We start from the raw sequence: 114,225 nt of genomic DNA on the forward strand, positions 1-114,225 counted from the left end.
CTTGGCCATCCGCGTGCGGATGCGCCGCCGGTCGAGCTCGATCTTGGTCTCACCCGGTCCGCGGGAGCCGATGCCCTCACCGCCGGCGACGCGGCCACCGGCCTGGCGGGACATCGACTCGCCCCAGCCGCGCAGGCGCGGCAGCAGGTACTCCAGCTGCGCCAGCTCGACCTGGGCCTTGCCCTCCTTGGACTTCGCGTGCTGGGCGAAGATGTCGAGGATCAGGGCGGTCCTGTCGATCACCTTGACCTTGACGATGTCCTCCAGCGCGCGGCGCTGGGAGGGCGAGAGCTCGCCGTCGGCGATCACCGTGTCGGCGCCGGCGGCGGACACGACGCCTTTGAGCTCGTTCGCCTTGCCCGAGCCGAGCCAGGTGCCCGGGTCGGGGGTGTCGCGCCGCTGCAGCACGCCGTCGAGCACCGTCGAGCCGGCCGTCTCGGCCAGCGCCGCGAGCTCCCGCAGGGAGTTCTCGGCGTCCTCGGCCGACGCGGTCGCGCTCGACCACACCCCGGCCAGCACCACGCGCTCCAGGCGGAGCTGGCGGTACTCGACCTCGGTGACGTCGCTGAGCTCGGTCGACAGCTCGCTGGCCAGCCCCCCGACGCGCCGCAGGGCGTGGCGCTCCTCGAGGTCGAGCTGGTCGCCGTCGTAGTCCCTGTCGTCCGCGCCGTCCGGCCCTGCGCCGCCGTGGCGGGCGAGGATGCGGCTGACGGCGTCGTCAGCGGGACGGGTGGACTGGGCCGTGGTGGTCATGCGCCTCCTGGGTCGTGCGGCTCGCTGCCTGCGAGCCGCCCACTGTTCCTCACAACGCCCGCGGCGTCGACGGTGTTTCCGCCGTCGCGGGTGTTCTGCCGCACCGCGCTGCCGCGGGTAGCCTCCCGCAGTGCCAGACCAGCCCGACGAGCAGCACGGCGAGCAGCCCGAGCACTACTTCAGCGCCTCGCCCGCCACCGCCGACGAGCGCCGCCCGCTGCGCGTGCGCCTGGACGGGCGCGAGCTGGAGCTGGTGACGGCCCCCTCGGTGTTCAGCGGCGACCGCCTGGACCTGGGCACCGCGGTGCTGCTGGACCACGTGCCCGACCCGCCGGCCGAGGGCGACCTGCTCGACGTCGGCTGCGGCTGGGGGCCGCTGGCCCTCGCGATGGCGCTGCGCTCGCCGGACCCGGCCACCCGCCGGGTGTGGGCCGTGGACGTCAACGCCCGCGCCCGCGACCTCACCGCCGCCAACGCCGCCTCGCTGGGCCTGGGCGGGGTGCGCACCGCGGCCCCCGAGGACGTCGACGACGGCGTGCGGGTGGCCGCGCTGTGGTCCAACCCGCCCATCCGCATCGGCAAGCCGGCGCTGCACGCGCTGCTGCTGCGCTGGCTGCCGGTGCTCGCGCCCGGGGCGCAGGCGCACCTGGTGGTGGCCAAGGACCTCGGCGCCGACTCCCTGCTGCGCTGGGTCGGCGAGCAGGGCGAGCAGCGCCAGGCGGCCGGCGGCGACGGCTGGACGGCGCGGCGCACCGGGTCCCGCAAGGGCTACCGGGTGCTGGAGGTCACGCGCTGCGGCTGAGGCGGCGCTGCCGGCGCTGCCGCTCCATGGCCAGCTGGTGCAGCAGGCGCTCGCGGCGGCGCAGGCGCTCGTCGCTGTCGGCGCGGTGGTCGCCGACGGCCGCCAGCACCGCCACGGCAGCCCGCGTGCGCACGTCGAGCAGCCCGCCCACCCCGGCCTTGCCGTCCACCGCGACCACTCCCCCCGTTGCCCTGGGTCAAGCGTTGCCTGACGCAGGGTGACCAGCAACCACTTTGGCTGAAGTCGTCACCCCCACAGCCCAGACGATCGCGGCGATGTCGGGCACTGGTGCACTCCTGCCCCAGAAGTGTCATCCCGTCACATCACGGTGGGGTCACGCCCGGCGTGTCGCGCTGCTCGGCGCGTCGCGGGAGGCCCCTCGGCGCCGCCCTCCACCCGACGCGCGCACCAGCCCGGGCGCCGGCTCAGGCACCAGCCGGGGCACCGGCCCGCCTCAGCCCTGCAGGAGGCCGAGGTCCACCTCGCCGCGGGCCAGCAGGACCGCAGGGCCCGCCAGCTCCACCCGCTGCCCCTCCAGGGCGCGCACGGCCACCGTGCCCCCGGGGACGTGCACCAGCCACCGCTCCGGCGCCCCCGCCGCGGCGCCGCCGGCCCAGCTGCGCACCGCCAGCGCCGCGGCGCACGCGCCGGTGCCGCACGAGCGGGTCTCCCCCGAGCCGCGCTCGTGCACGCGCATCCGGATCACCCCGAGCGGCTGCCCCGAGGTCGAGGCGCGGCCCACGGCGTCCTCGACGATGACCAGCTCGACGTTGGTGCCGTGCGGCGGCGGGGGGTCGACCTCGGGCGCGCGCACCAGGTCCGCGGCCTCGAGCTCCGCGGCGGAGGCCAGCGCGACCACGGTGTGGGGGTTGCCGACGTCCACCGACAGGCCCGGGCGGCGCACGCCGTCCAGCCCGTGCACGCCCACCTCGGCGTCGGCGCCGCGCTCGGCGGCGCCGACCGGGTCGACCAGGTGCCAGGGGCCCATGTCGACGGCGAGCCAGTCCTGCCCCTCGGGGCCGCGCACCCGGCGCACGTACCGCACCCCCGCGCGGGTGCCGACCGCCAGGCCCGCGCCCGAGCGCACCTCGGCCTCCTCCACCAGCCCCTCGGCCAGCAGGTGCGCCACCAGCACCCGCACGCCGTTGCCGCACATCTCGGCCAGCGACCCGTCGGCGTTGCGGTAGTCCATGAACCACGTGGCGGCGGGGTCGTCCGCCAGGGCGGCGGCGCCCTCGGGCAGCGCGTCGCTGCGCACGGCGCGGATGACGCCGTCGGCCCCCACGCCGGCGCGGCGGTCGCACAGGCGCGCGGCCAGCACGGCGTCCAGCGGCAGGTCGCCGTCGGGGTCGGTGAGCAGCACGAAGTCGTTCTGGGTGCCGTGGCCCTTGGTGAAGGCCAGCCTGTGCGGAGCCGCGGCGGAGGTGCTGGTCACGCGGGTGAGCCTAGGCGAGCGCCGCCAGCGCCGTCGCGAGCACCGCGGCGCGCCCGCCGCCGGCGACCAGCGCGTCGGTGTCCAGCCAGCGCACCCGCGGGTCGGCGCCGAACCACGACAGCTGCCGGCGCGCGTACCGGCGGGTGCCGTGGACGGTGGCCTCCAGGGCCTGCTCGACGGTGCAGCGCCCGTCGAGGGCGTCGAGCAGCTGGGCGTACCCCAGGGCGCGGCTGGCGGTGGGGCCCTCGCGCAGCCCGTGGGCGGCGAGGCGCTCGACCTCGGCGACCAGCCCGGCGCGCTCCATCGCCGCCACCCGCGCGGCGATCCGCTCGCGCAGCACCTCCCGGTCGGCGCGCAGGCCCAGCTGCACCACCCGGCCGAGCCCGGCGACGGCGGGGCTGTAGCGCCGCTCGGGCATGCTCGCGCTGAAGGGGCGGCCGGTCACCTCCACCACCTCCAGCGCGCGCACCACCCGGCGCACGTTCCCGCGGGTGATCGCGGCCTCCGCCGCCGGGTCGGTCGCCGCCAGCCGCGCCCGCAGCAGCGCCTCCCCGCCGGGGCCGGCGGCCTCCAGCTCGGCCTCCAGCCGCGCCCGCACCGCGGGGTCGGTCGCGGGGAAGGCGAGCTCGTCCAGCGCGGCGCGCACGTAGAGCCCCGAGCCGCCGACGAGGACGGCGGTGCGCCCGCGCCCCACCACGTCGGCCAGCGCCGCCCGCGCAGCGCGCTGGTAGGCCGCGACGCGGGCCTCCTCGCGCACGTCGAGCACGTCCAGCAGGTGGTGGGGGACGCCGCGGCGCTCGGGCACGGCGAGCTTCGCGGTGCCGACGTCCATGCCGCGGTACAGCTGGGAGGCGTCGGCGTTGACCACCTCGCCGTCCAGCGCGAGGGCCAGCTCCACCGCCAGGTCGGACTTGCCGGTGGCGGTCGGCCCGACGACGGCGACGACGGCGGGGCGCTCGGGCGCGCTGGCGGTCGGGCGGGCCTCGGGCACGGCCGACGACCCTAGGCGCCCACCGCGACCCGCTGGACGGCGGTGTTGCTGATGACCAGCTGGTGGCCGGCGGCGAGGACGGCGTCGTCGTGGCCGGGGTGCAGGCCCCACGGCGTGCCGCCCATCCACGCGGTGGCCGGCGCCGCCCGCCCTCCGGTCCACTCCTGCAGCAGGCGCAGCGGCCCGGCCACCTCGCGGGCGGCGTCGTCCTCCCCGGTCGCCGGGTCCAGGGCCGTCTCGGCGATGCCGTCGTGGGAGGAGGTGTGCGGGAGCACCACGTGCCGCCGCGCGAGCGCGGCGGCCTCCTGCGGCGTCATGGCCAGGCGCCGCCCGTCGCGCTCGCCGGGGGCGACGGCGATGAAGTGCGACCGCGCGAACAGCTCCTGCTGCGCCGGCGGGCAGTCGAGGAAGCCGGTGCAGACCGGGAACCACCCCGTCAGCCCGAGCTCCTCGCAGACCGGCGCGGCGACGGAGGCGGAGTTGGCGTACCCCTCGTAGAAGACCGGGGCGAAGCGCGGCCGCTCGTCGGGCCAGGCGCCCGCGGCGAAGAAGCCGAGCAGGTCCTGCCAGCCGACCCCCACCCAGTGCTCGGCGTACCGGGCCAGCTCGGCGCGCAGCCCGTCGCGGCCCTCCTCGGGGGTGTTGTGGTAGTTGACCACCCGCAGCACCCGGCCGGCCGCGAGCGCCTCCCGGTGCCGCCGCCACCCCAGCCGGGCCGCTCCCCCGGGCGAGGACGACGACGACGGAGGCCGAGGGGCGGGGGCCGGCGGCCGTGCCGGGGCGCCCAGGTGCTCGGCCTCGTGGAACGCAGCGGCCGTGACCAGGGAGGCGATGACCCCGAGGTCGCCGTCGCGCTGGGTGGGCGCGAGCTCGGCGCGCAGCGCGTCGAGGTGCGCCACCAGCGCCGCGTCGGCCGGCGACGGCGCCGGCGCCGGGGGCCGCTCGCCGGCGGTCCCGCCGGTGCCGGTCTCGTCGAGCAGGGCGAGGGCCATGGGGATGCCCTCGGTGGGCAGGTCCCTGTCCTGGGAGCGGCGCAGCAGCTCCAGGGCCGGGGGCGGGGCGGCGCTCACGCCAGCCCCAGCCGCTGCGGGGCGTGGCGGCGGGGCTCGCGGTACAGCGGGTACAGCGGGCCGAGGACCTCCGCAGCGCGCGCGGCGTCCCACCACAGGGGGCCGCCGAGGCGCTCGGTGGCCTGCGGCGTCAGCCTCACCGGTGCCCGGCCCGGCCCGGCGGAGCGGGCGAGCAGGTCGGCGCCCGGCCCGTCGCCGCGTTCCAGCAGGCGGCGCGCCACCCGCTCCCCGATGCGTCCGTACGACAGGGTCTCCACCTCCAGGCCCGGGACCACCACCTTGGCCGAGCGCACCCCGCCGGCTGCACCGTCCGCCTCCGCGGAGGCGACCACCAGCACGTCGGGCCCGCCCGCCGCGTCCAGCCGCTCCAGGAGCAGCTCGAGCAGCGCGGCGGGGCCGAGCTCCCCGCGGCCGCTGCCACCCCCCGGCACGGAGAGCGCCTGCAGCTCGTCCGCTCCGACCGTGCGGGTGCGCCGGCCGAAGGCCGGCTCCACGGCGGCGCGCACGCCCGCCACGTCCAGGCCCGCCCACGCGGCGGCCGCGTGCAGCGCGCGCTCCTCCTGCTCCCCCACGGGCCGGCGCTGCTCGAGGGCCCAGTAGTCAGGGCTGAGGCGGGCGATGTCGGCCAGCGGCCCGAAGGCGAACACCCGCCGCGCGCGGGAGGAGGCGTGCTCCAGCAGCGCCTTCCGCACCGCGAGCGCGGCGTCGGGGTGGGCTGCCTCGCCGACGGCGCCCACGGCCATCGGCGGGGTGCCGGGCGCCTCGTGGCTGCCGTGGCAGAACACGACGGGCACCAGGTCTGACTCGGCCAGCTTCACCACCGGTTCGGTGCCCGCGGCGCGCAGCTGCGCGAGCACCCCGGCCAGCTCGGCGTCGCCGGTGGCCGCCTCCGCGGCGGCGAGGGCGTCGACGTCGACGACGACGCCGGTGTCGAGCGCCTTGAAGCTCACCGTGTCGCCGTCGCGCTGCAGCAGCTCCAGCAGGCCGTGGCCGACGGCGCGCACCAGCGCGTCGTCCCCGGCGCCGGCGCCCAGGCCGTTGGAGACGGGCGTGAACAGCTGGCCGGCCCCCCCGGGCGGCGGCAGGGAGGTGTCGAAGGCGGCGGCGTCGGCGGGCACGAGCACCTGCTCGCCGGTGCGCCAGCGCACCGCGGGCACCCAGTCCAGCGGCTGGTCGGCCGCGTACGGCGAGCCGGCGGGCAGCACCAGCTCGAGGGGGTCGACCACGCCGCCGGCGCCGAGCTCGGCCACCAGCTCCGCGTGGGAGGCGCGCCGGGCGCCCCGCAGCAGGCCGCCGAGGCGGGGCGCCAGCGCGACCCGCTCGGCGAGCTCGCCGAGCGCGCCGACCTGGGCCTCGACCTCGGTGGCGCCGTAGCCGACGCCGTGGGCGTCACCGCCCGCCTCCGGGCCCCCGGGGCCGTCCCACGCGGTGGCGACCACGGGCACGCCGGTGGTGTCGTAGCCCGTCAGCGGCCACTCGGTGAGGGTGCCGGTGGCCTCCAGCGCGGCGCGGTAGGCGCCGGCGGCGCGCTGCAGGGCCTGCGTCCGCGGCTCACTTGAGCCCACTGCGGGCGACCCCCTCGACGAAGTAGCGCTGGAAGACGGCGAAGACGAGCAGCATCGGCAGGATCGACAGCAGCGACATCGCCATGAGCGAGCCGTAGTCGTTGCCGAACTGCTGCTGCAGGAAGCGCAGGCCCAGCGGAAGGGTGAAGGCGTCGGGGTCGGGCAGCACGATGAGCGGCCAGATGAACTCGTTCCAGCGCCACATGAACGTGAAGATCACCAGGACGGCGACCAGCGGCTTGCTCAGCGGCAGCACGATGGCGGTGAAGGTGCGCAGGGCCCCGGCGCCGTCCACGCGGGCGGCCTCGAGCAGCTCGTCGGGGATGGCGTCCATGAACTGGCGGGCCATGAACAGCCCGAAGGCCTCCGCCAGGCGCGGCAGCACCACGCCGGTGGGGGTGTTGACCAGCCCGAGGTCGATGACCAGCTGGAACTGCGCCACCATGATCACCTGGACGGGGATCATGAGGGTGCCGATGATCATCAAGAAGAGCGTGTTCTTCAGCGGGAAGTCGAGCTTGGCGAAGGCGTAGCCCGCGGCCAGGTTGATGACCACCGTGAGCGCCACCGAGATGACGGCGATGGTGGCCGAGTTCAGCGCCCACCGCAGGAACGGGAACTGCTCCAGCGGGCGGGTGAAGTTCTCCCAGCGCAGCTCGGTCGGCCACAGCGCGGCGTCGGCCCGCGTCAGGGCTCCGGGGCTGGACAGCGCCGTGACGGCCATCCAGTACAGCGGGAAGATGACGACGACGGCGAGCAGCACGGCCGCGGTCAGGCGCCAGCCCGTCACGCGGCGCTCGACGCCGCGGCGCGAGGGCGCGCGGCTGCTGCGCCGCGGGGCGCGCCCGGCGTCCGCGCTGACCGGGGCGCGGCGGGCGCCGGCGCGGGTGCTGGTGGAGGCGGTCATGCGAGGTCCCTCCGGCGGCCTGCGCGCCACTGCAGCAGCGTGAGCACCATGACGATGGCGAACAGCACCACGCCCAGGGCCGCGGCGTAGCCCTGCCGGCGCTGCTCGAAGCCGGCGTCGTAGGCGTAGTTGACCAGGAAGGTCGTGGCGTTCTGCGGGCCGCCGCCCGTCATGATCACCACGACGTCGAAGACCTGGAAGGAGGTGATGACCATGTACACGAGGATGAAGAAGGTCGTCGGACCGAGCAGGGGCCACGTGATCGAGCGCAGCACGCGCCAGCGCCCGGCGCCGTCCAGCTCCGCGGCCTCGTAGACCTCCCCGCTGATGCCCTGCAGCCCCGCCAGGTAGACGACCATCGCGAAGCCCAGGCTCGTCCAGACCTGCACGGCGATGACCGAGGCCAGCGCGGCCGGCCCGGAGGTCTGCCAGCCGACCTCGGGCAGGCCCAGCGCGCCCAGCAGCCGGTTGGCCACGCCGAAGTTCTCGTTGAAGATCCAGCGGGCGATGATGCCGGCCGAGACCGCCGAGATGACCACCGGCACGTAGAAGAGCGCCCGCAGCAGGCCCCGCCCGGGCAGGGCCCGGTTGAGCAGCAGCGCCAGGCCGAGGCCGCCCAGCACGCTCAGCGGCACGCTGATCGCGGTGAAGACCGCGGTGTTGGCCAGCGCTCGCCAGAACAGCGGGTCTGAGGCGATCTGGGTGAAGTTCTCCAGCCCCTGGAAGCGCGGCTGCCCGAAGCCGGTGTAGCGCGTCAGGGAGTAGTAGGCGGTCATGCCCAGCGGCACGAACATGAACACGGCGAACACGAGCAGCGCCGGGCCCGCCAGCGCCAGCCCGGCCAGCGCCTCCCCGCGCCGGCGCGTGCGCCGCCCGGACCCCCGCTGCCCGCGCGGGGCCTCCTGCAGGGCCGCTGCAGACCCGATGAGGGCCACGGGTCAGGCCTGCTGCTGCAGCGCCTGCTCGATCGCCTGTTGGAGGGCGTCGAGGGTGGAGTCGACGTCGGCGCCGCCGGCGAAGGCCCCCTCCAGCTGCTGCTGCAGTGCCTGGTTGACCTGGGTGAACACCGGGGAGGTGCTGGCCGCCACGAGGCTCTCGGGGATGGTGGTGGCCTGCTCCACGAAGACCGGCATGAGGTCGGGCCGCACCGCGTAGGTGAGGTCGGTGACGTCGCTGCGGGTGGGCAGCACCGTGGTCGCCTCGCAGAAGCTCTTCATGTTCTCGGCGTTGGCCAGGAACGCGGCGAACTTGGCGGCGTCCTCGGCGTTGGGCCCGTCGGGCACCACCACGGCGTTGCCGCCCAGGTCGCTCGCGGCGGCGACGTCGCGGGGCAGGTAGGTGGCCCCCCACTCGAACTCCGTGGCCGTGGAGACCAGGGACGGCAGGTTGAAGTCGCCCGTGGCGATCGAGAGGGGCTGGCCGGTGGGGAAGGCCTCGTCGGGGTAGTTGGCCGCCTGCACCAGGAAGGTCGGGTCGTGCAGGCCGGAGGTGTACAGGCCCTGGGTGTAGGCCAGCGCCTTGCGGCCGGCGTCGGAGGCGACGGTCACCTGCGAGAGGTCGTCGTTGAACACCGACCCGCCGGCCTGCGCGAGGAAGCTCAGCCAGCGGTAGGCGCCGGCGGCCTGCCAGTTGATCGCCACCGGGTAGGTGCCGCCGTTGGCGCCCTTGACCTCGGTGAGCACCTGCTGGAACTGCTCCCACGTCCACGCCTGGTCCAGGGAGGTGGGGACGGTGACGCCCGCGGCCGCGAAGGCGGGGGCGTTGTAGACGATGGCGCTGCAGTCGGTGTGGTGGGGCACGCCCACCGGACGGCCGTCGGGGTCCTGCACCGCCGTCCACAGGGCAGGGGTGAAGGCGTCGGCGAAGCCGGAGGGCAGGGCGTCGGAGATGTCGGCGAGCACCCCGAGGGTGGTGTACCTGCCGATGTCGATGTAGGAGACCCGGAACAGGTCCGGCGGGTCGCCCGCCTGCAGGCGGGAGTCGACCGAGGGCAGCACCTCGGTGTACGGCAGCTGGTTGAGGGTGACCGTGATGCCCTCGGCCTGCTGGAAGGCGTCGGCGACCGCCTGGAACGCCGCGACCTCCTCGTCACCGCCCCACAGCGTGAAGGTGAGGCCGCCTCCGCCCCCGGAGCCCCCGGACCCGCCCGACCCCCCGGAGCCGGAGCTGGAGCAGCCGGCCAGCGAGCCGGCGCCGAGCGCGGCGGCGCCACCGGCGCCCAGGGCGCCGAGGAACTGCCGGCGGGACCACGGTGAGCGCTGCATGGGGGGTCCTCCGGAGGGTTCGAAGCGGCCGGCGGAGGCCCGCCGAGGGCCCCTTCGTACAGGCTCGCCGCCCAGGCGCGCACCCCCAGGGCGAGCACCGTGACGCGGCTGTGACGCAGCGCACAGACCGGTGCACGCTGCGGCGCGCGCCCCCGAGGCCCGCTCCGCGCTGCTCAGGCCCCGGCGCGGCTCACCGCCCCGTCTCCTCCCAGCGGCGGGCGGCGGCGGCCAGCGCGGCGTCGTCGAGCTCGCCCCACAGCCGCAGGCGGCTCAGGCCGCCGTCGGGGTGCGCCTCCAGGCGCACGTGCGTCACCGCGCCCTCGCGGGCCGCGGCACCGACGGCGACGACGTGGCGGGTGTCGGGCTGCGGGCGCAGGTCGAGCAGCACCGGCCACGTCGACGGGTCGCCCGCCCCGGCGGCCCCGCCCGTGCGCAGGTCGGCCCCGCGCAGCACCACCCGGCCGGGGGCGTTGCCCACGAAGCAGGTCGTGTCGACCTCCACCCGGCGCAGCCGCCCGGCGCCGGCCAGCTGCAGGTCCACCCAGTCGTGGCCCCCGTCGCGGCGGCGGGCGTTCTCCCACCCGTCGGCCATGGTCGCGGCCCGGCCGGGGGCCAGGAGGTGGTCGGCGGAGCCGTAGAACTCGTCCGAGGAGCCCAGCACCCGCCCGCCGTTCTCGGTGGCGGCCAGGTCCACGGTGCCGGTCAGCAGCGCGGGGTCGGGCACGGGCCGGCCCAGCACCCGCAGCCTGGCGACGCCGCCGTCGGGGTGGATCGTCAGGCGCACGTGCGAGACGCGCCGGCCCGCCAGCTCGGGCGCCCCCTCGGGCGTGACCGGCAGCGACGTCACCGCGTCACCGGTGAGTGGCGTGCGGGGCGCCAGCGGGCGCCAGACGTGCTCGGGCAGCTCCCACACGTCGTTCGGGCCGGGGAAGCCCTCCAGCCGGGCCCCGTGCACGGTGGCCGCGGCGGGGAAGTTGCCGGTGAACCAGGCCGTGTCGACGTCGACGCGCTCGACCACCCCGGGCGCGGCCAGGCGCACCACCACCCAGTCGTCGCCGACGGTGCGCCGCCGCCGGGTCTCCCAGCCGTCGTAGACCTTGCCCTTGGCGTCGTAGGCGTCGGGGTCGAAGCGCGCCGCGTGCGGCAGCAAGAGGTTGGAGGCGTCGGCGTAGAACTGGTCGTTGCAGGTCACCACCACCCCGCCCAGGGCGCGGCTGGCGAGGTCCGTCAGGGCCGGCGTCGGGGCCGGGGCTGCGCTGCTCACGCCGGGTCATCCTCCACGACGCCGCCGGCGGCGTGCAGCAGCCGCCCGCGCGGGCCCGAGGCGGCGTCGGCGCCGTCGACGCGCTCGCCCCGCAGCCAGGTGGAGCGCACCACCCCGCGCAGCCGCCGCCCCGCGTAGGGGGTGGTCCGGTTGCGGAAGGCGAGCATCCCGGGCTCCACGAGCAGCTCCTCCTCCGGGGCGAGCACCACGAGGTCGGCGTCGGCGCCGACGGCCAGGGACCCCTTGCGCCCGGCCAGGCCCACCCGCGCCGCGGGCCGGGTCGCCATCCAGGCGACCACCCGCTCCAGCGGCACGCCGCGCTCGCGGGCGGCGGTCCACACCACGGGCAGGCCCAGCTGGACGCTGGCGATGCCGCCCCACGCGGCCAGGAAGTCCCCGCTGCCCTCCGGCTCGAGCAGCTTGAGGTCGGGCGTGCACGGGGAGTGGTCGGAGACCACCGAGTCGAGCACCGCGGCCTCCAGCGCCGCCCACAGCGCGTCCCGGGTGCTCGCCGAGCGCACCGGCGGGCAGCACTTGAACTGCGTCGCGCCGTCGGGGACGGCGGCGGCGTCGAGGACGAGGTAGTGCGGGCAGGTCTCCGCCGTCACCGGCAGGCCCTCGGCGCGGGCGGCGGCCACCAGCGGCAGCGCCGAGGCGCTGGCCAGGTGCACCACGTGCACCCGGGCCCCGTGCGGTCCGAGAGCGCGCAGCTCCCGGGCCGCCGCGACGACGTCGGCCACCGCGGAGTCCTCCGCCGCCGCGGGCCGGGAGTCGAGGAAGAGCGCGAAGCTGCGCGGGTCCGCCCCGCCGGCCACCCGCCGGGCCACGTCGGCGGCCGCCTCGTCGAGCACCGCCGGGTCCTCGGCGTGCACGAGCAGCGGGGAGCCGAGCCGCGCCAGCTCGGCCAGGCCCTCGCGCAGCTGGGCGGGGCTGACGTGCTCGAACTCGGCCACGCCGGAGGGCGCGGTGAAGCACTTGGCGCCGAAGACGCCGCCGGCCACGAGCCCGGCCAGCTCGCCGGTGTTCCCCGGCACGACTCCGCCCCAGAAGCCGACGTCGACGTGCACCCGCCCGCGCGCGGCCTCGTGCTTGACCCGCAGGGCCGCGGCCGTCGTCGTCGCGGGCACGGAGTTCAGCGGCATGTCGACCACCGTGGTGACCCCGCCGAGGGCGGCGGCGCGGGTGGCGGTCTCGAAGCCCTCCCAGGCCGTGCGGCCGGGCTCGTTGACGTGCACGTGCGTGTCCACCAGGCCGGGCAGCAGCACCTCGTCGTCGCCCAGCTCGAGCACCTGGCGCGCCGCCGGCAGCTCCCCGCGCCGGTCGAGGGCGGTGACGACGGCGATGCGCCCGTCGCGCACGCCCAGCGCCGCCGCGCGCACACCCGGGCCGCGGGGGGTGGGCAGCACGGCCCGCTCGGCCAGGACGAGGAGGTCGAGCCCGCTCACGCGACCCTCCGGCCGGCCAGCGCCCGCAGCGCGGCCTCGTCCAGCCCCACCCGCCGGGAGCTGTCGGCGAGCCCCTGCGCGCCGACGACGTCGGCGCGCACGAGCAGGCGGGCCATGGCCTGGGCGGTGGCGGGCTCGTCGGCGACGCCGTCCGCGGCGCCGTCGCCGTCCGCCGCGCCTCCGCCGTCCGCCGGGACCGTGGCGGCCACCCAGGCGGCCAGCCGGCGCTCGGCCTCGGGCAGCTCCGCCCGCGCGTGGACGAGGTTGGCGAGGTGGCGGGTGACGAGGTGACCGGGGTGGAGGTCCCAGCCCTGCACGAGGCCGCGGTCCAGCGCGCGGGTGACCAGGCGGGCGTGCAGCGCCCACGCCGCGTGCACCTGGGCGGTGTCGGAGCCGTCAGGGCCGCCGGTGGGCAGCGCGTTGGTGGACCCGTCGCTGACCGCCACCCCGGTGCCGGCGGTGGCCAGCTGCAGCACGGCCTTGGCGTGGTCGGCCAGGGGGTGGTCCAGCGCCTGGGCCGCCGGCGGCACGCCGCAGGCGGCCGAGAAGTCGTAGGTGCCGTAGTGCAGGCCCGTGAGCCGGCCGCGGGCCGCCTCGCGGCAGCGGGCCACCGCCGCGCGCCCGTCGGGGGCGACGACCAGCGCCGGCACCTCCACCTGCGCCTCCACCCGCACCCACCCCCGGTCCAGGCCGTGGGCGTCCTCCAGGGCGTCCAGGACGTCGGCCAGGGCGGCCACCTGCACGGGGTCGCTGACCTTGGCCAGGGTCACCACGAGGTGGCCGGGCAGCGCCCCCAGCTCGACCTCCGGGGCGCCGGCGCCGCGCTCGGCGGTGGCCACGAGGGAGGCCACCACGCGGGCCAGGGTGCGCACCGCGCGCCGGCGGGTGCCCGCCTCGAAGGACCTGACCCTGGCCCCCGCGCTGACCGGCGCCACCTGGCCGCGCAGGCGCCGTCCCGCCACCCGCGCCAGCGCGGCCCCGGCGGCGTCGGCGTGGGCGTCCTCCTCGGCGTCGCCGCGCGGGCCGTAGCCGTCCTCCAGGTCCAGGCGCAGGTCGGCCACCGGCCGGGTGCGCAGCAGCTGCAGCAGGCGCTCGCGGTCGTCGTCGTCGACGTCCAGGCCGGTGGCCGCCGCCAGCGCGGCGGCGGTGGGGGCGTGGCGGGCGAGCAGGCCCAGGGCGCGGCGGCCCCACTCCTGCGCGGTGGCGTCGTCACCGGCGTCAGCGGCCACGTACACCGTGTGCACCGGCTGCGGCACCGGCTGCTGGACGGGGGGCGCCGCGAGCGCGGCGTCGAGGTCGGCGAGCCGCTCGTCGAGCCGGGCGAGGAGGTCGTCCATCACCGGCGGGTGACCGTCCCCTCGATGAGGCCGTAGGGCCTGTCCTCGGCGCGGTAGACCGCGCCGGGGTTGTCCAGGCCGAAGGGGGCCAGGTCCTGCAGGACGTGGTGCTGGTTGGGCAGCGACAGGGTGACCTCGGCCAGCTCGGGGCGGGCGTCCAGGACGGCGGAGCCCATGACGTGCAGCGTCTGCTGCAGGGCCAGGGAGCGGTGCCCGGCGAAGGCGTCCAGCAGGGCCGCGAGCGCACCGTCGGAGACGGCCGCGTGGTCGGCGCCCTCGGCGGCCGCGCCGTCGTAGCGCCACCGGGCGGTGACCCGCGTGGCCAGCAGGCGGTCGTCGGTCTCGGCGAGCGTGGTGAAGCGCTCGCGCAGGAAGCCGTGGTACTCCGACCCCGTCGTCCTGAGGGCGACGAGCTCCTCGACGCCGCCGAGCAGGCGCGGGGCGCCGCCCCGGGGCACCTCCGCCTCGGCGACCACCACGTGGGAGCCGGTGCGCGTGAAGGCGTGCCCGCCGGTCCCCAGCGGGGACCAGGGGAAGCGGCGCACGGCGACGCGGGCGACGTCGGCGGCGGGGCAGGCGGCGAGCAGCCGGCCGGCCACGGCCAGCGCGAAGGCCTCCGGCTCGCCCACCCCGGTCTCGCGGGCCGTCCCGAAGACGGTGTTCTTCTGGGCGTCGGTGGTGAGCACGCGGGAGTTGTCCCCGTCGGTGTAGGCCGGGCCGAAGTCCCCGCGCAGCGCGGTGGTGACCTCCAGGTCGCGCACCGCGTGACCGGTGGCGGCCCGCTCGACGTGCACGAGGCGCACCTCGGCCTTGCCGTACTGGTTCCAGGTCAGCTCGTGGCCGCCGGGGTCGGTCATCGGCGCGTCAGCTCCCGCGGTAGGTGGTGTAGCCGAAGGGGGACAGCAGCAGCGGCACGTGCAGCCCGCGTTGATCGTCCTGCTGCGGGACGACGACGACGACGGCGACCTCGGGGAAGAAGCCGCTGCGCGCCGCGGTGTCGAACAGCAGCCGGTAGGTGCCCGGGGCGGGGTCGTCGTGCAGGAGCACGGCGCGCCCGTCGTCGTCGGTGGCGGCGGTGACCAGCGGCGTCCACGCCTGCTCACCGCTGGGGCCGGTCAGCAGCGACAGGGAGACCGGCACGCCCGCGGCCGGCGCCCCGGAGGCGGTGTCCAGGACGTGCGTGCTCAGGCCCATGCGGCGGCAGGCTAGCCGTGGATCAGGCCGCCAAGGCGGCCTGCAGGCGCAGCAGCGCGATCTGGCGCAGCTGGTCGGCGGCGACCTCCAGCTCGGCGGCGGCGTCGTTGCCCAGGCGGGCCTCCAGGGCCGCGAGCACCTCCTGGGAGGTCAGCCCGGCGGCGCGGACGAGGAAGACGTGCCCGAAGCGGGCCTCGTAGGCGGCGTTGGCGGCGGCCAGCCGCTCCTGCGTGTCCGCGTCGCTGGCCACGCCGGACTGCTCCAGGCGCGACATGCGCGCGTGGGCGCTGTCGCCGGCGGGGCGCTCCCCGATGCGGGGGTGGGTGCTCAGGGCCGCCAGCACCGCCTCGCCGGGCAGGGCCCGGGCGGCGGCGTCGGCCTGCTCCAGCAGCGCCTCGACGTCGGCGTAGGGGGCGCCGTCGAGGACGCTGGCGACCCACAGCGGGGAGTCCAGGCAGGCGGCGAGCGCGGCGGCCTCGTCCCCGGTGGGCGCGGTGCGGCCGAGCAGGACGTCGAGCAGGGACATGCCGGGAGGCTAGGGGCCTTGAGACGATGCCGGGGTGCTGCGCCGGCTGCTGCTGACCCTCGTGGTGGTCTCGGTGATCGCCGGCGGCGCCGTCGTGGCGGCCCCGCTCGTGGACGCGGCCGTGCGGACCTCCGTGCAGGAGCGGGTCGCGGTGGAGGTCGCGCGCCAGACCGGGGCGACCGGCGGGGTGGACGTCGAGGTGCGCGGCGGCTGGTTCGTGCCGCAGGCGCTGCGGGGGCGCTACGAGGACGTCCGCGTCGTCGCGCGCGGGGTGCCCGCCGGGGACCTGCGCGTGGAGGAGGTCGACGCGCACCTGTCCGGCGTCGTCGTGCCCCTGCGCGAGCTGGCGGACGGGCGCGTGGACCGGGTGGAGGTCGAGCGCGCCACCTCCACGGCGAGCCTGGCCTACCCCGTGCTCAACGGGGTGCTGGGCCAGCGCCAGCCGCCGCTGTCGGTGGCCCCCGATCAGGGCGCGCTGAGGGTCACCGGGACGGCGCGGGTGCTCGGTCAGGACGTCTCGCTGTCCGCCCTGGTCGACCTCACGGCGCAGGCCGGCGGCGTCAGCGCCGTGCCGCGCCGGCTCGACTCAGGGAGCGCTCTGCTCGACCGCCTGTCACGCTCGGTGCTGAGCGGTCTGCGCGACCGGCTGGCCTTCCAGGTCCCGCTCGAGCAGCTGCCGTTCTCGCAGCAGGTCACGGGCGTCGAGGTCCGCACCACCGGCCTGGTGGTGTCCACGGCGGGGCAGTCCATCGTTGTCGGATCGTGACTCAGGGCGACCACTTCTGACAGGTTCCGTTCATGTGAAACGGGTAACAAGGGACTGTGACGACTGATCCGATGCCTCTCGGCCTGCGTGCAGACGCGCTGCGCGGGTCCGGCGAGCACCGGGAGGCGCTGGCCTCCTGGCTGGCGGTCCGCTGGCCGCTGCTCGCCGGCGTCGCGCTGCTCGGCGTCCTGGTCGACCTCCTGCTCGGCGGCCCCCTCACCACCGTGGTCGACGTGCGGGTGCACGCCTGGATGGCCGCGCTCCCCCACACCGGACCGGACCTGGTCGCGGCGCACGTGCTCGACCACACCGGCCAGCGGTGGCTGGTGACGCCGGTGGTCGTCGCGGCCGCGCTGTGGGCGTGCCGCCGCCGGGGCAGCTGGTCCTCGCTGTGGCTCGTGCTCGGCACGATCTTCGCGATGAACGTCGTCATCGCCGTCGCCAAGTTCACCCTCGCCCGCGGCCTGGCGGTCAGCGGCGACCCCTCCCTGTTCGTGCCCGGCGGGCAGGCCTTCCCCTCCGGCCACGGGGCCAACGCCGCCTCGGCGGCCGCCCTGGTCGTCCTGCTCGTGGCCCGCGCCCGCAGCACCCGCATCCGCCGCTCCACCGCGCTGGTGGCCGTGCTCGTGCCCAGCACCGTGATGACGGTGGTGTCGCTGTACCTGGGGTTCCACTGGTTCAGCGACCTGCTCGCGGGCGCGCTGCTCGGCGTGCTCGTGGTGCGCGCCGGCGTGGCCGTCGAGGGCTGGCTCGGACCGCGGATGCGGCGCCGGCGCCGCATCGGCGTGCCCCCGCTGCACCTGGTCGCTCCGCTGGCCTCCGGGCGTCCCGGCGACCAGCCGGGCGACCAGCCCGCCGACCTGCCCGCCGACCTCCCCGCGGGGCAGCCCGCTCGGCTAGCGTCGGCGCGTGCTGCTGACCCCGCACGAGACCGAGCGCCTGATGCTCAGCTACGCCGCCGACCTGGCGCGGCGGCGGCGTGAGCGGGGCCTGAGGCTCAACCACCCGGAGGCCGTCGCGGTCATCACCTCCTTCGTGCTGGAGGGGGCCCGCGACGGGCGCACCGTGGCCGACCTCATGGCGGCCGGCCGCGAGGTGCTCACCCGCGAGGACGTCATGGACGGCGTCCCGGAGATGCTGCACGACGTGCAGGTCGAGGCGACCTTCCCTGACGGCACCAAGCTCGTCACCGTCCACGAGCCCATCCCGTGAGCGCCGCCGACGCCGGCTGGCACCCCGGGCAGGTCCTCGTCGAGGAGGGCGCAGGGCCCGTCACCACGCTGCCCGGAGCCCCCCGCACCACCCTCGTCGTCGTCAACACCGGTGACCGGCCGGTGCAGGTGGGCTCCCACTTCCACCTCGCGCAGGCCAACACCGCGCTGGCCTTCGACAGGACGGCGGCGCACGGGCTGCGCCTGGACGTGCCGGCCGGCACCGCCGTCCGCTTCGAGCCCGGGGTCGAGCGCGAGGTGGTGCTCGTGCCGATCGGCGGGGCGCGCGTGGTGCCCGGGCTGACGGTGCCCGCCCCCGGCCGCCTGGACGGGCAGGCGCCCGGCCGCCCCGACCCCGAGCCCCGCCCGGACGGCGGCGCCTGATGGCCGAGCTGTCCCGCGAGCGCTACGCCGCCCTCTTCGGGCCCACCACCGGGGACCGGATCCGGCTGGCCGACACCGACCTGCTCATCCGCGTGGAGGAGGACCGCTGCGGCGGCCCCGGCCGCTCGGGGGAGGAGGCGGTCTTCGGCGGCGGCAAGGTCATCCGCGAGTCGATGGGCATGGCCCGCACCACCCGCGCCGAGGGGGCGCTGGACACCGTCATCACCGGCGCGGTGGTGCTGGACCACTGGGGGGTCGTCAAGGCCGACGTCGGCATCCGCGACGGCCGCGTGGTGGCGCTCGGCAAGGCCGGCAACCCCGACACGATGGACGGGGTCCACCCCGACCTCGTCATCGGCCCGTCGACGGAGGTCATCGCCGGGAACGGCAAGGTCCTCACCGCCGGCGCCGTCGACTCCCACGTCCACTTCATCTGCCCGCAGGTCGTGCCCGAGGCCCTGGGGAACGGGACGACCACGCTGGTCGGCGGCGGCACGGGTCCCGCGGAGGGCACCAAGGCCACCACGGTCACGCCCGCGTGGCACACCCCGCTCATGCTCGAGGCGATGGACGGGTGGCCCGTCAACGTGGCGCTGCTGGGCAAGGGCAACACCACCTCGGCGGCGGCGATCGAGGAGCAGCTGCTGGCGGGCGCCTCGGGGCTGAAGCTCCACGAGGACTGGGGCTCCACCCCGGCCGTCATCAACGCCGCCCTGCGCGCCGCCGACGAGCACGGCATCCAGGTGGCGCTGCACTCCGACACCCTCAACGAGGCCGGCTTCGTGGAGTCGACCCTGTCGGCGATCGCCGGGCGGGGCATCCACGCCTACCACACCGAGGGCGCCGGGGGCGGTCACGCACCGGACATCATCACCGTCGCCTCGCACGCGAACGTGCTGCCCAGCTCCACCAACCCGACCCGGCCGCACACCGTCAACACCATCGACGAGCACCTCGACATGCTCATGGTCTGCCACCACCTGAGCCCGCGGATCCCGGAGGACCTCGCCTTCGCCGAGAGCCGCATCCGGCCGAGCACCATCGCCGCCGAGGACGTCCTGCACGACCTGGGCGCCATCTCGATGATCGGCTCGGACTCCCAGGCGATGGGCCGCATCGGGGAGGTGGTGCTGCGCACGTGGCAGACCGCGCACGCCATGAAGGTGCGCCGCGGGGCGCTGGCCGGTGACCGCAGCGGCCCGGACGGCGACGACAACCTGCGGGCCCGCCGGTACGTGGCCAAGACCACCATCTGCCCGGCCATCGCCCACGGGCTGGACGGCGAGGTCGGCTCGGTGGAGCCGGGCAAGCTCGCCGACCTCGTCCTGTGGGACCCGGCGTTCTTCGGGGTGCGGCCCCACCTGGTGCTCAAGGGCGGCTTCATCGCCTGGGCGGCCATGGGCGACGCCAACGCCTCGATCCCCACCCCGCAGCCGCAGCTGCCGCGCCCGATGTTCGGGGCGGCGCCCGCCGTGGCCGCGGCGACGTCGGTGCACTTCGTGGCGCCGACCGCCCTCGAGCACGACCTCGCCGACAGGCTGCGGGTGCAGCGGCGGCTCGTGGCGGTCAAGGACGTGCGGAGGCTGACCAAGGCGGACATGCCCCAGAACGGCGCCCTGCCCCGCATCGAGGTGGACCCCGACACGTTCACGGTGCGCATCGACGGCGAGGTGGTGGAGGAGTCCCCCGCACGAGCCCTGCCCATGGCCCAGCGGTACTTCCTCTTCTGAGCCGCACCCCCACCGTGATCATGGACGAACGGCCACCCGCGTGACGCTCGCGGCACTCCTCGCGCTCGCCGACTCCCGCCTGCCCGCGGGCGGGCACGCCCACTCCGCCGGCACCGAGCAGGCGGTGCTCGACGGGTACGTGCGCGACGAGGCCTCCCTGGGCACCCTGCTGCGCCGCCGCCTTCTCACCGCGGGCGTCGTGGCGGCGCACCTCGCCGCGGCCGCCTGCTCTGCGCCCGGGGCCGAGCAGCTGCGCGCGCTGGACGGCGAGGCGGAGGTGCGCCTGCTGGCGCCCGCCGCGCGCGAGGCGTCCCGGGCGCAGGGGCGCGGCCTGGTCCGCGTGGCCTCCGTGGCCTGGCCCTCCGCGGCGTGGGCGGCGCTGGGCCAGGTCGCCCGCGCCCCCCACCACCCGCTGGCCGTCGGGGTCGCCGCCGCGGCGGGCGGCGGCTCCCCCCGCGACGCGGCCCTGGTCGCCCTGTACCTCACCGGGACCGCCCCGGCCACGGCCGCGGCGCGCCTGCTCGGGCTGGACCCGGTCACCGTCGCCGCGGTGCTCGCCTCCCTCGGCCCGCTGCAGGACGCCCTGGCCGCCGCGGCCGCCGGCGCCGTCGCGCGCGGCGAGGAGCCCCCCGCCGAGTCCGACCCCCTCAGCGACCTCCTGGTGACCCGGCACGCGCCGCGCCAGGACAAGCTCTTCGCCTCCTGACCCACCCGGAAGGAACCCCGTGGACCCCCAGCCCACCGGCGCCGAGCGCACCCCCGACCTCGACCACACCCCCGCCCGGCCGGACGTGGAGGCGCACCGGCGCTTCACCGAGCCCCCGCACACGCACCCCGCGCCGCAGGACCGGTTCGGCAACCCCCTCCCCCACCCGCACGACGACGACGCCCACGCCCGGGCCCACGCCGCCGGGGTCCCCCACACCCACGCGCCGGTGGCCACCCCGCGCCGCCCGCCGTCGGCGCCGCTGCGCATCGGCATCGGCGGCCCGGTGGGCTCGGGCAAGACGGCGCTGGTCGCCGCGCTGTGCCGCGCGCTGGGCCCGGAGGGCGCGGGCCTGGACATGGCCGTGGTGACCAACGACATCTACACCACCGAGGACGGCGACTTCCTCGTCCGCCACGGGGTGCTGCCCGCCGAGCGGATCACCGCGGTGCAGACCGGCGCCTGCCCGCACACCGCCATCCGCGACGACATCGCCATGAACCTCGACGCCGTGGAGGAGCTGGAGGAGAGCTTCCACCCTGACGTCGTGCTCGTGGAGTCCGGCGGCGACAACCTCACCGCCACGTTCAGCTACGGCCTGGTGGACGCGCAGGTCTTCGTCGTCGACGTCGCCGGCGGCGACAAGGTGCCCCGCAAGGGCGGACCGGGCGTCATCACCTCCGACCTGCTCGTCATCAACAAGACCGACCTCGCCCCCCTGGTCGGTGCGGACCTGGGCGTCATGGACCGGGACGCGACCGCGCTGCGCGGCGAGCGCCCGGTGGCGTTCACGAGCCTGCGCGAGGACCCGGGCGCCGCGCCCGTGGCCGCGTGGGTCCAGCAGCTGCTGGCGCAGCGCCGCGAGCTCGCCAGGGCCGCGGCCGGCTGACGGTGCGCACCAGGGTCGAGCTGGTCGCCGCCGCCGGCCCGGCGGGCACCACCCGCCTGCTGGCCAACCGCGCCGAGGGCGTCCTCAACGCCCGCCGCACCGGGCCCCACGAGGTGCACCTGGTCGGCACGGGCGCGGGCCCCCTGGGCGGTGACGCGGTGGAGCTCGACGTCGTCGTCCGGCCCGGTGCCCGGCTGTCGCTGCGCGGTGTCGCCGCGACCCTGTCGATGCCCGGCAGGTCCGGCCGGCCGGCGCGCCTGGACGTGCTGCTGCGCGTCGGCGAGGGCGGGCACCTCGACGTCGCCCTGGAGCCGCTCGTGGCCGTGCGGGGCAGCGACCTGCACGCCACCACCACCGCCGACGTCGCGGCGGACGCCCACCTCGACCTCACCGAGGCGGTGGTCATGGGCCGATGGCGCGAGGCTCCCGGGCGCTGGCGCGGCACGCTGCGGGCCGACCTGGGCGGCGCCCCGTGGCTGCGCCAGTCGGTGGCCCTGGGGCCCGGCTCCCCGGCCTGGGACGCCCTGGACGCCCCGCGCGTGCTGCTCAGCCGGCTGCGCTCCCCCGCGGCGCTCGGCGAGCAGCCGGGCACCACGACGACGGGCAGGACGACGACGGGGGCCGCCGGACGCACCGCGGGCTGCGCCGCCGCCCTGCCGCTGCCCGGCGGCGGCGAGCTGGCGCAGGCCCTGGGAGCCGACCTGCTCGCGGCGCGCCGCGACCTGGCGGCCACGGCGGCCACGGCAGCTGCGGCGGCCACCGGATTTCGGGCGACCGAAACCTCTGGCACCCTGACCCGGTGACGACGACCGCCGCCCGCGCCCCGGAGCGGCGGCTGCTGCACCTGCTCGGCCCGGCGTTCGTCGCCGCCATCGCCTACGTCGACCCCGGCAACGTCGCCGCCAACCTCACCGCCGGCGCCCGGTACGGCTACCTGCTGCTGTGGGTGCTCGTCGTCGCCAACGCCATGGCCGTGCTCGTGCAGTACCTGTCGGCCAAGCTGGGCGTGGTCACCGGGCGCACCGTCCCCGAGCACCTGCGCGACCGGCTCGGCGCCCGGGGCCGGCTGGCCTTCTTCGCCCAGGCGCAGGCGGTGGCCGTGGCCACCGACGTCGCCGAGGTCATCGGCGGGGCCGTGGCGCTCCACCTGCTGTTCGGGCTGCCGCTGTGGCTGGGCGGGGTCGTCACCGGGGTGGTCTCCACCGCGGTGCTGGCGCTGAACACCGCCGACGGCGTGCGGCGCTTCGAGGCCGTCATCATCGCCCTGCTCGGCGTCATCGCCGTCGGCTTCCTCGCCGGCCTGGTCGTCGCCCCGCCCGACCCCGCCGAGGCCGCGGCCGGCCTGCTGCCGCGCTTCGGCGGCCCCGACACCGTGCTCCTGGCGGCCAGCATGCTCGGCGCCACCGTCATGCCCCACGCCATCTACCTGCACTCCGGGCTCGCCCGCGACCACCACGGCGGCGCCGTGGCGCCCGACCGGGTCCCCCGGGTGCTGCGGGCCACCCGCACCGACGTCGTCGCGGCCCTGGCGCTGGCCGGGGTGGTGAACATCGCCATGCTGCTGCTGGCCGCCACCTCGCTGCGCGGCGTGGCCGGCACCGACACCCTCGAGGGCGCGCACGCCGCCGTGGTCGACGCGCTCGGTCCCGCGGTCGGGCTGCTGTTCGCCGTCGGGCTGCTGGCCTCCGGGCTGGCCTCGACGTCGGTGGGCTCCCAGGCCGGCGCCGTCATCTGGGGCACCCTGCGCCGTCGCGTGCCCCCGCTGCTGGTGCGCCGCACGCTCACCCTGGTGCCCGCGGTGCTCGTGCTGCTGGCCGGAGCCGACCCCACGCGGGCGCTGGTGCTCAGCCAGGTGGTGCTCAGCTTCGGCATCCCCTTCGTCCTCGTCCCGCTGCTGCGCCTGACCTCCAGCCGCGCGGTCATGGGCGAGCACGCCAACACCCCCGTGGTGCGGGCCCTGGCGCTGCTCGCGGTCGCCGCCGTCGTCGTCCTCAACGTGCTGCTGCTGGTGCTGACCCTCGCGTGATCGGGTCGCTGCGGCGGGAGGCTCGCCGTAGCGTCGAGCAGGTGGCGCACAGTGACGGCAGGCTCGCGGGAGCGGTCCGGGCGGTGCGCGAGCACCTGCCCGGCGCCGGCGGCGGGCGGACGGGCGACCCGGTCCAGCAGTCGGTGACGCTGACGGCCTCCGCCGTCGACGTCCTCACCGCCCTGGAGGACCCGGCGGTGCTGAGCCGGCTGCTCGGGGAGCTCGGCTCCGCGGCGCCGCACGGCGCCGGCGTGCGCTGGAGCTTCGCGGCCGGGGAGGGGCACGGCGCCCTGGCCTGGGACAGCGCGCTGACCCGCCGCGAGGACGGGCTGCGCTACGAGGGCGAGCTCGAGGGCGGCTCGACGGCCAGCCTCGACGTCACCACCTCCCCGGCGCCGCGCGACCACGGCCTGCAGGTCCGCCTGGTGGCCGACCTGCCGCTGCCCCGGCTCGCCGCCGGGGCGCTGGCGTTCACCCTGCTCTACCGGCTGCGGGCGCTGCTCGTCACCGGTGAGGTGCCCACGCTGCGGCCCCAGCCCGCGGCCCGCGACGAGAGGGGCTGAGCCGCGTGCGCGCCCTGGTGTGGAACGGCGTCAACGACCTCGCGGTCGCCGACGTGGCCGAGCCGACGATCATCAACCCCCGCGACGTGCTCCTGCGCGTCGTGCTGACCACCACGTGCGGCTCCGACCTGCACTTCATCGACGGCTACCTGCCCGGCATGCGCGCCGGCGACGTCTTCGGCCACGAGTTCATGGGCGAGGTGGTCGCCACCGGCAGCGAGGTCAGCCGGGTGCGGATCGGCGACCGCGTGGTGGTCCCGAGCTTCATCTCCTGCGGGCGGTGCTGGTACTGCACGCACGAGATGCCCTCCCTGTGCGACACCACCAACCCCAACGCCGCCGTGCAGCAGCCCCTGCTCGGCTACCCCTCCGGCGGCATCTACGGGTACACCCACCCCTTCGGCGGGTACGCCGGCAGCCACGCCCAGTACGTGCGGGTGCCCTTCGGCGACGTCAACTGCTTCACCGTGCCCGACGGCGTCAGCGACACCCAGGCGCTGTTCGCCTCCGACGCGGCCCCGACGGCGTGGACCGGCGCCGACTTCTGCGACATCTCCCCCGGCGACGTCGTGGCCGTCTTCGGCGCGGGCGCGGTGGGCCTCATGGCCGCCGCGGCGGCGCGGCTCATGGGTGCCGAGCGGGTCGTCGTCGTCGACAGGCTCCCCGAGCGCCTCGCGCTGGCCCGCGAGCACCTGGGGGCCGAGACCATCGACTACAGCAGCACCGACAGCGTGCAGGAGGCGCTGCGGGAGACGACCGGGGGCCGCGGGCCCGACAGCGTCATCGAGGCCGTCGGGATGGAGGGCCACGGCACGGGCGTCCAGCAGGTCGTCGACCGGGTCAAGCAGGCGGTGCGCGTGGAGACCGACAGGGCCACGCCGCTGCGCGAGGCGGTGCTCGCCTGCCGCAAGGGCGGGGTGGTCTCGGTGCTCGGCGTGTACGGGCTGACCGACTCCTTCCCCATGGGCGTGGTGACCAACAAGGGCCTCACGGTGCGCTCGGCGCAGCAGCACGGGCAGCGCTACGTGCCCCGGCTGCTGGAGCACCTGCAGCGCGGAGAGCTCGACACCTCCTGGCTGGCCACGCACCACATGCCGCTGGAGGACGCCGTGCACGGCTACCAGATCTTCAAGGACAAGCAGGACGGGTGCCTGCGCGCGGTGTTCCACCCGTGAGCCTGCGCGAGGTCCAGCTCGCGCCGCGCCCCGGCGGATCGCCCGGTCTGCGCGGGGTGCTGGGCGTGCCCGACCGCGCCTCCCACGGCGAGGGGCCCTGGCCCGGCGTGGTGGTGGTGCACGAGGCCTTCGGCGTCGACGACGTCATGCGCCGGCAGGTGGAGCGGCTCGCGCAGGCCGGCTACCTGGCGCTCATGCCCGACCTGTTCACCGCCGGCGGCGCCCGGAAGTGCCTCACGGCGACGTTCCGGGCGCTGGCCGCGGGGCACGGACGGGCCTTCGAGGACGTCGAGGCCGCGCGCTCGCAGCTGGTGGCCCTCGCCGAGTGCACCGGGCGGGTCGGGGTGATCGGGTTCTGCATGGGCGGGGCGTTCGCGCTGCAGCTGGCCAGCCCCTCGCGCCCCGGCGGGCCCTACGCCGCCTCGTCGGTGAACTACGGCCGGCTCCCCGGCTCCGACGCCGAGCTCGACGCCCTGCTCGCCGGCGCGTGCCCGGTGGTCGGCAGCTACGGCGGGCGCGACGCCTCGCTCAAGGGCGCCGCCGACCGCCTCGACCGCGCGCTCGAGCACGCGGGAGTGCCGCACGACGTCCGCGAGTACCCCAGCGCGGGGCACTCCTTCCTCAACGACGCCCCCACCGGCCCGCGGCTGCTGCGCCCGGTCATGCAGCGGGTCCTCGGCGCCGGGCCGGAGCCGGAGGCCGCGGCCGACGCGTGGCGCCGGATCGAGGCGTTCTTCGACGAGCACCTGAGGCAGGAGCAGGCCCGTGGCACCGACACCTGAGCAGGACCTCTCCGTCTGGAGGCGCCTGGCGCCCAGCGGGCTGCTGCTCGTGGGCAGCGGGCTCTCGGTGGCCCTGGACGCCTCCGCGCGGCGCGCGGCCGGGGCGCCGCTGCTGCGGTGGGTGGCCGAGGGGACGGCGGGCCTGGTCCTGGTCAACGCCGGGCTGGCCCTGTACGGGGAGGCCATGAAGCGCCGGGGCCTGCACGACGCGGCCACCCGCTCCTAGCCCGCAGGTCCGCGCGCACCGTCAGGTCGAGCGCGCACCGTCAGGTCGAGCGCGCACCGTCAGGTCGAGGAGGCTGGATCCGGCCTTGTGGACCTGACACTGCGCCAGGACCTGGCAGGAGGAGCCAGCGGACGTCAGTAGTCGACGCGGTCGGCCCGCGAGCCCCACGCCGTGAAGGGCGCCAGCCGGTCGTCGTGGGCCAGGTGCGCCACGCGGATGGAGCCCAGCTCGGGCCAGCGCTCGCGCGGCGCCGCGAAGAGCTCGTAGAAGGCCCGGTCGTCGAAGCCCGCCAGGGCGGCGTCGTCGCGGTCGGCGGCGTAGACCACGCCGTCGACGCGGGCCCACAGCGAGGCGGCCAGGCACAGCGGGCACGGCTCGCAGGAGGAGACCAGCACGCAGCCGGGCAGCCGGAAGTCACCGACGGCGGCGCAGGCGTTGCGGATCGCGACCACCTCCGCGTGCGCGGTGGGGTCCAGCGTGGGCGTGACGAGGTTGGTGCCGGTGGCGATGACCTCGCCGCCGCCGTCCTCGGCCACCCGCACGACCACGGCGCCGAACGGGCCGCCCCCGCCGTCGACGTTCTCGCGGGCCAGGTCGATCGCCCGTCCCAGCCACTCCAGCTCCAGCGCGCTGCGCCCGGTGCCCGCGCCGTCCTGCTCGACCGCGGTCATGCCTGCTCCCCCTGCTCGTCGTGGTGCTCGCCCTTCCAGGCCAGCCAGACCCTGTCACGCGCCATCGGCAGCCGGTGGAACCGCACCCCCGTCGCGTCCCGCACCGCGTTGGCCAGCGCCGGGGCGACGGGGTTGTACGGGCTCTCGCTCATCGACTTCGCGCCCATCGGCCCGAGGCTGTCGGACGTCTGGGCGAAGAGCACCTCCGTCGTCGGCACGTCGGCCCAGGTGGGCACGTGGTAGGTGCGGAAGGCGGGGTTGCTCACCGCGCCGCTGCCGCCGGGGCCGTCGTCGAGGCGGACCTCCTCGTAGAGCGCAGCGCCGATCGCCTGCGCGACGCCGCCCTCCACCTGCCCGCGGCACTGCTCGGGGTTGACCACCACGCCGGCGTCCGCGCCGTGCACCGACCGCAGGACGCGCACCTCGCCGGTGGCCGGGTCGCAGGCCACGGTGAAGGCCTGCACGTCGAAGGCCACCGACCGCGGCGTGCCGCCCCACTGCCCCCTGCCGACGAGCTCGCTCCCCTGCGCCGCCGCCGCTCGCGCCAGGTCGGCCAGCGGCACGCGGGCCCCGGCGACGACGACGGCGTCGCCGTCCAGCCGGCACGCCTGCGCAGGCACGGCCGCGCCGGGCAGCGAGGCCGCCGCCCGCTCCACGAGCAGCCGTGCCAGGGCGTCAGCGGCGGCGTGCACGGCGCGGCCGGCCACCACGGTGCCGGTGGAGCCGAACGCCCCGGTGTCGTGGGGGACCAGGTCGGTGTCGGACTGGCGCACGCGCACCCGGTCCGGGGTGGTCCACAGCGCGACCGCCGCGATCTGCGCGTGCGCCGTGGTCGTGCCGTTGCCGAACTCGGCCGTGCCCACCCGCAGCTCGTAGCAGGCCCGGCCGTCGTCGCCGAGCACGAGCGCGACGGCGGCGTCGGCGTGGTGACCCCGCGGCGGCACCGTGTCGATCATGGAGATGGCCATGCCCTCGCCCACCGGCCAGCCGGGCGGGGCCTCCGCCCGGGCGGCCTCGCGGTCGGCCGCGACACGGGCCTGCACGCGGTCGAGGAGCTGGTCGAGGCCGTAGCTGCCGTAGACCACGTCGCCGGGCTCGTCGGTGGTGGCCGTCATGGGGTCGCCGGGCACGACGGCGTTGCGCCGTCGCAGGTCGTACGGGTCCACCCCCAGCGCACGGGCCAGCTCGTCCATCGCCGACTCGACGGCGAAGACCAGCTGCGAGAGCCCGTAGCCGCGGAAGGCGCCCGCGGGGACGGTGTTGGTGTAGACCGACCAGCCGTCCACGCGCTTGGCCGGGCAGCGGTACACCCCCAGGGACTCCCCGCAGCCGTGGAAGAGGACGCCCGGCGCGTGGTTGCCGTACGCCCCCGTGTTCGACACCACGCGCACGCTCATCGCGGTGAGCGTGCCGTCGGGCAGCGCGCCCAGCCGGGCGGTGACGGAGATCGGGTGGCGCGTGGTGGTGGCGGAGAACTGCTCGGCCCGGGTGAGCTCCCACTGCACCGGCCGGCCGGTGAGGAGCACTGCGAGCCCCACGAGGTCCTCGGTGAGCATCTCCTGCTTGCCGCCGAACCCGCCGCCCACGCGCCCGGCCACCACGCGCACCCGCTCGCGGTCCAGCCCGAGGACGACGGCGAGGGCGTCGCGGGTGAGGAAGGGCGTCTGCGTGGAGGACCTCACGACCAGCCTGCCCCGCTCCTGTCGGGAGCCGTCCAGCGGGCCCTCGAGCCAGCCGCGAGCGGCGTGCACCTCCAGCGCCGCGTGCGCGAGGCGCTGGCTGCGCCAGGTGCCCTCCACCACGGCGCCGCCGGCCGCGCGGGCGGCCTCGAAGCCCGCCTCGACGTCGCCGAGGTGGCCGTGGACCTCGGCGACGACGTTGTCGGCCGGGCGCGCGACGCGGGTCAGCGCCGGGTCCTTGTCGCCGTGCAGCACCGGGGCCCCGGTGCGCGCCGGGTGCATCGCCACCTCGGGGTCGAAGACGGCCGGCAGCACCTCGTAGCGCACCCCGTCCGCGAGCGCGGCGACGCCGGCCTCGGCCGCGCCGACGCTCTCGGCGACCACGGCGGCCACCCGCTGGCCGGCGAAGCGCAGCACCCTGTCGAGCACGAGGGTGTCGTCGGGGTCGTCGGTGGGGCGGTGGTGGCGCGCTGAGGAGTGCAGCACCGGCCCGACCGCCGCCGCGACGTCGGCGGCGGTGATGACCCGCACCACCCCGGGCACGGCCAGCGCGGCGGTGGCGTCCACCGAGAGGACCCGGGCGTGGGCGTGCGGGGAGCGCAGCACCGCCAGGTGCAGCATCCCCGGCGGGGGCGGTTCGTCGAGGGTGAAGCGGGCCGCGCCGGTGACGAGGTCGGGCCCGGCGGGTGCGGGGGTGCTGCGCCCCACCGCCGCCCCGGGCGGGGCGTCGCGGTCCACGGTGGTGCGCCCGGCGAGGGCGTCGCGGATCGAGCGGTACCCGGTGCAGCGGCACAGGTTGCCCTTGAAGGCCCGGGGCAGGTCCTGGAGCAGGTGCTCGTGCGCGCCGTCCTGCAGCGCGGCGGTGGTCATGAGCATGCCGGCGGTGCAGAAGCCGCACTGGAAGCCCTGCGCGTCCAGGAAGGCCCGCTGGCAGGGGTGGCGCAGCCCCTCCACCGTGGTCACCTCCCGGCCCTGCGCGCGCGCGGCGGGGTAGAGGCAGGAGTGGACGGCGCGCCCGTCGACGTGGACCGTGCAGGCGCCGCAGTCGCCGGCGTCGCAGCCCTTCTTCACCCCCGTCCAGCCGCCCTCGCGCAGCCAGGTGCGCAGGCACTGCCCCGGGCGGGACTCGCGCTCGTCGGGCCGGCCGTTGACGACGGCGCTCACGCCGGCTCCCCCAGCAGCTCCGCGGTGACCTCGCGGACCTGGACCAGCGCCATCGCGCGGCGCCAGGCGGGGTGGCCGTGGACGTCGTCGTGCCAGGTCCGGCGGGGCTCGGAGCCGTCGGCCGCGGCGTCCAGGGCCGCTGCCGCGGCCTCGGGCCCTCCCGCCGCCACCAGGGCGTCCGGTGAGGTCCAGCGCAGCTGCAGCGGCGCGCGCAGCGCGGCGGTGACGGTGACGACGAGCCCGCCCGGTGCCCCGCCGACGCGCGCTGCCCCGTCGAGCCGCCCGACGACCAGGCTCGCCGACCTGCCCAGGGGCGTCAGCGTCGCCCGCCGGAACGCCGTGCGGGCGGCCAGCGACGACGCCGGCACGACCACCTCGCGGACGAGCTCTCCCGTCGCCAGCGCGGTGGCGCGGTCGCCGGTGACCAGCTCGGCGACCGGCAGGAGCCGTCGGCGCGGTGGCCCGCCGGCAGCGGGGGTCCACAGCTCGGCCACGCCGTCGAGCGCCGCGAGCAGGGAGACGACGGGCGCCGCCGGCAGGGCGGTGACGAGGTTGCCGCCGACCGTGGCCACGCCCTGCACCTTCCAGCCGGCCAGGAAGGCGTCGGTGCACCGGGCGACCAGCGGCGGCGCGGCGGCCCAGCCGGTGAGCTCCTCGACGGTGCAGGTGGCCGCGACGTGCAGCGCACCGCCGCCGTCGAGGCGCAGCGGGTCCCAGCCGAGGGCGCCCAGGTCGAGCAGGCGGCGGGCGCCGGGCTGCGGCTCGGAGAACAGCCACGTGCCGCCGGCCAGCCACACGTCGCCCTCGCGCAGCGGCTCGCGGCCCTCCAGCACCGGCCCGGCGGGCACGAGGGCGGTGACGCCGTGCAGGTCCATCACGGCGCACCGTAGGCGACGCGGCGCCCCTCCGGGCGCCTCGCCGGCACCTTCGTGTGGGGCTTGGGGGGGCGATCACCGCACGGTCCGCCCACGCTGGACGGATGTCCACCCGCGTGACGCCCGAGGGCGACACCCGCACCACGCCGCTGCGGCGGACGGTGACGGGCCCGCTGCTGTTCCTGTTCATCCTCGGCGACGTGCTCGGGGCCGGCGTCTACGTGCTCGTGGGGGAGGTGGCCGGCGCCTCGGGCGGGGCGGTGTGGGTCCCGCTGCTCGTGGCCCTGGCGCTGGCGCTGCTCACGGCCTCCTCCTACGCCGAGCTGGCCACCAAGCACCCGCGCGCCGGTGGCGCAGCGGTCTACACCACGCGGGCCTTCGGGCCGCTGGTCGGCTTCGTCGTCGGCTTCGCCATGCTCGCCTCCGGTGTGGTGTCGGTGGGGGCGCTGGCGCTGGCCTTCGGGGGCGACTACCTCGGGCAGTTCGTCCGGCTGCCGGTCTGGCTGGTCGCCGTCGTCTTCCTCCTGGCCCTGGCGGCGCTCAACGCCCGCGGCATCCGCGACTCCCTGCGCGCCAACGTCGTCATGACGTGCATCGAGGTGGGCGGGCTGGTCCTCGTCGTCGTCCTGGGCGTGGTGGTGCTGGCCCGCGACGGCGGGGACCCCTCCCGGCTGACCGCGCTGGGCACCGCCGAGCACGGCCCCGCGGCGGCGGTGCTGGCCGGCACGGTGCTGGCGTTCTACTCCTTCGTCGGGTTCGAGACGTCGGTCAACGTGGCCGAGGAGGTCCGCGACCCGCGCCGCTCCTACCCGCGCGCGCTGTTCGGGGCGCTCGCCGTGGCCGGCCTGGTGTACCTGGGCGTCGGTGTCGTCGCGAGCCTCGTGGTGCCCACCGACGTCCTCGCGGGCTCCAGCGGGCCGCTGCTGGAGGTGGTCCGCGAGGCCGGGGTCGTGCCGCTGGTGGTCTTCGCCGCCATCGCGCTGGTCGCCGTGGCCAACGGCGCCCTGCTCACCGGCATCATGAGCTCGCGCCTGACCTACGGCATGGCCCGCGACGGCGCGCTCCCGCAGGTGCTCGCCCGGGTGCTGCCGCACCGGCGCACCCCGTGGGTGGCCATCGTCGTCACCACCGCGGCCTCGCTGCTGCTGGCGCTGACCGGCACGGTGGCCGACCTGGCCGCCACGCTCGTGCTGCTGCTGCTCGTCGTCTTCACGGCCGTCAACGCCGCGGTGCTCGTGCTGCGCCGCGAGGGCCCCGGCGAGCGCGAGGACGAGCACTTCCGCACCCCGACGCTGCTGCCGGTGCTCGGCATCGCCTCGTGCGTGCTGCTCGCCACGCAGGTCGAGGCCGGGGTGTGGCTGCGCGGCGGGGTGCTGCTGGCGGTCGGTGTGCTGCTGGGCCTGCTCTCCACCGGGCTCAGGCGCCGCCAGCCCCGCCAGCCAGCTCCCTCGACAGGGCCGTCAGCTCGGTGAGCACCCGGCGCACCACGGGGCGCTCGGCGGTGTCGGCGCGGGCGAGGGCGTCGACCTGCCGCCCCGCCCGCACCCCGAGCAGCGGCAGCAGGCGCACGCCGGGGTGGCGCCCGCAGGTGTAGCGCGGCAGCAGCGAGACCCCGTGGCGGGCGGCCACCAGCTCGAGCACCACGTGGAAGTCGTTGATCCGGGAGACCACGCGCGGCGGGCCGGCGTCGTCGGCTCCCCCGGCCAGCACCGTCCGCAGCACCTCGGCCACGGGGAAGCCCTCCTTCACGGAGATCCACCGCTCGCCGGCGAGGTCGGCGGGGCGCACGCCCCCGCGCTGCCCGGCCACGGCGACGAGGCGGTGGTCGCCCGGGACGGCGACGTCGAGGGGCTCGCGCAGCAGCGGCACCACGCGCACGCCCGGGCTGCCCACCCAGGCGCGCTCCCCCTCGGGCCGGTGGGCGATGACGACGTCCACCCTGTCGGTGAGCGGCGCGAAGTCGTCGAGGGGGACGTCCTCGTCGGTGCACTCCACCTCCACACCGCTGCCCTCGAGCCGCGTGAGCAGCCCCGGCAGCAGCAGCTCGGCACCGGAGGAGAAGGCCGAGACGCGCACCGGCCCGGTGGCCGCCCGGTGGGCGTCCAGGACGGCGGTGCGGGCGCGCTCGAGGGCCACCGCCACCTCGTCGGCGGCCTCGGCCAGCGCCAGGCCCGCGGCGGTCAGGCGCAGGCCGCGCCCGGCGCGCTCGGTCAGAGGGACGCCCGCCTGCCGGGTCAGGGAGGCCAGGTGCTGGCTGACCGCGGAGGGGGTCAGGTGCAGCACGGCGGCGGCGCGGGTGACCCCGCCCTGCGACCTCACCGCCCGCAGCGCCTCCAGCGCCCTCACGTCCACGCGCCGGTCCCTCCGTCCATGCAGTCAGACTGCACGGTCGGTGTGGGATCTGTCGATGGACTGCACGGTCCGGTCGCCCCCAGGGTGGACGCGTGCCCCTCACCGCCCGCCTGCTGGCCCTGCTCGTCGCCGTGACGTGGGGGCTGAACTTCGTGGCCATCCACGCCTCCCTGCAGCAGTTCCCGCCGCTGCTGTGCGCGGCGGTGCGCTTCGCCGTCATCGCGGTGCCGGTGGTGCTGCTCGTGCCGCGCCCGCGCGGGGTCCCGGTGCGCTGGCTGCTCGCCTACGGCGCCGGGTTCGGGGTGGCGCAGTTCGTCTTCCTCTACACGGCGATGGCCGTCGGCATGCCGGCCGGGCTCGCCTCGCTCGTGCTGCAGTCCTCCGCGCCCTTCACCGTGGTGCTGGCCGGGCTGCTGCTGGCCGAGCGCCTGTCCGGCCGGCAGGTGGCCGGCGTCGTCGTCGCCGTGGCGGGCCTGGCGGGCATCGCGGTCTCGCGCGCCGGGCTCGGCGGGGCAGCGACCCTGCTGCCGGTGGTGCTGACGCTGCTGGGCGGGCTGGGGTGGGCCTTCGGCAACCTCGCCTCCCGGCTGGCCTGGCGCGACCGCGTGGCCGCCGGCGAGCCGCCCACCGCCGGTGAGTCGCTGCGCCTGGTGCTGTGGGTCTCGGTGGTGCCGCCGCTGCCGCTGGCGCTGGCGTCGCTGCTGCTGGAGGGCCCCGCGCGGATCACCGCGGCGTTCACGGGGCTCGGCTCGCGGACCGGGCTGCTGGCGCTGGCGGGGCTGGCGTTCACGGTGCTCGTCGCGACGCTGGTCGGGCAGGTGGTGTGGTCCGCGCTCATGGCGCGCCACCCCTCGAGCTCCGTGGCGCCCTTCTCGATGCTCGTCCCGGTGGTGGGCCTGCTCGCCGCCCGCGTGCTGCTCGGGGAGGCGACGCCGTGGCGGGAGGTGGCGCTCGGCGCCGTCGTGGTGGCCGGGGTGCTGCTGGGAGCCTCCCGTCCCCGCCCCGCGGCTCCGACCGCCCCGGCTCCGACCGCCCCCGCTCCCGAGCCCGCCCCTCCCGCGACGATCAAGGAAGTGGCGCACGCCTCGCGCACACAGCTTCCTTGATCGTCGCGGGGAAGGTGGCGTCAGGCGACGGGGACGCGCAGGGACGGCATGCCCAGCCCGACCGAGCGGCCTGCGGCACCCGCGCCGGCAGCGCCGCCCTGGGCGGGGACCCCGCAGCTGGCCAGCTGGCGGCGGTCGTACGCGTCACCGCCGCGGGTGCGCCGCACGCGCAGCGCCGCCCCCGCGGGCACGTCGGCCACGAGGTGGTGCGGCGCCGACTGCGTCACCTCCACGGTGACGACGTCGCCCGGGCGGGGCCTGTCAGCCTCGGCCAGGTCGGCCGGCAGCCCGACGTGCACGAGCCGGTTGTCGCGGGCGCGGCCCGAGACGCGCTGGCTGGCTCCGTCCTTCTTGCCCTTCGCCTCGGCGACGAGCACCTCGACGGTGCGGCCGACCTGCTGCGCCGCCTCCGCCTCGGAGACCCGCTCCTGCAGGGCGACGAGCCGCTCGTAGCGCTCCTGCACCACGGCCTTGGGCAGCTGGTCGGGCATCGTGGCGGCCGGCGTGCCGGGACGCTGGGAGTACTGGAACGTGAACGCGCTCGCGAAGCGGCTGGCCTCCACCACGCGGAGGGTCTCGGCGAAGTCCTCCTCGGTCTCGCCGGGGAACCCGACGATGATGTCGGTGCTGATCGCGGCGTCGGGGATCCGCGCCCGGAGCCGGTCGAGGATGCCGAGGAACCTCTCCGACCGGTACGAGCGGCGCATCGCCCGCAGCACCCGGTCGCTGCCGGACTGCAGCGGCATGTGGAGCTGCGGCATCACGGTGGGCGTCTCGGCCATGGCGGTGATGACGTCGTCGGTGAACATCGCCGGGTGCGGGCTGGTGAAGCGCACCCGCTCGATGCCGTCCACGCGCCCCACGGCGCGCAGCAGGTCGGCGAAGGCGCTGTTGCCGCGGCCCCGCGCGGCGTCGTCGAGCGCGTCCCCGAACCCGCCGACGCCCGTGCCGTAGGAGTTGACGTTCTGCCCCAGCAGCGTCACCTCCACCACGCCGTCGGCGACGAGGGCCTCCACCTCGGCGAGCACGTCGCCGGGACGCCGGTCCTTCTCCTTGCCGCGCAGCGCCGGCACGATGCAGAACGTGCAGGTGTTGTTGCACCCCACGCTGATCGACACCCACGCGCTGGCGGCGGACTCGCGGGCCTGCGGCAGCGTGGAGGGGAAGACCTCCAGCTCCTCCAGCACCTCCACCTGCGCCTCGGCCTGCACGCGGGAGCGCTCCAGGAGCGCCGGCAGGGCGTGCGTGTTGTGGGTGCCGAAGACGACGTCCACCCAGGGCGCCTTCGCGAGGATGACGTCGCGGTCCTTCTGCGCCAGGCACCCGCCGACGGCGATCTGCATGCCGGGGCGGCGCGCCTTGACGCTGGCGAGGTGCCCGAGGTTGCCGTAGAGGCGGTTGTCGGCGTTCTCACGGACCGCGCAGGTGTTGAGGACGACGACGTCGGCCTCGCCGGCCTTCGCGGCCTCGTCGGAGGACCGGGCGTAGCCGGCGTCCTCGAGCAGCCCCGCGAGGCGCTCGCTGTCGTGGGCGTTCATCTGGCACCCGTAGGTGCGGACGGCGTACGTGCGCTCGACGGGCTGGACTGCGACCACCCGTCGAGGATAGGTGGCTGTGAGCAGCAGCCCGACGCCGCGGACCGAGGCGATCGCCGACGCACCGGAGCTGCACGGCCCGGTGATGATGGAGCAGGCCTGGCGTGACGCGGCGTTCCTGCACTGGGCCGTGCCGCCGGAGCGGGTGGCGCACCTCATGCCGCCGGGCGTGCGGCCCGACGTCGGCCCCGGCCCCTCGGACGCTGTCACGTACGTGGCGCTGGTGCCGTTCCGCATGGTCGGGGCCGGCCTCGGCCCGCGCGAGGTGGGCCCGGCGGTCCCCTGGGCCGGCACCTTCCTGGAGACCAACGTGCGGCTGTACTCCGTCGACGACACCGGCCGGCGCGGCATCGTCTTCCTGACGCTGGAGTGCTCCCGGCTGGTGGTGGTGGCGGGAGCGCGGGCGGCGTTCGGGCTGCCGTACCGCTGGTCCTCGATGGCGTTCGGGCGCCGGGCCGGCGGCCGGGACGACGGCGCGGGGCAGCGCCTCGCCTACGCGCTGCGCGGCCGGGGCGCCCGCTCCCACCTCCACCAGCGGCTGGAGCTGTCGCTGGGCGCGCAGCTGTCGCCGACCGAGGCCCACGACGACCACGGCCTGCCGCGCTTCCTGACCGCCCGCTGGGGGCTGCACCAGCAGCACGTCGGCCGCACGTGGTACGTGCCCAACGAGCACGGCCCGTGGCCGCTCCGGACGGCGACGGTCGAGGCCTTCGAGGACACGCTGCTGGCCGACGTCGGCTTCCCCGACCTGGCCGAGCGCGAGCCCGACTCGGTGCTCTTCTCCTCCGGCGTGGTCACCCGGTTCGGTCTGCCGGGGGACGCGCGCCGGCCCCGCCGGGGCTGACTCCGCCACCGCTCGAGCTGCCGCTGGGGCCGCTCCTGCCGAGGCCGCCGCGGCTGGAGCCGGCGCGGCTGACCGGTGGGGTGAACGCCGCCCTCGCCGCGGCGACCTCCTCGCGGGCCGCGCAGCCCGCGGCGTGGTCGTTGACCAGGCCCATCGCCTGGTGGAACGCGTAGGCGGTGGTGGGCCCCACGAAGCGCCAGCCGCGCCGCTTGAGGTCCTTGCTCATCGCCACGGCCTCCGGCGACGTGGTCCGCTCGGCCACGGGCCCCGCGGCTGCGGCACCCGCCCCGTCAGCGGCCGGCTCCCAGCTCCACACGTAGGCGGCGATGCTGCCGTGCTCGGCCACCAGCTCCCGCGCTCGGGCGGCGTTGGTGACCGCCGCCTCGATCTTCCCGCGGTGGCGCACGATCCCGGCGTCGCCGAGGAGCCGCTCCACGTCGCGCTCGTCGAACCCGGCGACCACCTCGTGGTCGAAGCCGGCGAAGGCGGCCCGGAACGCCGGTCGCTTGCGCAGGATGGTCAGCCAGCTCAGCCCGGACTGGAAGCCCTCCAGGCACACCTTCTCGAACAGGCGCCGGTCGTCGGAGACCGGGAAGCCCCACTCGGTGTCGTGGTAGGCGGCGTAGTCGGGTGTCGAGGCGCCCCAGGCGCAGCGCGGTACCCCGTCGGCGCCGATGACCACGTCCACCGTCAGTCCTCCGTCTCCAGCTCGCCGACCTGCTCCGAGCGCACGGCCTCGCGCACCACCTTCATGACGAGCCCCTGGCCGTAGCCCTTGCGGGCCAGCATCCCGGCCAGCCGGCGGGTCTGGACCTCCGGCGCCAGCGAGCTCATGGACCGCAGCCGCCGGGCGACGAGGTCGCGCGCAGCGGCCTCCTCCGACGCGTCGTCGACCTGCTCCAGCGCCGCCGCCGCGGTGGCGTCGTCGACGCCCTTGGCCCGCAGCTCGTGTGCCAGGCCCCGCCGGCCCAGCCCCCGGGTGAGGCGCTGGGACCTCACGAGGACCTCGGCGTAGGCGGCGTCGTCGACCAGGCCCACCTCGGTGAACCTGTCGAGCACCTGCCCGGCGGTCTCCTCGGGGACGCCGCGCTCGGCGAGCTTCTTCTCGAGCTGCGCGCGGCTGCGGGGTGCAGCCGTCAGCTGGCGCAGCACGACGTCGCGCGCGGTGGCCGCGGGATCGCGGTCGACGGGGGGCGCCGGCCGCTCGGTGCTGCCACCCGCGCCCGAGCGGCCGGGACCGCGGCGACCGCGGCCCCGGCGCTGCTCGCGCTCGCCGTGGCTGAGGTCGGTCAGAAGTCGACCTTGACCTCGGCCGGCAGCTCGACGGTGTCGGCGGCCGCCGCGGCCTGACCGATGCCGAGCTTCTCCTTGATCTTGCGCTCGATCTCGTCGCCGAGGTCGGGGTTGTCGCGCAGGAAGGTGCGGGCGTTCTCCTTGCCCTGCCCGAGCTGGTCTCCCTCGTAGGTGTACCAGGCACCGGACTTGCGGATGAAGCCGTGCTCCACGCCCATGTCGATGAGGCCGCCCTCGCGGGAGATGCCCACGCCGTAGAGGATGTCGAACTCGGCCTGCTTGAACGGCGGGCTGACCTTGTTCTTGACGACCTTGACGCGGGTGCGGTTGCCGACGGGCTCGTTGCCGTCCTTGAGGGTCTCGATGCGGCGCACGTCGAGGCGGACCGAGGCGTAGAACTTCAGCGCCTTGCCGCCCGTGGTGGTCTCCGGCGAGCCGAACATCACGCCGATCTTCTCGCGCAGCTGGTTGATGAAGATGGCCGTGGTGCCGGCGGTGTTCAGCGCACCGGTCATCTTGCGCAGCGCCTGCGACATGAGGCGGGCCTGCAGACCGACGTGGCTGTCGCCCATCTCGCCCTCGATCTCGGCGCGGGGCACCAGGGCCGCCACGGAGTCGATGACGATGATGTCGAGCGCGCCGGAGCGGATCAGCATGTCGGCGATCTCGAGGGCCTGCTCACCGGTGTCGGGCTGGGACACGAGCAGCGCGTCGGTGTCGACGCCGAGCTTCTTGGCGTACTCCGGGTCGAGCGCGTGCTCGGCGTCGATGAACGCGGCGATGCCGCCGGCCTTCTGCGCGTTGGCCACGGCGTGCAGCGCGACGGTGGTCTTTCCGCTGGACTCCGGCCCGTAGATCTCGATGACGCGGCCGCGCGGGAGGCCCCCGATGCCGAGCGCGACGTCGAGCGCCGTCGACCCGGTGGGGATGAACTTCATCGGCTCGCGGACCTCGTCACCGAGGCGCATGACGGTGTTCTTGCCGAACTGCTTGTCGATCTGCGCGAGGGCGAACTCGAGCGACTTCGACTTGTCGTTGGTCTTGGTGGCGGGTGCGGCCACGAGGATCACCCCTGTCGACGGGCACCCGGACCGGCCGGGCGCTGCTGCGGTGCGTTCGGGGACGACGCTAGGCGCCACCACCGACAGTCCGTCGCCGCGAGGCCGCGCCCTGTGGACGGGCGGCCCTCCGCGGCGAGCACCCGGCCAGCCTACCCCTCGTGACCGAACGCGCGTTCGACATCGCGGGGGCGCGCCGGGCCCCGCGGCACCACCGCCCGGGAGCAGGGCGGACCGGGCCGACGACGGCGCTCAGCCGCGGAGCCTGGCCCGGTACGCGGCCACGGCGGCGCGGTTGCCGCACGAGCCGTCGCAGAAGCGCCGGGACCTGTTCTTGGACAGGTCCACGAAGACGTCGGCGCAGCCCTCGCCGGCGCAGCGCCGCAGCCGGCCGAGCTCGCCGCGGCGCACCACCTCGACCATCGCCATGCCGGCCTCCACGGCCATGCGGCGGTCGAGGGGGGCGTCGGAGGGCGTGGCGTGCAGGTGCCAGTCCCAGCCGTCGTGGCGGACCAGCTGCGGCAGCGCGCGGCCCTCCGACAGCAGCGCGTTGACCAGGGCCACGAAGCCCTCCTCGTCACCGGCCAGCGCCAGGTCCCACAGGGCGAGCAGGCGGGGGCGCAGGGCCCTGACGGCCTCCAGCTCGGCGAGGTCGTGGTCGCGCCGGCCGCTCCAGCGGTGCTGCTCGCAGAAGGCGTCCAGCGCCGCGACGTCGGGCAGGTGCTCCTCACCGGAGACCTGGTCGAGCGTGTTGACCACGGCGACGAGCGCGGCGAGCTCGCGCTCGGTGTCATGAGCGAAGAGCACCTTGACCCCTTTCACGTGCAGCCACTAGCGTCACCTCCGGTGTCACCAGCGTAGAGGGGCTTGACTCATGACAGCGACTGCGGCGCGGGCCGTCCCGGCCCCGTCCACCCCTGCGGCGCAGCGCGGCCTGCTGTTCGCCCTCGCCTCCGCGGCGGCCTTCGGCACCTCGGGCATCTTCGGCGGCGCGCTGCTGCAGGCCGGGTGGACGCCCGGCTCGGCCGTCATCGCGCGCATGCTGGGCGCCGCGCTCCTGCTGGCGCCGGTCGCCGTCGCCCAGCTCCGCGGCCGCTGGCACCTCCTGTGGGCCGCCCGCTGGCGGGCGCTGGCCTTCGGGGTCTTCGCCATGGCCGGCTGCCAGCTCGGCTTCTTCGCCGCGGTCGAGACCGTGCCGGTCTCCCTGGCCCTGCTCATCGAGTACTCCGGGGTGCTGCTCGTCGTCGCCTGGGCGTGGACCGCCGGCGGCCGGCGACCTCGCCCGCGCACCGCCCTGGGAGGCCTGGCGGCCCTGGCCGGCCTGGCCCTGGTGCTCGGCGTCGGCGGCGCCGCCCTGGCCGGCGGCACGGGACTGGTGTGGGCGGGCGTGGCCGGGGTGTGCCTGGCGGTCTACTTCGTGCTCGCGGCCCACGACGGCAGCGGCGTGCCCGCCCTGGCCATGGCCTGGGTGGGCATGGTCGTCGGGGCCGCCGTCCTCGGCGCCGCCGCGCTGGTGGGACTGCTGCCCCTGGCGGCCACCACCGCCGACGTCACCCTCGGCGGCGCCGGCGTGCCGTGGTGGGCGGCGCTGGCCGGCGTGGTCGTCGTCGCCACCGCCTTCGCCTACGGCACCGGGATCGCCGCGGCCCGCCGGCTGTCCGCGGCGCCGGCGTCCTTCGTGGCGCTCACCGAGGTGCTCTTCGCCGCGGCGTGGGCGTGGGCGCTGCTGGACCAGCGCCTCACCGCCCTGCAGCTGGTCGGCGGCGCGGTGGTGCTCGCCGGGATCGCCGTGGTGCGCAGCGACGGGTCGCCCGACGTGCCGGCTCCCTCAGCAGCGGGCTGACGGGTCCGCCGGCCCCGGGGCCGCCAGCGCCGCGCGCAGCACGCCCACCGGCACCGCGTAGGCGTCGGACCCGGTCGTGGCGCCGGCGTAGAGCACCCCGACCACGGCGCCGTCGCCGTCCACGACCGCCGAGCCGGAGCTGCCGGGCGCCACCGCCGCCTCCAGCTGCAGCACCTGCTGCGCGGCGATGCCGAGCGGGTCGTCCACGGGGCCGGTGACCACCCCCCGCGCCCGGGCGAGGGCCTCCCCGCGCGGGTAGCCGACCACCGTGACGGCCTCGCCGCTGCCGGGGTCGGAGGCCGCCAGCGGCACCGCGGCGGGCAGCTCCTCCACCGTCCGGACCACCGCGAGGTCGGCGACGGTGGCGGTGGCCGAGGCGGTGACCGCCAGCTGGTGGCCGTCCCAGGTGTCGACCTGCAGCCGCTCCGCGCCCTGCACCACGTGCGCGTTGGTGACCAGGGTGTGCGCGTCCACCGCGAAGCCCGAGCCGGTCCGCACGCCGGCGCAGCCCACCGTGCGCACCCGCACCGAGGCGCGCACCGCGGTGCGCAGCACGGCCGCGGCGTCGGCGCTGGCGACGGCGCTCGCCGCCGCCGCCGCGGGGTCCGCCGCGACGTGCTGCACCGGGGGCGGCTGCGGCACGGCACCGCACGCCGCCGTCCCCAGCACGCCCGCCAGGACGACGACGACGGCGGAGCGCCTCAGCGGTCCCCCGCTTCGCGCAGGTCCGCCGCCCGGGCCCGCTCGGCGGCCAGCTGCTCCACGCGGGCGTCGGAGGCGGCGAGGTCGGCCTGCAGCGCGTCGAGGCGCTGCTGCAGCTGCTCGGACGTGGTCACCAGCCGTGCGCGCTGCGACTCCGCGCTCTCGGCGCGCTGCTGCCAGGCGTCGCTGACGGCCCACAGGTGGACCGCCGCGCCCAGCGCCAGGACCACCGCCGCCACCAGCAGCCCGACGACCAGCCCTCCCGCGCCGCGCCGGTCGCGGCGGCGCGGGCGCTCCCTGCGCAGGGCGGGCGGCGGCAGCGCCTCCAGCACCTCGGCGCGGGGCTGCGACCGCTGCGCCGGCACCAGCGCCGGCCGCGCCGCGGTGGGGAGCTGGGTCACCCGCCCATCGTGGCCGCTGCCACCGCGGCGCGCGGGCGCTTCGGCGAGAAACCCGCACGTCCCGCGCACCGGCCATCCGTCACACGGCGGAAACGCTGCGCAACGCCGCTGACGCATCCGGTGCGTACCCATGCCTCCTCCACCCGCTCGCCAGCACGCACCACCGGAGGCCGCATGCCGCGCACCGTCCGCGCCGCCCTGGTCCAGACCACCTGGACCGGCGACAAGGAGTCGATGACCAGGGCCCACGAGGACTACCTCGTCCAGGCCGCCGAGCAGGGCGCGCAGGTGGTCTGCTTCCAGGAGCTCTTCTACGGCCCCTACTTCTGCCAGGTGCAGGACCCGCAGTACTACGCCTACGCCGAGTCCGTCCCCGGCCCGACGGTCGAGCGGTTCCAGGCGCTGGCCCGCGAGCACTCGATGGTCGTCGTCCTGCCGGTGTACGAGCAGGAGCAGCCCGGCGTCCTCTACAACACCGCCGCCGTCATCGACGCCGACGGCACCTACCTCGGCAAGTACCGCAAGAACCACATCCCGCAGGTCGAGGGGTTCTGGGAGAAGTTCTACTTCCGCCCGGGCAACCTCGGGTACCCCGTCTTCGACACCGCCGTCGGCAGGGTGGGCGTCTACATCTGCTACGACCGCCACTTCCCCGAGGGCTGGCGCGCCCTGGGCCTGGCCGGCGCCGAGATCGTCTTCAACCCCTCCGCCACCAGCCGCGGCCTGTCCAACTACCTGTGGAAGCTCGAGCAGTCCGCCGCCGCGGTGGCCAACGAGTACTACGTCGGCGCCATCAACCGCGTGGGGATCGAGGACCTCGGCGACGACGACTTCTACGGCACCAGCTACTTCGCCGACCCGGAGGGCAAGCCGGTGGGCGAGTACGCCTCCGCCCACGAGCCCGAGCTCGTGGTCCGCGACCTCGACATGGACCTGCTCACCACCGTCCGCGACCGGTGGGCGTTCTACCGCGACCGCCGCCCCGACTCCTACGGCCCCCTGGTCACCCCGTGACCGCGTCCGCGCTGACGCTCGTCCACGGCGGCACCGTCGTCACCACCACCGGCGCCGCGCCGATGGACGTCCTCGTGGACGGCGAGGTCATCGCCAGCCTCCACGTGCCCGGCGGCGCGGACGCGCTCGTCGGGCCGGACACGAAGCGCATCGACGCGACAGGCTGCTACGTCGTCCCCGGCGGCGTCGACGTCCACACGCACATGCGCCTGCCCTTCGGCGGCACCGAGGCCTCCGACGACTTCACCACCGGCACCGTCGCCGCCGCGTGGGGCGGAACGACGACCATCGTCGACTTCGCCGTGCAGACCGCCGGGCAGGACGTCGAGGAGGGCCTGGCCGCCTGGCACGCCAAGGCCGAGGGGAAGACCGCGATCGACTACGGCTTCCACATGATCGTGGGTGGTGTCGACGACGCCGCGCTCGCGGCCATGGACCGCCTCGTCACCAGCGAGGGCGTCACGAGCTTCAAGCTGTTCACCGCCTACCCCGGTGTCTTCTACAGCGACGACGGCCAGGTGCTGCGGGCCATGCAGAAGGCCCGCGACAACGGCGCGATGGTCATGATGCACGCGGAGAACGGCATCGCCATCGACGTGCTCGCCGCCCAGGCCGCCGCCCGCGGCGACACCACGCCGGTCTGGCACGGGCTGACCCGCCCGCCGGTCCTGGAGGGCGAGGCCACCCACCGCTGCATCGCGCTGGCCGAGGTGGCCGGCGGCACGCCGTTGTACTTCGTGCACCTGTCCGCCTCCCAGGCGCTCGGGCACGTCGCCGCCGCCCGCGACGCCGGCCGCAACGTCTTCGCCGAGACCTGCCCGCAGTACCTCTACCTCACCCTGGAGGACCAGCTCGGCGCGGTCTCCGCCGAGGGCGACCCCTTCGAGGGCGCCAAGTGGGTCGCCTCCCCGCCGCTGCGCAGCAAGCACGAGGGCCACCACGCCGACCTCTGGAAGGGCCTGCGCACCGACGACCTCGCCGTCGTCTCCACAGACCACTGCCCCTTCTGCTTCAAGGACCAGAAGGAGCTGGGCCGGGGCGACTTCCGCAAGATCCCCAACGGGATGGGCACCGTCGAGCACCGCATGGACCTCGTCCACCAGGGCGTCGTCGCCGGGCAGATCTCCCTGGAGCGGTGGGTGGAGACCTGCTCCACCACGCCCGCGCGGATGTTCGGGCTGTACCCGAAGAAGGGCGTCATCGCGCCCGGCTCCGACGCCGACGTCGTCGTCTACGACCCGGAGCGCCAGCACGTGCTGTCGAAGGACACCCACCACATGGACCTCGACCACTCCGCGTGGGAGGGGTTCGCCGTGACCGGCGGCGTGAAGACGGTGCTCTCGCGCGGCTCGGTGGTCCTCGACGACGGCGCGTGGACCGGCCGTGCGGGTCACGGCCGCTTCGTGCCCCGCGGCCTGTCGAGCTACCTGCGATGACCGGCGGGACGACCGGCGGGGTGGCGCGCTGATGGACGTCGGCGTCGTCTTCCAGACCGACCCGCCCGCCCGCGCCGTGGTCGCCGCCGCGGTGCGCGCCGAGCAGGCCGGGTTCTCCCACGCCTGGACGTTCGACTCCCACGTGCTGTGGCAGGAGCCGTACGTCATCCAGGCGACGATGCTCGAGGCCACCGAGCGGATCGTCGTCGGGCCGATGGTCACCAACCCGGCTACCCGCGACTCCACGGTCACGGCGAGCACCTTCGCGACGCTCGCGGAGATGCACGGCCCCCGCGTCGTCTGCGGCATCGGGCGCGGCGACTCGGCCGTGCGCACCCTCAAGGGCCAGCCCGTCACGCTCGCCGGGCTGCGCGAGTCGGTGCGGACCATCAGGACCCTCACGGGCGGCGGCGCCGTCACCCGCGGCGAGGGCGAGGCGACCACCTCGGTGAGCTTCCCCTGGGTCCCCGAGGGCACCCCGCCGGTGGAGGTGTGGGTGGCCGCGTACGGCCCCAAGGCGCTGCAGCTCACCGGCGAGGTGGCCGACGGCTTCATCCTCCAGCTGGCCGACCCCGCCATCGCCGCGTGGACCATCGGACGCGTCCGGGAGGCGGCCGAGGCCGCGGGGCGCGACCCGGCGTCGATCAGGTTCTGCGTGGCCGCCCCGGCGTACGTCACGGACGGGTCCGCCGCCCAGCTCGCGCACGCCCGGGAGCAGACGCGCTGGTTCGGGGGCATGGTCGGCAACCACGTCGCGGACATCGTCGCCAAGTACGGCGGTGACGGTGGACGTGGGCAGAGCGTCCCGTCCGCTCTCACCGACTACATCGCCGCGCGCCAGGGGTACGACTACGCCCAGCACGGCCGCGCCGGCAACACCCACGCCGCCTTCGTGCCCGACGACGTCGTGGACAGGTTCTGCGTGCTCGGCCCGCCCTCCGCCCAGCTGGAGCGGCTGGCCGAGCTCGCCGAGCTGGGCTGCGACCAGTTCGCCCTCTACGCCCAGCACGACGCCGCCGACGCGGTGGTCGACGCCTACGGCAGCCACGTCGTCGAGGCGGCGGGCGCCCTGTGACGCGAGGAGCCCGCCCCGCACTGCGCTCGACGGGGGCCGTGCTGGCCGCCGTCGTCGTCCTCGCCGTCGCGTGGGAGGCCTACAAGGCGCTGGGCCCCGCGGACGGCGCCGCGATCGGCACCACGCGGCTGCTCCCCCGCACCGACGACCGCGCCATGCCGCACCTGTGGACCGTGCTCACCACCCTCGGCTCCCCGGAGGTCGCGGGCGTGGCGGGGTCGCGGACCGTGGGCGCAGCCGTGGTCTCCGGCGCGCTCACCTCGCTGCGCCTGGCGCTGCTGGGGCTGCTGCTCGGCGCGCTCGTCGGCGGGGTGCTCGCCCTGCTCATGCAGCGGCTGCGGCTGCTCGAGGCCGGGCTGCTGCCGTGGGTGGTGCTGAGCCAGACCGTGCCGATCATCGCCCTGGCTCCGCTCGTGGCCGGGTGGGGCGGGGTGGTCCGCGTCGGGTCCTGGGCGTGGTCGCCGGAGGCGTCCGTCGTCGTCATCAGCGCCTTCCTGTCCTTCTCCCCCGTCGCCGTGGGGATGCTGCGGGGCCTGCACGCCCCCGGCGCCGTGGAGAACGAGCTGTTCGCGTCGTGCGCCGCGAGCTGGCGCCAGGAGCTGGTGCACCTGCGCCTGCCCGCGTCGGTGCCGTTCGTGGTGCCCTCGCTGCGGCTGGCCGCGGCCGGTGCGGTGGTCGGCGCGATCGTCGCGGAGATCTCCACCGGAAGCCGCGGCGGCATCGGCAGGCTGGTCATCGAGTACGCCCAGCAGGCCACCTCCTCCCCCGCGCGCGTCTACGCCGCGGTGCTCGGCGCCGCCGTGCTGGGGCTGGTGGCGGCCGGGGTCGTCGCGCTGCTGGACAGGCTCAGCGGAGTCCTGCTCCGCCGGGGACGGCCCGCATGAGCGAGCCCATGGTCGAGGTCAGCGGCGTCACCCAGCGGTTCGGGACGACGACGGCGCTGTCCGACGTCAGCCTCTCCGTCGCCTCCGGCGAGTTCGTCACGCTCATCGGCCCCAGCGGGTGCGGCAAGTCGACGCTGCTGCGCCTCGTCGCCGACCTCCTCACGCCCAGCCAGGGCGAGGTGCGGGTGGCCGGCAAGAGCGCGCGCGCCGCCCGCGAGGCGCAGGACTACGGCATCGCCTTCCAGCAGGCCGGCCTCCTGGAGTGGCGCACGGTGGTCCGCAACGTCGAGCTGCCGCTGGAGCTGCACGGCGTCGGCGCCCGCGAGCGCCGGTCCCGCGCCGAGGAGCTGCTCGAGGTGGTGGGGCTCGCCGACGTCGCCGGGAAGCGGCCCAGCCAGCTCTCCGGCGGCATGCAGCAGCGGGTGGCCATCGCCCGGGCGCTGGCCCCGAAGCCAGCGCTGCTGCTCATGGACGAGCCGTTCGGCGCGCTGGACGAGATGACGCGCGAGCGCCTGCAGGACGAGCTGCTCGCCGTCAGGGCCCGCGAGGGCACGACGGTGCTGCTGGTCACGCACTCGGTCTCGGAGGCCGCGTACCTGTCCGACCGGGTGGTGGTGATGTCGCCGCGACCCGGCCGGATCGCCGCCGTCGTCGACGTCGACCTGCCGCTGCGCGCCACGGGCACGCCGACGGACGTGCGGGAGTCGCCGGAGTTCTTCGCGGCCACCACGGTGGTCCGCGAGGCGCTCCGCGGCAGGGCGGCGGTCCGGTGAGGCGCCTGCTGGCGCCCGTGGTCGTCGCCGTCGTCGTCCTGGTGGGGTGGCAGGCGCTGGTCACGGTGGGGCGGGTGGCTCCGTTCGTGCTCCCCGGCCCCCTGGCCATCGCCGACGCGCTCCGGCTGGTGCTGCCGCAGGTGGTCGCCGCGGCGCTGGCCACCGGCGCGAACGCGCTGTGGGGGCTGGTCGCCGGCAGCGCCCTCGCGCTGGCCGCGGCGGCGCTCGCGGCGCGCCTCGGCTGGCTGCGCAGCACGCTGGTGCCGCTGGCGGCGGTGGCGGCGGCGCTGCCGATCGTGGCGCTGGCGCCGATCTTCGCGACGATGTTCGGCGCGACCAGCGAGCTGCCGCGCCGGCTGGTGGTCACCGTCGTCGTCTTCGTGCCGGTGTTCGTCAACGCGCTGCGCGGCCTGCAGGCGGTCGCCCCGGTGCACGCCGACCTGCTGCGGGCCTGCGCGGCCAGCGGCTGGGCCGCCACGCGGACGGTCACCCTGCCCGGCGCGCTGCCGCACGTCTTCACCGGGCTGCGCCTGGCCGCGGCGGGTGCCGTCATCGCCGCCGTGGTCGCGGAGTACTTCGGCGGCCTGCAGTCGGGCCTGGGCTCGCGGATCACCTCCGCCGCGGCCAACAGCGCCTACCCGCGGGCGTGGGCGTACGTGGCCGCCGCGTGCGCCCTGGGCCTGCTCTTCTACGCGGCCGCCCTGGCGGCCGAGCGCCTCACCACCCCCTGGAACCGGAGGACACCATGACCCGCCTCATCACCCGCCGCTCCCTGCTCACCGGCGCCCTCGCGGCGGCCGGTGCGGGGGCGCTCGCCTCCTGCGGCACCGCCGACACCGCCGGCACGAGCGCCGCCGCGGGCGGCGGCAGCTCGTCCCCGGGAGGCCTGAGGCCCGTGACGCTGCAGCTGCAGTGGTTCAAGCAGGCGCAGTTCGCCGGGTACCTGGCCGCCCTGGACCAGGGCTACTACGAGGACGAGGGCCTCGACGTGACCATCGTCGACGGCGGCACCGACATCGTCCCGCAGAGCGTCCTCGCGCAGGGGCAGGCCGACTACGCCATCGCGTGGGTGCCGAAGGCGCTGGCCAGCCGCGAGCAGGGCGCCGGCATCACCGACGTCGCCCAGGTCTTCCAGCGCTCCGGCACGCGGCAGGTGTCCTTCGCCTCGGCGGGAATCTCCAGCGTGGAGGACCTGCGCGGCAAGACGGTCGGCAACTGGGGCTTCGGCAACGAGTTCGAGCTCTTCGCGGCCATGACCCAGGCCGGGCTGGACCCGGCCACGGACGTGACGCTCGTGCAGCAGCAGTTCGACATGAACGCCTTCATCGCCGGCGACATCGCCGCCGCGCAGGCCATGACCTACAACGAGTACGCCCAGGTGCTCGAGGCGGTGAACCCCGCCACGGGGCAGCTGTTCCAGCCCGGCGACCTCACCACGCTGGACTGGAACGAGGTGGGCACCGCGATGCTCCAGGACGCGATCTGGGCCAACACCGCGAAGCTGTCCGACCCCGCCTACGCCGACCAGACCACCGCCTTCGTCAAGGCCTCCCTCAAGGGCTGGGTCTACGCGCGCGACAACCCGGAGGCCGCACGGGACATCACCGTGGCCGCCGGCTCCACGCTGGGCGCCAGCCACCAGCTGTGGCAGGTCAACGAGGTCAACAAGCTCATCTGGCCCTCCCCCGCCGCGGGCGTGGGGTCGTTCGACACGGCCCTGTGGGACCAGACGGTGCAGGTGGCGCTGCAGACGAAGAACGCCGACGGCGCCACGGTCATCACCACCGAGCCCGACGGCGACGCGTACACCGACGAGCACGTGACGGCGGCGCTGGCGGCGCTGACCGCCGAGGGCGTCGACGTGGTGGGCGCGGGCTTCACCCCGGCCACCGTGACGCTCACCGAGGGCGGCGCCTGAGGCGCCTCAGCGGGCTCCGGCGAAGGTGCGGCGGTAGGCCAGCGGGGTGGTCCCCAGCCGGCCGAAGTGGTGCCGCAGCACCGCGCCGGAGCCCCACCCCACCGCGGCGGCGACCTCGTCGACCGGGAGGTCGGTGGTCTCCAGCAGCTCCTGGGCGCGCTGCAGGCGCATCCGCGCCACCCAGGCCGCCGGCGACGTGCCGGAGGCGTCGGTGAAGCGCCTCGCGAGGGTGCGCGGCGACATCCGCGCGTGCGCGGCGAGGCGCTCCACCGACAGGTCCTCCGCGAGGTGCTCCAGCGCCCACGCGTGCAGGGCGGCGAGGTCGTCGTCCGGGCAGGCCTCCGGGGGCGGCACGGCGGCGGGGACGTACTGCGCCTGCCCGCCGTCGCGGTGCGGCGGCACCACCATGCGGCGGGCGATGGTGGCGACGGCGGCGGCGCCCAGCTCGCGGCGCAGCAGGTGCAGGCCGGCGTCGATCGCGGCGGCGGAGCCGGCGCTGGTGATGACCGGGCCGTCCTCGACGTACAGGACGTCGCAGTCCACGCTGGCGGCGGGGAAGCGCGCCGCGAAGTCGTCCACGTACTTCCAGTGGGTGGTGCAGCGCCGCCCGTCGAGGAGTCCCGCGTCGGCCAGCACGTAGGAGCCGCTGCACGCCCCGAGGAACTGCGCGCCCCGCGCGTGCGCCGCGCGCAGCGCCTCGACGACCGCGGGGCTCGCCGTCGTCCCCCGCGGCACCGGGGTGGTGACCACGAGGTCGGCCGACGCCATCCGCTCGAGCCCGTGCTCCACGACCAGCGCGAAGCCCTGGTTCGTCCCCACCGGGCCCGGGTGCTCGGTGACCAGCGCGAGGTCGTAGACCGGCAGGCCGTCGTCGCTGCGGTCCTGGCCGAACAGCTCGCAGACGATGCCCAGCTCGAAGGGGGCCACGCCGGGCAGGACGAGGACGGCGACGTCGCGGATCGGCACGCACCCAGGCTGCCACGGGCCGTGGCAGGAAGTCGACGGCAGGTGGCGTCCTTGCCACTGGTGGCCGATCCTCAACGCACGTCAACATCGGGACATGACCTCGCTGCTCGCCTTCGCCGCCCTCGTCGCCGCCCTCGTCGTCGTCGCCCTCGTGGTCCTCGACGTCATCGAGGACGGCTACGGCCACCGCCCGCCGCCTCCGCGCTCCGACTGGAGCGACGGGCACCTGCCGTCGCACGCCTACCGGGAAGGATGAGGGGCGTGGACGAGCGCGCTGCGGTGGACCTCAACCTCGCCGGCTGGGACGAGCGGGCCGTCGCCCACGCCGCCCCGGGCACGGGGTACCGGCTGGAGGACTACGTCGAGGACCGGGCGAAGATCTCCGACGTCGTGAGGTTCGACGTCCCGCGCCTCGGTGACGTGGCCGGCCTGCGCGGCGTCCACCTGCAGTGCCACCTCGGCACCGACACGCTCTCGCTGGCGCGGCTCGGCGCTCGGATGACCGGCGTCGACTTCTCCCCCGCCGCGCTGGAGCAGGCGGGCGCGCTGGCCGCCCGGGCCGGAGCGGAGGTCGACTACCACCGCGCGGACGTCAGCGACGGCGCCGCCGTCCTCGCCGCGGTGGGGGCGGGTCGCTACGACCTCGTCTACACCGGCGTCGGCGCCCTGTGCTGGCTGCCGCGCGCCGCCGACTGGGCGCGGCTGGTGGCCGACCTGCTGGCACCGGGCGGGCGCCTGCACGTGCGCGACGCCCACCCCGCCCTGCTGGCGCTCGACACCGACCGCGCCGACGGCGAGCTGGTCCTGGCCCACCCGTGGTTCGAGCGCGCCGAGCCGACCGTGTGGGACGAGCCGGGCTCCTACGTCGAGACCGACCACGCCTTCACCCACACCCGCAGCGCCGAGTGGAACCACGGCCTGGGTGAGCTCGTCACCGCGGTGCTGGACGCCGGCCTGCAGGTCACCGGGCTGACCGAGCACCGCAGCGTCCCGTGGAAGGCGGTGGACCACATGGTCGAGCTGCCCCCTGCCGACGGGGCTGGCGAGTGGGCGCTGCCCGGCGACGCCGCCGACCGCGTGCCGCTGAGCTTCACCCTGCAGGCCCGCAAGCCCGCCCAGCCCTAGCGCCGGCGGCGGTTCGCCTCACGGGTGTCGATCCAGCGGCGGTCCTCCGGGACGTCCTGCGCCTCGCACAGCGCCGCCCACACGTCGCGCGGCGGGACCCCGTCGTCGAGGGCCTGCACCGGAGAGCGGCCCCCGAGGTCGCTGAGCACGATGTCGGACGCCAGGGACCGGGCGTACTCGGGGCCGAACACGGCGTCGGCCAGCTGCCAGAACTCGCTGTGGCGCATCCCGCCCATCATCCCCCCGTCAGCGGTGAGGCTCGCCACGCGCACCCCGGCGCGCTGGCCGAGCAGCGGCCCGGGCGTGGTGGGATCACCGGGTGCCTGCCACCGGAGTCCTGACGAGCCGCCAGCGCCTGGTCCTGCGGGCCTTCACCACGGTCGCCGTCGTCGAGGCCCTCACGTGGGTGGGCCTTCTCACCGGCATGTACCTCAAGTACCTGGCCACCGACACCACCGAGGTGGGCGTGCAGGTGTTCGGCCCGCTCCACGGCGCGGCCTTCGTCGCCTACCTCGTCCTCGCGGTGCTCGCGTGGCGCGCGCTGCGCTGGAGCTGGGGCACCCTGCTGACGGCGCTCGTCTGCAGCGTCCCGCCGCTGTTCACCGTGGTCTTCGAGGTCTGGGCCGCCCGCACCGGACGCCTCACCCCCACCCGCACCCGCGAGCGCGTCCTCGTCTGACCCTGCGCCTCCACCGGTCGGTGGAGGCCACGACCCACCGGCGGCCTCTGCCGCGACGGGCGCCGCACGCGGCAGGCTCCTGCCATGAGCGACGAGCCAGCCGTGCGGGTCAGCGACCTGCACAAGCACTACGGCGCCAAGCGCGCCGTCGACGGCGTCACCTTCGAGGTCCCCGCCGGTCAGGTCTTCGCCCTCCTCGGGCCCAACGGGGCCGGCAAGTCGACCACGGTGGAGGTGCTCGAGGGCTACCGGGCGCGCACCTCGGGCCGGGTCAGCGTGCTGGGCGTGGACCCCGGCCGGCCGACCCCCGCGTGGCGCAGCCGGATCGGCATCGTCGCGCAGTCGACGCGCGACCTGTCCGACCTCACCGTGACCGAGGTGGTGCGGCAGTTCGCCACCTTCTACCCCCACCCGCGGCGCCCCGAGGAGGTCGTGGAGAGGGTCGGCCTGGCCGACGACGCCCGCACCCGCGCCAGCGCCCTGTCCGGCGGGCGGCGCCGCCGCCTCGACGTCGCCCTGGGCATCGTGGGGGACCCCGAGCTGCTCTTCCTCGACGAGCCGACCACCGGCTTCGACCCCGAGGCGCGCCGCGAGTTCTGGGCCCTCGTGCAGCTGCTCGCGGCCGACGGCACGACGATCCTGCTGACCACCCACTACCTCGACGAGGTCGAGGTGCTCGCCGACTCCCTCGCCGTCATCGACGGCGGGCGGATCGTCGCCAGCGGCACCCCCGCGACGCTGGGCGGGCGCGACAGGGCCGCTGCCACGGTGCGCTGGCGCGACGCCGGCGGGGCCTGGCGCACCGAGCTGACCGCCGAGCCTGCCGCCCTCGTGGCCCGCCTGCACGCCGAGGCGGGCGAGCTCGACGGCCTCAGCGTCCACCGCCCGACCCTGGAGGACGCCTACCTGTCCCTCATCAGCCGGACCAGCCCGGCGACCGACCCGCAGAGCAGCCCGGAGAGCAGCCCGGAGAGCAGCCCGACGACCAGCGAGGTGGCCTGGTGACCACGACCCCGACGACGACGGCGCCCGCCCCCGCACGCACCCGGCGCGGCGCCGACCCGGCGGCCTTCCGCTCCCCCGCCTTCCTGGCGCGCACGTCGCTGGCGCGCACGGTGGTGGAGCTCAAGGAGCTGACCCGCTCCTGGGACGCCCTCATCTTCAACGTGTTCTTCCCGATCATCTTCCTGTTCATCTTCGGGTCGGTGTTCTCCGGTGACGTGGCGCCGGGCGTGAGCTTCACGCAGTACTTCACCGCCGGGATGGCGGCCTCCGGGGTGCTGCTGGTGAGCTTCCAGTCCCTGGCCATCTCCATCGCCGTGGAGCGCGACGACGGCCTGCTCAAGCGCCTGGAGGGCACGCCCATGCCGCCGGCGGCGTACTTCCTGGGCAAGGTGGGCCTCGTCGTCGTCACCGGCGCGGTGCAGATGGCGGTGCTGCTGGCCGCGGCGCACCTGCTCTTCGACGTCGACCTGCCCGCCGGTCCGCAGCAGTGGTGGACGCTGGCCTGGGTCACCGTGCTCGGCGCCGCGGCCGGGACCCTGCTGGGCATCGCCTACTCCAGCGTCCCCCGCACCGGCAGGTCGGCGAGCGCCGTGACGGCGCCCGTCGTCCTCGTGCTCCAGTTCATCTCCGGGGTGTTCTTCGTCTACAGCCAGCTGCCCGGGTGGATGCAGGACGTCGCGGCCCTCTTCCCGCTGAAGTGGATGGCCGAGGGCTTCCGGGCGGCCCTGCTGCCCGCCTCGATGGCGGCGGCCGAGCCCGCGGGCTCCTGGCAGCTCGGCCTGGTGGCCCTGGTGCTGGCCGGCTGGACGGTGCTCGGGCTGGTGCTGTGCCGGACCACCTTCCGCTGGCGCCGCCGCGGCGACGGCTGACCCGCCCGTGACCGCGCCGGTGGACTACTGGGAGCGCAGCCGGGTCGGCTGGCACGCCGCGTGGTACGGCGTGCTGGCCGTCACGGCCGTCGCCGTGCTCGCGCTGTCCGGCGCGCCGCTCGCCGCGCGGCTGACCGGCGTCGGGGCCCTTACGGCGGCGGCGGTGCTGTACCTCCTCGTCGGGACCGGCCTGCTGCGCGAGGGGCGCTCCCTGGCGCGCTACACCCTCTACACCGCCGGGACCGGCGCCTGCCTGGTCGTGCTCGCCACCGCCCTCGGCCCTGGCGTCGCGCTGGCGCCGCTGTTCGTGCTCTTCCCCCAGGCCTGGGCGATGACGACGCGGCGGACCCCGGCCGTCGTGGTCGTCGTCGCCGTGCCCGCGGCGCTCGGGCTGGTGCAGGTGGCGCGGTCGGGGTGGGCGGTCGCCGCGGTGCCGGAGGCGCTGGTCACCGCCTTCCTGCAGGCCGCGGCCGCCATCGTCCTGGGCCTGTGGATCACGGGGCTGGTGCGCGAGAGCGAGCAGCGGGCCTCGCTGCTGGCCCAGCTGACCGCCACCCGCGCCGAGCTGGCCACCGCCGAGCACGCCCGCGGGGTCCTCGCCGAGCGCGAGCGGATGGCCGCGGAGATCCACGACACCCTCGCGCAGGGGTTCCTCAGCATCGTGGCGCTCGCGCAGGCCGCCCGGGACGGCGAGACCCGCGAGCGCCTGGAGCTCATCGAGGCCACCGCCCGGGCCAACCTCGCCGAGGCCCGCGCCATCGTCGCCGCCCAGGCCCCGCCCGACCTGGCCGCCTCCGAGCCCGAGGCGCGGCTGGTCGGCGCCCTGCAGCGCCTCGCCGCCCGCACCACCGCCCAGGAGGGCACCGCCGTGGACCTCGACCTGCCGGCCCGCCTGCCGCCGCTGGCCCCGGAGGCTGAGGTGGTGCTGCTGCGGGCCGCGCAGGAGGGGCTGGCCAACGCCCGCCGCCACGGCGCCGCCACCCGCGCCGCGCTGGCGCTGGCGGTCGACGTCGAGGGGGTGGAGCTCACCGTCACCGACGACGGCACGGGGCTGGCCGGCGGAGGGCCGGCCGGCGGAGGGCGCGCTGACGCGGGGCACGGCCCCCGCACCGGGTACGGGCTGGCCGCCATGGCGGCCCGCGCCGCGCAGGTGGGCGGCTCCGCCGCCCTGGAGCAGCGCGCCGACGGTGGCGCCGGGTGCGTCCTGCGCGTCAGGGTGCCCGCATGAGCTCCGCCGCCGCCACCGAGCCGCTGCGCCTGGTCGTCGTCGACGACCACCCCGTGGTCCGCGCCGGCATCGTGGCGCTGCTGTCCGCCGAGGCCGACCTCACCGTGGTCGCCGAGGTCGGCGACGGCGACGGCGTCCTCGCGGCCTACGAGGCCCACCACCCCGACGTGGTGCTCATGGACCTGCGGATGCCGGGGGTGGACGGCGTGAGCGCCACCACCCGCCTGCGCGCTGCCCACCCGGGCGCGCGGGTGCTCGTGCTGACCACGTACGACACCGACGCCGACATCCTGCGCGCCGTGGAGGCCGGCGCCACCGGCTACCTGCTCAAGGACGCCCCGCGCGCGGCCCTGACCGACGCCGTCCGCCGCGCCGCCCGCGGGGAGACCGTGCTGGCGCCGCCGGTGGCCGCCAGGCTGCTGAGCAGGGTGCGCGAGCCCGCCGCCGAGCGGCTGACCGCCCGCGAGACGCAGGTGCTGGCGTGCGTGGCCCGCGGGCTGAGCAACCCCCGCATCGCGGCGGAGCTGTTCATCGGGGAGGCGACGGTGAAGAGCCACCTGCTGCGCGTCTTCACCAAGCTGGGCGTGGACGACAGGACCGCCGCGGTCACGGTGGCGATGTCGCGCGGTCTGCTGCCGCCCCCCGCCTGAGCCCCACCGCCCGCAGCGCCAGGTCTGCTGGTCCTCGCGCAGTGTCAGGTCCACGAGGCCGGCGGCGGCCCCAGGGGCCTGACGCTGCGCGAGGACCTGACACTGCGACCGCCCGAGCAGCCGTCCGAGCAGCCGTCCGAGCAGCCGTCCGAGCAGCCGTCCGAGCAGCGCTGACGGGCCGCTGTCGGTGGTCGGTGCGACCATCCAGGGCATGGGTGAGGTGCCTGCCGAGGACGTGCTGGAGCGCTTCTCCGAACCCACCCGCGACTGGTTCCGCGGAGCCTTCGAGCGCCCGACCGCCGCGCAGGAGGGCGCCTGGCGGGCGGTCTCCAGCGGCGACCACGCCCTCGTCGTCGCCCCGACCGGCTCGGGCAAGACGCTGTCGGCCTTCCTGTGGGCCCTCGACCGGCTGGCCGTGCAGGGCCGCCCGGAAGACCCGCTGCGGCGCACGCGCGTCGTCTACGTCTCCCCGCTGAAGGCGCTGGCCACCGACGTCGAGCGCAACCTGCGCTCCCCGCTGCTCGGCATCGGCTACGCCGCCCAGCGCCTCGGAGCCCCCGTGCCGGAGGTGAGCGTGGCCATCCGCTCCGGCGACACCCCGGCCGACGAGCGGCGGGCCTTCACCCGGCGCCCCCCGGACGTGCTCATCACCACGCCGGAGAGCCTCTTCCTCCTGCTGACGTCCAAGGCCCGCGAGGTCCTCGGGGGCGTGGAGACGGTGATCCTCGACGAGGTGCACGCCGTGGCGGGCACCAAGCGCGGCGCGCACCTCGCCCTCACCCTCGAGCGGCTCGACGCGCTGCTGGAGGCCGGCGGCGGGGCCCCCGCCCAGCGGATCGGGCTGTCCGCCACGGTCCGCCCGGTGGAGGAGGTCGCCCGGTTCCTCGCGGGCGCGCGGGCCGTCGGGGAGGACGGCGGGCGCCCGGTCACCATCGTCCAGCCGCCGTCGGCGAAGTCGTGGGACCTCTCGGTGGTCGTCGCGGTCCCCGACATGGGAGAGCTGGGCCAGCGCTCCGAGGAGGACCTCACGGGGCTGGCGGCCGGCGAGCCGCAGCGCCGCTCCATCTGGCCCGCGGTCGAGGAGCGCGTGGTCGACCTCGTGGCCGCGCACCGCTCCACCATCGTCTTCGCCAACTCCCGCCGGGTGGCCGAGCGCCTCACCACCCGCCTCAACGAGGTGTGGGCGGAGCGGAACGCCCCTGACCCTGAGGCTGAGGTCGAGGGTGAGGACGACCACGACGACGCTGCTCAGCGCCCTGCAGCGCGCCGCGCACCCGCCGAGGTGATGGCCCAGGCCGGCCAGACCAAGGGCCTGCCGGCCGATGCGCCCGTGCTCGCCCGCGCCCACCACGGGTCGGTCAGCCGCGAGCAGCGCACGCTCATCGAGGAGGACCTCAAGGCCGGCCGGCTGCCCGCCGTCGTCGCCACCTCCAGCCTCGAGCTGGGCATCGACATGGGCGCGGTCGACCTCGTGGTCCAGGTGGGGTCCCCGCCGTCGGTGGCCTCCGGGCTGCAGCGCGTCGGCCGCGCCGGGCACCAGGTCGGCGCCACCAGCCGCGGCGTGCTGTTCCCCCAGCACCGCAGCGACCTCGTCCAGACCGCCGTGGTCACCGAGCGCATGCGCACGGGCGGCATCGAGGCGCTCAAGGTGCCGGCGAGCCCGCTCGACGTCCTCGCCCAGCAGGTGGTGGCGATCACCGCCCTCGACGAGGTCACCGTCGACGAGCTCGAGCGCCTGGTCCGCCGCGCCGCCCCCTTCTCCGGGCTGACCCGCGGGGTGCTCGAGGCGGTGCTCGACATGCTGGCGGGGCGCTACCCCAGCGAGGAGTTCGCCGAGCTGCGCCCGCGCATCGTGTGGGACCGCACCACCGGCGTCCTCACCGGCCGGCCCGGCGCGCAGCGCCTCGCGGTCACCAGCGGCGGCACCATCCCCGACCGCGGCCTGTACGGGGTCTTCCTCGCCTCCGGCGAGGGTCCGGGCCGCCGCGTCGGCGAGCTCGACGAGGAGATGGTCTACGAGTCGCGCGTCGGCGACGTCTTCACCCTGGGCACCTCCACGTGGCGGATCGAGGACATCACCCACGACCGGGTGCTCGTCACGCCAGCCCCCGGGGTGCCCGGCAAGCTGCCGTTCTGGCACGGCGAGGCCGTGGGCCGCCCCTACGAGCTGGGGCGCGCGATCGGCGCCTTCACCCGCGAGGTCGGTGCCCTCGACGACGACGCCGCCCGCGAGCGCGCGGTCGCCGCCGGCCTGGACGAGTGGGCCGCCGACAACCTGCACGCCTACCTGACCGAGCAGCGCGAGACCACCGGCCACCTGCCCGACGACCGCACGATCGTCGTGGAGCGCTTCCGCGACGAGCTGGGCGACTGGCGCGTGGTGGTCCACTCCCCCTTCGGCGCCCAGCTGCACGCGCCGTGGGCGCTGGCCCTGGCGGCGCGGCTGCGGGAGCGGTTCGGCCTGGACGCGCAGGCGATGTCCTCCGACGAGGGCATCGTGCTGCGCCTGCCCGACCTCGACCTCCTCTCGCCGGACTGGGACGGCGACCTGACCGCGCGCAGCGAACCGCCGGACGTGCTGGAGGCCGTCCTGGTCGACCCCGAGGACGTCGAGGCGCTGGTCACCGCCGAGCTGGGCGGCTCGGCGCTGTTCGCCAGCCGCTTCCGCGAGTGCGCGGCGCGCTCCCTGCTGCTGCCCCGCCGCCGTCCCGACCGGCGCACGCCGCTGTGGCAGCAGCGGCAGCGGGCCGCGCAGCTGCTGGAGGTCGCCAGCCGCTACCCGTCCTTCCCGGTGGTGCTGGAGACGGCGCGCGAGGTGCTCTCCGACGTCTTCGACGTGCCGGGCCTGGAGGCGCTCCTGCGCGACCTGCGCTCCGGGGCGGTGCGCGTGGTGCAGGTGACCACCGAGCAGCCCTCGCCCTTCGCGAGGTCGCTGCTGTTCGGGTACGTCGCGCAGTTCCTCTACGAGGGCGACACGCCCCTGGCCGAGAAGCGCGCGGCGGCGCTGTCCCTGGACCCCACCCTGCTCGCCGAGCTGCTGGGCCGCGGCGACGGCGCCTCCCTGGCCGACCTGCTCGACCCCGAGCAGCTGACGCGCACCCAGGCCGAGCTGCAGCGCCTCGCGGAGGACCGCCGGTGCCGGGACGCGGAGGACGTCGCCGACCTCCTGCGCGTGCTCGGGCCGCAGAGCACCGCGGAGGTCGCCGCGCGCTCGAGCGCCCCGGAGGAGGCCGGCGCCTGGCTGGTCGAGCTCGAGGGCGCCCGCCGCGTCATCCGGGTGCGCATCGCCGGCCAGGAGCGGTGGGCGGCCGTGGAGGACGCCGGCCGCCTGCGCGACGCGCTCGGCGCGGCTCTGCCGGTCGGCGTGCCGGAGGCCTTCCTCGCGCCGGTGCCCGACCCGGTGGCCGACCTCGTCTCGCGCTGGGCGCGCTCGCACGTGCCCTTCACCGCGGCGACCGTGGCGGCGCGGCTGGGGACGGGCGTGGCCGTCGTCGTCGACGCCCTGCGCCGCCTGTCCGCGTCCGGGCGCGTGGTCTCGGGCGACCTCCTGCCGCCCGAGGTGCGCCTGGCCCTCGACGGCGCGCTGGCCACCGACCCCGGCGGGACGCCCGACTGGTGCGACGCCGAGGTGCTGCGCCTGCTGCGCCGCCGCTCGCTCGCGGCGCTGCGCTCGGAGGTCGAGCCGGTGCCCCCGCGCGACCTCGCCCGCTTCCTGCCCGCCTGGCAGCAGGTCGGCTCCCGGCTGCGCGGCGCCGACGGCGTGCTGCGCGCCGTGGAGCAGTTGGCCGGCGCCGTCGTCCCGGCCAGCGCCCTGGAGTCCCTGGTCCTCCCGGTGCGCGTGGAGCGGTACTCCCGCTCGCTGCTCGACGAGCTGACGGCCGCCGGCGAGGTCGTCTGGCAGGGCCACGGCTCCCTGCCCGGCGACGACGGGTGGGTCTCGCTGCACACCGCCGACGCCGCACCCGTGACCCTCGCGCTGCCCGACGACGCCCTCGAGCTCACCGACGTCCACCGCGCCGTGCTCGAGGTGCTGGGCAGCGGCGGGGCGCACTTCTTCCGGTCGGTGGCCTCGGCGCTGGAGGCCACCGAGGAGGGCGGGGTGGACGACGCCACCCTCGAGCGGGTCCTGTGGGACCTCGCCTGGGGCGGGTACGCCACCAACGACACCCTGGCACCGCTGCGCGCCCGCCTGGCGGGGGGCAAGACGGCGCACAAGGGGCCGCGGGCCGCGCCCCGCTCGCGCTACGGGCGCACGGGCTCGCGCTACGGCGGTCTCGGTCGGGCCGGCGGCGGGCTGGGGCGCCCGGGCAGCGCCGGTGGCGGGTTCGGCGGCGCGCCGCGGACCGGGCCGCCGAGCACGGTGGGCCGGTGGTCGCTGCTGCCCGAGCTCGAGCCCGACCCGACGGTGCGCGCCTCGGTGACCGCCGAGGTGCTGCTGGACCGGCACGGCGTCCTGACCCGCGGCGCGGTCGCCTCCGAGCGCCTGCCCGGCGGCTTCGCCGCCGTCTACCGGGTGCTGGCCGCCATGGAGGAGGCAGGGCGCGTGCGCCGCGGCTACTTCGTCGAGGGGCTGGGCGCCTCGCAGTTCGCCTCGACCGGGGCGGTGGACCGGCTGCGCGCGGCGTCGCGCCCGCTGTCGACCATCGGCCGCGGCGACTGGCAGGGCCGCTCCGTGGCGCCCGGAGCGCCGGGCTCCGCCGAGGCCGACCGTCCCCGCACGGTGGTGCTGGCCGCCGCCGACCCCGCCAACCCCTACGGCGCCGCACTGCCGTGGCCCGAGCGCGGCGAGCGCGGCGAGCGCGGGGAGGCCGGCGGCGCGGGGCACCGCCCGGGGCGCAAGGCCGGGGCCCTGGTCGTGCTGCTGGACGGCGAGCTGGTGCTCTACGTCGAGCGCGGCGGACGGACGCTGCTCTCCTTCACCGAGGAGCCCGAGGCGCTGCAGGCCGGGGCCGACGCCCTGGCCCTGGCCGTCCGCGACGGCGCCCTGGGGCGGCTGACCGTGGAGAAGGCCGACGGAGCCGGGGTGCTCACCCCAGGTTCCTCACCGCTCGCCGCGGCGTTGGAGGCGGCGGGCTTCACGGCCGCCCCGCGGGGACTGCGAGTGCGCGCCTGAGACCTGGGCCGTGCGCGCCGAGGCCTGGGCCAGCGGTGGGAGCGGGCGCCCCGTCCCGACACGACGGACGCGGGGTGGGCGCGGATGATGGGGCCGTGGAGCTGCTCGTCGGGCTCGGGCTGGCCTCAGCGGCGGGCCTGAACGCCTACCTGCCGCTGCTGCTGCTCGGCGCCCTCGCGCGCACCACCGACCTCGTGCACCTGCCGGAGGCGTGGTCGTGGCTGTCGGACCCGGTGGCCCTGGCGGTGCTGGCCGTGCTCCTGCTCGTGGAGGTCGTGGCCGACAAGGTGCCCGGCGTCGACCACCTCAACGACGTCCTGGGCGCCCTGGTGCGCCCCGCGGCCGGCGGGATCGCCGTCGGCGCCGGCGCCGGGACCGCCGGGGCCGCGGGGACGACGGGCGGCGGCGAGTGGTGGGCGGTGGCGCTCGGCGCGGTGGTGGCGCTGGTCGTCACGGTGGCGAAGTCCGCCGGGCGCGCCGCCGTCAACGCGACGACGGTGGGCACCGGCGCGCCGGTGGCCTCCACGCTGGAGGACGGCGCCAGCCTGGCGCTCAGCCTGTCCGCCCTGCTGGCCCCGGTGCTCGTGCTGGCCGCTCTGGTCGCGCTCGTCGGGGGCGTCGCCGTGGCGGTCCTGCGCCTGCGCGCCCGCCGGGGACCCCGAGCACGCGGACGGATTGTGTAACAATCGCTGCGTGAGCTCCTCGGTGCGGCCCGTCGTGCTGGTGCTGCTGTCGGCCGTCTGCTTCGGCTCGACCGGCACCGCGGTGGCCCTCGGCGCCCCCGAGGCCCCTCCCCTGGCCGTCGGCGCGGCCCGCATCGCCCTGGGCGGGGCGCTGCTCGCGGCGGTCGCGGCGGGGCCGCTCCTGCGGCGGGGCGCGCTGCCCGCGCTCTCGCTCCCGCCGCGCCTGCTGGGCGTGGTGGCCGTGGGGGCGCTGGGCGTGGTCGCCTACCAGCCGCTGTTCTTCGCCGGCACCCGCTCCAGCGGCGTCGCGGTCGGCACGGTCGTCGCCCTCGGGTCCGCCCCGCTGGTCACCGGGCTGCTGGCCTGGCTGCTCACCGGCGCTCGGCCGGGCCGGCGGTGGGCCGCCGCCACCGCCGTGGCCGTCGCCGGGCTGGTGGCGCTCGCGGCGGGCTCCGGGGCCAGCGGCGGCGCGACGCCCCTGGGGCTGGCCGCGTCCGTGGGCGCCGGCGCCAGCTACGCCGTCTACACCCTGGCCGTGAAGCGCCTGCTCGACGCCGGCTGGAGCTCGCTGGGCAGCGTCGGCGCCGTCTTCGGGCTGGCCGCGCTGCTCAGCCTCCCGGTGCTGGCGGTGACCGGGGCACCGGCGGGCGCGGGCGGGCTCGCCGCCGTGCTGTGGCTGGGGGTGGTCACCACGGCGGTGGCCTACGCGCTCTTCTCCGCCGGGCTGCGGCACCTGGCCGCCCCCACCGTCGCCACGCTGACCCTCGCCGAGCCCCTCACGGCCACGCTGCTGGGCCTGGTGGTCCTCGGCGAGCACCTGGGCGCCCTGCAGACCGCGGCGCTGCTGCTCATCGCCACCGGGCTGGCCGTCCTCGCCGCACCGGCGCGCCGCCGCACCGGGGTGCCGGCGTGAGCCCCCGCCGCGCCGACGACCTCCTGGTCGCCCTGCGCGACCGGGTCCTGTCCGGGGACCTGCCCCCCGGCACCCCGCTGCGGGAGGAGGCGCTGGCCACCGAGCACGCCGCCAGCCGCCACACCGTCCGGACCGCCCTGGCCGCCCTGGTGGCCGAGCGGCTGGCCAGCGCCGCCCCCTTCGCCGGGGTGAGGGTCGCCTCCCTCGACGACGACGACGTGAGGTCGCTGCAGGACCTGCGGCGCGCCGTGGAGAGCGAGGCGGTCAGGCTCCTGCGCGAGCGCTGGGGACCGGACTGGCCGCCGGCCGTCGTGGCCCTGCTGGAGGAGCGGGCGCTGGCCCTCGAGCGCGCCGTCGCGGCAGCCGCCGCCGACCCGCTGGCGGTGCTGCGCGAGCACGCCGCGCTGCACGAGGCGCTGGTCGCCGCCGCCGGCTCGCCCCGCCTGACCGAGGCCGCCGCCGCCCTGGGGGCGGAGGTGCGCCTGTTCACGGCCCACCTGCAGCTGCACCGCTCACCCGCCGGCCTGGTCGACGAGCACCGCTCCTACCTGCGCGCGGTCCGCGAGCGGGGCCCGGTCGCCGTGCACGAGCACCTGGCGGCCTCGCAGGGCGCGCTGCTCGGCGGCCGCGTGTGATGCTCGTGCCGTGGCGGTGACCGTGACGTGGTGGTGACCCAGGCGTGGTGGTGACCCAGGAGCTGGCGGACTGGCGCGAGCGCTGCGCGGAGCACGCGGCCCGCGCCGACGCGCTCACCGCGGGCCGCCGGGAGCGCCGCTCGCGCGGCCGGACCGACGCCGTGGACGACTTCCTCTACGACTACTACTCCCTGCGCCCCGGGCAGCTGCGCCGCTGGCACCCCGGTGCCGGGACGGTCCTGGTCGACGCCGACGACGCACCGCACCGGGGGTGGCGCTGGTACGCCGACCTCGGCGGCGGCGCCGTGGGCCTGGACGCCGCGGCCCTCGTCGCCGACCGGGGGCCGGCGCTGGCGACCAGCCGCCGCCTGCTGGCCGCGCTGCGGGGGCGGGCGCCCCACCTGGGGTGCTTCGGGCTGCACGAGTGGGCGATGGTGTACCGCGCCGGGGGTGCTGTGGGCGGGGCCAGCACCGGCGGGGCGAGCCCGCGCGGTCGCCGGCACGCGCTGCCGCTGCGCCTGGGCCAGGCCGGCACGGACGCCGTGGTGGAGGCGCACCCGCTGCGCTGCAGCCACGTGGACGCCCACCGCTTCTTCACCCCCGACGCCGCACCGCGCAACGCCCTGGTGCCCACCCGCGAGACGCAGGCGCAGCTCGACCAGCCGGGGTGCGTCCACGTGACCATGGACGTGCTGCGCCACGCCACCGCCCTCGGCCCGGCCTGCCCCGGGAACCTGCTCCTGGACTGCTTCGAGGCCGCGCGGGCCGCCCGCGAGGTCGACATGCGCGCCTCCCCCTACGACGTCTCGGGCTCGGGCCTGACGGCCCTGCGCATCGAGACCCGGGAGGGCAAGGCCGCCTACGCCGCCGCCCAGCGCGAGCTGGCGGCCGCGGCGGCCCCGCTGAGGGAGCGGCTGCTCCGCGTCTGCGAGGAGGTGCTCGGGTGATGACCCCGACCACGACGGCGACCACCACGACCACGGCGGCGGCGACCACGGCGGCGGCCGCGCTGTTCGAGAGGCTCGAGGCGGAGGCGAGGGCGGTGCTGCCCGCCCACGTGGCCGGCTACGTCGCCGCCACCGCCGGCGCCGGGCAGTGCCACGCCGAGGGCCTGGCCGCGTGGGCGGCCGCCCGGCTCGTGCCGCGGGTCCTGCAGGGCAGCGCGCCCAGCGACGCCGAGCTCACGGCCACCACGGTGCTCGGGACCCCGCTGCGCACCCCCGTGCTGCTGGCGCCGATGGCCCAGCAGGTGGCCGCCCACCCGCGGGGCGAGGCGGAGGCGGCCCGCGCCGTCGCGGCGGCGGGCTCGCTGCTCGGCGTCTCCACCAACACCGCCGTCCCCTTCGAGGCCGTGCAGGCCGCCGGGGCGCCGTGGTGGTACCAGGTCTACGTGCTGCGCGACAGGTCCCTGACGGCGCTGCTCGTGGAGCGCGCCGCCGCCGCCGGGGCGAGCGCGCTGGTGCTCACCGTCGACACCACGGCCCTGACCCAGCCCGACCCGCAGGCGGCGAGCATCGAGCCCACCGCGTGGCCCGCCGGCCCGGGCCGCGAGCGCCTCACCGCGCTGACCGGCGACGACCTCGCCGACCGGGAGGCGGGCGCGGCCGCTCCCGCCCTGGACGTCGACCTCACCACGATCGGCTGGCTGGCGGAGCGCTCCGGGCTGCCCGTGGTGGTCAAGGGCGTGCTGCACCCCGACGACGCGCGCGCCTGCGCGCAGGCCGGCGCCGCCGGCGTGGTGGTCAGCACCCACGGCGGGCGCCGCCTCGGGGAGTCGGTCACGTCGGCCGCGGCCCTGCCCGGCGTCGTCGCGGCGGTGCGCTCCGTCGACCCGGCCGTGGAGGTCTACGCCGACTCCGGCGTCCGCTCCGGCGGCGCCGTCGCGTGGGCGCTGTCCCAGGGCGCCCGGGCCGTCTTCGTCGGCAGGCCCGCCTGGTGGGGGCTGGCGGCCCGCGGCGCCGACGGCGTGGCCGCGGTGCTCGACGCGCTGACCGCCGAGGTGGCCACCGTCCTGCGGCAGTGCGGCGACGTGCGTGCCTGAGGGCGACGTCGTCTGGCGCTCCGCCCACCGCCTGCACGCCGCGCTCGCCGGAAGGGTGCTGGTCACCAGCGACCTGCGCTGGCCGTCTCTGGCCACGGTGGGCCTGACCGGCCGGGACGTGCGCGAGGTGGTCAGCCGCGGCAAGCACCTGCTGGTCCGGGTGGGCGCAGGAGCAGGCGGCGCGCCGCTGACCCTGCACAGCCACCTGCGCATGGAGGGCTCCTGGCACGTGCACGCCACCGGGCGGCCGTGGCGCACCGCGCGGGCCGCGCACGGCGTGCGCGCCGTGCTGGCCAACGCCGCGTGGACCGCCGTCGGCCACCGGCTCGGGATGCTCGACCTGGTGCCCACCGCCGACGAGGCGCGGCTGGTCGGGCACCTCGGGCCCGACGTGCTCGGCCCGGGCTGGGGCCCGCAGGCCGTCGAGCAGGTGGTGACCTCCCTGCTCGCGCGCCCGGAGCGGCCCGTGGGCGAGGCGCTGCTCGACCAGCGCGTCCTGGCCGGCGTGGGCACCTACTTCATGGCCGAGGCGCTCTTCCTGCGCGGGGTCTCGCCCTGGACACCGGCCGGGCACCTCGGCGAGCAGGGCCTGAGGGCGCTGGTGGAGCTGGAGCGGCGGATGCTGCTGGCCGGGACGCGCGACGTCGCTCACGGGTCGCAGCGCAACGTCCACGCCCGCTCCGGGCTGCCGTGCCACCGCTGCGGCGCTGCGGTGCGCGTGGCCCCCATCGGCCGCGCGCCCGAGGAGCGGACGGCGTTCTACTGCCCCCGCTGCCAGCCGGGACCGACCCCCACGGACGACGGCGCCCCGCAGGCGCCGCTGGGCGCTGTCCGGCAGGGACCCGTCAGGCGGCGCTGACCAGGCCGTCGCGGGTGATGACCACCGGCGGGATGCCGAGGTCGCCCACCGGGACGGGCACCGTGGCCACCACAGGGGCCGCCGCGGTGACGGGCGCCGAGACCGCCTCGGCGGCTGCGACCCTGTCGCTGACGGCCCGCAGCACCGTGGACATCGGCACGGCGAGGGCGTCGCAGATGGAGGACAGCAGCTCGCTGGAGGCCTCCTTCTGGCCCCGCTCCACCTCGGAGAGGTAGCCCAGGGAGACGCGCGCGGCGCCGGAGACCTCGCGCAGGGTGCGGCCCTGCTGCTGGCGGGCGGAGCGCAGCACGTCGCCGATCTCGCGTCGCAGCAGTGGCACCTGGCGCCTCCCGTCCGTCGTCGGCGGTGACGCCGAGAGACCACGATACCCCGTGGGGGCCGAGGGCGGGCGGCTGGAGACGGGACGGCGGGTCGGGGGACGGCGGACCGAGGTGCTGGTCATCACTGCTCTCAACGCCCGGAGGGGCCGCCGCGTTCCTCACGGTCGGTGAGCACCCGCGCGAGCAGGTCCAGGGCGCCGCGCACGGCGCCCTCGCGCACCGCGGCGCGGTCTCCGGGCAGGCGCAGCACCTCGGCGGCCAGGCCTGACGCCGTGCTGACGGCCACGACCACCGTGCCGGCCGGGTGGCCGTCGTGCGGGCCGGGACCGGCCACGCCCGTGGTCGCCACCCCGACGTCGGCCCCGAGCAGCCGGGCGGCGCCGGCGGCCATGGCCTCGGCGACGGCGCGGTGCACCGGCCCCGTCCGCTCGAGGAGGTCGGCGGGCACGCCGAGCACCGAGGCCTTGACCCCGGTGGCGTAGGAGACCACCCCGCCGCGCAGCACGTCGGAGGCGCCGGGCACGTCGGCCAGGCGGGCGCTGACCAGACCCGCGGTGAGGGACTCCGCGGTGGCCACGGTCAGGTGCGCGTCGCGCAGCTGGCCGACGACCCGCTCGGCGGGCGACGGCTCAGCCACGCCGGCCGCCCTGCACGAGGCGGTGGGCGCGCACGAGGTAGTCGACGCCCGTGAGCAGCGTCACGGCCGCCGAGGCCAGCACGAGGACGAGCAGCGCGCCCTGGACGACGTCGAGGGCGGTGCCCGACAGCCAGGACGCCCACGGCAGGAGCAGCAGGCCCGCCGCGGCGACCTGCAGCGCCGTCTTGAGCTTGCCGCCCGGGGAGGCCGCGATGACGCCGTAGCGGATCACCACGAAGCGCAGCAGGGTGATGCCCACCTCGCGCACGAGGATGACCACGGTCACCCACCACCAGACCTCGCCGAGCAGCGACAGGCCGATGAAGACCGCGCCGAGCAGCAGCTTGTCGGCGATGGGGTCGGCGATCTTGCCGAAGTCGGTGACGAGCCCGCGGGCGCGGGCGATGTCGCCGTCGACCTTGTCGGTGATGCTGGCCGCCGCGAACGCCGCGAAGGCGCCCAGGCGGAACCACGCGTCGTCACCGTCGCGGGCCAGCAGCAGCCAGACCACCAGCGGGACCAGCACGATGCGCAGCACCGTGAGGTAGTTGGCGATGTTCCAGGCGCTGACGCGCGCCGGCTGGGCCGGCTGGGCGGGCGTGCTCACCGCGGCCGCGCGACGAGGTCGACGCCCTCGCTGGCCGTGACGACCACCGGCACCAGCGCGCCCACCGGCGGCAGGGGCTCGCCGACGGCCAGCTCGAGGCGGGTGGTGCCGTCGACGTCGGGCCCCTGGAAGCCGGTGCGCCCGACGGCGTGCACCCGCTCGCCGTCGTCGTCGTGCTCCTCCACGAGCACGGTGTCCGGCTGGCCGACGCGCTGCGCGGCGCGCTCGTCGACGAGGGCCTCCACGAGCCGGGAGACCCGGTCGACGCGCTCGGCCACGACGTCGTCCTCGAGCTTGCCGTCCAGGCGAGCGGCCTCGGTGCCGTCCTCGTCGGAGTAGCCGAACACCCCGACGACGTCGAGGCGGGCGGCCTCGAGGAAGCGCTCGAGCTCGGCGACGTCGTCCTCGGCCTCCCCCGGGAAGCCGACGATGACGTTGGAGCGCACCCCGGCCTCGGGTGCCAGCGCGCGGACCCGCTCGAGCAGGGCGAGGAACTCCTCGGTGCCGCCGAAGCGGCGCATCCGGCGCAGCAGCGCGGGCGCGGAGTGCTGGAACGACAGGTCGAAGTAGGGCACGACGCCGGGGGTGCCCGCGATGGCCTCGAGCAGCCCGGGGCGCACCTCGGCGGGCTGCAGGTAGCTGACGCGCACCCGCTCCAGCCCGTCCACGGCCGCGAGCTGCGGGAGCAGGGACTCCAGCGCGCGCAGGTCGCCGAGGTCCTTGCCGTAGGAGGTGGAGTTCTCCGAGACGAGGAAGACCTCCTTGACGCCCTGCTCGGCCAGCCAGCGCGCCTCGGTGAGCACGTCGGCAGGCGGCCGGGAGACGAAGGAGCCGCGGAAGGCGGGGATGGCGCAGAAGGCGCAGCGCCGGTCGCAGCCCGAGGCCAGCTTCAGCGGCGCCCAGGGGGCGCTGCCGAGGCGGGCGCGGACCACGGGCGGGCCGGAGCCGGGCACCTTCTCCAGCTGCGTGCCGCTCAGCTCGCCGAGGCCGGGCAGGGCCACGGCGCCCGCGCGGGCGGCGGCCTGCCGCTTGGCGGGGCTGACCGGCAGCAGCGCGCGGCGGTCGCGGGGCACGTGGGAGGCCGGCCGCTCGCCGTGCAGGATCCCGTCGAGGTGGGTGGACAGGTCCGCGTAGGAGTCGAACCCGAGCACGGCGTCGACCTCGGGCAGCTCCTGCGCGAGGTCCCTGCCGTAGCGCTCGGACATGCAGCCGACCGCGACGACGGCCTGGGTGCGCGAGGCCTCGTCGTCGCGCAGCTCGGTGACGTCGAGCAGCACGTCGACGGAGTCCTTCTTCGCCTGCTCCACGAACCCGCAGGTGTTGACGACGGCGACGTCGGCGGCCGCCGGGTCGTCCTCCAGGCGCCAGCCGGCGGCGGCCAGGCGGCCGGCGAGCTCCTCGGAGTCGACCTCGTTGCGGACGCACCCGAGGGTGACCAGGGCTACCGACCTCACGGCCGGAAGCGTACGGGGCCCCCGCGGACCGCTCGACCGGCTCAGTACCTGTCGGTGAGCTGCCAGGCGTCCTCGGAGGTCGCCTCGCCGTCCGCGCCGTAGCCGTCCTCGGCGCCGTCGTCCCAGCCCTCGCCCTCGGCCAGGTCCACCACCTGCGTGGCGCCGTCGGGCACGTGCACGGGCTCGCGGGCGGCGTCGCCGCGCAGGCGGGCGAGGGCCTCGTCGAGGTCGTCGGGCTTGACGTAGACGTCGCGGGCCTTGGAGCCCTCGGAGGGACCCACCACGCCGCGCTGCTCGAGCAGGTCCATGAGGCGCCCCGCCTTGGCGAAGCCCACGCGCAGCTTGCGCTGCAGCATCGAGGTGGAGCCGAACTGCGTGGTGATGATGTGCTCGGCGGCCGCGAGCATGAGCTCGAGGTCGTCGCCGACGTCCTCGGCGATCTTCTGGGCGGTGCTGGGCGCGACGACGTCCTGCACGTAGTCCGGCGCAGCCTGGGCCTTGACGTGCTGCACGACCCGCTCGACCTCGGACTCGCTGACCCAGGCGCCCTGCACGCGGGCCGGCTTGGAGGAGCCCATGGGCAGGAAGAGGGCGTCGCCCTGGCCGATGAGCTTCTCCGCGCCCGGCTGGTCGAGCACGACGCGGGAGTCGGCCAGCGAGCTGGTCGCGAAGGCCAGGCGGGAGGGTACGTTCGCCTTGATCAGGCCGGTGACGACGTCGACGGAGGGCCGCTGGGTGGCCAGGACCAGGTGGATGCCGGCCGCCCGGGCGAGCTGGGTGATCCGCACGATGGAGGCCTCGACGTCGCGGGGGGCGACCATCATGAGGTCGGCCAGCTCGTCGACCACGACGAGCAGGTAGGGGTAGCGGCGCAGCTGGCGCTCGCTGCCCTCGACCGGCTCCACGCGGCCCTCGTCGACGGCGGCGTTGAAGTCGTCGACGTGCTTGAAGCCGTACATGGCCAGGTCGTCGTAGCGGCGGTCCATCTCCTGGGTGACCCAGTCGAGCGCCTCGGCGGCCTTCTTGGCGTTGGTGATGATCGGGCTGAGCAGGTGCGGGATGCCCTCGTAGGCGGTGAGCTCCACGCGCTTGGGGTCCACGAGGATCATGCGGACCTGGTCGGGCGTGGCCCGCATGAGGATCGACGTGATCATGGAGTTGATGAAGCTCGACTTGCCCGCGCCCGTGGCGCCCGCGACCAGGAGGTGGGGCGTCTTGGCGAGGTTGGTGATGACGTAGCCGCCCTCGACGTCCTTGCCGATGCCCATGACCATCGGGTGGGTGTTGCGCTGGGCGACGTCGGAGCGCAGCACGTCGCCCAGGACGACGACCTCGCGGTCGGTGTTGGGGATCTCCACGCCGATGGCGGACTTGCCGGGGATCGGGGACAGGATGCGCACGTCCGCGCTGGCCACGGCGTAGGCGATGTTCTTGGACAGCGCCGTGACCTTCTCCACCTTCACGCCGGTGCCCAGCTCCACCTCGTAGCGGGTGACCGTCGGGCCGCGCGTGAAGTCCGCGACGCGGGCGTCGATGGAGAAGTTCTCCAGCACGCCGGTGAGGGCGTCGACCACGCGGTCGTTGGCCTCGGTGCGCGTCGCGTGGCCCTCGCCGTGCTTGAGGACGTCGTCCGGCGGCATCTCGTAGGTGCCGGTGAACGCCAGCGCCATCTGCTCCACGCGGTGGGGCAGCTGCGTGGTCGGCGGCGCCTGCAGCGCGGAGCCCTTGGCGTGGGCGGTGACCCCGGCCGCCGAGGAGCGGCGGGGGCCGGCCGGCTCCCCGGGGGCCTCGGGCCCGGGCTCGTCGGTGGCGACCGCGGTGGTGGGCTCGGTGCCGAAGTCCTTGAAGGGGTCGAAGACCTCCTCGGGCGCCCCGTCGGGTGCCGGGGCGGCGGAGGCCTGCTCCTCGAAGGCGGGCCTGTCGTCCTCGGCAGCCCCGCGGCGGCGCCGCTTCGGCTTCGCCTCGGCCTCGCGCTCCATGGCCTGCTCGTAGGCCTCGTCGCCGTGGCGGTCGCCGCGGGCGCGGCCCAGCTGGCGGCGCTCGAGCTCGCCGTCAGGGTCGTCCTCGCCGTACCGGCCGTGCACGTCGTCACCGCCGGTGAGGGTGCGGTACAGCAGGCCCAGCCGGTGCGGCACCAGGTGCACGGGCGTCGCGGTGGTGACCAGCACCCCGAAGACCCCCAGGAGCGCGAGCAGCACGTACGCCAGCGCCTGCCCGACCGCGGCGTCGACAGGGGTGGCCACGAGGTAGCCGAGCACGCCGCCGGCCTCGCGGACGGCGGCGAGGTCGCCGACCGGGCTCAGGCCCGGTGCCCCGCCGAGGTGCAGCACGCCCGCCACGGCCACGGCGATGGCGGACAGCCCGACCAGGACGCGACTGTTCTCGCTGCCGGCGTCCGGACGCAGCAGCAGGCGCAGCGCGAGCACCCCCAGCGCCAGCGGCAGCGCCAGGCTGACCTTGCCCACCGTGCCGGCCACGACGGCGTGGACGACGTCGCCGAAGGTCCCCGGCAGGCCCCACCACTCCACGGCCGCCACGAGGATGGCCGCGGCGACCAGCGCCAGGCCGACGCCGTCGCGGCGCACGTCGGGGTCGACGGCGGAGGCGTCGGGCCGGCCACGGCGGGCGCTGCCGCCCACCGCGTGCGCCACGCCCATCCAGGCGCCCCGCGCCGCGCGCAGCGGCCACGGGGCGCGGGGCCTGGCGTGGGCCGCGGCGGCGGCTCGCGGCTTCTTCGCGGCGGCGCGAGGCTTCGCGGGGGCGCGAGAGGGCGAGCGGGCGGCCATGCGGCCACGCTAACCGGTCGTCACATCCCTCACACAGGCCCCACGCCGGGAGGAACTAGGCCTCGACGACCACCGGGATGATCATGGGCCTGCGGCGCAGCGAGGTCCCCGCCCAGCGGCCCACGACGCGGCGCACCACCTGCTGGAGCTGGTGGGTGTCGACCCCGCCGCCGCCCTGGGAGGCCTGGCTGACGGCCTGCGCGAGGGCGTCGGCCACCCGCGGCACGATCGACTGCAGGGTGCTGGTGTCCTCGGCGACGCCGCGGGCGTGCACCTCGGGCCCGGCCACGACCTTGCCGGTGGAGGAGTCGATGACGGCGAAGACGGAGATGAAGCCCTCGTCGCCCAGGATGCGGCGGTCCTTGAGGTCGGCGTCGGTGATGGACCCCACCGAGGAGCCGTCCACGTAGACGTACCCGCAGGGCACCTGGCCGGCGATGCGGGCGCGCCCGTCGCGCAGGTCCACCACGGTGCCGCAGTCGGTGATGAGCACCCGCTCGCGCGGGACGCCCGTCCTCACGGCCAGGTCGGCGTTGGCGTGCAGGTGGCGCACCTCGCCGTGCACCGGCATGGCGTTCTTCGGCTTGACGATGTTGTAGCAGTACAGGAGCTCACCGGCGCTGGCGTGGCCGGAGACGTGCACGCGGGCGTTGCCGGAGTGGACCACGGTGGCGCCCAGGCGCACGAGCCCGTTGATGACGCGGTAGACGGCGTTCTCGTTGCCCGGGATGAGGGAGGAGGCGAGCACCACCGTGTCGCCGGGGCCCACCTGGACGCGGTGGTCGTGGTTGGCCATCCGGCTCAGCGCGGCCATCGGCTCGCCCTGCGAGCCGGTGCACATGAGCACGACCTTGGCGTCGGGCAGGTCGTCGACCTGCTTGAGGTCGACCAGCACGCCCTTGGGCACGTCCAGGTAGCCCAGGTCGGCCGCGACGCCCATGTTCCGCACCATCGAGCGGCCCACGAAGGCGACCTTGCGACCGTGCTTGTGGGCGGTGTCCAGCACCTGCTGCACGCGGTGCACGTGCGAGGCGAAGCTCGCCACGATCAGCCGGCGCTGCGCCGTCGCGAAGACCCTGTCGAGCACGGGGGTGATCTCGCGCTCGGCGGTGGTGAAGCCGGGCACCTCGGCGTTGGTGGAGTCGACCATGAACAGGTCCACGCCGCGCTCGCCGAGGCGGGCGAAGGCGCGCAGGTCGGTGATGCGCCCGTCCAGCGGCAGCTGGTCCATCTTGAAGTCGCCGGTGTGCAGCACCGTGCCGGCGCTGGTGCGCACGGCGACGGCCAGGGCGTCGGGGATGGAGTGGTTGACCGCCACGAACTCGCACTCGAACGGGCCGAGCTGCTCGACCTGCCCCTCGCGCACCGCCAGGGTGTACGGCTGGATGCGGTGCTCCTTGAGCTTGGCCTCCACGAAGGCCAGCGTGAGGGTGGAGCCCACCAGCGGGATGTCGGGCCGCAGCCGCAGCAGGAACGGCACGGCCCCGATGTGGTCCTCGTGGCCGTGGGTGAGGACGACGGCGACGACGTCGTCGAGGCGGTCGGCGATGTAGCTGAAGTCCGGCAGGATCAGGTCGACGCCGGGCTGGTGGTCCTCGGGGAAGAGGACCCCGCAGTCGATGACCAGCAGCTTGCCGTCGATCTCCAGGACGGCCATGTTGCGGCCGACCTCGCCGAGCCCTCCGAGCGGGACCACCCGCAGGGTGCCGCGGGCGAGCTTCGGGGGCGGGCCCAGCGGCTGGCCGGGGCCCTGGCCGTCGGACTGGGCGGTGGGTGCTGTCACAGCAGGTCTGCTCCTCGCAGGTCGGAGCTGAGCTGCTCGACCTGCTGGTCGGTGGCCTCCACGAGGGGCAGGCGCACGTGGCGGTTGGGGATGGCTCCGGTGAGCTCCAGCGCTGCCTTCACCATGATCGCGCCCTGGGTGCGGGTCATGATCGCGGTGACGGCGGGGAGCAGCCGGGTGTGCAGCGCCCGGGCAGCGGGCAGGTCGCCGGCGTCGACGGCCGCGACCATCGCGGCGTACTGGGCGGCGGCCACGTGGGCCACCACCGAGACGACGCCGGCCGCCCCCTGCGCGAGGTGGGCGAGGTTGAGCTGGTCGCTGCCGGAGTAGTAGGCCAGGCCGCCCTCGCCGCCGGCGGCGGCCATCACCTGCGAGGAGGCGAACAGGTCGTCCTTGGCGTCCTTGACGGCCACCACGCGAGGGTGCTCGGCCAGGCGCAGGAGCACCTCGGTGGAGACGGGCGTGCCGGTGCGACCGGGGATGTCGTAGACCATCACCGGCAGGCCGGTCGCGTCGGCCACGGCCGTGAAGTGCCGGTACAGGCCCTCCTGCGGCGGCCGGCTGTAGTACGGGGTGACCACGAGCAGGCCGTGCACGCCGGTCTTCTCGGCGGCCCGGACCCGGCGCAGGGTGTGGTCGGTGTCGTTGTTGCCGCACCCGGCCACGACGTGGGCGCGCGAGCCCACCGCCTCGACCACGGCGGCGAGCAGCGCGTCGTGCTCGTGCTCGGCCAGCGTCGGGGACTCCCCCGTGGTGCCGGCCACGACGAGGCCGTCGTTGCCCTCCAGCACGAGGCGCTCCGCGAGCGCCTGCGCGGCGGGCAGGTCCAGGGCGCCGTCGGCGGTGAAGGGCGTCGCCATCGCGGTGAGCACCGCCCCGAACGGCCGGTGGACTGCGGGAGCGGTCGCGTCGGGCACCGGGGAAGGCTACCGGGACGGCTGCTGGGGGGGCTCCGGGGCGTCGGGAGCGTCGACCGGCAGCGCGGTGCCGACGTCGCCCAGCTCCTCCGGCCCCAGCTCCGGCTCGTGGGCGCGCCGGCTGGTCGAGTCGGCCCCCGGCCCGGCGGCGAGGACCTCGGGGCCCGCGGCCTGCGGCGCGCCGCCGCGCGCGGCGGCGCGGCGCTCGCGGGCCGAGGCCGCCAGCTTGTCCTTCATGGTGGCGGCGTAGACGTCGACGTACTCCTGGCCGGACAGCCGCATGATCTCGTAGGTGATCTCGTCGGTCACCGAGCGCAGGACGAACCTGTCGTTCTCCATGCCCTGGTAGCGGGAGAAGTCGAGCGGTGCGCCGATGGTGATGCCCACGCGGCGGATGCGCGGGATGCGCCGGCCGATCGGCTGGACGGCGTCGGTGCCGTGCATGGCCACCGGGAGCACCGGCACGCCGCTGGTCAGCGCCACGCGCGCCACACCGGTCTTGCCGCGGTAGAGGCGGCCGTCGGGGCTGCGCGTGCCCTCGGGGTAGATGCCGAACAGCTCACCCCTGTCGAGCACCTGCAGCGCCAGGTCGATGGCGGCCTGGCTCGCCTTGCCCCCGGAGCGGTCCACGGGGAGCTGGCCGACGCCCTTGAAGAAGCCGGCGGTCAGGCGCCCCTTGACCCCGCGGCCGGTGAAGTACTCGGCCTTGGCCATGAAGCTCACCCGCCGCGGCACCATCAGCGGCAGGAAGAAGGAGTCCGAGACCGACAGGTGGTTGCTCGCCAGCACCGCCGGACCCGTCAGCGGCACGTGCTCCAGGCCCTTGACCTCCGGCCGGAACAGCGACGTCAGGACCGGGTAGAGCACCGCCTTGAACAGCCAGTAGAGCACCCGGTCCTCCTCGTGGGGCGGTGTGGGCGCACGGGCCCGGGTCAACCATAGGGGCGCCCTCCGCGTGCCCGCAGCGTGCGACGATGGTGGCGTGGGTGTGCTGGCCGGCGCCGAGGCCTTCTCCGCCGGCGACGCGGCCGCCGGTGCCGCCGCCCGTGCTGTCCCGGGCGCGCCCGCCGTGCTGCTGTGCCACGGCTTCACCGGCAGCCCGCAGGGCCTGCGCGGGTGGGCCGAGGACCTCGCCGGCGCCGGTCTGGTGGTGAGGCTGCCGCGCCTGCCGGGCCACGGCACCACCTGGCAGGAGCTGGCGCGCACGCGCTGGCCGGACTGGCTCGCGGCGGTCCGCGCCGAGCTGGGGCTGCTGCGCGCCGCCGGCCACCGCGTGGTCGTGGGGGGCCTGTCCATGGGCGGCGGCCTGGCCCTGCGCCTCGCCGCCGACCACCCGGCCGACGTCGCCGGGCTGGTGCTGGTCAACCCCGCGGTGCGCCTGTCCGACCGCCGCCTGGCGGCGCTGCCGCTGCTGGCCCGCCTGGGGCTGCTGGGGCGCCCCGGCCGCGAGCGCACCGCGCCGGCGATCGGCGGCGACCTCGCCCGCCCCGGGGCCGTCGAGCTGGCCTACGACAGGGTGCCGCTGACCGCCGCGGCCTCCCTGGTGGAGGGCCTGGCCGGCGTCCGCCGCGACCTGCCGCTGGTGCACCAGCCGGTGGTGCTGCTGCGCTCCGCCGTCGACCACGTCGTGCCCGCCTCCTCCAGCGCGCTGGTGCTGGAGCGCGTCGGCTCCGCCGACGTCCGCGAGGAGGTGCTGGCGCGCAGCCTGCACGTGGCGACCCTCGACCACGACGCCCCCCGCATCAGCGCCGCCACCCTCGAGCTGGTGGGCAGGCTGTGAGCACCGCCGGCACGCCGGGGGGTCCTGACCCCGAGGGCGTCGACGTCGACGCCGCGTGGGCGCAGATCCTCGCCCACTGGGACGACCCCGCCTCCGAGCCCGAGCGGCCCGAGCGGCCCGAGCGGCCCGAGAGGCCCGAGCGGCCCGAGCGGCCCGAGCAGCAGGCGCCCCCGGCACCTCCTGCGCCACCCGCCGCGCCGCCCACCGAGCTGCGCCGGCGGCGGACGGACCGGCCCGAGCCGGCCGGGCCCGCCGAGCCGGCGCCGCGGCTGCCCGACGGCCGCGGCGGCACCGAGGCCGACCCGCTCGCCGAGGAGCACTGGACCCCGCCGGAGCCCCCGCCGCTGCCGCGCGCGGGCTGGCGCACCTGGCTGCCGTGGGCGGGCGTGCTCGGCGTGCCGTTCTTCTTCGTCGTCGTGGTGGTCCTGCGCCCGCCGCTGCCCCCCGTCGTCGTCCTGGCGGCGGTGCTGGGGTTCGTGGCGGGGTTCGTCACCCTGGTCCTGCGGCTGCCCAGCCACCGCGAGGACGACGGCGACGACGGGGCCCGGCTCTAGCCGATCCGGGCCAGGTCGGCGACGCCGATCATCCCGGCGTCGTTGCCCAGGGAGGCCAGCTCGACGGCGATCGGCGGACGGTGCCCGCGCGCGGTGAGCTGGCGGGCGAAGGCCGTGCGCGCGGGGGCCAGCAGCAGGTCGCCGGCCTCGGAGACCCCGCCGCCGACGACCACGAGGGAGGGGTCCAGCGCGGCGACCACGCTGGCGGCCCCCTCGCCGATCCAGCGCCCGAGGTCGGCGAGCAGCTCGACCGCCGAGGTGTCCCCCTCCAGCGCCGCCCGGGTGACGGTGGGGCCCTGGATGGCCTCGGGGTCGTCGCCCGCCAGCTCCAGCAGGTGCGCCGCCAGCGGCGAGCCGGTCCGGGCCATGGCCCGCGCCTCGCGCACCAGCGCGCGCCCGGAGGCGTACTGCTCCCAGCAGCCGCGGTTGCCGCAGCCGCACGGGTGGCCGTCGGGGACCACCCTCATGTGCCCGAGCTCGCCGGCGAAGCCGCTGGCCCCCCGCAGCAGCCGGTCGCCGATGACGATGCCGCCGCCCAGGCCCGTGCCGATGGTGAGCAGCACCATGTCGTGCACCTCGTGCCCGGAGCTGCTGGCGCGCCGCCCCGTGCCGTGGGCGAACTCCCCCCACGCCGCGGCGTTGGCGTCGTTCTCCACCACCACGGGCAGGCCCAGGGCGCCCTCGAGGTCGGCCCTGACCGGCTCGTCGCGCCAGGCCAGGTTGGGGGCGAAGGTCACCACCGAGCGGTCGGCGTCCACGAAGCCCGCCGCGGCCACGCCGACGGCGGCCACGTCGTGGCCGCGGCGCAGCTCGGTGACCGCGTCGACGACGGCGGCGGCGATCGCGCCCACGTCGCGGGCCGGGGTCTCCCGGCGCGTGCGGGCCACCACCGCGCCGGAGGCGTCCACCACCCCCGCCGCGATCTTGGTGCCGCCGATGTCCACGCCGACGGTCAGTGCGGACCGGTCTGCGCCGGTAGGGGTGCTCACGGCGCTGGACGCTACCGGCCTCGCTAGAGTCGGCACCGACCCGCCGACCCGCCCGAGGACGTGCTGTGATCGAGGGAGTGCAGTGATCGAGCGAGCCGAGCCCCTGGCCGTCGCCGTCGACCCCGCCGAGTCCGTGACCGACCTCCTGGTGCAGGTGGCCGCGGAGTCACCGGACCTGCCCCTGCTGGCGCGCCCGGTCGGCGAGGGCTGGGAGCAGCTGGGCGCCGCCGAGGTGGTGCGCCGCGTCAGGGCCCTCGCCGCCGGGCTGGCCGCCGCCGGGGTGGCCCCCGGTGACCGGGTGGCGCTGCTGAGCCGGACCCGGCTGGAGTGGACCCTGGCCGACTACGCCATCTGGTGGGCCGGCGCGGTCACCGTGCCCGTCTACGAGACCTCCTCGGCCGAGCAGGCCGCCTGGATCATCTCCGACTCCGGCTGCACCGCCGCGGTCGTGGAGCAGCCGCGCCACCGCGACCTGCTCGCCTCCGTGGCCGGGGAGACCCCCGAGCTCGACAGCTCGCGGGTGTGGGTCATCGACGACGGCGGGTTCGACGCCCTCGAGGCGCTGGGGCGCGACGCCTCCCTCGCCGTCGACGAGGCCGAGCTGGAGCGCCGCCGCGCGGCCGTCACTGGCGCCGACCTCGCCACGATCATCTACACCTCGGGCACCACCGGGCGGCCCAAGGGCTGCCAGCTCACCCACGCCAACTTCGTGGTGCTCTCGCGCAACGCCGTCGCCGCCATCCCCGAGGTCTTCTCCGCGGGGGCCTCCACGCTGCTGTTCCTGCCGCTGGCGCACGTCTTCGCCCGCTTCATCCAGGTGCTGTGCCTGGCGGGCCGCTCCACGCTGGCGCACACCCCCGACAGCAAGGACCTCACGCGCGACCTGGCCACCTTCCGCCCCACCTACGTGCTCGCGGTGCCGCGCGTCTTCGAGAAGGTCTACGCCAGCGCCGAGCAGAAGGCCATCGAGGGCGGCAAGGGGAAGGTCTTCGCCCGGGCGGCCGCCGTCGCGGAGGCCTACAGCCGCGCCCAGGACGCGCGCGCCGACGGGGGGCGCGGCCCGGGCGTGGGGCTGCGCGTGCAGCACGCCGTCTTCGACAGGCTCGTCTACGCCAAGCTGCGGGCCGCGCTCGGGGGCCGCGCCGAGTTCGCCGTCTCCGGCGGCGGGCCGCTCGGGGAGCGCCTGGGCCACTTCTTCAAGGGCGTGGGCATCACGGTGCTGCAGGGGTACGGCCTGACCGAGACCACCGCCCCCACCACCGTCAACCGGCCGGGGCGCGTCAAGGTCGCCACCGTCGGCCGGCCCCTGCCGGGCTGCTCCATCCGCATCGACGCCGACGGGGAGGTGCTGGTCAAGGGCCCCCACGTGTGCACGGGTTACTGGCACGACCCGGCCGCCGACGCCGAGGCCTTCGACGCCGACGGGTGGTTCCGCACCGGTGACCTCGGCGCGCTCGACGAGGAGGGCTTCCTGTCCATCACCGGGCGCAAGAAGGAGATCATCGTCACCGCCGGCGGCAAGAACGTCGCCCCGGCGGTGCTCGAGGACCGCCTGCGCGCCCACCCCCTCGTCAGCCAGGCCCTGGTGGTCGGTGACGCCCGCCCCTACGTGGCCTGCCTGCTCACCCTGGACGCCGACGTGCTGCCCGGGTGGCTGCGCGCCCGCGGCATGCCCGTGCTCGACGTGGCCGCCGCCGCCCGCGACGAGGGCGTGCGCGCCGTGCTGCAGGAGGCGGTCGACCAGGCCAACGCCGCCGTCTCCCGGGCCGAGGGCATCAAGCGGTTCGCGGTGCTCACCGAGGACTTCACCGAGGCGAACGGGCTGCTGACGCCGTCGCTGAAGCTGCGGCGCCGGCAGGTGCTCGCCGCCCACGCCGCGGCGGTGGAGGAGCTCTACGGCTCCAGGAGCTGAGCCAGGGCCGCTGCGCGCTCGTCCCAGCCCCACGCCTCGCGCACCCAGGCCCGGCCCGCCGCGCCCAGGGCGCGGGCGCGGGCCGGGTCGGCCAGCAGCGAGGTGAGGGCCCGGGCGACGCCGGCGGGGTCGGTGCCTTCCACGAGCAGGCCGGTCCGCCCGTCGCGCACGGCGCCGGGCGCGCCGCCCGACCTGCCGACCACCACGGGCCGGCCGCTCGCGGCGGCCTCGAGGAAGCAGATGCCCAGGCCCTCGGTCTCCAGGCCGCCGAGGCGGTCGCGGCACGGCATGGCGAAGACGTCGGCGGCGGCGTGGGCGGCCGCCAGCTCGGCCCCCGGCAGTCGGCCGGTGAGCACGACGTCACCGCCCGGGCCGCGGCGCAGCCCCAGGGAGTCCGCGAGGCGCTCCAGGTGGGCGCGCCTCGGTCCCTCCCCCACCAGCACGAGCGCCGCGCCGGGGACGGACCGCTGGACGGCGGGCAGCGCGCGCAGGAGCACGTCCTGGCCCTTGCGGGCCACCAGGCGGGAGACGCACAGCACCAGCGGGCGGCCCGACAGCCCCCACCGGGCGCGCAGGGCCCGCCCGCCGTCCTCGTCCTGGGGACGCCCGAAGCGCGCCGCGTCCACCCCCGGGGAGAGCTCGACCACCCGCTCCCGCAGCGCCGGCGGGAGGGCGGCGCTGATCGGGGCGCCGGTGACCGGGCCGAGCACGGTCAGCACGTCGTTGCGGGCGGCGACCGCGCGCAGCGCGGCCCGCGGGCCGGGCAGGCGCGCCCACCACACCTCGTGGCCGTGCGTGGTGGCCGCGGTGCGCCGCACGCCGGCGCGGCGCAGCGCCGGGGCCAGCAGCCCCAGCGGGGCCGCGGCGCCGAACCAGGCCCGGTCGCAGCCGTGGGCGCGGGCCGTCGCGGCGACGCGGGCCGCGAGCGCGGGGGTGGGCAGCAGCAGGGTGCGCGGGTCGCGCACGACGGTGACGCCGCGGGCGGCGAGCTCGGCGTCCAGGGCGCGCTGGGCGCCGGCGAGCGCCGGGTGGCGGCGGGTGTGCACGACCACCGGGCCCGGCAGCCGGAGCACCACCTCGTGCACGAAGGACTCGATGCCCCCGGCGCGGGGAGGGAAGTCGTTGGTGACGACGAGGGTGCTCACCGGGCCAGCTCGGCCAGCCGGGCCCGCCACAGCCGCTCGACCTCGGCCCTGTCGGTGCCCATGACCGAGCCCAGGGCCGCGTCCAGCGCCGTGTCGGCGTCGTCGGTGGCCGGGCCCTCGCGCGAGGCCGCCCGGTACAGCTCGACCACCGCGGCGTCGCCGTGGCGCTCGGCGAGGGCGTCCACGGCCAGCCACGCGCTGGAGTACGCCGGCCCGACGTCAGGGCTCTTCGCGGGGTCGAAGTCGTCGGCGCTCGGCAGCGCCCTCGGTCCCCTGCCGGCCCTCACCTGCGCGGCCAGGTCTGCGGCCACCGCCTCCTGCGACAGGCCCGTCCCGCGGTAGCCGACCCAGTCCGCGAAGCCCTCCGACAGCCACAGCGGCACCGCGCGGGTGGCCCCGGAGCGGGTCGCCACGTGGGTCAGCTCGTGGGTGAGGACCACCTGCTGGCCGCGGGCGGCCAGCTGCGAGAAGCCCTGCGGGTTGACCACCACGTGGTCGCCGCGGGTCGCGCCGCTGCCCCCCACGAGCTCCCCGGTGGTCACGGCGGCGATCTGGTCCAGCCCGGTGTCGTCCTCGCGGCCCAGCAGCCGCGCCATCTGCTCCTGGTCGGCGGGGACCTCCACCACGGTGCTGCGGGGCCAGCCGGTCCCCCACACCGCGTCGACGGCCTGCGCGCCGGTGGTGGCCAGCCGCGCCGCGCGGTCCAGCTCGGCGCGCGCGGCGGTGCCGACGACCACGGCCCGCGGGGAGGTGACCACCTCCACGTCGGCCAGGTCCCACAGGTCGGGCACGGTCTCGCCGTCGGCGTCGTCGGCCACCGCCCAGCCGTCCCCGCTGGGCACCACGGTGAGGTCCTGCTGGCGGCGCACCGGGTCCTCCCCCGCCCCGCGCACCGACCAGACCAGCGTGGTCCGCGCCACCCAGCTGCCCGCGGGCAGCTCCTGGGCGCGCTCGGGCGGGAGCGGGGCGCCGCTGCCGGTGACCTGCCACGCCCAGCCGCCCAGCGGCACCGGCCCGAGCCGGTCGAAGACCTCACCGGTGCGCTCGCGGTAGGCCTGCAGCGCGGGGCGTCCCCCGGGGGTCACGGAGGCGTCGGCGGCGACCGCCGCCTCCCAGCCGCCCTCGTCGCGGGCCAGCAGCGCGGCGGCGCGGGCGTCGAGCAGCGCCTGGACCGCCCGCAGCGCGGAGGGGGCGCCGGCGGTGGAGTCGCCAGGGGAGCCGGCCGGCGCGGGCGCAGCGGCCCCCCCGGCGCTGCCGGCGGTGGTGGCCGAGACGCCCTCGGGGCGGTCCAGCAGGTGGGCGGCACCGGTGCCGAGCACGGCGGCGGCCGCGACCGCGAGGAGGCCGGTGAGCAGCCGCGCGGCGGCGCCGGACCCGCCGCGGCGGCGGCGGAGCTCACGGCGGTGCAGCTCACGGCGGTGCAGCTCGCGGCGGCGGGGGAGCTCGGGCGGCACCTGCTGGGGCGGGAGCTGCTCGCGCTCCGGCTCGCGGGCCGCGCTGTGCCGTCCCGCCACGGCACGATGCTACGGGCGCCCGGGCCCGGCTGTCGGGGGTGGCGCCTAGCGTCCGCGGGGTGGCGCTTCCCGCACCCTCCACGCTCCCCCTGTGGGACGACGACGCCGGCGACGGCGGCGCGTCGCCGTCCGCAGCCCTCGCCGCGCTCGGCGGCCTGGACCCCGGCACCGGCCTGCACGAGGTCGACTTCGTCGTCGTCGACCTGGAGACCACCGGCGCCTCCGCCGCCACCTGCGCGATCACCGAGGTCGGCGCCGTCCGCGTGCGCGGCGGCGAGGTGGTGGCCGAGCTGGGGGCGCTCGTGCGCCCGCCGGGGCCCATCCCGCGCGAGATCACCGCGCTCACGGGCATCTCCGACGCGATGGTGGCCGACGCGCCGAGCATCGGGCAGGTGCTCGCTCCGCTGCTCGAGCTGCTGCGCGGCGGCGTCCTCGTGGCGCACAACGCCCCCTTCGACACCGGCTTCCTGCGGGCCGCGTGCGCGGCGACCGGGCGGGAGTGGCCGGCCCCGCCCGTGGTCGACACGCTGCGCCTGGCCCGGGCGGTGCTGGCCCGCGGCGAGGTGCGCGACCACAAGCTGGGCACCCTGGCGCGCCACCTGTCCGCGCGCACCACCCCCACCCACCGCGCCCTCGACGACGCCCGGGCCACGGTCGACGTGCTGCACGCCCTGCTCGCCCGGGTGGGCTCCCTGGGGGTGACCACCCTGGGGGACCTCGTGCAGGTGGCCCCCGCGGTGCCGGAGCAGGTGCGGCGCAAGCGCACCCTGGCCGACGGCCTGCCCTCGGCGCCCGGGGTGTACCTGTTCAAGGACGCCGGCGGCCGGGTGCTCTACGTCGGCACCAGCGGTGACCTGCGGGCCCGGGTGCGCAGCTACTTCACCGCGGCGGAGAAGCGCACCCGCATGGCCGAGATGGTGCAGCTGGCCACCTCGGTCACCCCGGTGGTGTGCGCCACCCCGCTGGAGGCGCAGGTGCGCGAGCTGCGCCTCATCGCCGAGCACGACCCCCACTTCAACCGGCGGTCGCGGCGGCCGGAGCGGCTGCCGTGGGTCAAGCTCACCGCGGAGCCCTACCCGCGGCTGTCGGTGGTGCGGGAGGTCCGCGACGACGCCGGCGCCGGTGCCGCCTACCTCGGCCCCTTCAGCTCCTCCCGGTCCGCGCAGGCCGCGGTGGAGGCCGTGCAGGACGCCCTGCCGCTGCGCCGGTGCTCCGCCCGCCTGCCGCTGCGGCCCGCGGCGGGGGCCGCGGCCTGCGCGCTGCACGAGATCGGCAGGTGCGGTGCGCCGTGCACCGGCGCCGCGTCCCCGCAGGCCTACGGCGAGGTGGCCGAGCTCGCGCGCGCGGCGCTCACCGCGGACCCGGCGCCGGTCGTCGCCGCGGCGCGGGCCCGGCTGGCGGCGCTGGCCGCGGCCGAGCGCTACGAGGAGGCGGGGGTGGTGCGGGACAGGTCGCTGGCCTTCCTGCGCGGCGCCGCCCGCGCGCAGCGGCTCGCGCCCCTGGCGGCGGCCGCGGAGGTGGTCGCCGCCCGGCGCCGCCCGGGAGGGGGCTGGGAGCTGGTGGTGGTGCGCCACGGCCGCCTGGCGGGCACCACCACCACCCCGCCCGGCGCGGACCCCCGCCCCGCGGTGGAGGCGCTGCGGGCCACCGCGGAGGTGGTGCCCGCCCCCGCGCCCCCCGCGCCGGCGTGCTCGGCGGAGGAGGCCGAGCGCGTGCTCGCCTGGCTGGAGTCCGAGGGCGTGCGGCTGGTCAGCGTCGAGGGGACCTGGGCGTGCCCGGTGCGCTCCGCCATCGGCACCGCGCCGGGCACCGCGCTGGGCACCGCGCTGGGCGGCGGGACGGGCTGAGTGGTGGGATGTGACGGTGATCACCGCCATCGTCCACGTCGACGTCGAGGTCTCCCAGGTGCCCGAGGCCGCGTCGGCCATCGCCGACGTCGAGGGCGTCAGCGAGGTCTACTCCGTCACCGGTGACACCGACCTGGTCGTCATGGTGAGGGTCTCCCAGCAGGACGCGCTGGCCGACGTCATCGCCGACCGCATCGGCAAGGTGCCCGGCGTGCGCGCCACGCGCACCTACCTGGCCTTCCGCGCCTACTCCCGGCACGACCTGGAGGCGGCCTTCGCCATCGGCGCCGACGACTGACCGGACCGGCAGGTCAGCTCGAGGTCGCGGCCACCCAGCGCTCGAGGACGGCGGCCGCGGCGCCGCTGTCCACGGCGGCCGCGGCCACGGCCAGCTGGCGGCGCAGCGCTCCGTGCAGGTCGCCGTCGCCATCGCCGTCGCCGAGGCTGCCGTCGGCGGCGGCGAGCGCCGCCGCCGCGTTGAGCAGGACGGCGTCGCGGACGGGCCCGGGCGAGCCGGCGAGCACCGAGCGGGCCACCGCCGCGTTGTGGGGCGCGTCCCCCCCGGCGAGGTCGGACAGCTGCGACGGCGGCAGGTCGAGGGCGCGCGGGTCCACGGTGAGCTCCTCCACCCGGCCGCCGGTGACGCGCCAGGCCGCCGACGGCCCGCTGGTGGTCAGCTCGTCCAGGCCGTCCTCGCCGCGGAAGACCAGCGCCCTCGTCCCGCGGCCCGCGAGCACGCCCGCCACCAGCGGCGCGAGCCGCGCGTCGGCGACCCCGACCGCCGCCGCCCCCGGGCGCCCGGGGTTGGTCACGGGGCCCAGCACGTTGAAGGCCGTCGGCACGCCGAGCCCCGAGCGGGCCTCGGCGGCGTGGCGGAAGGCGGGGTGGAAGACGCGCGCGAAGGCGAAGGTGATGCCGACCTCGCCGGCGACCTCGCCGACCCGCTCGGGCGGCAGGTCCAGCCTGACGCCCAGCTCCTCGAGCAGGTCGGCGGACCCGCACTGGGAGGAGGCGGCGCGGTTGCCGTGCTTGACCACGGTGCGCCCGGCGCCCGCCACCACCAGGGCGGCCATCGTGGAGATGTTGACGGTGCTCGTGCCGGTCACCGACCGGTCCCCGCCGGTCCCCACGACGTCGACGGCCGCCGAGGGCGGGCCGGCGGCCTCGGGCAGGCGCAGCGGCACGGCGCGGGCCAGCATCTCGTCGGCGAGCCCGGTCAGCTCCGCCACCGTCTCGCCCTTGGCGCGCAGGGCGACGAGGAACCCGGCCAGCGGCACCGCCGGCGCCTCCCCGGACATCACCCGCGCCATGGCCCAGGCGCAGTCCTCGGCGGACAGGTCGCGGCCGGCGACCAGCGCCGAGATCAGGGACGGCCAGGTGCGCGCCCCGGGCGCTCCGAGAACTGCCACGGCGCCACCCTGCCAGGTGGGCGCGGTGCCGCCGTGACCGGATCGTGTCCCGCCAGGGGGCGCCCGGCGGGTCCCGACCGCTGCGCCGGGCGGGCCGGACCCCATAATGGCGCCGTGTCGAGCACAGCAGCCCTGCCGCACGCCCCGGCGGCCGTCAACCGGCCCGACCCCGTGTCGGTCGGGACCATCGTCTGGCTCTCCAGCGAGCTGATGTTCTTCGCGGGCCTGTTCGCGATGTACTTCACGGTGCGGGCGGTGGTGCCCGAGCTGTGGCAGACCGAGCCGCAGCTGTTCAACATGCCGTTCGCGATCACGAACACGACGATCCTCGTGCTCAGCTCGCTGACCTGCCAGTTCGGCGTGTTCGCCGCCGAGCGCTACCAGAAGGCGCGCACCGGCTCGCTGCTGCAGGTCAACCGCTGGGGCATGCGCGAGTGGTACGTGCTGACGTACCTCATGGGCGCCTTCTTCGTCTCCGGCCAGGTCTTCGAGTACGCCGAGCTGGTCCACGAGGGGCTGACCATCGCCTCCACCCCCTACGGCTCGGTGTTCTACCTGGCCACCGGCTTCCACGGCCTCCACGTGACCGCGGGCCTGCTGGCCTTCCTGCTGGTCATCGGGCGCAGCTTCGCGGCGCGGCGGTTCGGCCACCAGGAGGCCACCAGCGCCGTGGTGACGAGCTACTACTGGCACTTCGTCGACGTGGTGTGGATCGGCCTGTTCTTCATCATCTACATCCTGCGGTGACCGCCGTGAGGCTCATCACGTCCCCCGCGCCCCCTGTCGCGCCAGCCCCCGAAACGTTGAGGATGTCCTCGTGAAGGCTCTCGCCGCCCGCCGCCGCCACCCCCTGGGTGGGGTGGTCGTGATGCTGCTGGCGCTGCTCGTCGTCGGCGGCGCCTACTCGGTGCTGACGCCGTCGACGGCCAGCGCCGCCGCGGCCAGCACCGAGGACGTCCAGGCGGGCCGCGAGCTCTTCCTGGCCAACTGCTCCAACTGCCACGGCCTGCAGGCGCAGGGCACCGAGTTCGGGCCCACCCTCATCGGCGTCGGCGCCGCCTCGGTCGACTTCCAGGTCGGTACCGGCCGCATGCCGCTGTCGGCCAACATGCCGCAGGCGATGGACAAGCCGGTCCAGTTCTCCGACCAGCAGATCGCCCAGATGGCCGCCTACGTCGCCACGCTGGCGCCGGGCCCGGCCATCCCGCCGGAGGAGTTCCAGAGCTTCACCGACGACCCCGAGCGCATCTCCAAGGGCAACGAGCTCTTCCGCACCAACTGCGCCATGTGCCACAACGTCGTGGGCGCCGGCGGCGCGCTGACCCGCGGCAAGTGGGCGCCCAACCTCCAGGACGTCTCGGCCAAGCACGTCTACGAGGCGATGCTCACCGGGCCGCAGTCGATGCCGGTCTTCAACGACGCGAACATCACGCCGGAGGAGAAGCAGGACATCGCCAGCTACCTGCACTTCGCGGGCACCGAGCCCTCCCCGGGCGGCCTGTCGCTGGGCTCCCTGGGCCCGGTCTCCGAGGGCCTGTTCGTGTGGGTGGCCGGCATCGGCGCCCTCATCGGCTGCGCCATCTGGCTCGGGGCGAGGGCCTCGTGAGCCGGCTCCCCACCACCAGCACCGACACCCGGGAGGACCGGCCGTGAAGGACTCCCCCACCACGGGCCACAACGACGCGGGCCCCAGCCACGGCGGTCCCGGCACCGACCTGGCGGCCCCCGAGGGCGCGCCGCTGGAGAACCGCTTCGCCAACCCCGGCCTGCCGGCTCACCGGTTCCGGACCGCGGACACCGACCCCAAGGCCGCGAGGAACGCCGAGCGCCAGGTCTCCACCATCTTCCTGCTCTCCGCGGTGGGCACGATCGTGTTCCTCGTCGGCTACTTCGCGCTGCCCATCGACGAGGACAAGAGCTTCGGGCGCCTGCAGCTGTCCACGCTGGTGCTCGGCCTAGGGCTGGGCTTCGCGATCTTCTGCATCGGCATCGGCCTGGTCCACTGGGCGAAGACGCTCATGCCCGACCACGAGCAGGTCGAGCTGCGGCACGACATCCGCGGCACCGACGAGGAGCGCCGCGAGGCGGCGAACATCGTCCTCGACGGCGTCGAGGAGAGCGGCGTCATGCGCCGCACCGTCATCCGCAACTCCCTCATCGCGGCGCTGGGCATCCTCCCGATCCCGGCCGTCGTGCTCTTCCGCGACCTCGGCCCGCTGCCCGGCACCGTGCTGCGGGAGTCCCTGTGGGACGAGGGCGTCCGCCTCACCCGCGACCCCGACGGCACCCCCATCCGCGCCGCCGACGTCACCTTCGGCTCGGTCTTCCACGTCATCCCCGACGGCCTGGCCGAGTCCGAGCACCCCATCGAGGAGAAGGCCAAGGCGGCCGTGCTCCTCATCCGCATCCAGCCCGAGGAGGTGCAGCCCCTCGAGGGCCGCGAGGGCTGGGACTACGGCGGCATCTACGCCTACTCCAAGATCTGCACGCACGTCGGCTGCCCCGTCGCCCTGTACGAGCAGCAGACCCACCACCTTCTCTGCCCGTGCCACCAGTCGACCTTCGACCTGACGCAGCACTGCAAGGTGATCTTCGGCCCGGCCAAGCGGCCGCTGCCGCAACTTCCGATCACAGTGGACAGCGAGGGGTACCTCGTCGCCCAGGGCGACTTCCCGTACCCGCCGGGTCCGAGCTACTGGGAGCGAGGTGGTTCAGAGTGAGCTCGATCCTCACCGACAAGAGGACGGCGACCCTCGCCGGCTACGTCGACGACCGCGTCGGCGCCTCCAAGATCGTCAAGACCTTCGCCCGCAAGATCTTCCCGGACCACTGGTCCTTCATGCTGGGCGAGGTCTGCCTCTACACGTTCGTCGTCCTGCTCATCTCCGGGACGTTCCTGACGTTCTGGTACGACCCGAGCATGTCGCTGACCACCTACGAGGGCAGCTACGCCCCGCTGGTGGGCCAGACGGTCTCGCGGGCCTACGAGTCGACGCTGCACCTCAGCTTCGACGTCCGCGGCGGGCTCCTCATGCGGCAGATCCACCACTGGGCGGCGCTGCTGTTCGTCGCGGGGATCCTGGCGCACATGGCGCGCGTCTTCGTGACCGGCGCGTTCCGCAAGCCGCGCGAGCTCAACTGGGTCGTCGGCGCCGTGCTGGCCATCCTGGCCCTCGCCGCCGGCTTCACCGGCTACTCGCTGCCTGACGACCTGCTGTCTGGCAACGGCCTGCGGATCATCTCCGGCGTCATCCAGGCGATCCCCGTCGTGGGCACCTACCTGGCGTTCTTCATCTTCGGCGGGGAGTTCCCCGGCGAGGTGATCATCCCGCGCCTGTTCATCCTGCACGTGATGCTCATCCCCGCGGCGCTGCTCGCGATGATCGGCATCCACCTCGGCCTGCTGGTGCTGCACAAGCACATGCAGTTCCCCGGCCCCGGCCGCACCAACACCAACGTGGTCGGCTACCCGGTCCTGCCGGTGTACGCCGCCAAGGCGGGCGGCTTCTTCTTCATCGTCTTCGGCGTCGTTGTGATCATGGCGGCCGCGGTGACCATCAACCCGATCTGGAACTACGGGCCCTACGACCCGTCCCCGATCGGCGCCGGCACCCAGCCCGACTGGTACATCCTCTTCGTCGACGGCGCGCTGCGGCTGATGCCGGGCTGGCTCGGGCCGGTCCCGACGGAGTTCTCGACCTTCGGCTACGTCTGGTCGCTGAACATCCTCCTGCCGGGTGCGGTGGTGCCGGGCCTGATGATCGGCGCGCTCTTCCTCTACCCGTGGCTGGAGCAGTGGCTGACCGGTGACACCCGCGAGCACCACCTGCTCGACCGTCCCCGCAACAAGCCCACCCGCACCGGCCTGGGCGTGGCGGCGCTGACCTTCTACGTCGTGATGGCGCTGGCCGCCACCAACGACCTGGTGGCCACGCACTTCCACATCTCCATCAACGACATGACGTACGTCCTCCGTGCGCTGTTCTTCGTGGGCCCGCCGCTCGCCTTCTGGGTGACCAAGCGGATCTGCCTGGGCCTGCAGCGCCGCGACCGGGAGCTCGCGCTCCACGGCCGCGAGACGGGCCGCATCGTGCGGACCGCCGACGGCGAGTACTTCGAGGTGCACGAGCCCCTCGACGTCTACGAGCGGTGGAACCTGGTCCAGCACGAGCAGGACCTGCTCGTGCCGCTCCCCCAGGGCAAGGCCGGACCGCTGGACAAGGTGCGCGCCCGGTTGTCGGCGTTCTTCTTCGAGGACACCGTCGCACCGGTCACCCCGAGCGAGCTCGAGGCCGCTCACGCCCACGACGAGGGCCACGGGCAGGCCATCGAGGGCGACACCGAGCCGGCTGCCGTCGGCGCCACCGGGCAGGGGCTGGAGACCAGCCACGGCCGGTAGGTCGTCCTGAGGCGCTCACCGCGCCGCTGACGCCCGTCCACGAGGGGCGGGTCCCGGAGGAACCGGGACCCGCCCCTCGTGGCGTCTGCGGCCCTTCTGGTCCTCCGCGTGCGCCGCCGTGGCGCACCGCCGGCGGCTGGACCGTCGGGTAGGGGTCCGCTCCAGCCGACGGCGGCTGCCCCACCCCCCTCTCGCACTTTCCGCGGAAAGTGCGCCTCCTAGACGCCGGGCAGAACGCTGTCCGCGGAAAGTGCGTAGCAGAGCCCGGGGAAGGTGGCCGGCTGCGCCGCTGGGGCGGATCCCCAGCCGTGGCGCAGCGGGCCGTCGGAAGGGGCCACCGCAGCCCTCCTGCAGGCCGCTCCTCGCGCGCCCCGGGCGGGCAGCGCTGCACGAGCTCGCCCTCGCCGTCAGCCCGCCGTCGTCGTCCTCGGCTCGGGCGCTGACCCGTCCGGGACGCCGGCAGGTAGACCGCCCTCGAGCGGGGCGAACTCCTCCGAGGTCGTCGCAGAGGGCCTGCAGAGGCTTTCTGCGGCCCTCCACCGGCGTGGTGCGCAGCCAGGCGCCCGGCTGCGGCACCCGGCCCTCCTGGTCGCGCAACCGAGCGCCCGGCTGCGGTACCCGGCCCTCCAAGTCGCGCAACCGAGCGCCCGATTGCCGTACCCGGCCCTCCTGGTCGCGCAACCGAGCGCCCGGCTGCGGTACCCAGGCCTCAGGTAGCGCAACCGAGCGCCCGGCTGCGGTACCCGGCCCTCCAAGTCGCGCAACCGAGCGCCCGGCTGCGGAGCGGGGCGGCGGCGAGCGGGCCGAGGCGCGGCGCCACGGACGACGAGAGGGGCCCCGGAGCGCATGCTCCGGGGCCCCTCATGTCGGGTGGGCGCTGCGTCAGTGCGCGTGCGCCCCGCGGTAGAACTCGAACAGCCACCCCACCAGCGCCACGAGCGCCAGGATCCCGCCGAGCAGGGACAGCCACCAGCCGACCGCCAGACCCACGATCACGAAGGAGATCGGGACGGCGATGAACAGCGGCCACCAGGAGTGGGGCGGGAAGACGCCCTGCTCGCCGGCGCCGTCGGCGATCTCGCCGAAGGCGTCGTCCTCGGGACGGGGGTCGATGCGGCGCGACGTCAGCCACAGGTAGGCACCCATGAGGCTGGCCAGCCCGCCCGTGAGGAAGAGGCAGACGGTGCCCACCGGCTCCCAGCTGGACAGGACGCCGTAGACGACGGCCAGCGGCAGGAAGAAGAAGGCGCCTCCGCCAAAGGTCCAGAACTCGGTCTTCACGCGAGCCTCACTTCCCCCGCAGGTCGGGCTCGCCGACCAGCTTGTCGAGCAGGTTCTGGTCGGGGGTGGCGCGGTCGGCCGCCGCCACCTCCGGGTGGTGCAGGTCGAACGCCGGCGACTCGCTGCGGATGCGGGGCAGTGACGTGAAGTTGTGGCGCGGCACGGGGCAGGCCGTGGCCCACTCCAGCGAGCGGCCGAAGCCCCACGGGTCGTCGACCTCGACCTTGGGCGAGCGGATCCCCTTGTAGACCGCCCACAGGAACGGGATGAAGGAGGCCGCCAGCACGAAGGAGGCGATGGTGGACAGCTGGTTCATCCACGTGAACTCGTCGGTCGGCGAGTAGTCCGCGTAGCGGCGCGGGAAGCCGCGCACTCCCAGCCAGTGCTGGATGAGGAAGGTGCCGTGGAAGCCCACGAACAGCAGCCAGAAGTGCCACTTGCCGAGCTTCTCGTCGAGCATCCGCCCGGTCCACTTCGGCCACCAGAAGTAGAAGCCCGCGAACATCGCGAACACCACGGTGCCGAACACGACGTAGTGGAAGTGGGCCACCACGAAGTAGCTGTCCGAGACGATGAAGTCCAGCGGCGGGCTCGACAGGATGATGCCGGTCAGCCCACCGAAGAGGAACGTGATGAGGAAGCCGATCGACCACAGCATCGGCGTCTCGAACGTGATCGAGCCGCCCCACATGGTGCCGATCCAGTTGACGAACTTCACGCCCGTCGGCACGGCGATGAGCATCGTGGTGAAGGCGAAGAACGGCAGCAGCACCGCACCGGTGACGTACATGTGGTGGGCCCACACGGCCACGGACAGGCCGGCGATCGCGATGGTCGCGTAGACCAGCGACTTGTAGCCGAACAGGGGCTTGCGGCTGAAGACGGGCAGGACCTCGCTGATGATGCCGAAGAACGGCAGCGCGATGATGTAGACCTCGGGGTGCCCGAAGAACCAGAACAGGTGCTGCCAGAGGATGGCGCCGCCGTTCTCGGGGTTGAACACCTGGGCCTGGAAGATGCGGTCGGCGGCCAGCGCGAACAGCGCGGCGGCCAGGGCCGGGAAGGCCATGATCACCAGGACGCTCGTGATGAGCACCGTCCAGGTGAACAGGGACATGCGCCACATGGTCATGCCGGGGGCGCGCATGCAGATGATCGTGGTGATGAAGTTGACGGCGCCGAGGATGGTGCCGAAGCCGCTCATCGCCAGGCCGAGCACCCACAGGTCACCGCCGATGCCCGGCGTGAAGGAGTCGTCCGAGAGCGGGCTGTAGGCGAACCAGCCGAAGCTCGCGGCGCCCGACGGGGCCAGGAAGCCCGCCATGACGATGAGCGAGCCGAACAGGAACAGCCAGAACGACAGCATGTTCAGCCGCGGGAACGCCACGTCGGGCGAGCCGATCTGCAGCGGCATGATCGCGTTGGCGAAGCCGGCGAACAGCGGCGTCGCGAAGAGCAGCAGCATCACGGTGCCGTGCATGGTGAACAGCTGGTTGTACTGCTCGGCGGTGGCCACGACCTGCAGGCCGGGCTCGAACAGCTCGGCGCGGATGAGCAGGGCCATCACGCCGCCCAGCAGGAAGAAGATGAAGCTGGAGATCATGTACATCGCACCGATGACCTTGTGGTCGGTGCTCGTGACCCACTTGACGACGATGCGGCCCATGGACTCGCGGTCGCTGATGGCGCGCGACCTCGCTGCCGAGGCGACACCGCCCGCCTCGTAGTAGGTGGTCATCCGTTGCTCCTCCCCGCGTTCTGGCCGCCGGCGTCCTCGCCCTGCGTGTCCTCGACCTGGTCGCCGCCGCCGGGGACCTGGCTGTCCTCGCCGAGGCTGTGGGCCGGGCCGATGTCCGGACCCAGCCGGCCGACGTTGCCGGCGGCCCGCAGCTGCTCGAGGCGCTGCTCGTACTCCTCCTGCGAGACGACCCTCACCTTGAAGATCATCCGGCTGTGGCCCTCGCCGCAGAGCTCGGCGCACCGGCCGATGAACTCGCCCTCCTTCGTGGGCGTGACGCTCATGTAGTTGGTGCGGCCCGGGATGACGTCCTTCTTGTAGTTGAAGGCGGGCACGTAGAAGTCGTGGATGACGTCGCGCGCCGTCAGCGTGAGCTCGACCTGCTGGTCGACCGGCAGGTACAGCGTCGAGATGGTGCCCGGGGCCTCGAAGTCGAGCCCGTTCGGCGTGTCCTGGGCCTGGATGCCCGCGTCGTAGACGCCGGCGTCGGTGTAGTTGAAGTCCCAGCCCCAGCGCTTGCCGACCACCTCGATGTTGACGGCCGGGTCGTCGTAGCGGTTCTCGAGGATCTGCTGGTCACGGGCGGTGAAGTAGAAGAGCACGCCCACCATGAACAGCGGCATGATCGTGAAGAGCATCTCGACCGGGACGTTGTAGCGCAGCTGCGGTGGCAGGCCCGCCTCGCCGCGGCGGCGGCGGAACCTCACGACGCAGTAGAGGATCAGGCCCCACGTGACCACGCCGACCACGAGGGCGGCGATCCAGGAGCCCACCCACAGGTTCTGCGACAGCGCCGTCGTGGTGGTGGTGTCGGGCGTGGGGGGCAGCCAGCCGCGCTGGACGTCCTCCCGGACGGCGGCGGTGCAGCCGCTGGTCACGAAGGTGGCGGAAGCGGCGACGACGCCCCAGGCGGTGGCCGCCCTGGCGGTCCCCCACCTGCTCCTCGATGTCCGCGTGCGGTGCTGCTGCGACACGTGCGCTCCTGCTCGTCTGGAGGCCCTGGCGCCGCCCACCGCTGGGGCACCGCGGCGGAGGACCCGGATCGACGGCACAGTACCGCGCGGTCAGCCCACCAGCCCCGCCTGGGGCGCCCCCGCGACGGACCTGTGACCTCCCCCACTCACCAGGCGGGCTGCGGGGCGGCCAGGGCGCGGCGCAGCAGCGCGGAGTACTCCGCGCGCGGCACCTCCACCACCCCCAGGGAGGCCAGGTGGTCGGTGCGCCACTGCACGTCCAGCAGGCGACGCGGGTCGCCGTCGCGGGCCAGGACCGACACCAGCCGCACCAGGGCCACCTTGGAGGCGTCCGTGGCCCGGGAGAACATCGACTCCCCCGCGAAGAGCCCCCCGACGCCGACCCCGTAGAGCCCGCCGACCAGCCGCTCCCCCGGCCGGCCCTCCCAGACCTCCACGGAGTGGGCCCAGCCCAGCCGGTGCAGCCGCCCGTAGGCGGCGGCGACCTCGGGGGTGATCCACCGGTGCGCGCGGGAGGGGTCGGCGCACCCGGCGACGACGTCGTCGAAGGCGGCGTCCAGGGTGGTGGCGTAGCGCCGCACCGAGCGCCGCAGGGAGCGCGAGACGCGCAGGCCGTCCAGCGGCAGCACGCCGCGGGGGTCCGGGCTCCACCACCCGAGGGGCCCGGTGCCCCCGCCGCCCAGGCCCATGGGGAACAGCCCCAGCCGGTAGGCGGCCAGCAGCGTGCCGGCCTCGAGGTCACCGCCCGCGCCGGCCACCTCCCCGACGTCCTCGCCGGCCGCAGCGGCGGCCTCCAGACGCGCGAGAGCCGCCGCCAGCCCCGCGGCGAACGGGGACGGCGGCGGCTCCAGCGGGAGCGCCGTGCTCAGCGACGGCTCAGTGGAACGAGTCGCCGCAGGCGCAGCTGCTCTGCGCGTTGGGGTTGTCGATGGTGAAGCCCTGCTTCTCGATGGAGTCGGCGAAGTCGATGACGGCGCCCTCCAGGTAGGGCCGGCTCATCTTGTCGACGACGACCTCCACGCCCCCGAAGTCGCGGGCGGCGTCGCCGTCCAGGAAGCGCTCGTCGAAGTAGAGCTGGTAGATCAGGCCGGAGCAGCCGCCGGGCTGCACGGCCACGCGCAGGCGCAGGTCGTCACGGCCCTCCTGCTCGAGCAGGCTGCGCACCTTCTCCGCGGCGACGTCGGTCAGGTCGACGCCGTGCTCCTTGGTGGTGGGCGTGTCAGCCAGTTCCGTCACGGGTCCTCCTCGGCACAGGGGCTCTCTCGCCGGGTGCAACGCGGGGCGCGGCACCGCTGTTCCTGGTGTTCCGCAGCAGGCTACGCCCAGCGAGCGGCCACCTGGGCCGTCCGGGCCGACAGCGCCGGGCCCGGCGCCGCCAGCGACGCCTCGAGCTCGCGGGGGTCCTCCACCACCGCGCGGGCCAGCGCCAGCCCGCCCGCTGCCGCCTGCGCGGCGTCCAGGCGCACCTGCCCCGCGACGGCCAGCACCGGCGCCCCCGCCGCCGCGGCGACCGAGGCGACCTGCGCGACGACCTTGCCGCGCAGCGACTGCCAGTCCAGGCAGCCCTCCCCCGTGAGGACGACGTCGGCGCGCGCCGCCCGCTGCGCGAGCCCGACCGCCCGCGCGGCCGCCAGGGCGCCGCCCTCGCGGCGGCCACCGAGCACGAGCAGCCCGTGGCCCAGGCCGCCGGCCGCGCCGGCGCCCGGCTCCCGGTCGAGGCCGCGGGCCTCCGGGCAGACCTCCTCCACCGCGTCGCGCCAGGCCGCCAGCGCCGCCTCGAGGAGGGCGGCGTCGGCGGGCGAGGCGCCCTTCTGCGGCCCGAAGCCGCGCGCGGCGCCGTGGGGGCCGAGGAGGGGGACGTCGACGTCGGTGGCCGCCACGAGGTCGACGCCGCCCCAGGCGGCGCGCAGCGCCGGCAGCCAGCCCAGGTGCGCGCCGCGCAGGCGGCGCAGGGCACCGCCCCCGCCGGTGAGCAGCGGCTCGGCGGACCCCGCGAGGGCGGCCAGAGCCCCGGCTCCCCCGTCGGTGGTCGCGCTGCCGCCCAGCCCCACGAGCACCCGGCGGGCCCCGGCGGCGCGCGCGGCGGCCAGCAGCGGGCCGACCCCGGCGGTGGTGGCGGCCAGCGCGTCCCGCTCACCGGCCGGACCGGGCGGCAGCAGCGCGGTGCCGCAGGCCAGGGCCGACTCCACGGCGACGACGCGCCCGCCGTCCTCCTCGAGCACGAGGACGGGGGCGGTGACCGGGTCGCCCAGCGGCCCCGTCGTGCCCACCCGCAGCCGCCGGGAGGCCGGGGCGGCGGCCTCGAGCACGTCCAGGAACCCCGGGCCGCCGTCGGACAGGGGGCACAGGTCCACCTCGTCGCCCGGCCGGGCCGAGAGCCACCCGTCCGCGAGCGCCCGCGCGGCCTGCGGCGCGCTGAGGGTGCCGGTGAAGCCGTCGGGGGCGACCAGCACCCTCACGGCGTCACCGCCCGGCGCGGCGGGGGGCCAGGGAGTCCAGCAGCAGCGCCTCGGCGAGCAGCGCGCGCTCGAGGACGGCCAGCGACAGGGACTCGTCGTGCCCGTGGGCGCGGGTGTCGGGGTCCTCCACGCCGGTGACGAGCACGGTGGCGCCGGGGAAGGCCTCGACCAGCTCGGCGATGAAGGGGATCGACCCGCCGACGCCGGCGTGGACCACCTCCGCGGGTGAGGACAGCCCCCAGGCCCGGGCCAGGGCGGCCCGGGCGGCGTCGTAGACCGGCCCGTCCACGTCGCCCGAGAAGGCCTGACCGGTCTCGTCGAGCTCCACCTCCACGTGCGCGCCCAGCGGGGCGGTGGCCAGCAGGTGCTCGCGCAGGAGCGCGAAGGCCCGCTCGGGGGACAGGCCGGGCGGCACCCGCAGCGACAGGCGGGCGCGCGCCGCCGGGGCGAGGGTGTTGGACGCGCGCTCGATCGGGGTGACGTCGACGCCGATGACCGTCAGCGCCGCCCGGTGCCACAGGCGCTGGGCCAGCGGGCCGGAGCCGAGCAGCTGGACGCCGTCGAGCACGCCGGCGTCGGCGCGCAGCCGCTCCTCGGTGACCTCCGGCAGCCCGGCGGGCCCCTGAACGCCAGCGCCGTCGGTCGGGCGCAGGCCGGGGACGGCGACGGCGCCGTCGTCGTCGCGCAGGCGGTCCAGCAGGCGCACCAGGGCGGTGGTCGCGTCGAGCACGGGGCCTCCGTACATGCCCGAGTGCACCGCGTGGTCGAGGGTGCGGACCGTCACGGTGGCGTCCACCAGGCCCCGCAGGCTGGTGGTCAGGGACGGCACGTCGACCGACCAGTTGTCGGAGTCGGCGACGACGATGACGTCGGCGCCCAGCAGGTCGCGGTGCTCGGCGAGGAAGGCGGCGAAGCTCGGCGAGCCGACCTCCTCCTCCCCCTCCACGAAGACGACGACGCCGACGCCCCCGTCGGGACCCCACGCGGGGAGCAGGGCGCGCAGCGCGCCGACGTGGACGAGCACGCCGGCCTTGTCGTCGGCGGTGCCGCGCCCGAACAGCCGGCCCTCGCGCTCGGTGGGCTCGAAGGCGGGGCTGGTCCAGCCGTCCGGGGTGCCGGGCGGCTGCACGTCGTGGTGGGCGTACAGCAGCACGGTGGGCGCCCCGGCCGGCGCAGGGCGGCGGCCCACCACCGCCGGCATGCCGGGGGTGCCGTCGGGGCCGGGGGCGGTGAGCACGCGGACGTCGTCGAGGCCGGCGCCGCGCAGGAGACCGGCCACCGCGGCGGCGCTGCGGGCCACCTCCTGCGGCGAGGTCGCCGAGGCGCTGGGGATCCTCACCAGCGCCTCGAGGTCGGCGCGGACGCCGGGCAGGGCGGCGCGGACGGCGTCGTCGACGGTGCTCGTCATGGCACCGACGCTAGGCCCGCCGCGCTCGGCGCGCGGAGCGGGCCCGGGGGGAGCACCCTCAGCAGGTGCCCCAGGACACCGCCTCGCCGGACACCGCGCAGCAGACCGCGCAGGAGGGCTCCCCGAAGGGCGCCGGCGGCGAGAGCAAGCTCACCGTGCTGGTCGCCCTCGGCGCCAACCTGCTGGTGGCCGTCGCCAAGGGCGTGGCCGCGGTCATCACGGGCTCGGCGTCGATGGCCGCGGAGACCGCCCACTCCTTCGCGGACACCCTGAACCAGGTCTTCCTGCTCATCGCCCTGCGCGGCAGCGCCCGGCCGGCCGACAGGACCCACCCGTTCGGCTACGGGCGCGTCCGGTACTTCTGGGCGCTGCTGGCCGCCGGGTCGATCTTCGTCACCGGAGCCCTGTACTCCGCCTTCGAGGGCGTGCACGCCCTCACCTCCGGCGAGCACGACATCGAGTCCCCCGTGATCAACTACGTCGTCCTCGGGGTGGCGTTCCTGCTCGAGGGCACCTCCCTGGTGCGCGGCCTGCAGCAGACGCGCGGCGAGGCCCGCGCCCACCGCCAGACCTTCCGGGCCTTCCTGCGCACCAGCGACGACCCGACCGCCACCACCGTGGTCTTCGAGGACTCCGCGGCCCTGGTCGGCCTCCTGCTCGCCGCGGCGGGCAACGCGCTCCACCAGGTCACCGGCCACGCCTTCTGGGACGGCATCGCCTCCCTCGCCATCGCCGCGGTGCTGGCCGTGGTGGCCGTGCGCCTGGGGCTGGCCGACAAGCGGCTGCTCACCGACGTGCAGGCCGACCCGCGCCTGGTGCGCGCGGTGCTCGTGCACCTCGGCGACGAGCCGGAGGTGGAGGCGGTGGTCGACCTGCTCACCCTCACCCTGGGCACCGACTCGGTGCTGGTCTGCGCCCGCCTGGACCTGGCCGACGACCTGTCCTCCGAGGAGGTCGAGCGGGCCATGGTCCGCATCGGCGACGGGGTGCAGGAGGCCTTCGCCGACGTCGCCGAGGTCTTCCTCGAGCCGGTGCCGCGCCACGACCGGGGCGTGCGCGAGAAGGTCCGCGCCCGCTACGGGGACCGGCTGGCCGAGCTCATGGTCCACGAGGCCAGCCGCTCTTGACCTACTCTTGACCCGTGTTCGGACGGACGAAGGAGCCCACCGCCCCCGCGGCGACCGCGGAGGAGCCGAAGGGGCCGGGCAAGGGCAGGCCGACCCCCACGCGCGCCCAGCGCGAGGCGGCCAACCGCCGTCCCCTGGTGCCCGCGGACCGCAGGGCCGCCAGCGCCTCCTCCAAGGAGGCCCTGCGCGCCGAGCGCCGCCGGGTGCAGCTGGGCCGCATCAACGGCGAGGAGAAGTACCTCGCCCTGCGCGACCGCGGCCCGGTCAAGCGCTACGTGCGCGACGTGGTCGACTCCCGGCGCAACCTCGGGGAGCACTTCCTGCCCTTCGTGCTGGTCCTGCTCATCGTGCAGCTGGCCGTGAGCAGCACCGCGAACACCTCGCTGTTCGTGGCCTCCTACGCCCTGCTCTACGTGGGCCTGATCGCCGTCGTCGTCGACTCCCTCGTCCTGCGCCGCCGCGTGCGCCGGCTGGTGAGCGAGAGGTTCGGCCCCGACGCCCTGGTGCGCACCGGCGTGGTCGGGTACGCGGTGATGCGCGCCCTGCAGCTGCGCCGCAGCCGCATCCCCAAGCCGCAGGTCAGCCGCGGCCAGCGGGTCGGCTGACCGGCTGGCCCACCGGCCCCGCCGGCCTCACTCGGCGGGGCGCAGCGGCATCGGGCCGTACACGCGCGACCCGTCCCGCAGCAGCACCGCGCCCTCGGCCCCCTCGGCCAGCAGCGCCCGCCAGCTGAGCCCCACCCACGCCTCGGCGTCGGCCTGCGCGGGGAAGCCGGTCTCGGGCTGGGCGGCCCCGGCGGGGGCCACGGCGCCGCCGTCGGCGTCCTCGAAGGCCCACGTCCACCGGGTCTGGGCCTGGCTCGCCGCGCCGCTCATGCGGCCACGCTAGATCGCCCTGCGAGGATGGCGCGCGTGGGGCTGGGAGGCGGGCCGAGCGAGGCCGACGACTACGAGTGGGTCGACCTCGCGGCGCTGCGCGCCCGCAGGCCCCGGCGGGCGGCCTCCCCGGCCCCCGCGACGGGGAGCACCCCGTCCGGCGCCGACCCCGCCGCGCTGCCCGCGGCGCTGCCCGACCCGCTGGCCGACGCCCTGTGCGCCCTGCTCACCGACCGGCCCCTGTGGCTGTCGCTGCCGGTGCGCCGGGTGCTCCTGGTCGACCTCGACAACCTGCGCGCCGGCCCGGCCCGCTGGCGCGCGCGGATGGCCGCCGTGGTGACGCTCGCCCGGCAGGCCGACAGCGCCCACCTCGCCGGGCAGGCCGGCGCCGTCGAGCGCGCGCGCCCGCACCTGGCCGAGTTCGCCGCCGCGGCGGTCCCCGTCGCCGACGGCTCCGACGTGGCCGACCACGTCCTGCTCGAGGCCGCGGCCGCCGACGCCCGGGCCGCCCTGGAGGCCGGGCAGGACGGCCCGCAGGTGCTGGTGGTCAGCAACGACGGCATCTTCGCCGCGCTGGCCGAGACCGGGCCGCTGCTCGTGCTCTCCCCCGGCGTCGACGCGCTCTCGGACCGCCTCGACGACGCCGCCACCGACGTGCTCGACCTGTCGGGCCTCGAGGCCGACGTCATCGCCGGCCTGCCGGCGTGAGCGCCACCCTCGTCGCGCGGGGGCTGGCCGCCGGCCACGCCGACCGCACCCTGTTCAGCGGGCTCGACCTCGTCGTCGCCCCCGGTGACGTCGTGGGCCTGGTCGGCGCCAACGGGGCCGGCAAGTCCACGCTGCTGCGCCTGCTGGCCGGCGTGGACGCCCCCGCCGCGGGGCGGGTGTCCCTCTCCCCGCCGGACGCCGCCGTCGGGTGGCTGCCGCAGGAGCCCGACCGGCGCCCCGGGGAGTCGGTGGCCGCGCACCTGGCGCGCCGCACCGGCACCGCCGCCGCGCAGGAGCGCCTGGACGCCTCCCTGGCCGCGCTGGAGCGCGGGGACGCCGGCGCCGAGGACGCCTACGCCGCCGCCTTCGAGCGGTGGATGGCGCTGGGCGCCGCCGACCTGGAGGACCGCGTGCCGGCGGTGCTGGCGGACCTGGGCCTGGAGCTCGGCGCGGACGGCCCGGACGCCCTCATGACGTCGCTGTCCGGCGGGCAGGCCGCCCGGGTCGGCCTGGCGGCGCTGCTGCTGTCCCGCTTCGACCTGCTGCTGCTCGACGAGCCCACCAACGACCTCGACCTGGCCGGGCTGGCGCGGCTGGAGCGCTTCGTGGCCGACCAGCGCGCCGGCGTCGTCGTCGTCAGCCACGACAGGGAGTTCCTGGCCCGCACCGTGACCCAGGTCGTGGAGCTCGACCTCGCCCAGCAGCGGGTGGGCGTCTACGGCGGGGGCTACGAGTCCTACCTGGAGGAGCGGGCGGTGGCCCGCCGGCACGCGCGCGAGGCGTACGAGGAGTACGCCGAGACCCGGGCGGGCCTGGAGGAGCGCGCGCGCACGCAGCGGGCGTGGATGGACAGGGGCGTCAAGAACGCGGTCCGCAAGGCGAAGGACCCCGACAAGATCTCCAAGGCCTTCAAGCGCGAGTCGACCGAGAAGCAGGCCGCCAAGGCCCGCCAGACCGAGCGGCGCATCGAGCGCCTGGAGGTCGTCGAGGAGCCGCGCAAGGAGTGGGAGCTGCGCTACTCCATCGCCGCGGCGCCCCGGGGCTCGTCGGTGGCCGCGGTGCTGGCGGGGGCCGTCGTGCGCCGCGGCGGCTTCGAGCTCGGTCCGGTCAGCGCCCAGGTCGACGCCGGCGACAGGATCGGCATCACCGGCCCCAACGGCGCCGGCAAGACCACCCTGCTGTCCGCGCTGCTCGGCCGCGCGCCGCTCGCCGCGGGCTCGGCGTCGCTGGGCACGAGCACCCTGGTCGGTGAGGTCGACCAGGCCCGCAGGTCGCTGGACGACGACGACGGCGGGCGCGCCCCGCTGGTCGACGCCGTGCGCGCCCAGCTGCCCGACGACCCCCCGCCGGACCAGGTGCGCACCCTGCTGGCCAAGTTCGGCCTGAAGGGCGACGCCGCCCTGCGACCGGCCGCCACCCTCTCCCCCGGCGAGCGGACCCGCGCCGCCCTGGCGGTGCTGCAGGCGCGCGGGGTGAACCTCCTGGTGCTCGACGAGCCCACCAACCACCTCGACCTGCCGGCCATCGAGCAGCTGGAGGCGGCGCTGGAGGCCTACACCGGCACGCTGCTGCTGGTCAGCCACGACCGCCGGCTGCTGGAGGCCGTGCACCTGACCCGCCGCTGGCACGTGGAGGCCGGGCGGCTCACCGAGCCGTGAGCGGAGCCGCCACCGGCGCCGCGGCCTGGCTGGCCGAGGCGTGGTCGCGGGCCAGCGCCCTCGGCGCGCCGCTGCCCCTGGCCACCGCGCTGCTGACGGGCCTGGCGGCGCTGGCCGTGGTCGCGTGGGCGCCGGGGTGGCGCGCCTGGCGCACCGCCCTGGTCCTCGCGCACGAGGGCGGGCACGGCCTGGTGGCGGCGCTGGCCGGCCGGCGCCTGCGCGGGATCCGCCTGCACCCCGACGCCTCCGCCGTGACGGTCTCGGCGGGGCCCGCCCGGGGCGCCGGGGTGGTCGCGGTGCTGCTGGCCGGCTACCCCGCCCCCGCCCTGGTCGGCCTCGGCGCCGCTGCCCTGCTGGCCGCCGGCCGGCCCGCGGCGGTGCTGTGGGCGGTGCTGCTCGCGCTGGGCCTGCTGGCCGCGCAGGTGCGCGGGTGGCGGGCCGTCGGCGCGCTGGCCGCCACCGCCGTCCCGGCGGCCGCGGTGACGTGGTGGGCGCCGGCGCCGGTGCTGCAGGCGGCCGCGTCGCTGCTGGCGTGGGGCCTGCTGCTGGGGGCTCCGCGCGGGGTCGCCGAGCTGGCCCGCTCGCGCCGCGGAGGGCGCGCGCGGGGCAGCGACGCCGACCAGCTGGCGCGCCTGACCGGCGTGCCAGCAGCGGTGTGGACGGCCCTGTTCGCGCTGGTGGCGGTCGGCGCCGCCCTGTGGGGCGGCTCGCTGCTGCTGCGCCCGCCGGACTAGGTTGGGCCGGCGTGACGGACCTGCGCGCCTCGACCACCGCCCCCGCCCGCGCCGGCGCCGACGCCCTGGTGCTCGCCGTGGCCCCCGGGCCGCGCGTGCTGGGCGCCGAGGCCCTCCCCCGGCCGCTGCGCGCGGCGCTGTCCCCGGCCGCGCTGACCGCGCTGGGGGTGACGGGGAAGGCCGACGAGGTGGTGCGCCTGCCCGCCGGTGAGGGCGTGCGCGCCGGCGTCGTCGTGCTCACCGGCACCGGGCCCGTCACCGGCGCGGCGGGCGCCGAGCAGCTGCGCCGCGCCGCCGGCGCCGCCGTGCGCTCCCTGGCCGGCGTGGCCTCCGCCGCCCTCGCGCTGCCCGCCGACGACCTCGAGAGCGCCGCCGCCGTGGCCGAGGGGGCCCTGCTGGGCGCCTACGCCTACCGCGCCCAGCGGGCCCGCACCGCGGAGGGGTCGGCCGCGCCCCTGGCCTCGGTGGAGCTGCTGACCCCGCTGGCGCGCGACCGCGCGCTCGGCGCCCGCCTGCAGCGCGCGGCCGTGCTGGCCGACGCCGTGAACGCGGTGCGCGACCTGGTCAACGCCCCGCCCAACGAGCTCTACCCCGAGACCTTCGCCCGCGCGGCGCGCGACGCCGTGAAGGGCACCCGCGCCACGGTCACCGTGCTCGACGAGCAGGCGCTGGCCGCCGGTGGGTACGGCGGCATCCTCGGGGTGGGCCAGGGCTCCGTGCGACCGCCGCGGCTGGTCCGCGTCGAGCACGCCCCGTCACGGCCGCGGGCGCACCTGGCGCTGGTGGGCAAGGGCATCACCTTCGACTCCGGGGGGCTCTCGCTCAAGCCCCCGACGGGCATGGTCACCATGAAGTGCGACATGGCCGGCGCCGCCGCCGTGCTGGCCACCGTGGTCGCCGCCGCCCGCCTCGACCTCCCCGTGCGGGTCACCGGCTGGCTCGCCCTGGCCGAGAACATGCCCTCGGGCACCGCCCAGCGGCCCTCCGACGTGCTCACCACCTACGGCGGGCGCACCGTGGAGGTGCTCAACACCGACGCCGAGGGCCGCCTGGTCATGGCCGACGCCCTGGTGGCGGCGGGCGACGAGCAGCCCGACGCCCTCGTCGACGTCGCCACCCTGACCGGGGCCCAGGTGGTCGCGCTGGGCTCGCGGGTCAGCGCCGTCATGGGCGACGACGCCCTGCGCACGGCCGTGCTGGCCGCCGCCGAGCGGGCCGGGGAGCAGTTCTGGCCGATGCCGCTGCCCGAGGAGCTGCGGGCCTCGCTGGACTCCCCCGTCGCCGACCTGGCCAACATCGGCGACCGCAACGGCGGCATGCTCGTCGCAGGGCTGTTCCTGCGCGAGTTCGTGCCCGTCGGCGCCGACGGCGAGCGCCTCCCGTGGGCCCACCTCGACATCGCCGGGCCGGCCTTCAACGAGCACGCCCCGCACGGCTACACCGGCAAGGGCGGCACCGGCCACGCCGTGCGCACGCTGGTCGCCCTCGCCGAGGGCCTCGGGCAGGGCTCCCGCTAGGAGGCCCCCTCCTCCCGCCGCTTGCGCGCGGTCCACTCCCGCATCCGCTGCGGGTAGCCGGTGAGGTTGACGTCGTAGACGGGGATCCCGGTGCGGCGCGCGAAGTCGCGCGCGGTGGCCGGGTCGGGCACGCGGCGCCGGGTCCACTCCCCGTCCTGCGCCACGAGCACCAGCGTGGTGGGCGTGACGCTGGTGGCCGGCTCGACGTAGGCCTCCACGCCCGTGCGCGTCGCGGCGAACTCGGCCAGGTGCGCCGAGTCCGGGCCGGTGGGGCGGCGCCCGCCCCGCGACCCACGGGAGGACGGCCGGGACGAGGAGCGTCCCAGGCCCAGGCGCGAGAAGAGACCCACGCGGCACACGGTAACGGCGTCTGGGAGCATGACGGGGAAGCGCGGTGCGGCAGGGATGCCGCCGTGCCGCCGACACGCGAGTGGAGGAGCCTCTGGTGGCCGAGACTGTCTACGACGTCGTCGTCCTGGGTGGCGGCAGCGGCGGGTACGCGGCGGCCTTCCGCGCGGCGGAGCTCGGCATGAGCGTCGCCCTGGTGGAGAAGGACAAGCTCGGCGGCACCTGCCTGCACCGGGGGTGCATCCCCACCAAGGCGCTGCTGCACGCCGCCGAGGTGGCCGACGCCGCCCGCGACAGCGAGCAGTTCGGGGTCCGGGCGACCTTCGAGGGCATCGACATGCCCGCGGTCAACAAGTACAAGGACGCCACCATCGGGCGCCTCTACAAGGGCCTGCAGGGCCTGGCCAAGGCGCACAAGCTGACGCTGGTGGAGGGTGAGGGCAAGCTCGTCGCCCGCGACACCGTCGAGGTGGGCGGCGAGCGCTACACCGGCCGCAACGTCGTGCTGGCCACCGGGTCCTACTCGCGCTCCCTGCCCGGCCTGGAGCTCGGCGGGCGCGTCATCACCAGCGACCAGGCGCTCCAGCTCGACCACGTGCCGAGCAGCGCGGTGATCCTCGGCGGCGGCGTCATCGGCGTGGAGTTCGCCAGCGCCTGGAAGTCCTTCGGCGTCGACGTGACCATCGTCGAGGCGCTCCCCCGGCTGGTGCCCGTCGAGGACGAGGCCGCCAGCAAGGCCCTGGAGCGCGCCTTCCGCAAGCGCAAGATCGCCTTCAAGACGGGCGTGCGCTTCTCGGGGGTCACCCAGGACGACTCCGGCGTCACGGTCTCCCTGGAGTCCGGCGAGGAGCTCCGGGCCGACTACCTGCTCGTCGCCGTCGGCCGCGGCCCGGTCACCGCCGGCCTGGGCTACGAGGAGCAGGGCGTCACGGTCGAGCGCGGCTTCGTCATCACCGACGAGCGCCTGCGCACCGGCGTCGAGGGCCTGTACGCCGTCGGCGACATCGTGCCCGGCCTGCAGCTGGCCCACCGGGGCTTCGCGCACGGCATCTTCGTGGCCGAGCAGATCGCCGGCCTGAACCCCGTGCCCGTCATCGACTCCGGCGTGCCGCGCGTGACCTACTCCGACCCCGAGATCGCCTCGGTGGGCCTGTCGCAGAAGCAGGCCGAGGAGGCCTACGGCGCCGACCAGGTCGAGGCGCTGGAGTACAACCTCGCCGGCAACGGCCGCAGCCAGATCATCGGCACCCAGGGCTTCGTCAAGCTCATCCGCCGCAAGGACGGGCCCGTCGTGGGCTTCGTCGCGGTGGGGGCCCGCATGGGCGAGCAGGTCGGGGAGGCCCAGCTGATCATCAACTGGGAGGCGCTCCCCGAGGAGGTCGCCCAGCTGGTCCACGCCCACCCGACCCAGAACGAGTCGCTCGGCGAGGCGCACCTGGCGCTGGCCGGCAAGCCGCTGCACTCGCACGCCTGACCCGAGGAGACAGAACACATGCCGTCCGTGGAGATGCCGGCGCTCGGCGAGAGCGTCACCGAAGGCACCGTGACCCGCTGGCTCAAGAGCGTCGGCGACACCGTCGAGGTCGACGAGCCGCTGCTGGAGGTCTCGACCGACAAGGTCGACACCGAGATCCCCTCGCCCTTCGCGGGCACGCTCACGGAGATCCTCGTCGCCGAGGACGAGACCGCCGAGGTGGGCGCCCAGCTGGCGGTCATCGGCGACGCCTCCGAGGGCTCCTCCTCGGGGTCCGGCGGCGGCTCGGCGCAGACCGAGGCGCAGCCCGAGCCCGAGCCCGAGCCCGAGTCCGAGCCGCAGCGGGAGGCGCCCGCGCCGGCCCCGCAGGGCTCCGGCGGCGGCTCGGGCTCCTCAGGCTCCTCGGGCGGCGGCGACTCCCAGCCGGTGACCATGCCGGCGCTCGGCGAGAGCGTCACCGAGGGCACCGTGACCCGCTGGCTGAAGAGCGTCGGCGACACCGTCGAGGTCGACGAGCCCCTGCTGGAGGTGTCCACCGACAAGGTCGACACCGAGATCCCCTCGCCCTTCGCGGGCACCCTCCTGGAGATCCTCGTCGGCGAGGACGAGACGGCTGAGGTGGGCGCCCAGCTGGCCCTCGTCGGCAGCGGCGCGGGGAGCTCCTCGGGCGGCTCGGGCTCCTCGGAGGGCTCGGGCGGCTCGGGCTCCTCGGGCGACGACGACCGCGCAGCGGGCTCCCTGGCCGACGAGGTCGAGGAGCGCGCCCAGGCGGAGCAGCAGTCCCTCGGCGACGCCGAGGCGCAGCAGGCGTCCTCGCGCGGGTCGGAGGGCTCCTCCGGCGGCGCGCACCAGCAGTCCTCCTCCCGCTCCTCCCAGCAGGACGTGCCCGACCGCCAGGTCGCGCCGGAGGCCCCCGCCAGCGCCAGCGGCGCCGAGCAGGCCAGCGAGGAGTACACCTCCCCCGCCCCGCAGACCGGCGGCGGCGTGACGCCCCCGGTCGACCCGGGCACCACCGCCCCGAAGGCCCCGGCCGACGTGTCGGCCTACGTGACCCCCCTGGTGCGCAAGCTCGCCGCCAGCGAGGGCGTGGACCTGTCCACCGTGACCGGCACGGGCGTCGGCGGGCGCATCCGCAAGGAGGACGTGCTCAAGGCCTCCGAGGCCGCGAAGGCCGCGAAGGCGGAGGCGGCGAAGAGCCCTGCGCCGTCGTCCTCGCCGGCGCCCTCGGCGCCGAAGGCCCCGGCGGCGCCGAGCATCTCGGCCAAGCGCGGCACCACGGAGAAGATGACGCGCCTGCGCAAGGTCATCGCCCAGCGCATGGTGGAGTCGCTGCAGGTCTCCGCGCAGCTGACCACGGTGGTCGAGGTCGACGTGACCCGCATCGCCAAGCTGCGCGAGCGCGCCAAGGACGCCTTCAAGGCCCGCGAGGGCGCCTCGCTGAGCTACCTGCCCTTCATCACCCTGGCCGCGGTCGAGGCGCTGAAGCAGTACCCGCAGGTCAACGCCAGCATCGAGGGCGAGTCGATCGTCTACCACCCGCAGGAGAACATCGGCATCGCCGTCGACACCGAGCGCGGGCTGCTCGTGCCGGTGGTCAAGGACGCCGGTGACCTCAACCTCGCCGGCATCGCCCGCCGGATCGCCGACCTCGCCAAGCGCACCCGCGACAACAAGGTGACGCCCGACGAGCTCGGTGGCGGCACCTTCACCATCACGAACACCGGTAGCCGCGGCGCCCTGTTCGACACGCCGATCATCAACCAGCCGCAGGTGGCGATCCTGGGCACCGGGGCCGTCGTCAAGCGGCCCGCGGTGGTGGCCGGCGCCGACGGGGACGACGTCATCGCCGTCCGCTCGATGATGTACCTGGCGCTGTCCTACGACCACCGCCTGGTCGACGGCGCCGACGCCGCCCGGTTCCTCGTGGCGCTCAAGACGCGCCTGGAGGAGGGCGCGTTCGAGGCCGAGCTCGGCCTCTGAGGCCGGCAGCAGCATGAGGATCGTCGCGGCCGGCGCGTCCGGCATGATCGGGCAGCCGCTGGTGCGCTGGTGGCGCAGCGCCGGCCACGACGTCGTCAGGCTGGTGCGCCGGGCTCCCACGGCACCCGACGAGGTGCAGTGGGACCCGGCGTCCGGCCGGCTCGACCCGGCCCGCCTGGGCCGGGTGGACGCCGCCGTCAACCTGGCCGGCGCGGGCGTCGCCGACCGCCGGTGGACGGAGTCCTACCGCCGGACCGTGGTGGAGTCGCGCACCTCGGCCACCGCCACGCTCGCCCGGGCGCTGGCGAGCCTCGACGAGCCCCCCTCGGTGCTGCTCCAGGGCAGCGCCATCGGCTACTACGGCGACCGGGGCGCCGAGCCCCTGGACGAGTCCTCCTCGGCCGGGGAGGAGTTCCTCGCACGGTGCTGCGTGGCCTGGGAGGCGGCCGCGGCCCCGGCCCGGGCCGCGGGCATCCGCACCGCCTCCCTGCGCACGGGCCTGGTCATGGCTCCGCGTGGCGGGGCGTTCGGGCAGGTGCTGCCGCTGGTGCGCCTGGGGCTGGGCGGGCCCCTGGGCGGTGGGCGCGACTGGTGGTCGTGGATCACCCTCGAGGACGAGCTGCGGGCCATCGACCACCTGCTGCACGCCGACGTCTCCGGGCCCGTCAACCTCGTGGCCCCCGACCCGCGGCCCAGCGGCGAGATCATCGCCGAGCTCGCGCGGGCGCTGCACCGCCCGGCGGTGCTCCCCGTGCCGGCGGCAGCGCTGCGGGTGGCCCTGGGCGGATTCGCCGAGGAGGTCCTGGCCAGCCGACGGCTGGCCCCCGCGGCACTGCTGGCCAGCGGCTTCCGCTTCAGCCACCCCGACCTGCCGTCCGCGGTGCGCTGGACCCTCGCCGGCTGAGCGTCCTCAGGCGGCCCGCACCACCTTCCAGGTGCCGTCCTCGCGCTGCAGCAGCAGGCGCGAGGTCACCGGGCCGCTGTCGGGCACCTCGACGACGCTCCCGCCGGCCACGACGCGGTGGGCGCTGACGGCGCTGACCACCCGCACCCAGGCGCGGTGGCCCTCGCGCTCCTCCACGCTGGCGGAGACGACCCGCGCGGCGGCGCCCTCCACCCGGCGGCCCCCCAGCGCCGCGACCAGCGCGGCGTCGGCGCGCGCCGCGGCGGAGCCGGCGACGTCGACCCGGTCCAGCAGGGAGGCGTCCTGCTCGGCCACCGCCCGCAGCCGCAGCTCGGCCAGGGCCGGCACGGCGACGGCGGGGTCCTCGGAGGTGAGCCGGGCGTCGACCGGTCGTGCGGCGCCGATCGCCACCGCCGCGCCGGCCAGCAGTGCCACCGCCAGCAGGCCCGCGGCCCAGCGCCCCGGGTGCCGGGCGAGCCGCACGCCCAGCCGGGGCCCTCTCCGCTGGTGCTCCGGCGCGGGCCCCGCGCCGCGGGCCGCGCTGCGCCGCACCCGCTGGGTCACGGCGGTGGCGCTGGACGCGGCGTCGGGAAGGCCCGCCCCCAGCGGCACCGGCGGCACCGCCTCCCAGCAGGCGCGGGCCAGGTCCTGCGCGCTGGGGGCGGCGGGGCCCTCGGCGGCCAGCGCCGCGCGCAGCAGCGCCGCCAGGACCGCTCGGTCGCCAGTGCTGGGGTCCCCACCGCCGGCGTCCCCGGCGCGGGAGTCCTCAGCGCCGCCGCCGACGTCCTCGCCGAGGGCGGCCAGCCCCAGGCGGGCCAGGGCGCGCACGTCCTCGGCGGGGTGCGGGCCGGCCCGGCGCGGGCGCGGGCCGCCGCCCGCCCGCAGCTCCCGGCGGCGCACCCCCTCCGGCACCGCCGAGCGCGCCCCTCCCCACCCCAGCAGCAGCGGCAGGCCGGCCCGGTCGACCAGGACGCCGGAGGCGCACACCTCCCCGTGCACCAGGTCGGCCTCGTGCAGCGCCCCCAGCGCGCTGCCCAGACCCGCCACCAGCACGGCCACCTCGCCCGGGTCGAGCCGGGATCGCCCGGCCAGCAGGTCTGGCAGGGCGCCGCCCGGCGCCGGCCCGAGCACCTGCACCGCGCCCTCCCGGCAGCGCACCACCCGCAGCAGCGGCACCACGTGGGGGTGCGCCAGGCGGCGCCGCAGCGAGGCCTCGTCGAGGCCCGCCAGGGGGCCGGTGCCGCCGGCGGGGCGCACCCGCTGGACCACCACGTCCCGGCCGTCCTCGTCGACGGCCCACCAGGCGGCGGGCCGCCCGGGCACCGAGGGCGCCACCAGGGGGCCCACCAGCAGGCCGGGCACCTGCGGCGCGGCCGGGAGCTCGGTCCGGGCCGACCTGCGGGAGGTGATCACCCGCACACCCTGCCCGCCGCGGGCCGCGTCCCGCTGGCGCGGCCGCTCGCCCTGTGGACAACTGGGGCCGTGGGTGTCGGGGTGGACGTCGTGGTGGTCGGTGCCGGGCTGGCCGGCCTCGCGTGCGGGCTGCGGCTGGCGGGCTCGGGCGCGTCGGTGCTGGTGCTGGAGGCCGGCGACCGCCCGGGCGGGCGCGTCCGCACCGACGACACCGGCGGCTTCCGGGTCGACCGCGGCTTCCAGCTCATCAACCCGGCCTACCCCGCGCTGCAGCGCGTGCTGGGCGCGGACGGGATGACCGACCTGGCGCTGCAGCCCTTCGCCGCGGGAGCTGCCGTGGCCCGCGGCCGGCGCCACCACGTGCTGGGCGACCCCCGCCGCCTGCCCTCCGCGGCGCTGTCCTCCCTGCTCGCGCCGGTGGGCTCCCCGCGCGAGAAGGCGGCCTTCCTCACCTGGGCGCTGCAGGCGGCCCTCGCCGAGCCCCGCGCCGTCCGCGACGGCGCCGACGAGCCCCTGGCCAGCGCCCTGGACCGGGCCGGGGTCCGCGGGCGGCTGCGCACCGGGGTGGTCGACCCGTTCCTGGCCGGCGTGCTGGGAGACGCCGAGGGGCGCACGTCGGCGTCCTTCGCGCGCCTGGTCGTCCGCTCCTTCGTGCGGGGCACCCCGGGCGTCCCCCCGGACGGGGTCCAGCGCCTGCCGGACCTGCTGGCCTCGCGCCTGACCGCCCTGCCCGGCGCCGAGGTGCGCACCGGCGCGGCCGTGGCCGCGGTGCGCCGCAGCGCCGACGGGGTGCGGGTGCGCACCGAGGACGGCGAGGTGGCCTCCCGCGCCGTCGTCGTCGCCACCGGGGGCTGGGAGGCGGCGCAGCTGCTGCCGGGACTGCCCGTGCCCGCCCCGCGCGCGCTGACGACCTTCTGGCACGAGGCGCCCGAGCAGCCCGCGCAGGGCGCGCGCGCGAGGCTGCTCCACCTCGACGCCGACCGCAGCGGGCCGGTCGTCAACAGCGCGCTGCTGTCGGCCGTGGCCCCCGGGTACGCGCCCACCGGGCGCCACCTGGTGGCCTCCACCGTGCTCGGGGCACCGGATCCGCGCGAGGCCGAGCCGGTGGTGCGCCGCCAGCTCGGGCACCTGTGGGGGCGCGACGCCGCCGGCTGGGAGCTGGTGGCCACCAGCGCGGTACCGCGCGCGCTGCCCGCGCTGCTGCCGCCGCTGCGCGCGCGACAGGACCCCGACCTCGGCGGCGGCGTGCACGTGGCGGGCGACCACCGCGACACCGCCAGCCAGCAGGGGGCGCTGGTCTCCGGGCGCCGCGCGGCCGGGACGGTGCTCAGGGCGCTGGGTCTGCCTCCGGCAGCCTGACCACGCGCAGCTCCGAGGCGCTCGCGCGGGCCGCGTCGAGCACCCGCGCGACGTGGAGGGACTCCCGCGGCGGCACCGGGACGGCCGTCGGGTCACCGGCGCGGACCGCGGCGGCGACGGCCCGGTAGAAGTCGGCGGGCTCCCCCGGCGCCGTCGGGACCGGACGGCGCTCGGCGCCGGCGACCACCCAGCCGGTGCACCGCGGCGCGTCGGCGAAGCCGCCGAAGGCCGCCGGCTCGCCCTCGAAGTCGGTGACCACGTAGGCCCCGGCGGTGCCGAGCAGGCGCGTGCGGGGGCCCGGCGCGCCCACCAGGGAGCCGACCGCCAGGTGCGAGCGCACGCCGCCCGCGTGGGTCAGCGCCAGCACGGCGTCGTCCTCCGACGGCGTGGTGCGCGCGGCGAGCTCGGCGTAGACGGCGCTGACGGGGCCGAAGAGGTCGACGGCGGCGTCGACCACGTGGCTGCCCAGGTCGAGCAGCAGCCCGCCGCCCTGGTCGGCGGGGGCGTTCTCGCGCCAGCGCTGCTTGGGCACCGGCCGCCAGCGCTCCCAGCGCCGCTCGAAGCGGTAGGGCCGTCCCACCTCGCCGCGCTCGAGCAGGCGCCGCAGGGTGCGGTGCTCGTCGGAGTGCCGCCGGTTCTGGAAGGTGGTCAGCACGGTGCCGGCGGCCTCGGCGGCCTCGACCACCCGCTGCGCCTGCGCCGCGTCCACCGCCAGGGGCTTGTCGACGACGACGGCCAGGCCAGCGGCGACGCAGGCGAGCGCCTGCTCGGCGTGCGCGCCGGACGGGGAGGCGAGGACGACGACGTCGACGGCGCTGCCCCCGAGGCCGAGCAGCGCGTCGAGGTCGGGCACCACGCGGGCGCCGGGCAGGTCCGAGCGGACCGCGGCGCTGCGCACGGCGTCTCGGGTGGCCACCACGGCCACCTCCGCGCCGGCGGCCCGCAGCAGCGGGACGTGGAAGGAGCGACCGGAGTCGCCGTACCCGACGAGGCCCACGCGCACCGCACCTACCCTAGGCGGGTGCAGCAGGGCCCCTCGGTGGAGCGCGTGGGCGGCGTCGGCGCCGGCGGCCTCGTCGACTACCTCGAGGCCTGGGAGCTCCAGCGCCGCGTCCACGCCGACGTCGTCGCCGGGCGCCGGGGCGACGCGCTGCTCCTGCTGGAGCATCCGCCGGTGTTCACCGCGGGCAAGCTCACCGAGCCCGCCGACCGGCCCCTCGCAGGCAGCGGCGTCCCCGTCGTCGACGTCGACAGGGGCGGCCGGATCACCTGGCACGGCCCGGGCCAGCTGGTGGGCTACCCGGTGCTGTCGCTGGCGGGCCGCATCGACGTGGTCAAGCACGTGCGCCGCGTGGAGGAGCTGCTCATCGCCGTCTGCGCCGACCTCGGCGTGAGCGCCGAGCGGGTCAGGGGCCGCAGCGGCGTGTGGGTCGCCGAGCGCAAGGTGGCCGCGATCGGCATCCGCGTGGCCCAGTCGGTGACGATGCACGGCTTCGCGCTGAACTGCGACAACGACCTGGGCGCCTACGGCGCGATCGTCCCCTGCGGCATCGCCGACGCCGGCGTCACGACGCTGTCCGCGGAGCTGGGCCGGCAGGTCACCGTGGCCGAGGTGCTGCCGCTGGTGGAGGCCCGTGCCGCGCTGCTCGACCCCGCGCGCGAGCCCGCCGCCGCCTGACGCACCCCGCGAGCGCGACGCGCTGGGCCAGGCCCAGCAGCGCGCCCACCAGCGGCGCGAGGAGGAGCGAGAGGAAGAACGCCCGCCAGGGACCGAGCCGGCGGGCCGGACGGCGGGGCGCCGGCAGCCACCGGGTCGGGCCGCCCAGCAGCAGCTGCGCCAGCACGCCGCCGGGCACCCAGCTGAGCCAGGACCACGCCCAGCGGGTGGCCCGCCACGGCGCGGGACCGTTCACGAGCTGGCCGAGCCAGCACGCCCAGCCGAGCAGCACCGCCACGGCGGCGACGGCGGGGAACGGCAGGAGCCGCCCCCAGAACGACGACGACCCGTCGAAGCCGCCCTGGACGCGCTCCACGCGCAGGTCCGGGGCGAGGGCCCGCAGCTGCTCACCCGCGTCCCGCTCCAGCTCGGTGCGCGGCGCCACCCAGGTGACGTCCGTGGTGGGCGGCACGACCACGACCTCCGCGCGCCGCTGCTGCAGCCCCTCGCGCCAGGTCACCCGCTGGTACCGCAGGGGGCTGCCGTCGTCGGGAGCGGTGGCCACGGTCACGCTCGTCACGTCGCCGGAGGCGACGGCGGCCTCCACCTCGCCCCAGTGCGCCGGACGGGCCCCGAACGCCAGCGCGACCACGAGCAGGACCGCGTACCCCGCGGCCAGGGCCCACCGCACGACGTCGTGGCCGGTGGTGCGCCGTGGCGCGAGCGGCGTGCGGCGCAGCTCGGCGGAGGTCGCCGTCAGACCGTCGGCCGTCTGCACCTCACCGCTGGTGACCGCCACCCCCGGGACGGTACTGCGGTGCGACCGCCGTGGGGAGCCCCGCCGGCCCGTCGCAGGTTGAGACAGCCGCTGGCGCGCGGCGCCCGCGCTGGAAAGGGTGGTGCCCGACCCCCTCCGGCGAACGGGCCGGCGGGGCCTCGACGAGGAGGAGCGCCGTGAAGGCCCTGCGCGTGCACGAGTACAACGAGCCGCCGTCGCTGGACGAGGTCGCCGAGCCCGAGATCAAGGGCCCCTGGGACGTGGTGGTCGACATCGGCGCCGCCGGGCTGTGCCGCACG

General features: G+C 76.5%; 112 protein-coding genes (2 of these 112 only partly in view). 60 read left to right on the forward strand and 52 right to left on the reverse strand.

From position 1 onward, the window contains the following. Positions 1-753 carry the 5' portion of a GTPase HflX gene (gene hflX, locus ACUN9U_RS07405; RefSeq protein WP_445484296.1) on the reverse strand. It extends 744 nt beyond the left edge of the window, so only the first 753 of its 1,497 coding nucleotides appear in the window; the start codon lies at positions 751-753; the stop codon falls past the left edge of the window. A gap of 130 nt (positions 754-883) precedes the next feature. On the opposite strand from hflX, the gene ACUN9U_RS07410 reads away from it, so the two are divergent. Continuing rightward, positions 884-1,555, forward strand: coding sequence for a class I SAM-dependent methyltransferase (locus ACUN9U_RS07410; RefSeq protein ID WP_445484297.1), 672 nt, complete (start codon positions 884-886; stop codon positions 1,553-1,555). Here ACUN9U_RS07410 and ACUN9U_RS07415 read toward each other — a convergent pair. The 14 genes from ACUN9U_RS07415 to uraD form a co-directional block, all read right to left on the reverse strand. Beyond that, positions 1,539-1,724 carry a hypothetical protein gene (locus ACUN9U_RS07415; protein ID WP_445484298.1) on the reverse strand — a complete coding sequence of 62 codons (186 nt, stop codon included), beginning with the start codon at positions 1,722-1,724 and terminating at the stop codon, positions 1,539-1,541. The two genes, ACUN9U_RS07410 and ACUN9U_RS07415, sit on opposite strands and share 17 nt — an antisense overlap. A 285-nt stretch (positions 1,725-2,009) precedes the next feature. Further along, positions 2,010-2,990, reverse strand: coding sequence for a diaminopimelate epimerase (gene dapF, locus ACUN9U_RS07420; RefSeq protein ID WP_445484299.1), 981 nt, complete (start codon positions 2,988-2,990; stop codon positions 2,010-2,012). Between the two features lie 10 nt (positions 2,991-3,000). Continuing rightward, positions 3,001-3,981 (reverse strand): tRNA (adenosine(37)-N6)-dimethylallyltransferase MiaA, encoded by a 981-nt coding sequence (gene miaA, locus ACUN9U_RS07425; protein ID WP_445484300.1) that lies wholly within the window; start codon positions 3,979-3,981, stop codon positions 3,001-3,003. A gap of 11 nt (positions 3,982-3,992) precedes the next feature. After that, the gene (locus ACUN9U_RS07430; protein ID WP_445484301.1) at positions 3,993-5,051 is read right to left on the reverse strand and encodes a hypothetical protein; all 1,059 of its coding nucleotides are present in this window, start codon (positions 5,049-5,051) and stop codon (positions 3,993-3,995) included. After that, positions 5,048-6,616: a YcaO-like family protein gene (locus tag ACUN9U_RS07435; RefSeq protein WP_445484302.1), complete on the reverse strand. Its 1,569-nt coding sequence runs from the start codon at positions 6,614-6,616 to the stop codon at positions 5,048-5,050. Before ACUN9U_RS07435 ends, ACUN9U_RS07430 begins: the two co-directional genes overlap by 4 nt. After that, entirely contained in the window at positions 6,603-7,523 is a 921-nt protein-coding gene (locus ACUN9U_RS07440) for a carbohydrate ABC transporter permease (protein WP_445484303.1), read from the reverse strand. Before ACUN9U_RS07440 ends, ACUN9U_RS07435 begins: the two co-directional genes overlap by 14 nt. Continuing rightward, complete coding sequence (locus tag ACUN9U_RS07445; RefSeq protein WP_445484304.1) at positions 7,520-8,458, reverse strand: carbohydrate ABC transporter permease; 939 nt, start codon at positions 8,456-8,458, stop codon at positions 7,520-7,522. The genes ACUN9U_RS07440 and ACUN9U_RS07445 overlap by 4 nt, the downstream gene beginning before the upstream one ends. A 3-nt stretch (positions 8,459-8,461) precedes the next feature. Further along, on the reverse strand, positions 8,462-9,787 hold the full coding sequence (locus tag ACUN9U_RS07450; protein ID WP_445484305.1) for an ABC transporter substrate-binding protein: 1,326 nt from the start codon (positions 9,785-9,787) through the stop codon (positions 8,462-8,464). Positions 9,788-9,977: 190 nt separating this feature from the next. Next, positions 9,978-11,051: an allantoicase gene (alc, locus tag ACUN9U_RS07455; protein WP_445484306.1), complete on the reverse strand. Its 1,074-nt coding sequence runs from the start codon at positions 11,049-11,051 to the stop codon at positions 9,978-9,980. Further along, a complete protein-coding gene (allB, locus tag ACUN9U_RS07460; protein WP_445484307.1) occupies positions 11,048-12,496 on the reverse strand; it encodes an allantoinase AllB in 1,449 nt (482 codons plus the stop codon). Before allB ends, alc begins: the two co-directional genes overlap by 4 nt. Next, complete coding sequence (locus tag ACUN9U_RS07465) at positions 12,493-13,833, reverse strand: DUF6986 family protein (protein WP_445484308.1); 1,341 nt, start codon at positions 13,831-13,833, stop codon at positions 12,493-12,495. Before ACUN9U_RS07465 ends, allB begins: the two co-directional genes overlap by 4 nt. Further along, positions 13,833-14,690 (reverse strand): factor-independent urate hydroxylase, encoded by an 858-nt coding sequence (pucL, locus tag ACUN9U_RS07470; protein WP_445484309.1) that lies wholly within the window; start codon positions 14,688-14,690, stop codon positions 13,833-13,835. The genes ACUN9U_RS07465 and pucL overlap by 1 nt, the downstream gene beginning before the upstream one ends. Before the next feature lie 7 nt (positions 14,691-14,697). Then, the gene (gene uraH / locus ACUN9U_RS07475; protein ID WP_445484310.1) at positions 14,698-15,027 is read right to left on the reverse strand and encodes a hydroxyisourate hydrolase; all 330 of its coding nucleotides are present in this window, start codon (positions 15,025-15,027) and stop codon (positions 14,698-14,700) included. 22 nt (positions 15,028-15,049) lie between these two features. Continuing rightward, positions 15,050-15,553: a 2-oxo-4-hydroxy-4-carboxy-5-ureidoimidazoline decarboxylase gene (uraD, locus tag ACUN9U_RS07480; protein WP_445484311.1), complete on the reverse strand. Its 504-nt coding sequence runs from the start codon at positions 15,551-15,553 to the stop codon at positions 15,050-15,052. A gap of 34 nt (positions 15,554-15,587) precedes the next feature. Here uraD and ACUN9U_RS07485 point away from each other — a divergent pair, with 34 nt between their 5' ends. The 13 genes from ACUN9U_RS07485 to ACUN9U_RS07545 all read left to right on the forward strand — a co-directional run bounded on the left by ACUN9U_RS07485 (position 15,588) and on the right by ACUN9U_RS07545 (position 26,011). Next, complete coding sequence (locus ACUN9U_RS07485; protein WP_445484312.1) at positions 15,588-16,319, forward strand: LmeA family phospholipid-binding protein; 732 nt, start codon at positions 15,588-15,590, stop codon at positions 16,317-16,319. A 71-nt stretch (positions 16,320-16,390) separates the two neighbouring features. Next, positions 16,391-17,302, forward strand: coding sequence for a phosphatase PAP2 family protein (locus tag ACUN9U_RS07490; RefSeq protein ID WP_445484313.1), 912 nt, complete (start codon positions 16,391-16,393; stop codon positions 17,300-17,302). Continuing rightward, a complete protein-coding gene (locus ACUN9U_RS07495; protein ID WP_445484314.1) occupies positions 17,229-17,531 on the forward strand; it encodes an urease subunit gamma in 303 nt (100 codons plus the stop codon). The genes ACUN9U_RS07490 and ACUN9U_RS07495 overlap by 74 nt, the downstream gene beginning before the upstream one ends. Further along, positions 17,528-17,914 carry an urease subunit beta gene (gene ureB, locus ACUN9U_RS07500; protein WP_445484315.1) on the forward strand — a complete coding sequence of 129 codons (387 nt, stop codon included), beginning with the start codon at positions 17,528-17,530 and terminating at the stop codon, positions 17,912-17,914. The genes ACUN9U_RS07495 and ureB overlap by 4 nt, the downstream gene beginning before the upstream one ends. Further along, on the forward strand, positions 17,914-19,644 hold the full coding sequence (locus tag ACUN9U_RS07505) for an urease subunit alpha (RefSeq protein WP_445484316.1): 1,731 nt from the start codon (positions 17,914-17,916) through the stop codon (positions 19,642-19,644). The genes ureB and ACUN9U_RS07505 overlap by 1 nt, the downstream gene beginning before the upstream one ends. A 40-nt stretch (positions 19,645-19,684) precedes the next feature. After that, positions 19,685-20,350 (forward strand): urease accessory UreF family protein, encoded by a 666-nt coding sequence (locus tag ACUN9U_RS07510; RefSeq protein ID WP_445484317.1) that lies wholly within the window; start codon positions 19,685-19,687, stop codon positions 20,348-20,350. Between the two features lie 229 nt (positions 20,351-20,579). After that, a complete protein-coding gene (ureG, locus tag ACUN9U_RS07515) occupies positions 20,580-21,239 on the forward strand; it encodes an urease accessory protein UreG (protein ID WP_445484409.1) in 660 nt (219 codons plus the stop codon). 2 nt (positions 21,240-21,241) lie between these two features. After that, positions 21,242-22,042: an urease accessory protein UreD gene (locus ACUN9U_RS07520; RefSeq protein WP_445484318.1), complete on the forward strand. Its 801-nt coding sequence runs from the start codon at positions 21,242-21,244 to the stop codon at positions 22,040-22,042. Beyond that, complete coding sequence (locus tag ACUN9U_RS07525; protein WP_445484319.1) at positions 22,039-23,265, forward strand: Nramp family divalent metal transporter; 1,227 nt, start codon at positions 22,039-22,041, stop codon at positions 23,263-23,265. The genes ACUN9U_RS07520 and ACUN9U_RS07525 overlap by 4 nt, the downstream gene beginning before the upstream one ends. Positions 23,266-23,306: 41 nt before the next feature. Continuing rightward, the gene (locus ACUN9U_RS07530) at positions 23,307-23,828 is read left to right on the forward strand and encodes a hypothetical protein (RefSeq protein ID WP_445484320.1); all 522 of its coding nucleotides are present in this window, start codon (positions 23,307-23,309) and stop codon (positions 23,826-23,828) included. Between the two features lie 5 nt (positions 23,829-23,833). Further along, the gene (locus ACUN9U_RS07535) at positions 23,834-25,003 is read left to right on the forward strand and encodes a zinc-dependent alcohol dehydrogenase (protein ID WP_445484321.1); all 1,170 of its coding nucleotides are present in this window, start codon (positions 23,834-23,836) and stop codon (positions 25,001-25,003) included. Beyond that, positions 25,000-25,785: a dienelactone hydrolase family protein gene (locus ACUN9U_RS07540; RefSeq protein WP_445484322.1), complete on the forward strand. Its 786-nt coding sequence runs from the start codon at positions 25,000-25,002 to the stop codon at positions 25,783-25,785. The genes ACUN9U_RS07535 and ACUN9U_RS07540 overlap by 4 nt, the downstream gene beginning before the upstream one ends. Further along, positions 25,769-26,011: a hypothetical protein gene (locus ACUN9U_RS07545; RefSeq protein ID WP_445484323.1), complete on the forward strand. Its 243-nt coding sequence runs from the start codon at positions 25,769-25,771 to the stop codon at positions 26,009-26,011. The genes ACUN9U_RS07540 and ACUN9U_RS07545 overlap by 17 nt, the downstream gene beginning before the upstream one ends. Positions 26,012-26,145: 134 nt before the next feature. Here the strand turns inward: ACUN9U_RS07545 and ACUN9U_RS07550 are convergent, their stop codons facing one another. The 3 genes from ACUN9U_RS07550 to ACUN9U_RS07560 are packed head-to-tail and all read right to left on the reverse strand — an operon-like array spanning position 26,146 to position 30,400. Further along, positions 26,146-26,682 carry a nucleoside deaminase gene (locus ACUN9U_RS07550; protein ID WP_445484324.1) on the reverse strand — a complete coding sequence of 179 codons (537 nt, stop codon included), beginning with the start codon at positions 26,680-26,682 and terminating at the stop codon, positions 26,146-26,148. After that, entirely contained in the window at positions 26,679-29,525 is a 2,847-nt protein-coding gene (locus ACUN9U_RS07555) for a molybdopterin-dependent oxidoreductase (RefSeq protein ID WP_445484325.1), read from the reverse strand. Before ACUN9U_RS07555 ends, ACUN9U_RS07550 begins: the two co-directional genes overlap by 4 nt. After that, the gene (locus ACUN9U_RS07560) at positions 29,522-30,400 is read right to left on the reverse strand and encodes an FAD binding domain-containing protein (protein WP_445484326.1); all 879 of its coding nucleotides are present in this window, start codon (positions 30,398-30,400) and stop codon (positions 29,522-29,524) included. Before ACUN9U_RS07560 ends, ACUN9U_RS07555 begins: the two co-directional genes overlap by 4 nt. Before the next feature lie 104 nt (positions 30,401-30,504). Between ACUN9U_RS07560 and ACUN9U_RS07565 the strand changes: the two genes are divergently transcribed. Beyond that, on the forward strand, positions 30,505-31,872 hold the full coding sequence (locus ACUN9U_RS07565; RefSeq protein ID WP_445484327.1) for an APC family permease: 1,368 nt from the start codon (positions 30,505-30,507) through the stop codon (positions 31,870-31,872). On the opposite strand, the gene ACUN9U_RS07570 is transcribed toward ACUN9U_RS07565, so the two are convergent. After that, on the reverse strand, positions 31,817-32,752 hold the full coding sequence (locus ACUN9U_RS07570) for a LysR family transcriptional regulator (protein ID WP_445484328.1): 936 nt from the start codon (positions 32,750-32,752) through the stop codon (positions 31,817-31,819). The two genes, ACUN9U_RS07565 and ACUN9U_RS07570, sit on opposite strands and share 56 nt — an antisense overlap. A gap of 92 nt (positions 32,753-32,844) precedes the next feature. On the opposite strand from ACUN9U_RS07570, the gene ACUN9U_RS07575 reads away from it, so the two are divergent. Further along, complete coding sequence (locus ACUN9U_RS07575; protein ID WP_445484329.1) at positions 32,845-33,858, forward strand: EamA family transporter; 1,014 nt, start codon at positions 32,845-32,847, stop codon at positions 33,856-33,858. A gap of 20 nt (positions 33,859-33,878) precedes the next feature. On the opposite strand, the gene miaB is transcribed toward ACUN9U_RS07575, so the two are convergent. Then, on the reverse strand, positions 33,879-35,453 hold the full coding sequence (gene miaB, locus ACUN9U_RS07580) for a tRNA (N6-isopentenyl adenosine(37)-C2)-methylthiotransferase MiaB (RefSeq protein WP_445484330.1): 1,575 nt from the start codon (positions 35,451-35,453) through the stop codon (positions 33,879-33,881). Positions 35,454-35,472: 19 nt separating this feature from the next. Here miaB and ACUN9U_RS07585 point away from each other — a divergent pair, with 19 nt between their 5' ends. After that, positions 35,473-36,297 (forward strand): YqjF family protein, encoded by an 825-nt coding sequence (locus ACUN9U_RS07585; RefSeq protein WP_445484331.1) that lies wholly within the window; start codon positions 35,473-35,475, stop codon positions 36,295-36,297. On the opposite strand, the gene ACUN9U_RS07590 is transcribed toward ACUN9U_RS07585, so the two are convergent. From ACUN9U_RS07590 to ACUN9U_RS07605, 4 genes are all read right to left on the reverse strand, one after another. After that, positions 36,248-36,985, reverse strand: coding sequence for a DNA-3-methyladenine glycosylase I (locus tag ACUN9U_RS07590; protein WP_445484332.1), 738 nt, complete (start codon positions 36,983-36,985; stop codon positions 36,248-36,250). The genes ACUN9U_RS07585 and ACUN9U_RS07590 overlap by 50 nt on opposite strands. A 2-nt stretch (positions 36,986-36,987) precedes the next feature. After that, positions 36,988-37,449, reverse strand: coding sequence for a regulatory protein RecX (locus ACUN9U_RS07595; RefSeq protein WP_445484333.1), 462 nt, complete (start codon positions 37,447-37,449; stop codon positions 36,988-36,990). A gap of 137 nt (positions 37,450-37,586) precedes the next feature. Beyond that, complete coding sequence (gene recA / locus ACUN9U_RS07600) at positions 37,587-38,651, reverse strand: recombinase RecA (RefSeq protein WP_445484334.1); 1,065 nt, start codon at positions 38,649-38,651, stop codon at positions 37,587-37,589. A 249-nt stretch (positions 38,652-38,900) separates the two neighbouring features. Continuing rightward, positions 38,901-39,470, reverse strand: coding sequence for a CGNR zinc finger domain-containing protein (locus ACUN9U_RS07605; protein ID WP_445484335.1), 570 nt, complete (start codon positions 39,468-39,470; stop codon positions 38,901-38,903). 52 nt (positions 39,471-39,522) lie between these two features. Between ACUN9U_RS07605 and ACUN9U_RS07610 the strand changes: the two genes are divergently transcribed. Further along, a complete protein-coding gene (locus ACUN9U_RS07610) occupies positions 39,523-40,491 on the forward strand; it encodes an EamA family transporter (RefSeq protein ID WP_445484336.1) in 969 nt (322 codons plus the stop codon). On the opposite strand, the gene ACUN9U_RS07615 is transcribed toward ACUN9U_RS07610, so the two are convergent. Next, the gene (locus ACUN9U_RS07615; RefSeq protein WP_445484337.1) at positions 40,477-41,133 is read right to left on the reverse strand and encodes a S1 family peptidase; all 657 of its coding nucleotides are present in this window, start codon (positions 41,131-41,133) and stop codon (positions 40,477-40,479) included. The genes ACUN9U_RS07610 and ACUN9U_RS07615 overlap by 15 nt on opposite strands. Positions 41,134-41,192: 59 nt before the next feature. Next, positions 41,193-41,594 carry a hypothetical protein gene (locus ACUN9U_RS07620; protein WP_445484338.1) on the reverse strand — a complete coding sequence of 134 codons (402 nt, stop codon included), beginning with the start codon at positions 41,592-41,594 and terminating at the stop codon, positions 41,193-41,195. Between the two features lie 174 nt (positions 41,595-41,768). On the opposite strand from ACUN9U_RS07620, the gene ACUN9U_RS07625 reads away from it, so the two are divergent. Genes ACUN9U_RS07625 through ACUN9U_RS07655 form a run of 7 tightly spaced genes read left to right on the forward strand, consistent with a single transcriptional unit; the run spans position 41,769 to position 48,694 of the window. Beyond that, positions 41,769-42,608 carry a nitrilase-related carbon-nitrogen hydrolase gene (locus ACUN9U_RS07625; RefSeq protein WP_445484339.1) on the forward strand — a complete coding sequence of 280 codons (840 nt, stop codon included), beginning with the start codon at positions 41,769-41,771 and terminating at the stop codon, positions 42,606-42,608. Next, positions 42,605-44,044, forward strand: coding sequence for a dihydropyrimidinase (gene hydA / locus ACUN9U_RS07630; protein WP_445484340.1), 1,440 nt, complete (start codon positions 42,605-42,607; stop codon positions 44,042-44,044). Before ACUN9U_RS07625 ends, hydA begins: the two co-directional genes overlap by 4 nt. 31 nt (positions 44,045-44,075) lie before the next feature. After that, the gene (locus tag ACUN9U_RS07635) at positions 44,076-45,119 is read left to right on the forward strand and encodes a TIGR03842 family LLM class F420-dependent oxidoreductase (RefSeq protein ID WP_445484341.1); all 1,044 of its coding nucleotides are present in this window, start codon (positions 44,076-44,078) and stop codon (positions 45,117-45,119) included. Further along, the gene (locus ACUN9U_RS07640) at positions 45,116-46,003 is read left to right on the forward strand and encodes an ABC transporter permease (protein WP_445484342.1); all 888 of its coding nucleotides are present in this window, start codon (positions 45,116-45,118) and stop codon (positions 46,001-46,003) included. Before ACUN9U_RS07635 ends, ACUN9U_RS07640 begins: the two co-directional genes overlap by 4 nt. Beyond that, positions 46,000-46,776, forward strand: coding sequence for an ABC transporter ATP-binding protein (locus tag ACUN9U_RS07645; protein ID WP_445484343.1), 777 nt, complete (start codon positions 46,000-46,002; stop codon positions 46,774-46,776). Before ACUN9U_RS07640 ends, ACUN9U_RS07645 begins: the two co-directional genes overlap by 4 nt. Further along, complete coding sequence (locus ACUN9U_RS07650) at positions 46,773-47,525, forward strand: ABC transporter permease subunit (RefSeq protein ID WP_445484344.1); 753 nt, start codon at positions 46,773-46,775, stop codon at positions 47,523-47,525. Before ACUN9U_RS07645 ends, ACUN9U_RS07650 begins: the two co-directional genes overlap by 4 nt. Continuing rightward, positions 47,522-48,694, forward strand: coding sequence for an ABC transporter substrate-binding protein (locus ACUN9U_RS07655; RefSeq protein ID WP_445484345.1), 1,173 nt, complete (start codon positions 47,522-47,524; stop codon positions 48,692-48,694). Before ACUN9U_RS07650 ends, ACUN9U_RS07655 begins: the two co-directional genes overlap by 4 nt. Positions 48,695-48,700: 6 nt before the next feature. Here the strand turns inward: ACUN9U_RS07655 and ACUN9U_RS07660 are convergent, their stop codons facing one another. Then, a complete protein-coding gene (locus ACUN9U_RS07660) occupies positions 48,701-49,654 on the reverse strand; it encodes a GlxA family transcriptional regulator (RefSeq protein ID WP_445484410.1) in 954 nt (317 codons plus the stop codon). Between the two features lie 100 nt (positions 49,655-49,754). Between ACUN9U_RS07660 and ACUN9U_RS07665 the strand changes: the two genes are divergently transcribed. Both ACUN9U_RS07665 and ACUN9U_RS07670 read left to right on the forward strand, forming a co-directional pair. Continuing rightward, a complete protein-coding gene (locus ACUN9U_RS07665; protein WP_445484346.1) occupies positions 49,755-49,916 on the forward strand; it encodes a hypothetical protein in 162 nt (53 codons plus the stop codon). A gap of 5 nt (positions 49,917-49,921) precedes the next feature. Then, complete coding sequence (locus ACUN9U_RS07670; protein WP_445484347.1) at positions 49,922-50,785, forward strand: class I SAM-dependent methyltransferase; 864 nt, start codon at positions 49,922-49,924, stop codon at positions 50,783-50,785. Here ACUN9U_RS07670 and ACUN9U_RS07675 read toward each other — a convergent pair. Beyond that, positions 50,782-51,012, reverse strand: a complete 231-nt coding sequence (locus tag ACUN9U_RS07675; RefSeq protein WP_445484348.1) for a DUF3046 domain-containing protein — start codon at positions 51,010-51,012, stop codon at positions 50,782-50,784. The genes ACUN9U_RS07670 and ACUN9U_RS07675 overlap by 4 nt on opposite strands. A 92-nt stretch (positions 51,013-51,104) precedes the next feature. Here ACUN9U_RS07675 and ACUN9U_RS07680 point away from each other — a divergent pair, with 92 nt between their 5' ends. The 12 genes from ACUN9U_RS07680 to ACUN9U_RS07735 all read left to right on the forward strand — a co-directional run bounded on the left by ACUN9U_RS07680 (position 51,105) and on the right by ACUN9U_RS07735 (position 65,460). After that, a complete protein-coding gene (locus tag ACUN9U_RS07680) occupies positions 51,105-51,464 on the forward strand; it encodes a DUF3817 domain-containing protein (protein ID WP_445484349.1) in 360 nt (119 codons plus the stop codon). A gap of 84 nt (positions 51,465-51,548) precedes the next feature. Then, on the forward strand, positions 51,549-52,469 hold the full coding sequence (locus ACUN9U_RS07685) for an ABC transporter ATP-binding protein (protein ID WP_445484350.1): 921 nt from the start codon (positions 51,549-51,551) through the stop codon (positions 52,467-52,469). Next, on the forward strand, positions 52,463-53,338 hold the full coding sequence (locus ACUN9U_RS07690; RefSeq protein WP_445484411.1) for an ABC transporter permease: 876 nt from the start codon (positions 52,463-52,465) through the stop codon (positions 53,336-53,338). The genes ACUN9U_RS07685 and ACUN9U_RS07690 overlap by 7 nt, the downstream gene beginning before the upstream one ends. 7 nt (positions 53,339-53,345) lie before the next feature. Continuing rightward, positions 53,346-54,566 (forward strand): sensor histidine kinase, encoded by a 1,221-nt coding sequence (locus tag ACUN9U_RS07695; RefSeq protein ID WP_445484351.1) that lies wholly within the window; start codon positions 53,346-53,348, stop codon positions 54,564-54,566. After that, entirely contained in the window at positions 54,563-55,216 is a 654-nt protein-coding gene (locus ACUN9U_RS07700) for a response regulator (protein ID WP_445484352.1), read from the forward strand. The genes ACUN9U_RS07695 and ACUN9U_RS07700 overlap by 4 nt, the downstream gene beginning before the upstream one ends. A gap of 211 nt (positions 55,217-55,427) precedes the next feature. Continuing rightward, positions 55,428-60,329: an ATP-dependent helicase gene (locus tag ACUN9U_RS07705; protein ID WP_445484353.1), complete on the forward strand. Its 4,902-nt coding sequence runs from the start codon at positions 55,428-55,430 to the stop codon at positions 60,327-60,329. A 95-nt stretch (positions 60,330-60,424) separates the two neighbouring features. Further along, entirely contained in the window at positions 60,425-61,012 is a 588-nt protein-coding gene (locus tag ACUN9U_RS07710) for a DUF4126 domain-containing protein (RefSeq protein WP_445484354.1), read from the forward strand. A 10-nt stretch (positions 61,013-61,022) separates the two neighbouring features. Beyond that, positions 61,023-61,925, forward strand: coding sequence for a DMT family transporter (locus tag ACUN9U_RS07715; protein ID WP_445484355.1), 903 nt, complete (start codon positions 61,023-61,025; stop codon positions 61,923-61,925). After that, on the forward strand, positions 61,922-62,560 hold the full coding sequence (locus ACUN9U_RS07720; protein WP_445484356.1) for a GntR family transcriptional regulator: 639 nt from the start codon (positions 61,922-61,924) through the stop codon (positions 62,558-62,560). Before ACUN9U_RS07715 ends, ACUN9U_RS07720 begins: the two co-directional genes overlap by 4 nt. Positions 62,561-62,604: 44 nt before the next feature. Further along, positions 62,605-63,507 (forward strand): 3-methyladenine DNA glycosylase, encoded by a 903-nt coding sequence (locus ACUN9U_RS07725; RefSeq protein ID WP_445484357.1) that lies wholly within the window; start codon positions 62,605-62,607, stop codon positions 63,505-63,507. Continuing rightward, a complete protein-coding gene (locus tag ACUN9U_RS07730) occupies positions 63,507-64,601 on the forward strand; it encodes an alpha-hydroxy acid oxidase (protein ID WP_445484412.1) in 1,095 nt (364 codons plus the stop codon). Before ACUN9U_RS07725 ends, ACUN9U_RS07730 begins: the two co-directional genes overlap by 1 nt. Next, the gene (locus tag ACUN9U_RS07735; protein WP_445484358.1) at positions 64,594-65,460 is read left to right on the forward strand and encodes a DNA-formamidopyrimidine glycosylase family protein; all 867 of its coding nucleotides are present in this window, start codon (positions 64,594-64,596) and stop codon (positions 65,458-65,460) included. The genes ACUN9U_RS07730 and ACUN9U_RS07735 overlap by 8 nt, the downstream gene beginning before the upstream one ends. On the opposite strand, the gene ACUN9U_RS07740 is transcribed toward ACUN9U_RS07735, so the two are convergent. The 8 genes from ACUN9U_RS07740 to ACUN9U_RS07775 all read right to left on the reverse strand — a co-directional run bounded on the left by ACUN9U_RS07740 (position 65,447) and on the right by ACUN9U_RS07775 (position 74,876). Beyond that, positions 65,447-65,800 (reverse strand): helix-turn-helix domain-containing protein, encoded by a 354-nt coding sequence (locus ACUN9U_RS07740; protein ID WP_445484359.1) that lies wholly within the window; start codon positions 65,798-65,800, stop codon positions 65,447-65,449. The two genes, ACUN9U_RS07735 and ACUN9U_RS07740, sit on opposite strands and share 14 nt — an antisense overlap. Positions 65,801-65,931: 131 nt before the next feature. After that, positions 65,932-66,438 (reverse strand): CinA family protein, encoded by a 507-nt coding sequence (locus ACUN9U_RS07745; RefSeq protein ID WP_445484360.1) that lies wholly within the window; start codon positions 66,436-66,438, stop codon positions 65,932-65,934. Then, positions 66,431-67,045 (reverse strand): CDP-diacylglycerol--glycerol-3-phosphate 3-phosphatidyltransferase, encoded by a 615-nt coding sequence (pgsA, locus tag ACUN9U_RS07750; RefSeq protein WP_445484361.1) that lies wholly within the window; start codon positions 67,043-67,045, stop codon positions 66,431-66,433. Before pgsA ends, ACUN9U_RS07745 begins: the two co-directional genes overlap by 8 nt. Then, positions 67,042-68,499, reverse strand: coding sequence for a 30S ribosomal protein S12 methylthiotransferase RimO (gene rimO, locus ACUN9U_RS07755; RefSeq protein WP_445484362.1), 1,458 nt, complete (start codon positions 68,497-68,499; stop codon positions 67,042-67,044). The genes pgsA and rimO overlap by 4 nt, the downstream gene beginning before the upstream one ends. 41 nt (positions 68,500-68,540) lie before the next feature. Further along, positions 68,541-71,285 (reverse strand): DNA translocase FtsK, encoded by a 2,745-nt coding sequence (locus tag ACUN9U_RS07760; protein ID WP_445484363.1) that lies wholly within the window; start codon positions 71,283-71,285, stop codon positions 68,541-68,543. 55 nt (positions 71,286-71,340) lie between these two features. After that, positions 71,341-73,068, reverse strand: a complete 1,728-nt coding sequence (locus tag ACUN9U_RS07765) for a ribonuclease J (protein ID WP_445484364.1) — start codon at positions 73,066-73,068, stop codon at positions 71,341-71,343. Beyond that, a complete protein-coding gene (dapA, locus tag ACUN9U_RS07770; protein WP_445484365.1) occupies positions 73,065-73,985 on the reverse strand; it encodes a 4-hydroxy-tetrahydrodipicolinate synthase in 921 nt (306 codons plus the stop codon). The genes ACUN9U_RS07765 and dapA overlap by 4 nt, the downstream gene beginning before the upstream one ends. A gap of 9 nt (positions 73,986-73,994) precedes the next feature. After that, the gene (locus ACUN9U_RS07775) at positions 73,995-74,876 is read right to left on the reverse strand and encodes a lysophospholipid acyltransferase family protein (protein WP_445484366.1); all 882 of its coding nucleotides are present in this window, start codon (positions 74,874-74,876) and stop codon (positions 73,995-73,997) included. 91 nt (positions 74,877-74,967) lie between these two features. Between ACUN9U_RS07775 and ACUN9U_RS07780 the strand changes: the two genes are divergently transcribed. Both ACUN9U_RS07780 and ACUN9U_RS07785 read left to right on the forward strand, forming a co-directional pair. Continuing rightward, complete coding sequence (locus tag ACUN9U_RS07780) at positions 74,968-75,765, forward strand: alpha/beta hydrolase (RefSeq protein ID WP_445484367.1); 798 nt, start codon at positions 74,968-74,970, stop codon at positions 75,763-75,765. Then, positions 75,762-76,319, forward strand: a complete 558-nt coding sequence (locus ACUN9U_RS07785) for a hypothetical protein (RefSeq protein ID WP_445484368.1) — start codon at positions 75,762-75,764, stop codon at positions 76,317-76,319. The genes ACUN9U_RS07780 and ACUN9U_RS07785 overlap by 4 nt, the downstream gene beginning before the upstream one ends. Here ACUN9U_RS07785 and ACUN9U_RS07790 read toward each other — a convergent pair. Beyond that, positions 76,316-77,308 carry an ROK family glucokinase gene (locus tag ACUN9U_RS07790; RefSeq protein WP_445484369.1) on the reverse strand — a complete coding sequence of 331 codons (993 nt, stop codon included), beginning with the start codon at positions 77,306-77,308 and terminating at the stop codon, positions 76,316-76,318. The genes ACUN9U_RS07785 and ACUN9U_RS07790 overlap by 4 nt on opposite strands. Before the next feature lie 82 nt (positions 77,309-77,390). Here ACUN9U_RS07790 and ACUN9U_RS07795 point away from each other — a divergent pair, with 82 nt between their 5' ends. Continuing rightward, entirely contained in the window at positions 77,391-79,220 is a 1,830-nt protein-coding gene (locus ACUN9U_RS07795) for an AMP-dependent synthetase/ligase (RefSeq protein WP_445484370.1), read from the forward strand. Here ACUN9U_RS07795 and ACUN9U_RS07800 read toward each other — a convergent pair. Beyond that, complete coding sequence (locus ACUN9U_RS07800) at positions 79,202-80,365, reverse strand: glycosyltransferase family 4 protein (protein ID WP_445484371.1); 1,164 nt, start codon at positions 80,363-80,365, stop codon at positions 79,202-79,204. The genes ACUN9U_RS07795 and ACUN9U_RS07800 overlap by 19 nt on opposite strands. After that, complete coding sequence (locus ACUN9U_RS07805; RefSeq protein WP_445484372.1) at positions 80,362-81,879, reverse strand: hypothetical protein; 1,518 nt, start codon at positions 81,877-81,879, stop codon at positions 80,362-80,364. Before ACUN9U_RS07805 ends, ACUN9U_RS07800 begins: the two co-directional genes overlap by 4 nt. A gap of 59 nt (positions 81,880-81,938) precedes the next feature. On the opposite strand from ACUN9U_RS07805, the gene ACUN9U_RS07810 reads away from it, so the two are divergent. Together ACUN9U_RS07810 and ACUN9U_RS07815 are read left to right on the forward strand one after the other, a co-directional pair. Beyond that, a complete protein-coding gene (locus ACUN9U_RS07810; protein ID WP_445484373.1) occupies positions 81,939-83,726 on the forward strand; it encodes a DEDD exonuclease domain-containing protein in 1,788 nt (595 codons plus the stop codon). A gap of 16 nt (positions 83,727-83,742) precedes the next feature. Continuing rightward, entirely contained in the window at positions 83,743-84,024 is a 282-nt protein-coding gene (locus ACUN9U_RS07815) for an Lrp/AsnC family transcriptional regulator (protein WP_445484375.1), read from the forward strand. A 13-nt stretch (positions 84,025-84,037) separates the two neighbouring features. Here ACUN9U_RS07815 and trpD read toward each other — a convergent pair whose 3' ends face one another. Continuing rightward, positions 84,038-85,135, reverse strand: a complete 1,098-nt coding sequence (gene trpD, locus ACUN9U_RS07820; RefSeq protein WP_445484376.1) for an anthranilate phosphoribosyltransferase — start codon at positions 85,133-85,135, stop codon at positions 84,038-84,040. A gap of 114 nt (positions 85,136-85,249) precedes the next feature. On the opposite strand from trpD, the gene ctaE reads away from it, so the two are divergent. The 4 genes from ctaE (at position 85,250) to qcrB (ending at position 89,534) form a co-directional block, all read left to right on the forward strand. After that, the gene (gene ctaE / locus ACUN9U_RS07825; protein WP_139711717.1) at positions 85,250-85,882 is read left to right on the forward strand and encodes an aa3-type cytochrome oxidase subunit III; all 633 of its coding nucleotides are present in this window, start codon (positions 85,250-85,252) and stop codon (positions 85,880-85,882) included. A 70-nt stretch (positions 85,883-85,952) separates the two neighbouring features. Then, positions 85,953-86,741: a cytochrome bc1 complex diheme cytochrome c subunit gene (qcrC, locus tag ACUN9U_RS07830; RefSeq protein ID WP_445484377.1), complete on the forward strand. Its 789-nt coding sequence runs from the start codon at positions 85,953-85,955 to the stop codon at positions 86,739-86,741. A gap of 43 nt (positions 86,742-86,784) precedes the next feature. Next, entirely contained in the window at positions 86,785-87,855 is a 1,071-nt protein-coding gene (gene qcrA / locus ACUN9U_RS07835; protein WP_445484378.1) for a cytochrome bc1 complex Rieske iron-sulfur subunit, read from the forward strand. Beyond that, a complete protein-coding gene (qcrB, locus tag ACUN9U_RS07840) occupies positions 87,852-89,534 on the forward strand; it encodes a cytochrome bc1 complex cytochrome b subunit (protein ID WP_445484379.1) in 1,683 nt (560 codons plus the stop codon). Before qcrA ends, qcrB begins: the two co-directional genes overlap by 4 nt. 882 nt (positions 89,535-90,416) lie before the next feature. Here the strand turns inward: qcrB and ACUN9U_RS07845 are convergent. The 7 genes from ACUN9U_RS07845 to ACUN9U_RS07875 form a co-directional block, all read right to left on the reverse strand. Then, a complete protein-coding gene (locus tag ACUN9U_RS07845; RefSeq protein ID WP_445484380.1) occupies positions 90,417-90,815 on the reverse strand; it encodes a cytochrome c oxidase subunit 4 in 399 nt (132 codons plus the stop codon). A gap of 7 nt (positions 90,816-90,822) precedes the next feature. Further along, positions 90,823-92,481: an aa3-type cytochrome oxidase subunit I gene (gene ctaD / locus ACUN9U_RS07850; RefSeq protein ID WP_445484413.1), complete on the reverse strand. Its 1,659-nt coding sequence runs from the start codon at positions 92,479-92,481 to the stop codon at positions 90,823-90,825. Between the two features lie 68 nt (positions 92,482-92,549). Beyond that, on the reverse strand, positions 92,550-93,527 hold the full coding sequence (ctaC, locus tag ACUN9U_RS07855; protein WP_445484381.1) for an aa3-type cytochrome oxidase subunit II: 978 nt from the start codon (positions 93,525-93,527) through the stop codon (positions 92,550-92,552). Positions 93,528-93,673: 146 nt separating this feature from the next. Further along, on the reverse strand, positions 93,674-94,324 hold the full coding sequence (gene aat, locus ACUN9U_RS07860; RefSeq protein ID WP_445484414.1) for a leucyl/phenylalanyl-tRNA--protein transferase: 651 nt from the start codon (positions 94,322-94,324) through the stop codon (positions 93,674-93,676). Between the two features lie 79 nt (positions 94,325-94,403). Continuing rightward, positions 94,404-94,754, reverse strand: coding sequence for a HesB/IscA family protein (locus ACUN9U_RS07865; protein ID WP_445484415.1), 351 nt, complete (start codon positions 94,752-94,754; stop codon positions 94,404-94,406). Between the two features lie 89 nt (positions 94,755-94,843). After that, the gene (locus ACUN9U_RS07870) at positions 94,844-95,986 is read right to left on the reverse strand and encodes a glycerate kinase (protein ID WP_445484382.1); all 1,143 of its coding nucleotides are present in this window, start codon (positions 95,984-95,986) and stop codon (positions 94,844-94,846) included. 4 nt (positions 95,987-95,990) lie between these two features. Further along, positions 95,991-97,394, reverse strand: coding sequence for a M20/M25/M40 family metallo-hydrolase (locus ACUN9U_RS07875; protein ID WP_445484383.1), 1,404 nt, complete (start codon positions 97,392-97,394; stop codon positions 95,991-95,993). 65 nt (positions 97,395-97,459) lie between these two features. Here ACUN9U_RS07875 and ACUN9U_RS07880 point away from each other — a divergent pair, with 65 nt between their 5' ends. Together ACUN9U_RS07880 and ACUN9U_RS07885 are read left to right on the forward strand one after the other, a co-directional pair. Then, positions 97,460-98,521, forward strand: coding sequence for a cation diffusion facilitator family transporter (locus ACUN9U_RS07880; protein WP_445484384.1), 1,062 nt, complete (start codon positions 97,460-97,462; stop codon positions 98,519-98,521). Between the two features lie 14 nt (positions 98,522-98,535). Next, complete coding sequence (locus ACUN9U_RS07885; RefSeq protein WP_445484386.1) at positions 98,536-99,126, forward strand: DUF3043 domain-containing protein; 591 nt, start codon at positions 98,536-98,538, stop codon at positions 99,124-99,126. A 27-nt stretch (positions 99,127-99,153) separates the two neighbouring features. Here ACUN9U_RS07885 and ACUN9U_RS07890 read toward each other — a convergent pair whose 3' ends face one another. Next, positions 99,154-99,396 (reverse strand): hypothetical protein, encoded by a 243-nt coding sequence (locus ACUN9U_RS07890; protein ID WP_445484387.1) that lies wholly within the window; start codon positions 99,394-99,396, stop codon positions 99,154-99,156. A gap of 36 nt (positions 99,397-99,432) precedes the next feature. Between ACUN9U_RS07890 and ACUN9U_RS07895 the strand changes: the two genes are divergently transcribed. Genes ACUN9U_RS07895 through ACUN9U_RS07910 form a run of 4 tightly spaced genes read left to right on the forward strand, consistent with a single transcriptional unit; the run spans position 99,433 to position 104,013 of the window. After that, entirely contained in the window at positions 99,433-100,104 is a 672-nt protein-coding gene (locus ACUN9U_RS07895; protein WP_445484388.1) for a hypothetical protein, read from the forward strand. Beyond that, entirely contained in the window at positions 100,101-101,762 is a 1,662-nt protein-coding gene (locus tag ACUN9U_RS07900) for an ABC-F family ATP-binding cassette domain-containing protein (protein WP_445484389.1), read from the forward strand. Before ACUN9U_RS07895 ends, ACUN9U_RS07900 begins: the two co-directional genes overlap by 4 nt. Further along, positions 101,759-102,496: a M50 family metallopeptidase gene (locus ACUN9U_RS07905; protein ID WP_445484390.1), complete on the forward strand. Its 738-nt coding sequence runs from the start codon at positions 101,759-101,761 to the stop codon at positions 102,494-102,496. Before ACUN9U_RS07900 ends, ACUN9U_RS07905 begins: the two co-directional genes overlap by 4 nt. An 11-nt stretch (positions 102,497-102,507) precedes the next feature. Then, the gene (locus ACUN9U_RS07910; protein ID WP_445484391.1) at positions 102,508-104,013 is read left to right on the forward strand and encodes a leucyl aminopeptidase; all 1,506 of its coding nucleotides are present in this window, start codon (positions 102,508-102,510) and stop codon (positions 104,011-104,013) included. Here ACUN9U_RS07910 and ACUN9U_RS07915 read toward each other — a convergent pair. Then, the gene (locus ACUN9U_RS07915) at positions 104,010-104,363 is read right to left on the reverse strand and encodes an oxidoreductase (protein ID WP_445484392.1); all 354 of its coding nucleotides are present in this window, start codon (positions 104,361-104,363) and stop codon (positions 104,010-104,012) included. The genes ACUN9U_RS07910 and ACUN9U_RS07915 overlap by 4 nt on opposite strands. A 95-nt stretch (positions 104,364-104,458) precedes the next feature. Between ACUN9U_RS07915 and lpdA the strand changes: the two genes are divergently transcribed. From lpdA to ACUN9U_RS07930, 3 genes are read left to right on the forward strand one after another with little or no spacing between them, the layout of a single operon-like run. After that, a complete protein-coding gene (gene lpdA / locus ACUN9U_RS07920) occupies positions 104,459-105,835 on the forward strand; it encodes a dihydrolipoyl dehydrogenase (protein ID WP_445484393.1) in 1,377 nt (458 codons plus the stop codon). Between the two features lie 18 nt (positions 105,836-105,853). Continuing rightward, positions 105,854-107,815 (forward strand): 2-oxoglutarate dehydrogenase, E2 component, dihydrolipoamide succinyltransferase, encoded by a 1,962-nt coding sequence (gene sucB / locus ACUN9U_RS07925; RefSeq protein ID WP_445484394.1) that lies wholly within the window; start codon positions 105,854-105,856, stop codon positions 107,813-107,815. 13 nt (positions 107,816-107,828) lie between these two features. Continuing rightward, positions 107,829-108,719 (forward strand): TIGR01777 family oxidoreductase, encoded by an 891-nt coding sequence (locus tag ACUN9U_RS07930; protein WP_445484395.1) that lies wholly within the window; start codon positions 107,829-107,831, stop codon positions 108,717-108,719. Between the two features lie 6 nt (positions 108,720-108,725). Here ACUN9U_RS07930 and ACUN9U_RS07935 read toward each other — a convergent pair whose 3' ends face one another. After that, positions 108,726-110,132 carry a protein kinase gene (locus ACUN9U_RS07935; RefSeq protein ID WP_445484396.1) on the reverse strand — a complete coding sequence of 469 codons (1,407 nt, stop codon included), beginning with the start codon at positions 110,130-110,132 and terminating at the stop codon, positions 108,726-108,728. Between the two features lie 81 nt (positions 110,133-110,213). On the opposite strand from ACUN9U_RS07935, the gene ACUN9U_RS07940 reads away from it, so the two are divergent. Next, positions 110,214-111,491 carry an NAD(P)/FAD-dependent oxidoreductase gene (locus ACUN9U_RS07940; RefSeq protein WP_445484397.1) on the forward strand — a complete coding sequence of 426 codons (1,278 nt, stop codon included), beginning with the start codon at positions 110,214-110,216 and terminating at the stop codon, positions 111,489-111,491. On the opposite strand, the gene ACUN9U_RS07945 is transcribed toward ACUN9U_RS07940, so the two are convergent. After that, the gene (locus ACUN9U_RS07945; RefSeq protein WP_445484398.1) at positions 111,460-112,494 is read right to left on the reverse strand and encodes a Gfo/Idh/MocA family protein; all 1,035 of its coding nucleotides are present in this window, start codon (positions 112,492-112,494) and stop codon (positions 111,460-111,462) included. The genes ACUN9U_RS07940 and ACUN9U_RS07945 overlap by 32 nt on opposite strands. Before the next feature lie 18 nt (positions 112,495-112,512). Between ACUN9U_RS07945 and lipB the strand changes: the two genes are divergently transcribed. Continuing rightward, positions 112,513-113,169 (forward strand): lipoyl(octanoyl) transferase LipB, encoded by a 657-nt coding sequence (gene lipB / locus ACUN9U_RS07950; protein WP_445484399.1) that lies wholly within the window; start codon positions 112,513-112,515, stop codon positions 113,167-113,169. Here lipB and ACUN9U_RS07955 read toward each other — a convergent pair. Then, positions 113,090-113,947: a hypothetical protein gene (locus ACUN9U_RS07955; protein ID WP_445484400.1), complete on the reverse strand. Its 858-nt coding sequence runs from the start codon at positions 113,945-113,947 to the stop codon at positions 113,090-113,092. The two genes, lipB and ACUN9U_RS07955, sit on opposite strands and share 80 nt — an antisense overlap. Positions 113,948-114,102: 155 nt before the next feature. On the opposite strand from ACUN9U_RS07955, the gene ACUN9U_RS07960 reads away from it, so the two are divergent. After that, a protein-coding gene (locus ACUN9U_RS07960) for an NAD(P)-dependent alcohol dehydrogenase (RefSeq protein WP_445484401.1) crosses the window boundary here: on the forward strand, positions 114,103-114,225 show its 5' portion. The gene runs 906 nt beyond the window's last position; only the first 123 of its 1,029 coding nucleotides appear in the window; it begins with the start codon at positions 114,103-114,105; its stop codon lies beyond the right edge, outside the window.

Source organism: Quadrisphaera sp. KR29 (assembly GCF_052644995.1).

Coding starts and splice junctions, on each gene's coding strand:
- ACUN9U_RS07705 (WP_445484353.1), top strand. CDS start 55,428: ATGGGTGAGGTGCCTGCCGAGGACGTGCTGGAGCGCTTCTCCGAACCC.
- ACUN9U_RS07550 (WP_445484324.1), bottom strand. CDS start 26,682: ATGACCGCGGTCGAGCAGGACGGCGCGGGCACCGGGCGCAGCGCGCTG.
- ACUN9U_RS07465 (WP_445484308.1), bottom strand. CDS start 13,833: ATGGACGACCTCCTCGCCCGGCTCGACGAGCGGCTCGCCGACCTCGAC.
- ACUN9U_RS07685 (WP_445484350.1), top strand. CDS start 51,549: ATGAGCGACGAGCCAGCCGTGCGGGTCAGCGACCTGCACAAGCACTAC.
- uraH (WP_445484310.1), bottom strand. CDS start 15,027: ATGGGCCTGAGCACGCACGTCCTGGACACCGCCTCCGGGGCGCCGGCC.
- ACUN9U_RS07655 (WP_445484345.1), top strand. CDS start 47,522: ATGACCCGCCTCATCACCCGCCGCTCCCTGCTCACCGGCGCCCTCGCG.
- sucB (WP_445484394.1), top strand. CDS start 105,854: ATGCCGTCCGTGGAGATGCCGGCGCTCGGCGAGAGCGTCACCGAAGGC.
- ACUN9U_RS07505 (WP_445484316.1), top strand. CDS start 17,914: ATGGCCGAGCTGTCCCGCGAGCGCTACGCCGCCCTCTTCGGGCCCACC.
- ACUN9U_RS07700 (WP_445484352.1), top strand. CDS start 54,563: ATGAGCTCCGCCGCCGCCACCGAGCCGCTGCGCCTGGTCGTCGTCGAC.
- ACUN9U_RS07890 (WP_445484387.1), bottom strand. CDS start 99,396: ATGAGCGGCGCGGCGAGCCAGGCCCAGACCCGGTGGACGTGGGCCTTC.
- ACUN9U_RS07490 (WP_445484313.1), top strand. CDS start 16,391: ATGCCTCTCGGCCTGCGTGCAGACGCGCTGCGCGGGTCCGGCGAGCAC.
- ctaD (WP_445484413.1), bottom strand. CDS start 92,481: ATGGGCCGCATCGTCGTCAAGTGGGTCACGAGCACCGACCACAAGGTC.
- pucL (WP_445484309.1), bottom strand. CDS start 14,690: ATGACCGACCCCGGCGGCCACGAGCTGACCTGGAACCAGTACGGCAAG.
- ACUN9U_RS07450 (WP_445484305.1), bottom strand. CDS start 9,787: ATGCAGCGCTCACCGTGGTCCCGCCGGCAGTTCCTCGGCGCCCTGGGC.
- uraD (WP_445484311.1), bottom strand. CDS start 15,553: ATGTCCCTGCTCGACGTCCTGCTCGGCCGCACCGCGCCCACCGGGGAC.
- ACUN9U_RS07875 (WP_445484383.1), bottom strand. CDS start 97,394: ATGACGAGCACCGTCGACGACGCCGTCCGCGCCGCCCTGCCCGGCGTC.
- ACUN9U_RS07635 (WP_445484341.1), top strand. CDS start 44,076: ATGGACGTCGGCGTCGTCTTCCAGACCGACCCGCCCGCCCGCGCCGTG.
- ACUN9U_RS07930 (WP_445484395.1), top strand. CDS start 107,829: ATGAGGATCGTCGCGGCCGGCGCGTCCGGCATGATCGGGCAGCCGCTG.
- ACUN9U_RS07440 (WP_445484303.1), bottom strand. CDS start 7,523: ATGACCGCCTCCACCAGCACCCGCGCCGGCGCCCGCCGCGCCCCGGTC.
- ACUN9U_RS07730 (WP_445484412.1), top strand. CDS start 63,507: ATGACCCCGACCACGACGGCGACCACCACGACCACGGCGGCGGCGACC.
- ACUN9U_RS07610 (WP_445484336.1), top strand. CDS start 39,523: ATGACAGCGACTGCGGCGCGGGCCGTCCCGGCCCCGTCCACCCCTGCG.
- ACUN9U_RS07675 (WP_445484348.1), bottom strand. CDS start 51,012: ATGCGCCACAGCGAGTTCTGGCAGCTGGCCGACGCCGTGTTCGGCCCC.
- ACUN9U_RS07665 (WP_445484346.1), top strand. CDS start 49,755: ATGACCTCGCTGCTCGCCTTCGCCGCCCTCGTCGCCGCCCTCGTCGTC.
- ACUN9U_RS07560 (WP_445484326.1), bottom strand. CDS start 30,400: ATGGACCTGCACGGCGTCACCGCCCTCGTGCCCGCCGGGCCGGTGCTG.
- ACUN9U_RS07760 (WP_445484363.1), bottom strand. CDS start 71,285: ATGGCCGCCCGCTCGCCCTCTCGCGCCCCCGCGAAGCCTCGCGCCGCC.
- ACUN9U_RS07565 (WP_445484327.1), top strand. CDS start 30,505: ATGTCCACCCGCGTGACGCCCGAGGGCGACACCCGCACCACGCCGCTG.
- ACUN9U_RS07645 (WP_445484343.1), top strand. CDS start 46,000: ATGAGCGAGCCCATGGTCGAGGTCAGCGGCGTCACCCAGCGGTTCGGG.
- ACUN9U_RS07625 (WP_445484339.1), top strand. CDS start 41,769: ATGCCGCGCACCGTCCGCGCCGCCCTGGTCCAGACCACCTGGACCGGC.